General features: G+C 63.4%; 107 protein-coding genes (1 of these 107 running past the window's edge). 61 read left to right on the forward strand and 46 right to left on the reverse strand.

The genetic code is table 11. The features are described from left to right. Window positions 1-104 precede the first annotated feature (104 nt). The 5 genes from erpA to rplM form a co-directional block, all read right to left on the reverse strand. Window positions 105-455, reverse strand: a complete 351-nt coding sequence (erpA, locus tag LZ012_RS15605) for an iron-sulfur cluster insertion protein ErpA (RefSeq protein WP_275711793.1) — start codon at window positions 453-455, stop codon at window positions 105-107. A 65-nt stretch (window positions 456-520) separates the two neighbouring features. Then, window positions 521-922 carry a bactofilin family protein gene (locus tag LZ012_RS15610; protein WP_275711795.1) on the reverse strand — a complete coding sequence of 134 codons (402 nt, stop codon included), beginning with the start codon at window positions 920-922 and terminating at the stop codon, window positions 521-523. A gap of 9 nt (window positions 923-931) precedes the next feature. Next, the gene (locus LZ012_RS15615; RefSeq protein ID WP_275711796.1) at window positions 932-1,693 is read right to left on the reverse strand and encodes a DUF6776 family protein; all 762 of its coding nucleotides are present in this window, start codon (window positions 1,691-1,693) and stop codon (window positions 932-934) included. A gap of 344 nt (window positions 1,694-2,037) precedes the next feature. Then, the gene (rpsI, locus tag LZ012_RS15620; RefSeq protein WP_275711797.1) at window positions 2,038-2,430 is read right to left on the reverse strand and encodes a 30S ribosomal protein S9; all 393 of its coding nucleotides are present in this window, start codon (window positions 2,428-2,430) and stop codon (window positions 2,038-2,040) included. A 9-nt stretch (window positions 2,431-2,439) separates the two neighbouring features. Further along, the gene (rplM, locus tag LZ012_RS15625; RefSeq protein ID WP_150427257.1) at window positions 2,440-2,868 is read right to left on the reverse strand and encodes a 50S ribosomal protein L13; all 429 of its coding nucleotides are present in this window, start codon (window positions 2,866-2,868) and stop codon (window positions 2,440-2,442) included. A gap of 497 nt (window positions 2,869-3,365) precedes the next feature. Here rplM and LZ012_RS15630 point away from each other — a divergent pair, with 497 nt between their 5' ends. Further along, entirely contained in the window at window positions 3,366-3,794 is a 429-nt protein-coding gene (locus LZ012_RS15630) for an OsmC family protein (protein ID WP_275711798.1), read from the forward strand. Between the two features lie 13 nt (window positions 3,795-3,807). Here the strand turns inward: LZ012_RS15630 and coq7 are convergent, their stop codons facing one another. Genes coq7 through LZ012_RS15645 form a run of 3 tightly spaced genes read right to left on the reverse strand, consistent with a single transcriptional unit; the run spans window position 3,808 to window position 5,515 of the window. Next, a complete protein-coding gene (coq7, locus tag LZ012_RS15635) occupies window positions 3,808-4,431 on the reverse strand; it encodes a 2-polyprenyl-3-methyl-6-methoxy-1,4-benzoquinone monooxygenase (RefSeq protein ID WP_275711799.1) in 624 nt (207 codons plus the stop codon). A gap of 8 nt (window positions 4,432-4,439) precedes the next feature. After that, window positions 4,440-4,970 (reverse strand): CNP1-like family protein, encoded by a 531-nt coding sequence (locus LZ012_RS15640; RefSeq protein ID WP_275711800.1) that lies wholly within the window; start codon window positions 4,968-4,970, stop codon window positions 4,440-4,442. Further along, window positions 4,967-5,515: an RNA pyrophosphohydrolase gene (locus LZ012_RS15645; RefSeq protein ID WP_275711801.1), complete on the reverse strand. Its 549-nt coding sequence runs from the start codon at window positions 5,513-5,515 to the stop codon at window positions 4,967-4,969. The genes LZ012_RS15640 and LZ012_RS15645 overlap by 4 nt, the downstream gene beginning before the upstream one ends. A gap of 111 nt (window positions 5,516-5,626) precedes the next feature. Here LZ012_RS15645 and LZ012_RS15650 point away from each other — a divergent pair, with 111 nt between their 5' ends. After that, entirely contained in the window at window positions 5,627-7,357 is a 1,731-nt protein-coding gene (locus LZ012_RS15650) for a proline--tRNA ligase (protein ID WP_275711802.1), read from the forward strand. After that, window positions 7,345-7,956 carry a lytic transglycosylase domain-containing protein gene (locus tag LZ012_RS15655; RefSeq protein WP_275711803.1) on the forward strand — a complete coding sequence of 204 codons (612 nt, stop codon included), beginning with the start codon at window positions 7,345-7,347 and terminating at the stop codon, window positions 7,954-7,956. Before LZ012_RS15650 ends, LZ012_RS15655 begins: the two co-directional genes overlap by 13 nt. On the opposite strand, the gene ffh is transcribed toward LZ012_RS15655, so the two are convergent. Further along, a complete protein-coding gene (gene ffh / locus LZ012_RS15660) occupies window positions 7,957-9,324 on the reverse strand; it encodes a signal recognition particle protein (protein WP_275711804.1) in 1,368 nt (455 codons plus the stop codon). 29 nt (window positions 9,325-9,353) lie between these two features. Between ffh and LZ012_RS15665 the strand changes: the two genes are divergently transcribed. The 15 genes from LZ012_RS15665 (at window position 9,354) to slmA (ending at window position 22,161) form a co-directional block, all read left to right on the forward strand. Continuing rightward, entirely contained in the window at window positions 9,354-10,193 is an 840-nt protein-coding gene (locus LZ012_RS15665) for a cytochrome C assembly family protein (protein ID WP_275711805.1), read from the forward strand. A 7-nt stretch (window positions 10,194-10,200) separates the two neighbouring features. Further along, a complete protein-coding gene (locus tag LZ012_RS15670; protein WP_275711806.1) occupies window positions 10,201-11,472 on the forward strand; it encodes an HlyC/CorC family transporter in 1,272 nt (423 codons plus the stop codon). Window positions 11,473-11,550: 78 nt separating this feature from the next. Next, window positions 11,551-13,263, forward strand: a complete 1,713-nt coding sequence (gene pilB, locus LZ012_RS15675) for a type IV-A pilus assembly ATPase PilB (RefSeq protein WP_275711807.1) — start codon at window positions 11,551-11,553, stop codon at window positions 13,261-13,263. A gap of 15 nt (window positions 13,264-13,278) precedes the next feature. Continuing rightward, on the forward strand, window positions 13,279-14,502 hold the full coding sequence (locus LZ012_RS15680; RefSeq protein ID WP_275711808.1) for a type II secretion system F family protein: 1,224 nt from the start codon (window positions 13,279-13,281) through the stop codon (window positions 14,500-14,502). Beyond that, entirely contained in the window at window positions 14,502-15,353 is an 852-nt protein-coding gene (locus LZ012_RS15685; protein ID WP_275711809.1) for a prepilin peptidase, read from the forward strand. The genes LZ012_RS15680 and LZ012_RS15685 overlap by 1 nt, the downstream gene beginning before the upstream one ends. 70 nt (window positions 15,354-15,423) lie before the next feature. After that, window positions 15,424-15,678, forward strand: coding sequence for an FmdB family zinc ribbon protein (locus LZ012_RS15690; protein ID WP_275711811.1), 255 nt, complete (start codon window positions 15,424-15,426; stop codon window positions 15,676-15,678). After that, on the forward strand, window positions 15,678-16,292 hold the full coding sequence (locus LZ012_RS15695) for a DUF502 domain-containing protein (protein ID WP_275711979.1): 615 nt from the start codon (window positions 15,678-15,680) through the stop codon (window positions 16,290-16,292). Before LZ012_RS15690 ends, LZ012_RS15695 begins: the two co-directional genes overlap by 1 nt. A gap of 19 nt (window positions 16,293-16,311) precedes the next feature. Next, on the forward strand, window positions 16,312-18,111 hold the full coding sequence (gene aspS / locus LZ012_RS15700; protein ID WP_275711812.1) for an aspartate--tRNA ligase: 1,800 nt from the start codon (window positions 16,312-16,314) through the stop codon (window positions 18,109-18,111). Window positions 18,112-18,120: 9 nt separating this feature from the next. Beyond that, window positions 18,121-18,477 carry a guanyl-specific ribonuclease gene (locus tag LZ012_RS15705; protein ID WP_275711814.1) on the forward strand — a complete coding sequence of 119 codons (357 nt, stop codon included), beginning with the start codon at window positions 18,121-18,123 and terminating at the stop codon, window positions 18,475-18,477. Window positions 18,478-18,487: 10 nt separating this feature from the next. Continuing rightward, window positions 18,488-18,916 carry a barstar family protein gene (locus tag LZ012_RS15710; RefSeq protein ID WP_275711816.1) on the forward strand — a complete coding sequence of 143 codons (429 nt, stop codon included), beginning with the start codon at window positions 18,488-18,490 and terminating at the stop codon, window positions 18,914-18,916. Then, window positions 18,913-19,362 carry a dihydroneopterin triphosphate diphosphatase gene (gene nudB / locus LZ012_RS15715; protein WP_275711817.1) on the forward strand — a complete coding sequence of 150 codons (450 nt, stop codon included), beginning with the start codon at window positions 18,913-18,915 and terminating at the stop codon, window positions 19,360-19,362. Before LZ012_RS15710 ends, nudB begins: the two co-directional genes overlap by 4 nt. Before the next feature lie 60 nt (window positions 19,363-19,422). Continuing rightward, window positions 19,423-19,839, forward strand: a complete 417-nt coding sequence (locus LZ012_RS15720) for an Hsp20/alpha crystallin family protein (RefSeq protein ID WP_275711818.1) — start codon at window positions 19,423-19,425, stop codon at window positions 19,837-19,839. 84 nt (window positions 19,840-19,923) lie between these two features. After that, the gene (gene argB, locus LZ012_RS15725) at window positions 19,924-20,811 is read left to right on the forward strand and encodes an acetylglutamate kinase (protein ID WP_275711819.1); all 888 of its coding nucleotides are present in this window, start codon (window positions 19,924-19,926) and stop codon (window positions 20,809-20,811) included. Window positions 20,812-20,876: 65 nt separating this feature from the next. Further along, entirely contained in the window at window positions 20,877-21,515 is a 639-nt protein-coding gene (locus LZ012_RS15730) for a pyrimidine 5'-nucleotidase (protein ID WP_275711820.1), read from the forward strand. 37 nt (window positions 21,516-21,552) lie between these two features. Then, window positions 21,553-22,161, forward strand: a complete 609-nt coding sequence (gene slmA, locus LZ012_RS15735; RefSeq protein WP_275711821.1) for a nucleoid occlusion factor SlmA — start codon at window positions 21,553-21,555, stop codon at window positions 22,159-22,161. A gap of 78 nt (window positions 22,162-22,239) precedes the next feature. On the opposite strand, the gene hemB is transcribed toward slmA, so the two are convergent. Together hemB and yihA are read right to left on the reverse strand one after the other, a co-directional pair. After that, complete coding sequence (gene hemB / locus LZ012_RS15740) at window positions 22,240-23,205, reverse strand: porphobilinogen synthase (protein ID WP_420839541.1); 966 nt, start codon at window positions 23,203-23,205, stop codon at window positions 22,240-22,242. A 177-nt stretch (window positions 23,206-23,382) separates the two neighbouring features. Beyond that, on the reverse strand, window positions 23,383-24,045 hold the full coding sequence (yihA, locus tag LZ012_RS15745) for a ribosome biogenesis GTP-binding protein YihA/YsxC (RefSeq protein ID WP_275711824.1): 663 nt from the start codon (window positions 24,043-24,045) through the stop codon (window positions 23,383-23,385). Window positions 24,046-24,154: 109 nt separating this feature from the next. Between yihA and LZ012_RS15750 the strand changes: the two genes are divergently transcribed. The 4 genes from LZ012_RS15750 to LZ012_RS15765 all read left to right on the forward strand — a co-directional run bounded on the left by LZ012_RS15750 (window position 24,155) and on the right by LZ012_RS15765 (window position 26,952). Continuing rightward, window positions 24,155-24,790 (forward strand): c-type cytochrome, encoded by a 636-nt coding sequence (locus tag LZ012_RS15750; protein ID WP_275711825.1) that lies wholly within the window; start codon window positions 24,155-24,157, stop codon window positions 24,788-24,790. 134 nt (window positions 24,791-24,924) lie between these two features. Then, on the forward strand, window positions 24,925-25,356 hold the full coding sequence (locus LZ012_RS15755) for a CBS domain-containing protein (protein ID WP_275711826.1): 432 nt from the start codon (window positions 24,925-24,927) through the stop codon (window positions 25,354-25,356). Window position 25,357: 1 nt separating this feature from the next. Then, complete coding sequence (locus LZ012_RS15760) at window positions 25,358-26,200, forward strand: HDOD domain-containing protein (RefSeq protein WP_275711827.1); 843 nt, start codon at window positions 25,358-25,360, stop codon at window positions 26,198-26,200. An 86-nt stretch (window positions 26,201-26,286) separates the two neighbouring features. Then, a complete protein-coding gene (locus tag LZ012_RS15765; protein WP_275711828.1) occupies window positions 26,287-26,952 on the forward strand; it encodes a protein-methionine-sulfoxide reductase heme-binding subunit MsrQ in 666 nt (221 codons plus the stop codon). Between the two features lie 12 nt (window positions 26,953-26,964). On the opposite strand, the gene LZ012_RS15770 is transcribed toward LZ012_RS15765, so the two are convergent. Next, a complete protein-coding gene (locus LZ012_RS15770) occupies window positions 26,965-27,843 on the reverse strand; it encodes a methyltransferase domain-containing protein (protein ID WP_275711829.1) in 879 nt (292 codons plus the stop codon). Beyond that, on the reverse strand, window positions 27,840-28,823 hold the full coding sequence (bioB, locus tag LZ012_RS15775; RefSeq protein ID WP_275711830.1) for a biotin synthase BioB: 984 nt from the start codon (window positions 28,821-28,823) through the stop codon (window positions 27,840-27,842). The genes LZ012_RS15770 and bioB overlap by 4 nt, the downstream gene beginning before the upstream one ends. A gap of 84 nt (window positions 28,824-28,907) precedes the next feature. Here bioB and LZ012_RS15780 point away from each other — a divergent pair, with 84 nt between their 5' ends. Together LZ012_RS15780 and LZ012_RS15785 are read left to right on the forward strand one after the other, a co-directional pair. Then, window positions 28,908-29,624, forward strand: a complete 717-nt coding sequence (locus LZ012_RS15780) for a ComF family protein (RefSeq protein WP_275711831.1) — start codon at window positions 28,908-28,910, stop codon at window positions 29,622-29,624. Between the two features lie 44 nt (window positions 29,625-29,668). Further along, on the forward strand, window positions 29,669-30,133 hold the full coding sequence (locus LZ012_RS15785) for a tRNA (cytidine(34)-2'-O)-methyltransferase (RefSeq protein ID WP_275711832.1): 465 nt from the start codon (window positions 29,669-29,671) through the stop codon (window positions 30,131-30,133). Here the strand turns inward: LZ012_RS15785 and LZ012_RS15790 are convergent. The 6 genes from LZ012_RS15790 to LZ012_RS15815 are packed head-to-tail and all read right to left on the reverse strand — an operon-like array spanning window position 30,130 to window position 33,067. Next, a complete protein-coding gene (locus LZ012_RS15790; RefSeq protein ID WP_275711833.1) occupies window positions 30,130-31,119 on the reverse strand; it encodes an NAD(P)H-dependent glycerol-3-phosphate dehydrogenase in 990 nt (329 codons plus the stop codon). The two genes, LZ012_RS15785 and LZ012_RS15790, sit on opposite strands and share 4 nt — an antisense overlap. Beyond that, complete coding sequence (locus tag LZ012_RS15795; protein ID WP_275711834.1) at window positions 31,116-31,556, reverse strand: SH3 domain-containing protein; 441 nt, start codon at window positions 31,554-31,556, stop codon at window positions 31,116-31,118. The genes LZ012_RS15790 and LZ012_RS15795 overlap by 4 nt, the downstream gene beginning before the upstream one ends. Window positions 31,557-31,567: 11 nt before the next feature. Next, window positions 31,568-32,032: a protein-export chaperone SecB gene (gene secB / locus LZ012_RS15800; protein ID WP_275711835.1), complete on the reverse strand. Its 465-nt coding sequence runs from the start codon at window positions 32,030-32,032 to the stop codon at window positions 31,568-31,570. A gap of 31 nt (window positions 32,033-32,063) precedes the next feature. Further along, on the reverse strand, window positions 32,064-32,324 hold the full coding sequence (grxC, locus tag LZ012_RS15805; RefSeq protein ID WP_275711836.1) for a glutaredoxin 3: 261 nt from the start codon (window positions 32,322-32,324) through the stop codon (window positions 32,064-32,066). Beyond that, window positions 32,321-32,746 (reverse strand): rhodanese-like domain-containing protein, encoded by a 426-nt coding sequence (locus LZ012_RS15810; protein WP_275711837.1) that lies wholly within the window; start codon window positions 32,744-32,746, stop codon window positions 32,321-32,323. The genes grxC and LZ012_RS15810 overlap by 4 nt, the downstream gene beginning before the upstream one ends. Window positions 32,747-32,749: 3 nt before the next feature. After that, window positions 32,750-33,067, reverse strand: a complete 318-nt coding sequence (locus LZ012_RS15815) for an ArsR/SmtB family transcription factor (protein ID WP_275711838.1) — start codon at window positions 33,065-33,067, stop codon at window positions 32,750-32,752. 114 nt (window positions 33,068-33,181) lie between these two features. On the opposite strand from LZ012_RS15815, the gene LZ012_RS15820 reads away from it, so the two are divergent. The 4 genes from LZ012_RS15820 to LZ012_RS15835 all read left to right on the forward strand — a co-directional run bounded on the left by LZ012_RS15820 (window position 33,182) and on the right by LZ012_RS15835 (window position 37,309). Then, window positions 33,182-34,576: a murein hydrolase activator EnvC family protein gene (locus LZ012_RS15820; protein ID WP_275711839.1), complete on the forward strand. Its 1,395-nt coding sequence runs from the start codon at window positions 33,182-33,184 to the stop codon at window positions 34,574-34,576. Further along, window positions 34,573-35,991, forward strand: coding sequence for a S41 family peptidase (locus tag LZ012_RS15825; RefSeq protein WP_275711840.1), 1,419 nt, complete (start codon window positions 34,573-34,575; stop codon window positions 35,989-35,991). Before LZ012_RS15820 ends, LZ012_RS15825 begins: the two co-directional genes overlap by 4 nt. Before the next feature lie 20 nt (window positions 35,992-36,011). Next, window positions 36,012-36,413: a hypothetical protein gene (locus LZ012_RS15830; protein WP_275711841.1), complete on the forward strand. Its 402-nt coding sequence runs from the start codon at window positions 36,012-36,014 to the stop codon at window positions 36,411-36,413. A gap of 68 nt (window positions 36,414-36,481) precedes the next feature. After that, window positions 36,482-37,309 carry a HesA/MoeB/ThiF family protein gene (locus LZ012_RS15835; RefSeq protein ID WP_275711842.1) on the forward strand — a complete coding sequence of 276 codons (828 nt, stop codon included), beginning with the start codon at window positions 36,482-36,484 and terminating at the stop codon, window positions 37,307-37,309. On the opposite strand, the gene ribD is transcribed toward LZ012_RS15835, so the two are convergent. The 4 genes from ribD to LZ012_RS15855 form a co-directional block, all read right to left on the reverse strand. Continuing rightward, the gene (gene ribD / locus LZ012_RS15840; RefSeq protein WP_275711843.1) at window positions 37,224-38,312 is read right to left on the reverse strand and encodes a bifunctional diaminohydroxyphosphoribosylaminopyrimidine deaminase/5-amino-6-(5-phosphoribosylamino)uracil reductase RibD; all 1,089 of its coding nucleotides are present in this window, start codon (window positions 38,310-38,312) and stop codon (window positions 37,224-37,226) included. The two genes, LZ012_RS15835 and ribD, sit on opposite strands and share 86 nt — an antisense overlap. Continuing rightward, complete coding sequence (nrdR, locus tag LZ012_RS15845) at window positions 38,309-38,773, reverse strand: transcriptional regulator NrdR (RefSeq protein WP_150427214.1); 465 nt, start codon at window positions 38,771-38,773, stop codon at window positions 38,309-38,311. The genes ribD and nrdR overlap by 4 nt, the downstream gene beginning before the upstream one ends. An 82-nt stretch (window positions 38,774-38,855) precedes the next feature. Then, window positions 38,856-40,106, reverse strand: coding sequence for a serine hydroxymethyltransferase (glyA, locus tag LZ012_RS15850; protein WP_275711844.1), 1,251 nt, complete (start codon window positions 40,104-40,106; stop codon window positions 38,856-38,858). A 42-nt stretch (window positions 40,107-40,148) separates the two neighbouring features. Beyond that, window positions 40,149-40,802 carry a histidine phosphatase family protein gene (locus LZ012_RS15855; RefSeq protein ID WP_338033169.1) on the reverse strand — a complete coding sequence of 218 codons (654 nt, stop codon included), beginning with the start codon at window positions 40,800-40,802 and terminating at the stop codon, window positions 40,149-40,151. Between the two features lie 103 nt (window positions 40,803-40,905). Here LZ012_RS15855 and LZ012_RS15860 point away from each other — a divergent pair, with 103 nt between their 5' ends. From LZ012_RS15860 to LZ012_RS15870, 3 genes are all read left to right on the forward strand, one after another. Then, window positions 40,906-41,499: a TRAP transporter small permease subunit gene (locus LZ012_RS15860; RefSeq protein ID WP_275711846.1), complete on the forward strand. Its 594-nt coding sequence runs from the start codon at window positions 40,906-40,908 to the stop codon at window positions 41,497-41,499. Next, window positions 41,496-42,974: a TRAP transporter large permease gene (locus tag LZ012_RS15865; RefSeq protein WP_275711980.1), complete on the forward strand. Its 1,479-nt coding sequence runs from the start codon at window positions 41,496-41,498 to the stop codon at window positions 42,972-42,974. Before LZ012_RS15860 ends, LZ012_RS15865 begins: the two co-directional genes overlap by 4 nt. Before the next feature lie 155 nt (window positions 42,975-43,129). Then, complete coding sequence (locus tag LZ012_RS15870) at window positions 43,130-43,594, forward strand: Dps family protein (RefSeq protein ID WP_275711847.1); 465 nt, start codon at window positions 43,130-43,132, stop codon at window positions 43,592-43,594. 64 nt (window positions 43,595-43,658) lie between these two features. Here LZ012_RS15870 and LZ012_RS15875 read toward each other — a convergent pair whose 3' ends face one another. After that, window positions 43,659-44,747 (reverse strand): TRAP transporter substrate-binding protein, encoded by a 1,089-nt coding sequence (locus LZ012_RS15875; RefSeq protein ID WP_275711848.1) that lies wholly within the window; start codon window positions 44,745-44,747, stop codon window positions 43,659-43,661. 97 nt (window positions 44,748-44,844) lie between these two features. After that, entirely contained in the window at window positions 44,845-46,188 is a 1,344-nt protein-coding gene (pmbA, locus tag LZ012_RS15880; protein WP_275711849.1) for a metalloprotease PmbA, read from the reverse strand. A gap of 69 nt (window positions 46,189-46,257) precedes the next feature. Here pmbA and yjgA point away from each other — a divergent pair, with 69 nt between their 5' ends. After that, window positions 46,258-46,794 carry a ribosome biogenesis factor YjgA gene (gene yjgA / locus LZ012_RS15885; protein WP_275711850.1) on the forward strand — a complete coding sequence of 179 codons (537 nt, stop codon included), beginning with the start codon at window positions 46,258-46,260 and terminating at the stop codon, window positions 46,792-46,794. After that, window positions 46,787-47,371 (forward strand): molybdopterin adenylyltransferase, encoded by a 585-nt coding sequence (mog, locus tag LZ012_RS15890; RefSeq protein WP_275711851.1) that lies wholly within the window; start codon window positions 46,787-46,789, stop codon window positions 47,369-47,371. The genes yjgA and mog overlap by 8 nt, the downstream gene beginning before the upstream one ends. Window positions 47,372-47,398: 27 nt before the next feature. Here the strand turns inward: mog and LZ012_RS15895 are convergent, their stop codons facing one another. After that, entirely contained in the window at window positions 47,399-48,949 is a 1,551-nt protein-coding gene (locus LZ012_RS15895; protein WP_275711852.1) for a hypothetical protein, read from the reverse strand. A 178-nt stretch (window positions 48,950-49,127) separates the two neighbouring features. On the opposite strand from LZ012_RS15895, the gene LZ012_RS15900 reads away from it, so the two are divergent. Continuing rightward, the gene (locus tag LZ012_RS15900; protein ID WP_275711853.1) at window positions 49,128-49,922 is read left to right on the forward strand and encodes a thymidylate synthase; all 795 of its coding nucleotides are present in this window, start codon (window positions 49,128-49,130) and stop codon (window positions 49,920-49,922) included. Window positions 49,923-49,966: 44 nt separating this feature from the next. On the opposite strand, the gene LZ012_RS15905 is transcribed toward LZ012_RS15900, so the two are convergent. After that, entirely contained in the window at window positions 49,967-50,206 is a 240-nt protein-coding gene (locus LZ012_RS15905) for a hypothetical protein (RefSeq protein WP_275711854.1), read from the reverse strand. Between the two features lie 99 nt (window positions 50,207-50,305). On the opposite strand from LZ012_RS15905, the gene LZ012_RS15910 reads away from it, so the two are divergent. The 3 genes from LZ012_RS15910 (at window position 50,306) to LZ012_RS15920 (ending at window position 54,822) form a co-directional block, all read left to right on the forward strand. Further along, the gene (locus LZ012_RS15910; RefSeq protein WP_275711855.1) at window positions 50,306-52,507 is read left to right on the forward strand and encodes a hybrid sensor histidine kinase/response regulator; all 2,202 of its coding nucleotides are present in this window, start codon (window positions 50,306-50,308) and stop codon (window positions 52,505-52,507) included. A gap of 245 nt (window positions 52,508-52,752) precedes the next feature. After that, complete coding sequence (gene pgi / locus LZ012_RS15915) at window positions 52,753-54,342, forward strand: glucose-6-phosphate isomerase (protein WP_275711856.1); 1,590 nt, start codon at window positions 52,753-52,755, stop codon at window positions 54,340-54,342. 3 nt (window positions 54,343-54,345) lie between these two features. After that, window positions 54,346-54,822 carry a dihydrofolate reductase gene (locus tag LZ012_RS15920; protein ID WP_275711857.1) on the forward strand — a complete coding sequence of 159 codons (477 nt, stop codon included), beginning with the start codon at window positions 54,346-54,348 and terminating at the stop codon, window positions 54,820-54,822. A 60-nt stretch (window positions 54,823-54,882) separates the two neighbouring features. Here LZ012_RS15920 and LZ012_RS15925 read toward each other — a convergent pair whose 3' ends face one another. The 3 genes from LZ012_RS15925 to apbC all read right to left on the reverse strand — a co-directional run bounded on the left by LZ012_RS15925 (window position 54,883) and on the right by apbC (window position 58,929). Beyond that, window positions 54,883-57,111, reverse strand: a complete 2,229-nt coding sequence (locus tag LZ012_RS15925; protein ID WP_275711858.1) for an arginine/lysine/ornithine decarboxylase — start codon at window positions 57,109-57,111, stop codon at window positions 54,883-54,885. A gap of 88 nt (window positions 57,112-57,199) precedes the next feature. After that, on the reverse strand, window positions 57,200-57,766 hold the full coding sequence (dcd, locus tag LZ012_RS15930) for a dCTP deaminase (protein ID WP_275711859.1): 567 nt from the start codon (window positions 57,764-57,766) through the stop codon (window positions 57,200-57,202). A 71-nt stretch (window positions 57,767-57,837) separates the two neighbouring features. Next, window positions 57,838-58,929, reverse strand: a complete 1,092-nt coding sequence (apbC, locus tag LZ012_RS15935) for an iron-sulfur cluster carrier protein ApbC (protein WP_275711860.1) — start codon at window positions 58,927-58,929, stop codon at window positions 57,838-57,840. 227 nt (window positions 58,930-59,156) lie between these two features. On the opposite strand from apbC, the gene metG reads away from it, so the two are divergent. Continuing rightward, window positions 59,157-61,265, forward strand: coding sequence for a methionine--tRNA ligase (gene metG / locus LZ012_RS15940; protein WP_275711862.1), 2,109 nt, complete (start codon window positions 59,157-59,159; stop codon window positions 61,263-61,265). A 428-nt stretch (window positions 61,266-61,693) separates the two neighbouring features. Beyond that, the gene (locus LZ012_RS15945; RefSeq protein WP_275711863.1) at window positions 61,694-62,011 is read left to right on the forward strand and encodes a hypothetical protein; all 318 of its coding nucleotides are present in this window, start codon (window positions 61,694-61,696) and stop codon (window positions 62,009-62,011) included. A 25-nt stretch (window positions 62,012-62,036) separates the two neighbouring features. On the opposite strand, the gene LZ012_RS15950 is transcribed toward LZ012_RS15945, so the two are convergent. Continuing rightward, window positions 62,037-62,231 carry a CopG family transcriptional regulator gene (locus LZ012_RS15950; RefSeq protein ID WP_275711864.1) on the reverse strand — a complete coding sequence of 65 codons (195 nt, stop codon included), beginning with the start codon at window positions 62,229-62,231 and terminating at the stop codon, window positions 62,037-62,039. Window positions 62,232-62,338: 107 nt separating this feature from the next. Here LZ012_RS15950 and LZ012_RS15955 point away from each other — a divergent pair, with 107 nt between their 5' ends. Together LZ012_RS15955 and LZ012_RS15960 are read left to right on the forward strand one after the other, a co-directional pair. Continuing rightward, on the forward strand, window positions 62,339-64,030 hold the full coding sequence (locus LZ012_RS15955; RefSeq protein WP_275711865.1) for a SulP family inorganic anion transporter: 1,692 nt from the start codon (window positions 62,339-62,341) through the stop codon (window positions 64,028-64,030). Window positions 64,031-64,037: 7 nt separating this feature from the next. Continuing rightward, entirely contained in the window at window positions 64,038-64,376 is a 339-nt protein-coding gene (locus LZ012_RS15960) for a zinc ribbon domain-containing protein YjdM (protein ID WP_275711981.1), read from the forward strand. Between the two features lie 16 nt (window positions 64,377-64,392). On the opposite strand, the gene LZ012_RS15965 is transcribed toward LZ012_RS15960, so the two are convergent. From LZ012_RS15965 to LZ012_RS15985, 5 genes are read right to left on the reverse strand one after another with little or no spacing between them, the layout of a single operon-like run. Beyond that, on the reverse strand, window positions 64,393-65,850 hold the full coding sequence (locus LZ012_RS15965; RefSeq protein WP_275711866.1) for a complex I subunit 4 family protein: 1,458 nt from the start codon (window positions 65,848-65,850) through the stop codon (window positions 64,393-64,395). After that, window positions 65,847-67,358, reverse strand: coding sequence for a complex I subunit 4 family protein (locus tag LZ012_RS15970; RefSeq protein ID WP_275711867.1), 1,512 nt, complete (start codon window positions 67,356-67,358; stop codon window positions 65,847-65,849). Before LZ012_RS15970 ends, LZ012_RS15965 begins: the two co-directional genes overlap by 4 nt. After that, complete coding sequence (locus tag LZ012_RS15975) at window positions 67,358-68,935, reverse strand: proton-conducting transporter transmembrane domain-containing protein (protein ID WP_275711868.1); 1,578 nt, start codon at window positions 68,933-68,935, stop codon at window positions 67,358-67,360. Before LZ012_RS15975 ends, LZ012_RS15970 begins: the two co-directional genes overlap by 1 nt. Next, window positions 68,935-71,970, reverse strand: coding sequence for a DUF2309 domain-containing protein (locus LZ012_RS15980; RefSeq protein WP_275711869.1), 3,036 nt, complete (start codon window positions 71,968-71,970; stop codon window positions 68,935-68,937). The genes LZ012_RS15975 and LZ012_RS15980 overlap by 1 nt, the downstream gene beginning before the upstream one ends. A gap of 1 nt (window position 71,971) precedes the next feature. Beyond that, window positions 71,972-73,417 carry a complex I subunit 4 family protein gene (locus tag LZ012_RS15985; RefSeq protein WP_275711870.1) on the reverse strand — a complete coding sequence of 482 codons (1,446 nt, stop codon included), beginning with the start codon at window positions 73,415-73,417 and terminating at the stop codon, window positions 71,972-71,974. 199 nt (window positions 73,418-73,616) lie between these two features. Between LZ012_RS15985 and LZ012_RS15990 the strand changes: the two genes are divergently transcribed. The 3 genes from LZ012_RS15990 to LZ012_RS16000 all read left to right on the forward strand — a co-directional run bounded on the left by LZ012_RS15990 (window position 73,617) and on the right by LZ012_RS16000 (window position 76,757). Continuing rightward, window positions 73,617-74,216: a peroxiredoxin gene (locus LZ012_RS15990; protein ID WP_275711871.1), complete on the forward strand. Its 600-nt coding sequence runs from the start codon at window positions 73,617-73,619 to the stop codon at window positions 74,214-74,216. A 140-nt stretch (window positions 74,217-74,356) separates the two neighbouring features. Further along, window positions 74,357-74,944 (forward strand): response regulator, encoded by a 588-nt coding sequence (locus LZ012_RS15995; RefSeq protein WP_275711872.1) that lies wholly within the window; start codon window positions 74,357-74,359, stop codon window positions 74,942-74,944. Between the two features lie 295 nt (window positions 74,945-75,239). Then, complete coding sequence (locus LZ012_RS16000; RefSeq protein WP_275711873.1) at window positions 75,240-76,757, forward strand: methyl-accepting chemotaxis protein; 1,518 nt, start codon at window positions 75,240-75,242, stop codon at window positions 76,755-76,757. 80 nt (window positions 76,758-76,837) lie between these two features. On the opposite strand, the gene LZ012_RS16005 is transcribed toward LZ012_RS16000, so the two are convergent. Together LZ012_RS16005 and dnaE are read right to left on the reverse strand one after the other, a co-directional pair. Continuing rightward, window positions 76,838-77,320 (reverse strand): WbuC family cupin fold metalloprotein, encoded by a 483-nt coding sequence (locus tag LZ012_RS16005; RefSeq protein WP_275711874.1) that lies wholly within the window; start codon window positions 77,318-77,320, stop codon window positions 76,838-76,840. After that, complete coding sequence (dnaE, locus tag LZ012_RS16010; protein WP_275711875.1) at window positions 77,320-80,790, reverse strand: DNA polymerase III subunit alpha; 3,471 nt, start codon at window positions 80,788-80,790, stop codon at window positions 77,320-77,322. Before dnaE ends, LZ012_RS16005 begins: the two co-directional genes overlap by 1 nt. Window positions 80,791-80,879: 89 nt before the next feature. Between dnaE and LZ012_RS16015 the strand changes: the two genes are divergently transcribed. Next, entirely contained in the window at window positions 80,880-81,668 is a 789-nt protein-coding gene (locus LZ012_RS16015) for an enoyl-CoA hydratase (protein ID WP_275711876.1), read from the forward strand. Window positions 81,669-81,688: 20 nt separating this feature from the next. Here the strand turns inward: LZ012_RS16015 and LZ012_RS16020 are convergent, their stop codons facing one another. Continuing rightward, a complete protein-coding gene (locus LZ012_RS16020) occupies window positions 81,689-82,375 on the reverse strand; it encodes a 2-phosphosulfolactate phosphatase (RefSeq protein WP_275711877.1) in 687 nt (228 codons plus the stop codon). Between the two features lie 329 nt (window positions 82,376-82,704). Between LZ012_RS16020 and LZ012_RS16025 the strand changes: the two genes are divergently transcribed. Genes LZ012_RS16025 through LZ012_RS16040 form a run of 4 tightly spaced genes read left to right on the forward strand, consistent with a single transcriptional unit; the run spans window position 82,705 to window position 91,210 of the window. Beyond that, complete coding sequence (locus tag LZ012_RS16025) at window positions 82,705-83,541, forward strand: caspase family protein (protein ID WP_275711878.1); 837 nt, start codon at window positions 82,705-82,707, stop codon at window positions 83,539-83,541. A gap of 34 nt (window positions 83,542-83,575) precedes the next feature. After that, window positions 83,576-88,990 carry a CHAT domain-containing protein gene (locus LZ012_RS16030; RefSeq protein WP_275711879.1) on the forward strand — a complete coding sequence of 1,805 codons (5,415 nt, stop codon included), beginning with the start codon at window positions 83,576-83,578 and terminating at the stop codon, window positions 88,988-88,990. Further along, a complete protein-coding gene (locus tag LZ012_RS16035; RefSeq protein ID WP_275711881.1) occupies window positions 88,987-89,646 on the forward strand; it encodes a D-Ala-D-Ala carboxypeptidase family metallohydrolase in 660 nt (219 codons plus the stop codon). The genes LZ012_RS16030 and LZ012_RS16035 overlap by 4 nt, the downstream gene beginning before the upstream one ends. 16 nt (window positions 89,647-89,662) lie before the next feature. After that, complete coding sequence (locus LZ012_RS16040) at window positions 89,663-91,210, forward strand: hypothetical protein (protein ID WP_275711882.1); 1,548 nt, start codon at window positions 89,663-89,665, stop codon at window positions 91,208-91,210. 23 nt (window positions 91,211-91,233) lie between these two features. Here the strand turns inward: LZ012_RS16040 and LZ012_RS16045 are convergent, their stop codons facing one another. The 7 genes from LZ012_RS16045 to LZ012_RS16075 all read right to left on the reverse strand — a co-directional run bounded on the left by LZ012_RS16045 (window position 91,234) and on the right by LZ012_RS16075 (window position 101,112). Next, entirely contained in the window at window positions 91,234-93,789 is a 2,556-nt protein-coding gene (locus tag LZ012_RS16045; protein WP_275711883.1) for a putative bifunctional diguanylate cyclase/phosphodiesterase, read from the reverse strand. A 271-nt stretch (window positions 93,790-94,060) separates the two neighbouring features. After that, window positions 94,061-94,768: a ribulose-phosphate 3-epimerase gene (rpe, locus tag LZ012_RS16050; RefSeq protein ID WP_275711884.1), complete on the reverse strand. Its 708-nt coding sequence runs from the start codon at window positions 94,766-94,768 to the stop codon at window positions 94,061-94,063. A gap of 85 nt (window positions 94,769-94,853) precedes the next feature. Continuing rightward, a complete protein-coding gene (gene fba / locus LZ012_RS16055; RefSeq protein ID WP_275711885.1) occupies window positions 94,854-95,891 on the reverse strand; it encodes a class II fructose-bisphosphate aldolase in 1,038 nt (345 codons plus the stop codon). Window positions 95,892-95,900: 9 nt separating this feature from the next. Further along, window positions 95,901-96,920 carry a type I glyceraldehyde-3-phosphate dehydrogenase gene (gap, locus tag LZ012_RS16060; RefSeq protein ID WP_275711886.1) on the reverse strand — a complete coding sequence of 340 codons (1,020 nt, stop codon included), beginning with the start codon at window positions 96,918-96,920 and terminating at the stop codon, window positions 95,901-95,903. A 114-nt stretch (window positions 96,921-97,034) separates the two neighbouring features. Continuing rightward, the gene (tkt, locus tag LZ012_RS16065) at window positions 97,035-99,080 is read right to left on the reverse strand and encodes a transketolase (protein WP_275711887.1); all 2,046 of its coding nucleotides are present in this window, start codon (window positions 99,078-99,080) and stop codon (window positions 97,035-97,037) included. Window positions 99,081-99,090: 10 nt separating this feature from the next. Continuing rightward, window positions 99,091-99,963, reverse strand: a complete 873-nt coding sequence (locus LZ012_RS16070) for a phosphoribulokinase (protein ID WP_275711888.1) — start codon at window positions 99,961-99,963, stop codon at window positions 99,091-99,093. Window positions 99,964-100,044: 81 nt separating this feature from the next. Then, a complete protein-coding gene (locus LZ012_RS16075; RefSeq protein ID WP_275711889.1) occupies window positions 100,045-101,112 on the reverse strand; it encodes a class 1 fructose-bisphosphatase in 1,068 nt (355 codons plus the stop codon). A gap of 220 nt (window positions 101,113-101,332) precedes the next feature. Here LZ012_RS16075 and LZ012_RS16080 point away from each other — a divergent pair, with 220 nt between their 5' ends. The 12 genes from LZ012_RS16080 to LZ012_RS16135 form a co-directional block, all read left to right on the forward strand. Then, complete coding sequence (locus tag LZ012_RS16080; RefSeq protein ID WP_275711890.1) at window positions 101,333-102,034, forward strand: HAD-IA family hydrolase; 702 nt, start codon at window positions 101,333-101,335, stop codon at window positions 102,032-102,034. A 75-nt stretch (window positions 102,035-102,109) separates the two neighbouring features. Next, the gene (locus LZ012_RS16085) at window positions 102,110-102,352 is read left to right on the forward strand and encodes a hypothetical protein (RefSeq protein WP_275711891.1); all 243 of its coding nucleotides are present in this window, start codon (window positions 102,110-102,112) and stop codon (window positions 102,350-102,352) included. Window positions 102,353-102,526: 174 nt separating this feature from the next. Beyond that, window positions 102,527-103,102: a DUF4337 domain-containing protein gene (locus LZ012_RS16090; RefSeq protein WP_275711892.1), complete on the forward strand. Its 576-nt coding sequence runs from the start codon at window positions 102,527-102,529 to the stop codon at window positions 103,100-103,102. 4 nt (window positions 103,103-103,106) lie between these two features. Further along, complete coding sequence (locus LZ012_RS16095; RefSeq protein ID WP_275711893.1) at window positions 103,107-104,204, forward strand: Ppx/GppA phosphatase family protein; 1,098 nt, start codon at window positions 103,107-103,109, stop codon at window positions 104,202-104,204. A 4-nt stretch (window positions 104,205-104,208) separates the two neighbouring features. Beyond that, the gene (locus tag LZ012_RS16100; protein WP_275711894.1) at window positions 104,209-104,823 is read left to right on the forward strand and encodes a trimeric intracellular cation channel family protein; all 615 of its coding nucleotides are present in this window, start codon (window positions 104,209-104,211) and stop codon (window positions 104,821-104,823) included. Between the two features lie 7 nt (window positions 104,824-104,830). Next, window positions 104,831-105,406, forward strand: coding sequence for an acyl carrier protein phosphodiesterase (locus tag LZ012_RS16105; RefSeq protein ID WP_275711895.1), 576 nt, complete (start codon window positions 104,831-104,833; stop codon window positions 105,404-105,406). Between the two features lie 313 nt (window positions 105,407-105,719). Next, window positions 105,720-106,151 (forward strand): hypothetical protein, encoded by a 432-nt coding sequence (locus LZ012_RS16110; protein ID WP_275711896.1) that lies wholly within the window; start codon window positions 105,720-105,722, stop codon window positions 106,149-106,151. 210 nt (window positions 106,152-106,361) lie between these two features. Then, window positions 106,362-107,741, forward strand: a complete 1,380-nt coding sequence (locus LZ012_RS16115) for a ribulose-bisphosphate carboxylase (RefSeq protein ID WP_275711897.1) — start codon at window positions 106,362-106,364, stop codon at window positions 107,739-107,741. 635 nt (window positions 107,742-108,376) lie between these two features. Continuing rightward, on the forward strand, window positions 108,377-109,327 hold the full coding sequence (locus LZ012_RS16120) for a LysR family transcriptional regulator (protein WP_275711982.1): 951 nt from the start codon (window positions 108,377-108,379) through the stop codon (window positions 109,325-109,327). 54 nt (window positions 109,328-109,381) lie between these two features. Beyond that, window positions 109,382-110,695: a DUF3422 family protein gene (locus LZ012_RS16125; RefSeq protein ID WP_275711898.1), complete on the forward strand. Its 1,314-nt coding sequence runs from the start codon at window positions 109,382-109,384 to the stop codon at window positions 110,693-110,695. 666 nt (window positions 110,696-111,361) lie between these two features. Further along, entirely contained in the window at window positions 111,362-112,294 is a 933-nt protein-coding gene (locus tag LZ012_RS16130) for a phosphoribosylaminoimidazolesuccinocarboxamide synthase (protein WP_275711899.1), read from the forward strand. 85 nt (window positions 112,295-112,379) lie between these two features. After that, window positions 112,380-113,078, forward strand: the 5' portion of a protein-coding gene (locus tag LZ012_RS16135) for a DUF2189 domain-containing protein (protein ID WP_275711901.1). 75 nt of this gene lie beyond the right edge of the window; 699 of the gene's 774 nt are visible here — the first part of the coding sequence; it begins with the start codon at window positions 112,380-112,382; its stop codon lies off the right edge, out of view.

Genomic DNA, 113,078 nt, shown 5'->3' on the forward strand with positions numbered 1-113,078 from the left:
ACCCAGCAAACCCTCGGCAAACACAGTCTATACAGAGAACCCAACCACAACAAAAAAGGCAGCCAAAGCTGCCTTTCATTAAAATTAAACAAAAACCCGTTACATCAAGCAGAGAACGAAGAGCCGCATCCGCAAGTGGAACTTGCGTTGGGATTCCGAATAACAAACTGCGAACCCTCTAGCCCTTCGGAGTAATCAATCTCGGCGCCAACCAGATACTGATAGCTCATCGGATCGATCAGAAGCGTGACACCATTTTTTTCCATCGTGGTGTCGTCTTCATTAACTTCTTCGTCGAAGGTGAATCCATACTGAAAACCCGAACAACCACCGCCCGTCACAAACACACGCAATTTCAGAGCGGGATTTCCCTCTTCCTCGATCAACTCCCGCACTTTCCCTGCAGCGCTGTCGGTAAAGTTAATAGGAACTGCCATTTCGGTAACTGCGTTCATGAACAAGACTCCAGAAAAAATTCGTGCACGATTATGCGAGCCCACACAACCGGTGGTCAACGGCATTAGGCCAACTCGGGTGGTTTTAGTTCCTCAGCCTTTCGCACAGCATTAACCAGACGACCTTCAATAACAGCCCCTTGGTGCATTTCGATTGTCGCGTACTCGACATCACCTACGATGCGCGCCCTGGACTGCATCTCCAATGCCTCCGTGACGACAACCGGACCGACGACCGTTCCGTTTGTCACCATATGGGCAACCGAGACTGCCCCTTCTATACGCGCATGCTCGCTCAAGACCAAGGTTGAAGAGGACGCCCCTTCAGCCGCCTGGACGCTGCCTTTTAATTCCCCATCAACCCGCAACCCTCCCGTGAAATAGAGCGCCCCCTCAATGCGCGTCCCCGCGCCGATCAAACTATCGATACGCCCATGCAGCTTGCTTTCAGGCTTTTTACCAAACATTGAACACCTCTATAACTGAGCCACCCGTTTAGACTTTAATACATCCCCCTGATACAAGCGGGCCTCAACCCCTTGCAGCACAGCCCCGGTCGGCAACACAAAACCACCCTCCCGACGCAAAAAATGCCTGATCTCGACCACCCCGTCACGCTTCAGGTCCTTCGGCTCCGGGACAAGCATCCGAGCACTTCGCCCCGAATGAGCGTATTGAATTTCTAGCTGAAGGAAGCCACGAAATTCCGGCAACTGCTTGTCAGGCTGATAAACCATCAACAAGCGATATTGATATCGACCACCACCAGCCACCGCAACCTTGAAGTTTTCAACCCGAACTGCGGCCGTTTCGCCTGCCGCAGGAATCAAGCGCTCAAAGAGCAACATATCTTCTTTCAGCATTGCGTTGTCAGACTCCAGCGCCTTGATTCTGGACAGCAATTGCTGCCGCGCCGCTCGTTCTATATTGACCGCGCTTTGCTCCGTTCCGGTAGAAGAACGCAAAACACTTAACTCATCACTTTGCGCCAGGAGTTGCTGACGTGACTCCGCCAACTCTCGCCCGAGTTGCCCCGCTTCATTGCGCTGAGCCATGAGCCAGCCGAGCGAAACCATCAACAGCGCAAACAAGGTAAGTGACAACACATACCATCGTAGCGGCAGATGGCTACGCACGACGACCTTTGGCGCAAGAATGCCGAAACGGCGCCTGAACTTCCGAATTCGAAGAGTAACTGCGGGTGTTGGCATCGATGAAAACGCAAGCAGACCGGCCATGGCATGAACCGCAACGAAAAACCTTGACGCCACACCTAAGCCGAAAGGCGCAACGATATCACTATCGAAAAACTGGCATCAACCAATTGACGTTGAAAACACCGCTTGCACGGACGGAAAGCACTATCTCGCCTTGAATACAGCAGAAAATTGGTTTGGAATTAATGAAAGCGGCCCGCAAGGTCAGTCACGAGCACGGCACGGCACATCGCACATCCTGGACGCACAAACGTCCCCATGAAATCCATAAAACAAAAATGCCCGCCATCTTGCGATAACGGGCATTTCTTGAATCAGCGAACTTTACACAACCGACTCGATTCGCTCTTCCTAGCAGCGCTGAATTAGCGCTTGGAGAACTGCTTACGGCGACGGGCCTTGTGGAAGCCGACCTTCTTACGCTCGACTTCACGAGCATCCCGGGTAACGAAGCCTGCCTTCGACAGCGCCGGCTTCAACGCTGCATCGTACTCGATCAGCGCACGGGTTATGCCGTGACGGACAGCACCAGCCTGACCCGACTCACCACCACCAGTAACGTTAACCTTGATATCGAAACCGTTCAGTTGCTCAACCAGCTCCAGCGGCTGACGAACAATCATGCGACCAGTTTCGCGAGAGAAGAACTGGTCAACCGGCTTGCCATTGACAACGATGGCGCCAGAACCGCGCTTCATGAAAACACGAGCAACGGCGCTCTTGCGACGACCGGTACCGTAGAAATAACCTTCAGCCATGATACCCCCTTAGATTTCCAGAGCCTTCGGCTGCTGGGCAGTGTGCGGATGCTGGTCGCCGGCGTAGCACTTCAGCTTCTTGAGCATGGCATAGCCCAGCGGACCCTTCGGCAGCATGCCCTTGACGGCGGTTTCCAGGGCACGGCCCGGGAAGCGTTGCTGCATTTTCTTGAAGTTGGTTTCGTAGATACCGCCCGGGTAACCGGAGTGGCGGAAGTACTTCTTGTCTTCAGCCTTGTTGCCGGTAACGGTGAGCTTTTCAACGTTGGTAACAACGATGAAATCACCGGTATCAACGTGCGGGGTATAGATAGCCTTGTGCTTGCCGCGAAGGCGACGAGCGATTTCGGTGGCGAGGCGGCCGAGCACCTTGTCTGTGGCGTCTACCACAAACCACTCGCGCTTCACCTCATGTGGCTTGGCGGAAAACGTTTTCATGTGTGTGCCGTCCTGAAAAAAATGGGCGCAGATTGGAGAAAGGCGCGGATTTTAGTCGACTTTTTGAGCCGATGTCAATCCTTTTCAATCACTCTGACAAATAGGCAAAAAAAACGCGGCTCGCTGAGCCGCGTTAAATCCACACCAAAGGAGGAGGGTGGAGGAGACAAATCTGAACCGAAGAACTTCTCGCTACTAAGTCACTACAGTTCGTACGCTTCACATTCTGCCCGAACGCCGAAAGTCAGGCAAGAAATATTTGTGCGCCGCACAACTTATATTCAAATACGTCGATCAATTTCATTTATCAAATATAACAATCTGTAATTACGGTAGTTTTATATTTCCTACGGCGAATATTTAGCATTGATAAATCAAAACGCCCCGCTTAAAGCCTGCGATATGATATTGATCAAATGCTGCACCGCAACAATCGCCACCTCGATTCAATCATTTAGCAATTCCGTTAGAATTCGGCACCCCTACAGGAGATCGAAATGGATTGCACAGTGAGATGGATGGGCAACGACGCTGGGATGTCGTTCGTTGCCGAAACAGGTAGTGGACACGCCGTCGTGATGGACGGCGCGCCGGAAGCCGGCGGCAGAAACATCGGCTTGCGCCCGATGGAAATGGTGCTCGCCGGAACCGGCGGCTGCTCAGCCTTCGATGTTGTGCTGATCCTGAAAAAAGGGCGCCATCAGGTCAGCGGCTGCGACGTCAGCCTTCATGCCGAACGCGCCGAAACCGATCCGAAGGTTTTCACGCGCATCCACTTCCACTATCGCGTCAAAGGCCGGAATCTAAAAGCCGACGCCATTGCCCGGGCGATCGAACTGTCGAAAGAGAAGTATTGCTCGGCATCCATCATGATCGGCAAAACAGCTGAGATGACCACCGACTTCGAAATTATCGAAGAAGCCTAGTCGCCAGACAGGCTTAGATGCGATAGGCGGTGAAAGTCATCACCTTCGCCGCCAATTTCATCGCAAGCTTGACTGGCGCAGGCAAGGCCGCCGCACCGTGCCGTACTGCCGCTTCGGCATGCTGGATTTCGTCGAGCCGCATCTGATCGACGATGGCGCGGGATTTAGCATCCTGCTCGGGAAGACAGCGCAAGTGGCCATCGAGATGCGCCTCGACCTGGCGCTCGGTCTCGGCCAGAAAGCCGAGATTCCACTTGTCGCCCAAGGCCCCGGCCACCAGCCCAAGCGATAGTGAGCCGGCGTACCACAGCGGATTCAGTAGGCTCTTTCGCCCACCCAGCTCAGCGATCCGCTTTTCCGTCCACGCTAAGTGCTCGGTTTCTTCCGTGGCCGCACCGCGTAGCGCGTCTTTCAACACTGGATCACGCGACGTCAGCGCCTGCCCCTGATACAGAGCTTGGGCACATATTTCACCGCAATGATTGACCCGCATCAGCCCGACAACCTGACGCCGCTCGGCGGTGTTCAACTCCGGCTCGGGAAGTTCCCGAGCCGGATGCGGACGGACGGTATACGCCGGCGCAAATACTGAGCGCAGGGCACGATCGAACTCCAGGATCAAGGCATCAGGAGACATGGCAACACTCACCGCCGGACGACATCTGGGTGCCCGCCGCGAACCAAGGCATCGCGCGCCTCAGCTGCACTGCGCACCGCTATGCCGTTGGGGCAGAAATATTCGAGAAACAAGGCCGCGTGCTGCCGGTTGGCATAGGCGTCCTGAACTCGCGCCCATTCGCTCTTGCGGGCCTTGGACCACGTTCCGTCCAAGCGACCGGAGGCATAGATGCGGCGCGCCCGTGCGTCACAACGCATCCCCTCGAAAGTGACATTTCGCCCACCTTCCGGCGTCTCGACCACCATTACGTAGCGGATTACGCCATCTGCCCCAACGCTCAGGCTTGCGCCATCAATATAGAACTTGTTGGCGGTCGCCGCGCTGACATACAAAGGCAGCAGATTGCCGCGCACGTTGGCCGGCGGAAATGGCGCTTCGATTTCCTGCCACTGCTTCGGCTCATATTCGTCATCATCCTCAGCCATGGCCGAAGAAGAGCAAACCGCCCCTTGCAGCAGCACGAGAAAAAGGGCTAACAAACGAACGCGCATGATCATTTATCCTCGTCGGCTTCGACAGTTTCCGTCCCACCGGCAGGAAGCTCGCGGCGATGGCGCTGCCCCTTGCGGTCGAAATCCAGGAAGCGGACGAGCTCGTTCAACGCCTGCTCATAGACAGTACGCTTGAACTCGATGACCGCATCAAGCGGCACCCAGTAGTCGTTCCAGCGCCACGCATCGAATTCAGGTTTACTGGTTGCCCGCAAACTAACGTCGCTATCACGCCCGACCAACCTCAACAGGAACCAGATCTGCTTCTGGCCTTTGTAGGAACCGCGCCATTCGCGCCGGATCCAGTGTGTCGGCACTTCGTAACGCAACCAACCTTTGGTTCGCCCGAGGATACGCACATGCTCGGGCAAGAGCCCGACCTCTTCATACAGTTCACGATACATGGCTTCTTCCGGCGCTTCGCCTCGCTTGATGCCACCTTGCGGAAACTGCCAGGAATGCTCCCGTATGCGCTTACCCCAGAAAACCTCGTTCTTGGCGTTACAAAGAATGATGCCGACGTTCGGGCGATAGCCTTCACGGTCGAGCATAGAAATCCTGCAAAATTAATAGTTACCCCAATTCTTTCACAAAGGGCGGTCACATGCAAAGAAGCCGGAGCGTGTAAAATCGAGGTTTAGCAACGAATTCAAGAGCATCCCATGCGCACTTCGCAGTTCTTTTTCACCACCCTCAAGGAAGCTCCGGCCGACGCCGAAGTGATCAGCCAGAAAATGATGTTGCGGGCCGGCTATATCAAGCGTGCCGCCGCCGGCATCTACACCTGGATGCCGCTCGGCCTGCGCGTCTTGCGCAAAGTCGAAAATGTGGTGCGCGAGGAAATGAATCAGGCCGGCGCCCTGGAATTGTTGATGCCGGCTGTCCAGCCGGCAGAACTGTGGCAGGAATCCGGCCGCTGGGAGCAGTACGGCCCGGAATTGCTGCGTTTCAAGGACCGTCACCAACGCGAATTCGTCATCGGCCCGACACACGAGGAAGTCATTACCGACGTCGTCCGCCGCGACGTCAAGAGCTATCGCCAACTGCCGATCCACCTGTATCAGGTGCAAACCAAGTTCCGCGACGAAATCCGCCCCCGTTTCGGCGTCATGCGCGGCCGCGAATTCCTGATGAAGGACGGCTACTCGTTCCACAGCTCGTTTGACGACCTGAAGCGCGAATACGGCAACATGTACGACACGTACAGCCGGATCTTCACCCGCCTCGGACTGAAGTTCCGTGCCGTCGCCGCCGACACCGGTTCGATCGGCGGTACCGGCTCGCATGAATTCCACGTGCTGGCCGATTCCGGTGAGGATGACATCGCTTTCTGCCCCGATTCCGATTACGCCGCCAACGTAGAACTGGCCGAGGCGCTCGCCCCGGCAAGGTCCCGCATGGCTGCCGCCAAGGCGCTCGAGAAAACCCACACGCCCGGGAAAATGGCGTGCGCCGACGTAGCCAAATTCCTCGAACTACCGCTCGGCCAGATTGTGAAATCGATCGCCGTCATCAGCGAGAAGGAAGACAGCAAGCAGACTTTCGCCCTGCTCCTGTTACGCGGCGACCATGAGTTGAACGAAATCAAGGCCAGCAAGATTGCCGCGATCAATCCCTTCCGTTTCGCCACCGAAGAAGAAGTCATCGCGCATCTCGGCTGCAAGCCAGGCTTCATCGGCCCGGTCGGCATCGACCGGGAAAAAGTGGCTGTCTTTGCCGACCGCAGCGTCGCGGTGATGAGCGATTTCGTCTGTGGCGCCAACGAAGCCGGTTATCACATGACCGGCGTCAATTTCGGTCGCGACCTGCCGGAACCCGAGATTTTCGACCTGCGCAACGTCGTCGCCGGAGACCCCTCGCCCGATGGCAAAGGCATGCTGGACATCTGCCGCGGTATCGAGGTGGGCCATATCTTCCAGCTGCGCCAGAAATACGCCCAGGCGCTCGGCTGCAGCTATCTCGACGAGAGCGGCAAGAGCCAGGTGATGGAGATGGGCTGCTATGGCATCGGCGTGTCGCGCATCGTGGGCGCTGCCATCGAGCAGGGTAACGACGAGAAGGGCATCGTGTTGCCCGCCGCCATCGCACCGTTCGAAGTCTGTATCGTGCCCATGGGCTATCACAAGAGCGAAGCGGTCAAGGCTGCCGCCGACCAGCTCTATGCCGACCTAAAAAAGGGCGGCTTCGATGTCGTGCTGGATGACCGCAACGAACGTCCTGGCGTCATGTTCGCCGACATGGAACTGATCGGTATCCCGCACCGTGTGGTCATCGGCGAACGCGGCCTGAAGGACGGCCAGTTCGAATACAAGGGACGTCGCGACGCCGAGGCAACGATGATCGCCCAGTCCGACATCGTGGCTACCCTGCAAGGGAAGCTGTGCGCCGTCTGATTGTCGCGCTGTTGTTGTGTGGCGCGTCGGCGGCCTACGCCGGCGCGCAGAAGTACGAAGCACTGTCAGCCAGCGCGCAGGCCGCCCTGCACAAGGCAGTTTCCGATTCCCGACCGAGCGTCAGCTCCTTCAAGACACCGATGGACGCGGTCGACTGGCTGGCCGCCATGTCGCCGCGCCTGGAAAAGCGCATCCCTAACCGCGAGTACCGGATCGACCTGCTGCGCAGCGTGCATTATGAAGCGACGCGAGCCGGGCTCGATCCGCAACTGGTGCTCGGACTGATGCAAGTCGAATCGGGGTTCCGCAAATATGCAGTTTCGTCGGCCGGAGCCCGCGGCTACATGCAGGTCATGCCCTTCTGGGTCAAGCTGATCGGCCGCCCGGAAGACTCACTGTTCGATCTGCGCACCAACCTGCGCTACGGCTGCACCATCCTGCGCCACTACCTGGATATCGAAAAGGGCGACCTGTTCCGCGCCCTCGGCCGCTACAACGGCAGCCTGGGCAAGCCGGAGTATCCCAATATGGTTCGCGCCGCCTGGCAGAACCAGTGGGGTTACGAGAAGGCTGCCCGCTTGGCGCAGGCGGCCAACTGATCAGCGCCCCATGCCGCCCATGCCGGGCAGCATACCTTTCATGCCGCGCATCAGTTTGCCGATGCCGCCCTTGGAAAGCTGCTTCATCATTTTCTGCGTCTGCTCGAACTGACTGAGCAGGCGATTGACTTCCTGAACCTGAACGCCGGCCCCTGTCGCGATACGGCGCTTGCGGCTGGCCTTGATCAGTTCCGGCTTGGCCCGCTCCTGGGGCGTCATGGAATTGATGATGCCCTCGACGCGGCCGATGATCTTGCCCTCCGCCCCGGCCGGCAAAGACCCCGCTGCTTGGGCGATCTGCGCCGGCATCTTGTCCATCAGGGCCGTAAGGCCGCCCATGTTGCGCATCTGGGCCATCTGCTCCTTGAAGTCGTTCAGGTCGAAGCCCTTGCCGGACTTTAGCTTCTTGGCAAAGGCAACGGCCTTTTCCTCGTCCAGCCCCTTGCGTGCCTCCTCGATCAGCGACAGCACGTCGCCCATGCCAAGAATGCGTGAAGCCATTCGCTCCGGATGGAAGGCCTCCAGACCGGTCAGTTTTTCGCCGACACCGGCAAACTTGATCGGCTTGCCGGTGATGTGACGCACCGACAACGCAGCACCGCCGCGCGCATCACCGTCCAGCTTGGTCAACACCACGCCGGTGAGCGGCAAGGCTTCGTTGAAGGCTTTGGCGGTATTAACGGCATCCTGACCTAACATGGCGTCGACCACAAACAGCGTTTCGATCGGATTGATCGCAGCATGTAGACGCTTGATTTCCGCCATCATTTCTTCGTCGATGGCCAGACGACCGGCGGTGTCGACCAGCAGCACATCATGGTAATGGCGCTTGGCCCAGTCGATCGCTCCGGCTGCGATGGCCTCCGGCTTTTCACCGACGGTCGACGGGAAGAAATCGATTCCGGCCTGACCGGCCACCGATTTCAGCTGCTCGATAGCAGCCGGACGATAGACGTCGCAGGAAACGACCAGCACCTTTTTCTTGTGGTTTTCCTTGAGGAACTTGCCCAGTTTGCCGACCGTCGTCGTCTTGCCCGCGCCTTGCAAACCAGCCATCAGGACGATGGCGGGCGGCTGGGTGTTGAAATTGATACCCTCATGCGCATCACCCATGATCTTGGTCAGTTCGGCATGAACAACGCCAATCAACGCCTGCCCCGGACTGAGCGAACCGATCACCTCTTCGCCGACTGCCTTTTCTTTGACCGCTGCCACGAAATCCTTGACCACCGGCAGGGCGACGTCAGCCTCCAGCAGTGCCATGCGGACTTCGCGCAGGGCTTCGGAAATATTGGACTCGGTCAGGCGTGCTTCGCCCTTCAGCGTCTTCATGACGCGAGCAAGGCGATTGGTCAGGTTATCAAGCATGTCAGTTGGGCTTCTAGTAGAATTCAAGGATGTCCGACATTGTAATTCAGCTTCTGCCGCACATCCTCGCTGCCCTGATTTATGGCGCCCTCGGTTTCCACTTCTGGAACACCCGCTGGCGCGAAAGCGAGGGACAGTGCGTCGCCTGCCCCATGCAAACCTGGGAGCGCACTGCCATTGCCGTGGCGCTCGCCATTCACGCCGGCGGGCTCTACGATGCCCTGTTCACAGAGGCCGGGATGCGTTTCTCATTCAGCTTCGCGCTATCGCTGATGATGTGGCTGGCCGTCCTAATCTACTGGCTGGAAAGCTTCATGGCCCGCATGGAAGGCATGCAGCCGATGGTCCTGCCCCTGGCTGCCGGCTGCGCGATATTGCCGGTGCTTTTCCCGAACGTGCATCTGGTCGCCCACGCCAACGCGACCGGCTTCAAATTGCATTTCCTGACGGCCATGCTGGCCTACAGCCTGCTCACCCTGTCCGCCCTGCACGCCATCTTCATGGGCTTTACCGAGCGCTCGCTGCACAACCGTTCCCTGAAACGCAGCCTGGCCAGCCTGCCGCCCTTGCTGGCCATGGAATCCCTGCTTTTCAAGATGCTGCTGATCGGCTTCATCCTGCTTACCCTGACCGTCGGCAGCGGCGTGTTCTTCTCCGAAGCGCTGTTCGGCAAGCCTTTGTCGGTCGATCACAAGACCCTGTTTGCCTTCGCCTCCTGGGGCATTTTCGCCACCCTGCTGATCGGGCGGCACGCCTGGGGCTGGCGCGGCAAACGGGCCTTGCGCTGGACGCTGGCTGGCTTTGCACTGCTGATCCTTGCCTACGTGGGTAGCCGTTTCGTTGCCGAAGTGATTCTTGGCCGGGTCTGAGTCGGCCATGACCGATATTCCATTAGCCGCCCTGCTCGGGGCTCTGGTTGTATTGCTGATTTTTTCCGGAATTTTTTCCGGCGCCGAAACGGCGATGATGGCCGCCAACCCCTATCGTCTGCGCCACGCCGCACAGAATGGGCACCGCGGGGCCAAACTGGCGCTGGCACTATTGGGGAAGACGGACAAGCTGCTCGGCCTGATCCTTCTCGGCAACACCCTGCTCAACGCCGCCGCCGCCACCCTGACCGGCTATATCGCCCTCGCCCTTTTCGGCGAGTCGAAGTGGGCGCTGGAAATCGGGACTTTGTGCATCACCTTTGCACTGCTTGTCGTCGCCGAAATTTCGCCCAAAGTTATCTGCGCGACCTACGCCGACCGTTTGGCGCCACTACTCAGCTACATCCTGACGCCGCTGCTACGCCTAGCCTACCCGATCATCTGGTTCGTCAACCTGTTCGTGACCGCGCTGCTCAAGAGCATCCGGCTGGCGCCGAGCGGCCTGCATGAAGAGACCAAGCTGTCGCCCGAGGAATTACGCAGTCTGGTGCTGGAATCGGCCCACCTGATGCCCAAGAAGCACCACACGATCCTCTCTAGCCTGTTCGAACTGAACAACATCACGGTCGAGGATCTCATGACCCCGCGCGGCAGCATCGAGATCCTCGATCTCGACCTACCCTGGGAAGAAGTGAGGAACCAGTTGGCCACTAGCCACCACAGCCGACTACCGGCTTGCCGAGAGTCGCTGGATCAGTTGATCGGCATCCTGCCTGTTCGCCGCCTGCTGGCCAGCATAGGCGACAGCGCCTTCGACGAGGCCTCGCTGCTGCAACAAGTGCAACCGCCCTACTACATTCCGGCAGGAACGCCTGTTTTTTCGCAGCTGGCTTTCTTTCAGGAGAACCGCCAGCGCATCGGTTTTGTGGTCGATGAATACGGCGAGATTCTTGGCCTGCTGACTCTGGAAGACATCATCGAGGAATTTGTCGGCGACTTCACCACCTCGATACCCGGCCTCGGCCAGGAGCTTCGCTGGTCCGATGAGGGCGATACCATCGTCGAAGGCTCACGTCCGTTGCGCGACATCAACCGCATGCTGGGACTCGACTTCCCGTTGGACGGCCCGAAAACCCTGAACGGCCTGATTCTGGAGCACTTTCAGGATATCCCCGAGTCCGGTATCAGCATCAAACTAGCCGGGATTGCGGTTGAAATTCTGCAAACCCAGGACCGTAGCGTGGTTACCGTACGCATATTCCGTCCCGAAGCAGCCTGAATGGCCGTCAGACAACCTTTACAAACAGGCGCCTGCGTAGCATTATCGACCGATCTAAACGGCATTTAAGCTCAATCGATGGCAGCAACTCCTCAAAATCCTCCACTCAGCGGCCTGGCGCGTGCGCTTGTCCAGGCCGGGCAACTCAAGGAGGTCGAGGCGGAGCAATTGCTGTCACAAGCCCAGAGCAGCAAGACCTCACTGATCGAGCAAATCATTGCCAGCCAAAAATCCAGCGCGCTGGATATTGCCCGTTTTGTCGCCGACACCTTCGGCTATCCTTTGCTGGACCTGAGTGCGTTCGACGAAGCCCACATTCCGGCCGATGCTATTGATCGCAAGCTGATCGCCACCCACAAGGTCATCCCGCTCAACAAGCGGGGGAATCGGCTATCGGTAGCCATTGCCGACCCAACCAATCTGCGGGCGCTGGACGAAATTCGTTTCCAAACCGGACTGGCCGTTGACCCCATTGTCGTCGAACAGCCCAAGTTGGCTCCACTGGTGGGCAAATACGCCGAGAGCGCAGCCGAAGCACTGAAAAACTTCACCAGCGAAGACATCAATCTCGACTTCCTCGATGAAGAAGCCGCCAAGAATGATGATGCTGGCGGCCAGGAGATCGACGACGCCCCGGTCGTCAAATTTATTCAAAAGATACTGCTCGATGCCATCAACGACGGCGCCTCGGACATCCATTTCGAACCTTACGAAAAGTTCTACCGGATTCGTTTCCGTGTCGACGGTCTCCTCCGCGAGGTTGCCACCCCTCCGCTGGCCATCAAGGAAAAGATCGCCTCACGCATCAAGGTCATCTCCCGCCTGAACATTGCCGAAAAACGCGTGCCGCAAGACGGGCGGATGAAACTAGTTCTGTCCAAAACCCGCGCGATCGACTTCCGGGTCAGCACCTTGCCAACCCTGCAGGGCGAAAAAATCGTCATGCGTATCCTTGACCCGACGTCCGCAACGCTCGGCATCGAGGCGTTAGGCTACGAGCCGGAACAGAAAGCGGCGCTGATGGATGCCATCGGTCGTCCCTACGGCATGGTACTGGTCACCGGCCCCACCGGCTCTGGCAAGACCGTTTCGCTTTATACCTGCCTGAATATCCTGAACAAGGACGGCATCAATATTTCGACTGCCGAAGACCCGGCCGAAATCAATCTAGCCGGCATCAACCAGGTGAACGTGGACGATCGTGCCGGACTAACCTTCCCGGTAGCACTGAAGGCCTTCCTGCGCCAGGATCCGGACATCATCATGGTCGGTGAAATTCGCGACCTGGAAACCGCTGAAATTTCGATCAAGGCGGCCCAAACCGGCCACCTAGTGCTGTCTACGCTGCACACCAACGACGCCCCGCAGACCCTGACCCGTCTGATGAACATGGGCGTCCCCACCTTCAACATCGCCTCCAGCATCTTGTTGATTACCGCTCAACGCCTCGCGCGCCGGCTGTGCAACTGCAAAAAACCCATGGAAGTCCCCAAGCAGGCCTTGCTAGATGCCGGCTACTCCGAGGGCGATCTCGATGGCTCGTGGACACTGTATGGCCCAGGCGGCTGCGAACGCTGCAAGGGAACAGGCTACAAGGGGCGGGTCGGCCTCTACCAGGTTATGCCCATCTCGGAAGCGATGCAGCGCATGATCATGAGTGGCGCCTCCTCCCTCGATCTAGCCGTTCAGGCCAAAGAGGAAGGAGTCAAGGACCTTCGGGAATCCGGACTATTGAAAGTCAAACAAGGGGTCACCTCGCTTGACGAGGTTCTCAGCACCACCAACGCTTAACAAAAAGGAATCTGCATGGCTACCGCACGACCCAAGGCCTCGGCAGTCAAGGAAAACACCTTCCAATGGGAAGGCAAGAACAAGGATGGCAAAGCCGTACGCGGTGAAATGCGTGCCGCCAGTGAATCAGTCGTTCAGACGACGCTGCGCCGCCAAGGCGTCACCAATACCAAGGTCAAAAAGCTCCGTTTCAAGACCGGCGGCAAGGTTACCGACAAGGACATCACGCTGTTCACCCGCCAACTGGCCACCATGATGAAGTCAGGTGTTCCGCTTCTGCAGTCTTTCGACATCGTCGGGCGCGGACATGCCAATCCGGCGGTGGGCAAGCTGCTGTTGGATATCAAGGCCGACGTCGAGACCGGCAGTTCACTATCCCAAGCATTTCGCAAATTCCCGCTCTATTTCGACACATTGTTCTGCAACTTGGTCGCCGCCGGCGAGCAAGCTGGCATTCTCGACACGCTTCTTGACCGGCTGGCAACGTACAAGGAAAAGATTCTTGCCATCAAGAGCAAGATCAAGGCAGCCCTGTTTTATCCGGTTGCTATTATCGTTGTCGCTTTCATCATCACGGCGGTAATCATGATTTTCGTGATCCCTGCCTTCAAGGACGTATTCAAGAACTTCGGCGCCGACCTTCCGGCACCAACACTATTTGTCATCGGCATTTCCGATTTCTTCGTCGCCTATTGGTGGGCCATCTTCGGCACCATCGGCGGCGGACTTTACGCCTTTCTTGAAAGCTGGAGGCGCTCCGAGAAGGTGCAAATGGCCATGGACCGCCTGCTGCTTCGCATGCCCGTATTCGGCGACATCGTCCGCAAATCGGTCATCGCCCGGTGGACCAGAACGCTGGCCACCATGTTCGCAGCCGGCGTTCCCTTAGTCGAGTCGTTGGAATCTGTTGGCGGTGCTGCCGGGAACCACGTGTACAAAGTGGCCACCAAGCAGATCCAGGGCGAGGTGGCCACCGGCACCAACCTGACCACCTCAATGATGAACACTAACCTGTTCCCCAACATGGTCACCCAGATGGTTTCGATTGGCGAAGAATCCGGCTCGCTGGATTCCATGCTGTCAAAGGTCGCCGACTTCTTCGAACAGGAAGTCGACGATGCCGTGGAAGCCATGTCCAGCCTGATGGAACCAATGATAATGGTGATCCTCGGCACGCTGATCGGCGGCATGGTGGTCGCGATGTACCTGCCCATCTTCAAGCTCGGGTCTGTCGTTTGATGATGCCGGAAACCTTGGGCGGCCTGGCTGCCGTAGCCGGGCTGCTCGGCTTGTGCGTCGGCAGCTTCCTGAATGTCGTGGTTCATCGCCTTCCCAAGATGATGGAGCGGGAATGGGCGGCTCAATGCGCCGAATTGTGTGGCGAGAATCCTCCTGATGCTGCAGCGCTCTCCCTGTCCAAACCGCGCTCCCGTTGTCCATCCTGCGGACACCAGATTACCGCGCTAGAGAACATCCCTTTGCTCAGCTATCTGCTGATCCTGAAAGGCAAATGCTCCTGCTGTGGCGTACGGATATCGCCCCGCTACCCCATTGTCGAAGCGCTGACCGGGCTCATCTCAGCCTATGCCGCGTGGCACTTCGGCCCGACCTGGCAGACCGTCGGCGCCCTGCTACTCATCTGGGCATTGATCGCCCTTTCCGGCATCGATCTGGATACCCAGTTGCTCCCCGATTCGATCACCTTGCCGCTCCTGTGGTTCGGCTTGGCATTCAACCTGTGGGCCGCCTACTGCGATCTGCCGTCTGCCGTCATCGGCGCCATGGCCGGCTATCTGGCGCTGTGGAGCGTCTTCTGGCTGTTCAAGCTGGCCACCGGTAAGGAAGGGATGGGCTACGGTGATTTCAAGCTACTGGCCGCACTCGGCGCTTGGCTGGGCTGGCAAATGCTGCCGGCCATCATCCTGCTATCTTCCATCGTCGGTGCTGCGGTGGGCATTACCCTGATTGTCGTGGCACGCCATGGCCGCAACATCCCCATTCCGTTCGGCCCCTATCTGGCAGCAGCCGGAGTCATCGCACTATTCTGGGGTCAGCAGATCACCCGCACCTATCTCGGCATGATCGGTTGAAATCCGCGCATCAGCCCTGATATAACCAAGGTCAACTCTCGGTTATAATTCAAGGTTTTGGAGGACTCCCATGCCGATTTACGAATATCGCTGCGACTCCTGCGGTTTCCAGAAAGAACATCTGCAAAAGATGAGTGACCCGCAGCTCACGATCTGCCCGGAATGCGGCAAGGACAGCTACAGCAAGCAGCTGTCTGCGGCCGGCTTCCAGCTTAAAGGCAATGGTTGGTACGCCACCGATTTCAAGGGTGGCAGCCAGAAGGCCGCCACCCCGCCCCCATGCCAGACCGGGGAAGGAAGCTGCTCATCGTGCGTGGCCAACTGATCAAACGCTACTTCATTACCGGATTGCTGATCTGGGTCCCGCTGGTCATTACCGGCTGGGTGTTGTCGCTCATCATCAGCACGCTGGACCAGTCGCTCCGCCTGCTGCCGGAAGCGGTCCACCCGCAGCACATCTTCGGATTCGCGATTCCTGGGGCCGGCGCCGTCCTGACCTTGGCGATGATCCTGCTGACAGGCTTGCTCGCCGCCAATTTCATTGGCCAGAAGCTGGTTGTTTGGTCGGAAAAAATCCTGGCCCGCATCCCGGTCGTCAATTCGGTCTACAACAGCGTCAAGCAGGTTTCCGACACCCTGTTCTCGCCCAACGGAAATGCCTTCCGCAAGGCGCTCCTCGTGCAATATCCGCGCGAAGGCAGCTGGACGGTCGCCTTCCTGACCGGCGCCCCGGGCGGCGACATCGTCAATCATCTCAAGGGTGAGCATGTCAGCGTCTATGTGCCGACCACGCCCAACCCGACCTCCGGCTTCTTCCTGATGATGCCGGTCAAGGATGTCGTCGAACTCGACATGACCGTCGACGAAGCACTCAAATACATCATCTCGATGGGTGTCGTGGCGCCGCCGCCACACCCGCGCGTTGTTACCAACATTTAAGCAACCCCACGGAATCTTCATGCGTACCCATTACTGCGGACAACTCAACGCCTCCCTCGACGGCCAGATCGTCACCCTGTGCGGCTGGGCCCACCGTCGTCGCGACCACGGCGGCGTCATCTTCATTGACCTGCGCGACCGCGAAGGCCTGGCCCAGGTCGTTTGCGACCCGGATCGCGCCGAGTCCTTCAAGATCGCCGAATCCGTCCGCAACGAGTTCTGCCTGAAGATCACCGGCAAGGTCCGTCCGCGCCCGGCCGGCACGACCAATGCCAACCTGGCTTCCGGCGAGATCGAGATCCTGTGCCACGAGATCGAAGTCCTGAACGCCTCCGTCACGCCGCCGTTCCAGCTCGACGAGGAAAACCTCTCCGAGAACGTCCGCCTGACCCATCGCGTCATCGACCTGCGTCGCCCGCAGATGCAGAACAACCTGATGTTGCGCTACAAGACGGCGCGCGCCTTCCGCCGCTTCCTCGACGACAACGGCTTCATCGACGTCGAAACACCGATGCTGACCAAATCGACGCCGGAAGGCGCCCGCGACTACCTGGTGCCGTCGCGCGTCCATCCGGGCCAATTCTTTGCCCTGCCGCAATCGCCGCAGCTCTTCAAGCAGCTGTTGATGGTCGCCGGCTACGACCGCTACTACCAGATCGTCAAGTGCTTCCGCGACGAAGACCTGCGCGCCGACCGTCAGCCAGAATTCACCCAGGTCGATATCGAGACCTCGTTCATGAGCGAGGCCGAAATCACCGCGCTGATGGAAAAACTGATCCGTACCGTCTTCAAGGAAGCGATCGACGTCGATCTGCCAGAATTCCCGCGCATGACCTACGCCGAAGCCATGCACCGCTTCGGTTCGGACAAGCCGGACCTGCGCGTCACGCTCGAGTTGACCGAAGTCACCGACGCCTTCAAGGATGTCGCCTTCAAGGTCTTCGCCGGTGTCGCCAACAGCGAGGGCGGCCGCATCGCCGCCATGCGCATTCCGGGCGGCGCCACTCTGACCCGCGGCGAAATCGATGCCTACACCCAGTTCGTCGGCATCTACGGCGCCAAGGGTCTGGCCTACATCAAGGTCAACGACGTCACCCAGATCAATGAAACCGGCCTCCAGTCGCCGATCGTCAAGAACCTGTCCGAAGCCTCGCTGAAGGCCGTCATCGAACGCACCGGCGCCCAGTCCGGCGACCTGATCTTCTTCGGTGCCGACAAGGCAAAGATCGTCAATGACGCCCTCGGCGCGCTGCGCATCAAGATCGGCCATGAAAAGGGCTTCGTCACCAGCGCCAAGTGGGCACCGCTGTGGGTCGTCGATTTCCCGATGTTCGAGTACGACGATGAATCGAAGCGCTGGACCGCCTGCCACCACCCGTTCACCAGCCCGAAGGACGAGCATCTCGACCTGCTGGCCTCTGATCCGGGCAAGTGCCTGGCCAAGGCCTACGACCTGGCACTGAACGGCTGGGAACTGGGCGGCGGCTCGGTGCGTATCCACCGCGCCGAAGTGCAGGAGAAGGTTTTCTCCGCCCTCAACATCGGCCCCGACGAACAGCAGGCCAAGTTCGGCTTCCTGCTCGACGCGCTGAAGTACGGTGCTCCGCCGCACGGCGGCCTTGCCTTCGGCCTCGACCGCATCGTCACCATGATGACCGGCGCCGAGTCGATCCGCGACGTGATCGCCTTCCCGAAGACCCAGCGCGCCCAGTGCCTGCTCACCGACGCGCCGTCGGCGGTTGACGAGAAGCAACTGCGCGAACTGCACGTCCGCCTGCGCCAGAAGGTCGAAACCCAGGTCGAAGTCGCCCAGGGCTAAGTCGTAGCCATGCCAATCTGGCTGCGCTTCCTTCTCGTCCTCTGGCTGGCGGTTGGAAGCGCATTTGGTTTCAGTCGCGACAATTCGACCTCCGATAGCGTATCGGTAGCCGAATTGCCGCGCGAAGCCCGGCAGACCCTGGCGCTGATCCGGGACGGCGGGCCCTTCCCCTACCAGCGCGACGGCATCGTTTTCGGCAATTTCGAAAAACGCCTGCCGCTTGAAGCGCGCGGCTATTACCGCGAATACACCGTCGAATCCCCTTGGCGCCGCGACCGCGGTCCACGGCGGATCATCGCCGGGCAACGCGGCGAGTTTTATTACACCGACGATCACTACCGGACATTCCGGCGTATCAGGGAATAGCAGGTCAGCCATGGGCGATCACGTGTTCAGCAAAATCGACACCTCCGGCGTTTACTCGGTTGCGCCAGAGCGGCGTGCAGTGGCCGAAACGGCCGCCGCCAAAGAACATCTACACCTACTGAAGGCAAGCATCCCATCGCAAGCAAACAAGGAGCAGGCACTCGTCCAACTCGGCGCCGACCTCGATTTTCCTAGCTGGTACGGCGCCAATTTCGACGCCCTGTTCGATTGCCTGACCGACCCGGACTGGTGCCCGGCGAAAGGCCACGTCATCCTGATCACCGGCATGGGCGAACTGCGCACCAGCGACCAGGAAGCCTTCACCACGCTGATCGATGTTTTCCAGGCCGCGGCTGAATCGCGCCAGGAAGCCGGCTCCCCGTTCTGGATATTGCTCGACAGCCCGGCCCGCGGCATTGCCGTATTGCCCAAGGCATGACGACACCGAAACAACCTGTCTCGGTTCTCGTCGTCATCCATACGCCCGAGCTTGACGTCCTGCTGCTGGAACGGGCCGCCCACCCCGGCTTCTGGCAGTCGGTCACCGGCAGTCGCGAAGGTGACGAAAGCCTGATCGACACTGCGCGGCGTGAAGTCGGCGAGGAAACCGGAATTTTGCGTCCGACCATGGAATTCAAGGACTGGTCGCTGACCAACACCTACGAAATTTTTAGCGAGTGGCGACACCGCTACGCTCCCGGCGTCACGTCGAACGTCGAGCACGTGTTCAGCCTGTGCCTGCCGCAGCGCATCACCATCACTCCCAACCCCGACGAGCACCGTGACTGGCAATGGCTCCCCTGGCCGGAAGCCGCCGAACGCTGTTTTTCGTGGAGCAACCGGGATGCCATTCGGATGCTCGAGGAACGCTATCCGGACTCTTGAAAGCCGCCAAAGGACTCCTATATTAGGTTTACCCAAACTTGATCCACTCAGGAGATAACCATGGCCAACATTACCCGTACCGATCCTCTCGACGAGCTGTTCCGCGGTTTTTTCGTGCGTCCGGTCGACTTCAACCGCGCCCCAGCCCAGGCCCCGTCCATCAAGATGGATGTCCACGAGGAAGGTGACAATTACCTCGTCCACGCCGAATTGCCCGGCACCAAAAAGGAAGACATTCACGTCGTCGTGGAAGGCAATCTCGTCTCGATCAGCGCCGAAGTGAAACAGGAGAAGGAGACCAAGGAAGGCGATCGCCTTTTGCGTTCCGAGCGCTATTTCGGCAAGGTGTCTCGCTCCTTCCAGTTGGAACAGGATCTTGACGACAGCAAGGCGAGCGCCACATTCAATGACGGGGTGCTCGAGCTGACCCTGCCCAAGCGCACAGCCAGCCCGAGCAAGCGCCTGACCATTACCTGATCCGGCCGACCTCGCCGCAAAGGCCGGACCCCGTTCCGGCCTTTTTCTTTGTACAATCCGCGGCGATTCCATCTGGAGCCCGCCATGAGCATCAAAGACCTCCCCCCCGGCATCAAGGCCGCCGTTCTGGCCGAAGCCCTGCCCTACATCAAGCGTTTCCACGGCAAGACCATCGTCGTCAAATACGGCGGCAACGCGATGACCGACGAGCATCTGAAGAGCTGCTTCGCCCGTGACGTCGTCCTGCTTGAGCTCATCGGCTTCAACATCGTCGTCGTCCACGGCGGCGGACCGCAGATCGAAAACCTGCTCAGCCGTGTCGGCAAGAAAGGCGAATTCGTCCAGGGCATGCGCGTCACCGATGCCGAAACGATGGAAGTGGTCGAAATGGTGCTCGGCGGCCAGGTGAACAAGGACATCGTCAACCTGATCAACCAGCACGGCGGCAAGGCCGTCGGCCTGACCGGCAAGGACGGCAACTGCATCCGCGCCAAGAAGCTGATGCTGGAAAACAAGGACAACCCGGGCGACCTGATCGACGTCGGCCAGGTCGGTGAAATCACCAAAATCGATCCGTCCCTGATCGATCACCTCGACAAGGGCGCCTTCATCCCGGTCATCGCCCCGATTGGCGTCGGCGAGGAAGGCGAAACCTACAACATCAACGCCGACGTGGTCGCCGGCAAGATCGCCGAAGTGCTGAAAGCCGAAAAGCTGGTCCTGCTCACCAACACCCCGGGGGTACTGGACAAGGCCGGGAACCTGATCACCGGCATCACCCCCAAGCAGATCGACGAAATGGTCGAAGACGGCACCCTGTCCGGCGGCATGCTGCCAAAAATCGGCTCGGCACTGGATGCCGCCCGCAACGGCGTCAAAGGTGTGCACATTATTGATGGCCGCGTCGAACACGCGCTGCTCCTCGAAATCCTGACCGACCACGGCGTCGGGACCATGATCAAGTCGCACTGATCGATACCGCCCCACCGCGAAAGCCCGCAGCAGCGCGCTTTTTCAATGGCACTACCGCTCTCTCGATGAACAAACCCGTCTGGCTCTTCGACCTCGACAACACGCTGCACAACGCATCGCCGCACATCTTTCCGCACATCAATCGGGCCATGCGGGAATACATCGAGCGCCATCTCGGCGTCGATGAGCACGAAGCCAGCCGTATCCGCCAGGACTACTGGGCGCGCTATGGCGCCACCCTGCTCGGGCTGATGCGCCATCACCGCACCGATCCGGATCATTTTCTGCAGGCCACCCACCAATTCCCCGATCTGCAGCGCATGGTCGTCTTCGACAAGCCCCTGATCCATGCCCTGCACCGCCTGCCGGGCCGCAAGATCCTTTTTTCCAACGCGCCCCGCCACTACGCCGACGCGGTTCTCGCCATCACCGGCTTGCGCCCCTGTTTCGACGCTGTCTATGCGGTCGAAAACCTCCGCTACCGGCCCAAACCGATGCGCGCCGGATTTCTCACCCTGCTCCGCGCCGAGCGTCTCGACCCGCGCCACTGCATCATGGTTGAGGACAGCCTGGCCAACCTGGTCACCGCCAAGAAACTGCGCATGAAGACGGTGTGGGTGAGCGCTGGCTTACGCCAGTCGCCCTTTGTCGACGTCAAGATCAACAGCGTCCTGGAGTTGCCGCAACGCTGCGCTCGTCTATAATTCCCTCGCAAAATGAATAATTCAGGAGAGGGACATCATGGCGACCAAACCGGGCGAACGCCGCCTGCACATCCTGCAGACGCTGGCCGAAATGCTGGAAACCCCGAAGGGGGAAAAAATCACCACGGCCGCCCTGGCCGCCCGGCTGCAGTGCTCCGAAGCGGCCCTCTATCGCCACTTCGCCAGCAAGGCCCAGATGTTCGAAGGCCTGATCGAATTCATCGAGGCCAGCCTGTTCGGCGTCATCAACCAGATCACCTCGGAGGAAGGCGAAGGCCTCAAGCAGGTCGAGCTGATCATCGGCCTGCTGCTGCGTTTCGCGCAAAAGAACCGCGGCATGACCCGCGTCCTGATCGGCGACGCCCTGGTCAATGAAAACGACCGCCTGCAGGCCCGCATCAACGGCCTGCTCGACAAGATCGAGGCCGCCTTCAAACAGGCGCTGCGCATCGCCGCAACGCAGGAAAACCTGAAACCGGACGCCGATTTCGGCGCCCTGGCCAACCTGTTGCGCTGCTATGCCGTCGGCCGCTGGGAACAATACGCGCGCAGCGGTTTCAGCCGCGAACCGCTGGCCCAATGGCCGCAGCAGTGGCCCATGCTCTACTTTGCCTGCCTGTCCCAATCCGGCGCGCCGGGAGCATGAGAACTGTTGTTGGCCCTTAGCAAAAGCAAAGGGCGCCTATGGCGCCCTCTAACTTCGCTAACAACCAAGGACTACTGACTAGCAACCAGCTTTCAGGTATTCCGCCGCATCGAGTGCGAAATAGGTCAGGATGCCATCGGCACCGGCCCGCTTGAAGGCGAGCAGGCTTTCCAGCACGCAGGCCTTTTCGTCCAGCCAGCCGTTCTGCGCCGCCCCCTTGAGCATCGCGTATTCGCCGCTCACCTGGTAGGCATAGGTCGGCACCTTGAACTCGTCCTTCACGCGGCGAACAATGTCCAGATAGGGCATGCCCGGCTTGACCATGACCATGTCGGCGCCTTCCTCGAGGTCGAGCGCCACTTCGCGCAGCGCCTCGTCGGTATTGGCCGGGTCCATCTGGTAGGTGTATTTGTTGCCCTTGCCGAGATTGCCGGCCGACCCGACGGCATCGCGGAACGGGCCGTAGAAACTGGAGGCGTACTTGGCCGAATAGGCCAGGATGCGGGTATAGATCTGGCCGGCCGCTTCCAGGTCGGCGCGAATCCGGCCGATACGGCCGTCCATCATGTCGGACGGCGCGACCACGTCGGCCCCCGCATGGGCATGGCACAAGGCCTGTTTGGCCAGCACCTCGAGGGTCTCGTCGTTCAGCACATAGCCGCTGGCGTCGATCAGGCCATCCTGGCCATGGCTGGTGTACGGGTCCAGCGCGACATCGGTGATCACGCCGAGATCGGGAAATTCGCGCTTCAGCGCCTGGACCACGCGCGGCACCAGACCATCCGGGTTGTAGGCTTCCTCGGCGCCGAGCGACTTCAGCGACGCATCCACCACCGGGAACAGCGCGAGTGCCGGAATCCCCAGCTTGACGGCGCGCTCGGCCGTCTTCAGCAGCACGTCCGGCGACTGGCGCTCGACGCCGGGCATCGATGCCACCTTCTCGACCCGTCCTGCGCCTTCGAGCACGAAAACCGGGTAGATGAAGTCATTTGCCGTCAGCACCGATTCGCGCATCAGCCGCCGCGAAAAGTCATCGCGCCGCATCCGGCGCATCCGGGTTCCGGGGAAACCACCTGTCACTACTGCCATATTGCAACCTCTACAAATTCGGATAACAAATTTTCAGACACCATGGAACTTATCGCTTTGACCCGCGTCAGAGTACGCAGATGGCACGCGCTGTCTCCCGCTTCACCTCCCTGAGCGGGTGCCTTGACTACGTTAGGGCATTTTGGCCCCCGGACCCCCCTTATCCGGGGGCCCTTTGTTTTCCTTGGTCTTGATTTCGATCTCCAGCCAACCGGCCAATGCCCGCTCGGCTTCCTCGACGCCGGTCTTCTTGAGGCTGGAAAACAGCTGCACCGAATACAGATCGGCATCGCCCCAGGTCGCGATTTCCGCTTTCACCGATCGCAGAACCTTGGTCTGCTCCTGGCGGCTCAGCTTGTCGGCCTTCGAGAGCAGAATGTGGATCGGCCGGCCAGTCGGCCGGAACCAGTCGATCAGGCGCACATCGAGGTCGGTGAACGGCCGGCGCGAATCCATGATGACCACCAGTCCGACCAATTGGTCGCGCTTGCTGAGATAGGGGCCGATCAAGCCTTCCCACTGCGAGCGGATCGCTTCCGGCGCCTTGGCAAAACCGTAGCCGGGCAGGTCGACGAAATACTTGCCTTCGGCCAGGGTGAAATAGTTCAGGTGTTGCGTGCGGCCCGGCGTCTTACTGACGTAGGCAAGCCGGACACGTCCGGCCAGGGTATTGATGGCGGAGGATTTTCCGGCATTGGAACGGCCGGCGAAAGCGACTTCGCGGACTGCATCCTGGGGCAAATCACGGAGATTGGCGACGGTCGTCAAGAAGACCGCGTTCTGGAACAAGGGCATAAAAAACTCGGAAGACCCGCCTAGGAGAGGGGGAAGTGATATAGAATAACAGGTTTGTAACTTCCGTTCCGGCCAAAGCGCCCGTAAAACGCGCATTAGGAGTTCGAAAATGATTCGTACCGCGGCAATGGCAATTCTTCTTGCCACCAGCTTCATCACCCACGCTTCCGAAGAAGCACACGCCAAGGCCGACCCGGCCAAGGGCAAGGTCATCGCCGAAACCATCTGTGTTGCCTGCCATGGCGCCGATGGCAACAGCGCCGCCTCTGCCAACCCGAACCTGGCCGGGCAAGTTGAAGAATACATCTACAAGCAGCTCAAGAACTTCAAGGCAGTCGACGGCAAGCCGGCTGCACGCAACAACCCGATCATGGGCGGCATGGCTGCTCCGCTGTCCGACGAAGACATGAAGAACGTCGCCGCCTGGTTCTCCAGCCAGAAGATGAAGCCGGCTGCCGCCAAGGACGAAAAGCAGATCGCGCTGGGCCAGAAGATCTGGCGTCAGGGCGATTTCAAGAAGGGCATCCCGGCCTGCGCCGGCTGCCACGGCCCGGCCGGTGCCGGCCTGCCCGCCCAGTACCCGCGCCTGGCTGGTCAGTTCCAGGAATACACCGAAGCCCAGCTGAAGTCCTTCCGCGTCGAAGAGCGTGCCAACGATCCGGAAAAGATGATGCGCATGATCGCCGCCAAGCTGTCCGACGCCGAAATCAAGGCTGTTGCCGAATACGCCGCCGGCCTCCGCTAAGAGACTGGTCGTACCCCGGAAAAGGCAGCTTCGGCTGCCTTTTTGCTTTTATGCCCTTTTATGCCGCTTGGCAGCAGAAGCCGAGCAGCATAGACTGACCACTCCTTCCCACCTCGGACCAGGAGACAAGACCAATGAAAACGCTCAAGCAACTCCTCGCATCCCGTACTCGCCCACTGGCGGTCGTCGCCCCTCAGGACACGGTCTATCACGCACTGACGGTGATGGCCCAGCACGATGTCGGCGCCCTCCTCGTGCTCGACGGCGAGCAACTGGTCGGCATTTTTTCCGAACGCGACTACGCACGCAAAATCATCCTGCACGGCAAGAGTTCGAAGGAGACGCAAGTTCGCGAAATCATGAGCGATCGCGTCGCCTACGTCACCCCGGCCACGACCATGGACGAATGTATGGCCCTGATGACCGAAAAGCGTTTCCGTCACCTGCCGGTCCTGGTGGAGGATGGCAGCGTCGTCGGCATGATCTCGATTGGTGACCTGGTCAAGGAAACGATCAGCGACCAGCGTTTCCTGATCGACCAACTGGAACGCTACATCGCGGGCTGATATGGCTGCCGAAAGCATACATTTCCGCATCCTCGAAGACATCGCCCGCGACCTGTCGGGCGACGTCAATTTTCCGACCTGCCTGGATGCGGCCATGCTGGTCCGCAATACGCTGCGCGACCCGTTGGCCGATCTGCAGCTGGTCGTCCGGGCAATCAGCGCCGAACCGCTGATCTCGAGCAAACTGCTGCGGCTGGCCAACTCGGTGGTCTACAACCCGTCCGGTGCGACGATCACCGATCTGCAGATGGCGGTGGCCCGGCTCGGCTTCGAAGTCGTGCGCACCACCTCGCTGGCCGTCGCCATGGAGCAGATGCTGAAGTCGCGCAACCTGTCGGCCTACGACCGCATTTCCCATGCCGCCTGGGAACACTCCATCCACGTCGCCGCCATCGCCCGCGTGTTGGCCCGGCGCCTGGGCCGGATCAATCCGGACGAAGCCATGCTGGCCGGACTGGTCCACAACATCGGCATCTTCTACTTGCTCTATCGGGCGGCCGAATACGCGGAATATCGCGACGACCCGACCGCCATGGTCGAATTGCTCGCCGGCTGGCACGAAAGCATAGGCGAGAGCCTGTTGCATATCCTAGGCATGCCGGAGCAGATTACCGACGCCATTCGCGACCACGACCACCTGCGTCACGTCGAAACCCCGTGCACGGTGCGCGACGCGCTCTATTTCGCCAATCTGCTGGCCGACGACGACATGAGCTGGCTGCCCAGCCCGCCGCTCTCAGCCGCCGACGAGGAATCCCGGCAGGCCGACCGCGAACGCTATGCCGACCTAATCACAGAAGCGAAGGAAGATATCGAGCAGCTGTACGCCTCGCTGGCCAGCTGAACCGATCAGCGCAAGGACGGTCCTATCCGGGCAATCAAAAGTCGCCGGGTTCTATACCGGCATGGACCAGCGCAAATACTTCTGACATGACACACCCTCCCGACGCCCGGCATCTAGGGCAAATCAAGGCCGCCCTTTTCCTGGTCTGCCTGCTGCCTTTTGCTCGCCTGCTATGGGCCGTTCACACTGACGACTTCGGCTCCAATCCGGTCGAGTTCGTGCAGCGCTGGACCGGCACCTGGACCTTCAACCTGCTGCTCGTCACGTTATGCGTCACGCCGCTGCGCGCCATGACAGCATGGCATTGGCTGATTCGCCTGCGCCGCATGCTCGGACTATTCTGTTTCTTCTACGCCACCCTGCACTTCCTGTCCTTCATCGGATTCGATCACGCCTTCGATATCACCGGCATCGGGCTGGACATCGTCAAGCGCCCCTTCGTCACGGTCGGCTTCGCCGCTTTCCTGCTTCTGGTGCCGCTGGCGGCAACTTCGAACCAATGGGCCGTCCGCCAGTTGGGCGGACGCAAATGGCAGGAATTACATCGCAACATCTACCTGACCAGCATCCTGGCCTGCATCCACTATTTCTGGCTGGTCAAGGCCACTGCCTTGCTGTGGCCGCTAGCGTATTCGGCGGTGGTCGCCCTACTGCTCGGCTGGCGCATTCGCGAACGGCGGCGGAAGGCGATCCCCGCACCGCGCGTTCAGCCGGCCAGTCCGCTCAGGTTCTTCAAGCAGAAGCCGGACTGATCCGGCCGGAGTTCAGCCTTTGCGCGGCAGGTCGAAACGGACGATGGCCCGGCCATCAGGCGTCTGCTTGGGGGCCGCCTTCCAGGCGTGACCGTAGACGATTTCGAAGGTCGCCGGCAGCTTACCGTCGCGGCGCAGTTTTTCGTAGGCCTCCCGGGCCGACGCCCACGATTGGCGCCCGGTCAGGCCGTGGCGCCGGGCTTTCATGGCGCACATCGAGCCGGCCGCCCGCAATTCGGCAAACAGGGCATCGAGATCGTCGTAGGTCAGGATGATGACTTCCATGTCCATGACCGGGTCGGCAAAGCCGCAGCCGATCAGCATGTCGCCCAAGTCGTGCATGTCGGCAAAGCGCTGGGTATGCGCATAGCCATCGCTGAATGCCGAGCGCAGCTCCTTCAGCGTATCGGGACCCAGCGTCGAGAACATCAGCAGACCGCCGACTTCCAGCACGCGATGCGCTTCGGCCAGGGCCGGTATCGGATCGTCCAGCCAGTGCAGCAGCAGGTTTGACCAGACCAGGGCGGTCGACCGTGACGCCAGCGGCAGATGGGCGGCGTCGGCTGCCAGACGAAGCGGATCGGCGCTTTTGCCTATCCCCAGCCAGCGTTGCCAGCCCGCCCGCTGCGGACGGCCGGTGGCCAGCATGGCTGGCGAAACGTCGAGCCCGATCAGTTCGGCATCGGGATAGCGGGCGCTCAGCGCCGGAAAGCTGGCGCCCCGGCTGCAACCCAGGTCGAGAATGCGCTTGGGCTCGAGCGTGACGTAATCGAGTCGCTCCTGCATGCGGCGGTCGACTTCGCGGGCGAAGAAATCTCCTTCGTTGTACGACGCCGCGACGCGGGAAAAACGTCGACCGACCTGCTGCCGGTCGACGAAGGCAGCGCTCAAACCGCCTTGATGCCCAGACGGGCAAACAGGGCGTCGTCGCGCTCGATATCGGGGTTGCCCGTGGTGAGCAGGAAGTCGCCGTAGAACATCGAGTTGGCGCCGGCCAGGAAGCACATGGCCTGCAGTTCGTCGCTCATTTCCTGACGACCGGCCGACAGACGCACCCACGAGGTCGGCATGGCGATGCGGGCAGCGGCGATGGTGCGCACGAATTCGAACGGATCGAGGCGCGGATTGTCGGCCAGCGGCGTACCGGGAATCGGCACCAGGTTGTTGATCGGCACGGATTCCGGCGGCTTCGGCAGGTTGGCCAGCTGGACGATCAGCGCCGCGCGGTTCTTGCGCGACTCGCCCATGCCAATAATGCCGCCCGAGCAGACATTGATGCCGGCGTCGCGTACCTGATCCAGCGTGTCGAGACGGTCGTCGTGGGTGTGGGTCTTGATCACCTGGCCGTAGAATTCCTTGTCGGTATCCAGGTTGTGGTTGTAATAGTCGAGGCCGGCTTCCTTCAGCTTCTCGGCCTGGCCATCCTTCAGCATGCCCAGCGTGACGCAGGTCTGCATGCCCAGCGCCTTCACCTCGCGCACCATGTCCAGCACGCGGTCGAGGTCGTTGTCCTTCGGGCCGCGCCAGGCGGCGCCCATACAGAAACGGGAAGCCCCCTTGTCCTTGGCGGCCTTGGCCGCGGCGACCACCTCATCGACCGGCATCAGGCGCTCGCGACCGGTTTCGGTGTCGTAACGGGCCGACTGCGAGCAATAACTGCAATCCTCGGAACAACCGCCGGTCTTGACCGACAACAGGGTCGAGCGCTGCACTGCATTCGGGTCGAAATACGTACGATGCACTTCCTGGGCGCGCCACAGCAAATCCATCAAGGGCATTTCGTAGAGGGCGAGCACTTCCTCGACGGTCCAGCGGGGAGCGACTGCGGGCTTGGAATCACAGGAAACGGCGGCGAGGGAGCTAGCTTGCATGAGAGGCCTTGCGTGAGAAAATGCTATAAAAATCAGATACGAAACGTACCGGTAATTATGAATTATCGCGGACACACCGACTGAATGTCAATTTTACCCTACCCCATCGCCGTCAAGGCGTTTGCCGACCGGCTGGCCAACAGCCTGCTGCCGGCGAGCTGCCTGCTGTGCGGCGCCGACAGCGGCAAGGAGTTGATTTGCCCGGCCTGCCATGCCGATCTGCCGCCCTTGCCGGCGCAGCGCTGCCCGCTGTGCGCCGACCAGACCACGCACGGCGAACGCTGCGGCGCCTGCCTGAAAGACCCGCCGTACTTCGACGTGACCATTGCCGCCTTCCGTTACGACTTCCCGGTCGACCGCATCGTGCATGCGCTGAAATATGGGCATCAATTGGCCATCGCCGGCTGGTGCGCCCGGCAATTGATTGCACCGCTCAAAGACCGTGCGTTCGACCGATTGGTTCCCTTACCCCTCCATCATGAGCGATTGCGCCAGCGCGGCTTCAACCAGTCCGCGGAAATTGCCCGGACACTCGCTGCCCGCCTCGCCCTCCCCGTCGATCTTGATACCGTTTTGCGCACCCGCGCCACGCCGCCACAGGCCGATTTACCGCACCCGGAGCGGCAGCGCAATGTGCGCGGCGCCTTCGAATGCCGCGGCGACCTGAGCGGCCAGCGCCTGCTGCTGATCGACGACGTGATGACGACGGCAGCGACCGCCAACGAATGTGCCCGTACCCTGAAGCTGCATGGCGCAGCATCGGTCACCGTCGCCGTCGTCGCCCGCGCCTTGAAGAACTGAATTCATGCTTTAATCGGCGCCTTTCACTCTCGGAACCCCACCGCGTGCTTGCCGTTGTTCTCTTCCAGCCGGAAATCCCGCCCAATACCGGCAACATCATTCGCATGTGCGCCAATACCGGTGCCGAACTTCACCTGGTCGAGCCACTCGGCTTCGATATCAGCGACAAATCCTGTCGCCGGGCGGGACTGGATTATCACGAATATGCCCGAGTCGCCCGCCATGCCGACTGGGCTGCCTGCAAAGCCGCACTGGCGGGGCGGCGCTTGTTCGCGATGACCACCAAAGGGAATGTCAGCCCCTATACGACGGCCTTCCAGCAAGACGATGTATTCGTATTCGGCCGCGAGACCAGCGGCTTGCCGGCGGAAATCATGGCCGAGTTTGGCCCGGAAAACCGCCTGCGCCTGCCCATGCTGGCCGGACAGCGCTCCTTGAACCTATCCAATGCTGCTGCCGTCACGGTTTTCGAGGCGTGGCGGCAGCTCGGCTTTGTTGGGGTCGGCTAGACCAACTCTTCGCGCGGATCGCGCGCCATCAATTGCTCGACAGCCTGGGCGGCAGTCAAACGGCCGTCCAGCACGGCGGCGACCGCAACACTGATCGGCATATCCACCGCCAGCTTCGTCGCCAGGCGGTCGACCTCGCGGGCGGTATAGACGCCTTCGGCGACGTGGCCGAGTTCCTCGAGAATCTGCGGCAGCGACTTGCCCTGCGCCAGCGCTAGGCCGACCCGGCGATTGCGCGACAGGTCCCCGGTACAGGTCAGGATCAGGTCGCCCATGCCGGCCAGCCCCATGAAGGTCTGCCGTACTGCCCCGAGAGCCAGGCCGAGACGGGCGATTTCAGCCAGCCCGCGGGTCATCAGCGCGGCGCGGGAATTCAGGCCGAGGCCGAGCCCGTCACACACGCCGGTGGCGATGGCCAGCACGTTCTTGACGGCACCACCGACCTCGACGCCGACCAGATCGTCATTGGCATAGATGCGCAGGCGCGTCGTATGCAGCTGGCGCGCCGTTTCCCGGGCGAAGGTGGCATCATTCGCCGCCAACGCAACCGCCGTCGGCTGCCCGGCCGCCACTTCCTCGGCAAAGCTCGGGCCGGACAAGGCGCCACAGCGCACGGCCTGACCGAGGACCTCGGCAACGACCTGGTGCGGCAGCTTGCCGCTCCCCGCCTCGAAACCCTTGCACACCCAGAGGACCGGCGTCGTACAGGTGAGCGCCTTGAGGCGTTCGGCGGTCGGCCGCAAGCCGGCGATCGGCGTGGCGATGACCAGCAGTTCCGCGCTGCCGACCGCCGCCGCGAAATCGGTCGTTACGGCAACCGAGTCCGGCAGGCGATAGCCGGGAAAGAAACGATGGTTTTCGCGTGTCGCCAGCAGGTCGGCAGCGACATCCTCTTCGCGCGACCACAGCGTGACTGCATGTTTTCCGGCAAAGGCGATGGCCAGCGCGGTGCCCCAGGCACCGGCCCCAAGCAACGTAATGTTCATAGACCCCAGACCTGCGTGGCGCGGATATAGCCGGTTGCCCCGTCGCGATGACGGACCTTGGCCCAGCCGGGAGATGCCGGCTCGATGAATTCGACGGCAACCCACTTGTCGAGCTCGACCAGCACTGCCGCCTCGTCCTTGTCGGACTGGCGGATCTCGGCGCGGGGCGCGGTAACCACCAGGGTGCGCTTGTCGCCCAGGCTTTTCGCCTCGATCCAGGCCAGCGTCCCTTCGGCATCACGTACCTTGAGCCAGCCGTCGAGGCGAACCACGATCTCAACCGGCGTCTGCGCCTTGATCAGGTACAGCTTCTTGCCGGCCTGCGACGGCGCATCGTACAGAATGGCGGCCGGCACGCTGACCGAACGATAGTCGATAGCCAGTGCGGCGCCGGCTACACCGATCAGCGAAAGAGCGACAAGCGCGCGGCGCCACATGGCCTTCATCCTTACTGGATGGGCGTTTCGGCCGGGGCGCCGGCTTCGGCCTGCTGCTGCAGACGCTGCATGTACATGCCTTCGAAATTGACCGGCTGCAGGACGATGGGCTGGAAGCCGGCGCGGGAAACCGCATCGGACACCGCTTCGCGGGCATAGGGGAACAGGATGTTCGGGCAGGCGACGGCGATCAGCGGCTCCATCTGCTCTTCCGGCACATTCTGGATGCGGAAGATGCCGGCTTGGCCAACTTCAACCAGGAACACGGTCTTTTCACCCATCTTGGCGGTCACGGTGACCGTCAGCACAACTTCGAAGACGCCTTCGCCGACGCCGCGGCCGCCGGTGTTGAGCTGGATCTCGATCTGCGGTTGCTCGCGCTCGAGGAAGATTTCCGGCGCATTCGGCACTTCGAGCGACAGATCCTTGACGTACAGCTTTTCGATACCGAAGACCGGTTGAGCGTTTTGTTCCATGGTTTTCTTTCTGAGATTGAATCGTTTCGGGTCAGCTTTCGAGCAGCGGCTTCAATTGGCCGGCCGCATCGAGCGCATGAAGATCGTCACAACCACCGACGTGGGTATCGCCGATGAAGATTTGCGGCACGGTGCGCCGCTGGGTTTTCTGCATCATTTCATCGCGTCGTTCGGGATCGAGATCGACACGCACCTCCTCGATCTCGGTCACGCCCCGCGCCTTCAGCAACTGCTTGGCACGCACGCAATACGGGCAAACGGCCGTCGTATACATCAGGACACGGGCGTTCATTTCTTCTTGCCCGCCTTCTTGATCGGGTAACCGGCACCGACCCAGGCGTCCACGCCGCCGGCCAGGTTGTACAGCTGGTCGAAGCCCTGCTTCTTCAATTCGCTGCAGGCCTTGTTCGAGCGCATACCGGAGGCGCAGCACAGGATCAGCGGCTTACTCTTGAACTTTTCCAGTTCGCCGACCCGCTCGCCCAGCTTGCCGGCCGGAATGTTGATCGCATCCGGCAGATGGCCGCCGGCAAACTCTTCAGCTTCGCGCACATCGACAATATGAGCGTCTTCGCGATTGATCAGCTGCGTCGCCTCGCCGGGCGACACGCTATTGCCGGACGGGCGGGCAAAGAGCGGCCAGAGCAGCGACGCGCCGCTGACCACGACCAGCGAGATGAGCAGGATATTCTGGTTGATGAATTCCATCGGCATCGCTCAGTCCTCCGTTCCGCAAAAGACTTCGCGCATCATGCCGACGAGCTGCAGCGTGCGCTGATCGCCGACCCGGTAAAAGACGCGATTGGCATCCTTGCGGGTGACCAGCACGCCTTTTTCGCGCAGGATCGCCAGGTGCTGCGAAATATTGCTTTGCGAGGTTCCCACCGCATCGACAATTTCCTGTACGCAGGCTTCCTGGTCGCCAAGAACGCACAGAATCTTCAGGCGCAGCGGATGCGCGATGGACTTCAATGCACGAGCGGCGAGCTCTATGTGTTCCTGCTTGTCGATCAGACTGAAGGAGGGCTTTTCCAAGATAAAACCTCGTTATCGGTGAATGGCACATTATAAAATAGCGATTCCCGTTTGGCTTAATCGATATCAATCTCAATGCTCCCCGGAAATCCGCTGTTCGACAGACGCCGTCTCGTGCGGTTCGACAAAGGGCTGGCGGTCGGGCTGATTGCCGCATGGCTCGCCAGCGCCCCCCCGGTCTGGGCCAAGCCGCCGGCCGAACGCAACGAACGCAAAGCAGCGCCGGCTGTTGCGGCACCAGAAATTGCCGAAAAGCAGGCCGACCTCGGCGAATTGCGCAGCAGGATCGAAGGTTTGCGCAAGGAGCTGTCGAGCAGCGAGGAAAGCCGGGCCGATGCCGGCGACCGCCTGCGCGAATCGGAACGCCTGATTTCCCGCCTGCAGCGCGAACTGCACGAACTGAACGAACAGCGCAGCCTACTCCAGCGCAAGCAGAAGAACCTCGAGCAGCAGTCGCAGGAACTGAGCGCCACCCTCGGCCAGCAACAATCCCAGCTCGAAAAGCTGCTCTACAAGCAATACCTGCGCGGCACACCCGATTCGCTGCAGCTCATCCTCAATGGCGACGACCCGAACCAGATGGCGCGCGACCTGCACTACCTGTCCGCCATCGCCCTGACCCGCGCCGAGTTGATGGGCGAAATCAACGCCACGCTGGACAAGAAAAAATCCCTGGCCGCCGACGCCAAGGAGCAGGCCGCCGAGCTGGCCCAGATCGAAGCCGAGCAGCAGAAGCGCCACGCCGAACTGCAGAAGCAGCGCGAGGAACGCAAGAACCTGTATGCGCAGATTTCCAGCAAGGTCAATGCGCAGCGCAAGGAAATCGGCAACCTGCAGCAGAACGAGAAACGGCTGACCAACCTGATCGACCGCCTGTCGAAGATTCTTGCGGCACAAGCCGCGCAGGCCGCCAAGGCGGCACAGGCGGCCAGGGCAGCCGAAGCGGCGCGCGCCGCCGAAGCCGCCCGGCTTGCCGCCCTGCAGCAGAAGGACAAACATCGGCCTACCGGCACGGAAGACAAAGAAATCGCCCGCCCGCCGGTGGTCGCCGAAACACCTCGCCCCCGCCCGGCCGAAGCGGAGAATCGCTACGAACCGGCGGCCAGCGACGGCAGCTTCGCCCGCCAGCGCGGCAACCTGCGCCTGCCGGTGCGCGGCGCGGTGTCCGGCCGCTTTGGATCGCCGCGCGACGGCGGCGGCACCTGGCGCGGACTGTTCATCAAGGCCGGCTCGGGCAGCGAGGTGAAGGCCATCGCCGGCGGACGGGTGGTTTTCTCCGAATGGATGCGCGGCTTCGGCAACCTGCTGATCATCGACCACGGCGATGCCTACCTGTCGATCTACGGCAACAACGATTCCCTGCTCAAACAGGTGGGGCAAAGCGTGAAAGGCGGGGAAACGGTGGCCACCGTGGGGAATAGCGGGGGCAATCCGGAATCCGGTTTATACTTTGAGCTCCGCCACCAGGGGCAACCGATCGACCCGATGAAATGGGCAAGTTTGAAATGAGCAAAGCGAAAACCATCAGTCTGACCGTCGGCGCTTTCGTCGCCGGGGCCCTCATCAGCCTGCACATTCCAGCGCTGGCGGAAAAGGAAGCCAAGCCCGGCCTGCCTATCGACGAATTGCGGACCTTCGCCGAAGTCTATAGCGCCATCAAGCAGGGCTATGTCGAGCCGGTTGAAGACAAGAAGATGATCACCAATGCCATTTCCGGCATGCTGTCCAACCTCGATCCGCACTCGGCCTATCTCGACGCCGACGCCTTCAAGGACCTGCAGGTTGGCACGCAGGGCGAATTCGGCGGCCTGGGCATCGAGGTCGGCATGGAAGACGGCCTGGTCAAGGTCGTTTCGCCGATCGAGGACACCCCGGCCTACCGCGCCGGCGTCAAGGCCGGCGACCTGATCTTCAAGCTCGACGAGACGCCAGTGAAGGGCCTGACCCTGTCCGAAGCGGTCAAGAAGATGCGCGGCAAACCGAAGACCCCGATCAAGCTGTCGATCATCCGCAAGGGTGAAACCAAGCCCATCGAACTGACCCTGATCCGCGAAGTGATCAAGGTACAGAGCGTCAAATCCAAGCTGGTCGAACCAGGCTACGGCTGGGTGCGCGTCACGCAATTCCAGGAAAACACCATCGCCGAGCTGGCCAAGCACGTCGCCGGCCTGTACAAGGACGGCAACAAGCTGAACGGTCTCGTTCTCGACCTGCGCAACGACCCGGGCGGCCTGCTCCATGGCGCCATCGGCGTTTCCGCCGCCTTCCTGCCGCCGGACGTCAAGGTGGTGTCTACCGACGGCCGCACCGAGGACGCCAAGCAGGAATTCAAGGCCCGCACCCAGGATTACCAGCGCGGCACCAAGGAAGATCCGCTCAAGCTCCTGCCGGTCGAGGCCAAGAATGTGCCGATGGTCGTGCTGGTCAATGGCGGCTCGGCCTCCGCCTCCGAAATCGTCGCCGGCGCCCTGCAGGACCACAAGCGCGCCGTCATCGTCGGCACCCAGACCTTCGGCAAGGGCTCGGTACAGTCCGTGCTGCCGCTCCCGGGCAATACCGCGATCAAACTGACCACGGCCCGCTATTACACGCCGTCGGGTCGTTCGATCCAGGCCAAGGGCATCACGCCGGACATCATCGTCGAAGAGAGCGCCAACGGGACCGCTGCCGGGGCCGCCATGCGTATCCGCGAAGCCGACCTCGACCGCCACCTGACCAACGACCGCGACAAGGAAACGCCCAAGGCCGAACCCAAGCCGCAAGCCAAGACACCGGCCAAGTCCGGCAAGGACAAGGGCGGCAAGGAGGAGAGTGAAGACGAACTGCCGCCGCGCCTCGAATACGCGACCAAGAGCGACTACCAATTCCAGCAGGCGCTGAACCTTCTCAAGGGCCTGCAGATCATGCAAAATAAGGCACAGTAACTCACCAAACGGGAGGGAACATGCTAGGTACTGACCTCAAGAAGAAACGGGAAATCCTGTTCTCCAAGTTCCCGCCCGGCCAGGTGCCGGAGGCCGCCGACGACTTGCAACGCCTCGAGCATCTGGAGGTCCAGGCCAAGCATGAAGATCGCGCCGTGGGCGTTGCCTACGACCTGCAAGTACACACCCTGCGCGAACTCGACGAACACCTGGTCGACAAGGGTTATCACCTCGACAACACCTTGTTCACCAAGCTGACCCGAGCCCTGATCTATTACGTCGAAGATACCCAGTTGCACAACATCGGCGCCCCCGAGAAGCGCCTGAAGCGCTCTTCCCAGGAAGCTTATGTTCATGCCTGGGAACACCATCCGCACGGCGACCATGACGACACCCCGCCGGAGTGGCGCGAATACAAGTAGTTATTAGGACCGAGGACCGAGTTGTTGGCACAACCACTCGGCCCTGATAACCCGATCCTCGATCCTGAATGACCGACGAACAGCTACTCCGCTACAGCCGCCATATTTTGCTCGATGCCCTGGGGATCGAAGGCCAGGAGCGCATTCTGGCCACGCACGCATTGATCGTCGGCGCCGGCGGACTGGGCTCGCCGGCCGCGCTCTACCTGGCCTCGGCCGGCATCGGCAAGATCACCCTGGTCGATGACGATACGGTCGACTTCACCAATCTGCAACGGCAGATCCTACATACCCAGGCCCGCGTCGGCACGGCCAAGGCCGAATCGGGCAAGCAGGCCCTGCAGGCGATCAATCCGGAAATCGACATCGTTCCGTTGCAGCAGCGTCTGTCCGGCGAAGCGCTCGACGCCCTGGTCGCTACCGCCGATATCGTTCTCGACTGCACCGACAATTTCGCGACGCGGCACGCCATCAACCGGGCCTGTGTGCATCACAAGAAGCCGCTGGTGTCCGGCGCTGCCATCCGTTTCGACGGCCAGATCAGCGTCTACGACCTGCGCCAGGACGACTCGCCGTGCTACCACTGTCTGTTTCCGGAAGGTGAGGACGTCGAGGAAGTGCGCTGTGCGGTGATGGGGGTATTTGCGCCGCTAACCGGTATCGTCGGCACCATGCAGGCCGCCGAGGCCCTCAAGCTGGCCGCCGGCATTGGCGAATCGCTAAGCGGCCGACTGTTGCTGCTCGATGCGCTAGAAATGGAATGGCGCAGTATCCGCTTCAAGAAGGATGCCGGCTGCGCGGTTTGCGGACCTACTGAGGACGGGCAATTACCCGGATATCTGCCCCGATCTGACGCAGATCGCGGATCTGCAGACGGCGCTTGCCGTCTAGCGTAGCCAGTTCCGGCAGGTTGAACAGGCCGCTGGCCTCGTGGCCGATCAGGCACGGCGCCAGGTAAAGCAGCAACTCATCGACCAGGCCTTCGCGCAGCAGCGAACCGTTCAGCTTGAAGCCGGCTTCGGCATGCACCTCATTGATGCCACGCTCGGCGAGCGCGGCGAGCAAGGCCGCCAGATCGACCTTGCCGGATGGATTGGGCAGGATCAGCACCTCCGCCCCGGCGGCACGCAGTTGCTCAATTTTCCTGGCGTCGTCGACCGCACCGGCTATCAAGGTCGGGCCGCCTTGCAGGATGCGCGCCGCAAGCGGCGTTTCCAGCTTGCTATCGACCACGACGCGCAAGGGCTGGCGGGTCGTTTCAACGTCGCGCACGTTCAGTTGCGGATCGTCGTCGCGCACCGTGCCGATACCGGTCAGGATGGCGCACGCCCGCGCCCGCCAGGCATGACCGTCACGCCGCGCCTCAGGCCCGGTGATCCACTGGCTGATGCCATTATTCAGAGCAGTCTTGCCATCCAGGCTGGCCGCCGCCTTGACGCGCAGCCAGGGACGACCGCGGGTCATGCGCGAGACGAAACCGATATTCAGTTCGCGCGCTTCGTTTTCCAGGAGGCCGCTCGCCGTGGCGATGCCGACGGCCTGCAGCAAGGCCAGGCCCTTGCCGGCGACTAGCGGATTGGGATCGGTCATCGCCGCAACGACACGTGATACACCTGCCGCGATCAGGGCTTCGGCGCAGGGCGGCGTGCGGCCGTAGTGGCTGCACGGCTCCAGCGTCACGTAGGCGGTCGTCCCCTTGGCCTTGTCACCGGCGGCACGCAGGGCATGCACTTCGGCATGCGGTTCGCCAGCCTTCTCATGCCAGCCTTCGCCGACGATTTCACCATCACGAACCAACACGCAGCCGACCCGCGGATTGGGCGACGTCGTCCACAAGCCGCGCTCGGCGAGTTGCAAGGCGCGGGCCATCATGCCGTGATCGACGGCAGTAAAGCTCATTTTTTCTTGGCGGCGGGGGAAACTTCGCGGATGGCGCGGGAGAAGGCATCCACGTCTTCGAAATTGCGGTACACCGAGGCAAATCGGATGTAGGCCACCTTGTCGAGCTTCTTCAGCTCGCGCATGACCAGCTCGCCTAGTTGCTGAGTGCTGACTTCACGCTCGCCGGCCGACAGCAGCATTTCCTCGATATCGGCGACGGCGGCATCGACCGACTCGATGGACACCGGACGCTTGCGCAGCGCCAGTTCCAGGCTGGCGCGCAGCTTGGCCCGCTGAAACTCGGTGCGCAGACCGTTTTTCTTGACCACCTGTGGCAACTGGATTTCAGCGCGCTCGTAGGTCGTGAAGCGCTTGTCGCAGGCATTGCACTTCCGGCGGCGGCGGACGACATCGCCTTCGTCATTCAGACGGGTATCGGCAACCGCCGTGTCTTCCGCGCCACAGAAAGGACATTTCATAGTGCTTAGCTGTTAGATATCAGGAACCGGAGGGAGGATCGGCCGGGTTTGCTAACGCTCGACCCTCAATCCTCGTTCCTAATTACTCGCCGTAGACCGGGAAGCGCTTGCACAGGGCGGAGACCTTCTCGCGCACCGTGGCGGCAACCGCGTCGTCGTTCGGGGCGTCGAGCACGTCGGCGACCAGGTGGGCAATCTGCTCGGCCTCGATTTCGGTGAAGCCGCGGGTGGTCATGGCCGGCGAACCGATACGGATGCCGGAGGTGACGAACGGCTTCTGCGGGTCGTTCGGGATGCCGTTCTTGTTGACCGTGATGTGGGCACGGCCCAGAGCGGCCTCGGCGTCCTTGCCGGTGATGTTCTTGGCGCGCAGGTCGACCAGGAAAACGTGGCTCTCGGTACGGCCGGAGACGATGCGCAGACCGCGCTCTTCGCCGAGCACGCGAGCCATCACGCGGGCGTTGTTGATGACCTGTTCCTGGTAGTTCTTGAAGGACGGCGAAGCGGCTTCCTTGAAGGCGACAGCCTTGGCAGCGATGACGTGCTCCAGCGGGCCGCCTTGCAGCCCCGGGAAGATGGCGGAATTGAGGGCCTTTTCGTGCTCGGCCTTCATCAGGATCACGCCGCCGCGCGGACCGCGCAGGGTCTTGTGCGTGGTCGAGGTGACGACATCGGCGAACGGCACCGGGTTCGGATAGAAACCGGCGGCGATCAGGCCGGCATAGTGAGCCATGTCGACCCAGAAAATGGCGCCGACTTCCTTGGCGATCTTGGCGAAACGCTCCCAGTCGATACGCAGGGCGTAGGCAGAGGCACCGGCGACGATGATCTTCGGCTTGTGCTCGCGGGCCAGCGCTTCCATCTTGTCGTAGTCAATCTCTTCCTTCTCGTTCAGGCCGTAGGAAACGACGTTGAACCACTTGCCGGACATGTTGAGTGCCATGCCGTGAGTCAGGTGACCGCCTTCGGCCAGGCTCATGCCCATGATGGTATCGCCCGGCTTGGCGAAGGCCATCAGCACGGCCTGGTTGGCCTGCGAACCCGAATTCGGCTGGACGTTGGCGGCTTCGGCGCCGAACAGCTTCTTCAGGCGATCGATGGCGATCTGCTCGGCGACGTCGACGTGCTCACAGCCACCGTAGTAGCGCTTGCCCGGGTAGCCTTCGGCGTACTTGTTCGTCAGCTGGGAGCCTTGGGCTTCCATGACAGCCTTGCTGACGTAGTTTTCGGACGCGATCAGTTCGATGTGGTCTTCCTGACGCTGGTTCTCGGCTTCGATAGCCTTCCAGAGTTCGGGGTCAACTTTTGCCAGGGTGTCTTTCGCGGAAAACATGGGGATAGCCTCAAGCCATTGAAGAAAAGGGGGAAGATTTTATCACGAAGGCAGTTCGTCAAGGGCGCCCGGCTCCAGATGGTCGGTTTCGCCCCAGGTCTCGAGCTGCCAGACGCCATTCAAGACGGATATCCAGTTGATGCCGGCATTGGGAATCAGGAAATCGCGCGGCATTTCGAGCGGATTGCCGCGCACGAAGCGGTTGATGACATCGAGCACGCCGCCGTGCAGGACCACTGCCACATTCCGCCCGGGATGGGCGGAGGCAATTTCCTGCAGCTTGCCGGTGACGCGGGCGAACATCGCTTTCAGGCTCTCGCCGTTCTCGAAGTCGTAATCGGCATTGCGCCCCTCGAAGGCGGCATAACCGGCCGGGTGATGGGCCTTGGCCTCATCGTAGGTCAGCCCCTCGAAAACGCCATAGCGCCGCTCGCGCATTTCCGGCACGGCAGTCGGAGCCAGGCCGATTTCGGCGCCGATGGCCTGCGCCGTCGTCCACGCCCGCTTCAGGTCGCTGCTGTAGAGCGCCACCAGGGCGGCCCCTTTCAGCCAGCGCCCGGCAGCGACGGCCTGCCGGCAGCCGGTTTCGTTGAGGCCGATATCGATCTGCCCCTGAATGCGCCGCTCGGCATTCCATTCGGTCTCGCCGTGCCGCACCAGACAGATGCGAGTTGGCGCGCTTGTAGGGATTTCCATCATTTCGCCCTTGTAACCATCACTATAGATTTGCAACTTAGGGGCAACCCGAGCCGCTCTGAGAAGCCGGCCATATTTTATCAATCAATCGAGGAGGACTTTCGTGACCCTTCTGCTCAAGCTCTCGCAGCTGATCGATCGGCTCAACGGGTATGTTGCCAAAGGCGCATTCTGGCTGGTCCTGCTGATGACCATCGTCAGCTCAGCCAACGCCGTCGTCCGCTTTCTTTTTGACTACAGTTCGAACGGCCTGCTGGAAATCCAGTGGTACCTGTTCGCCGCCGTTTTCCTGCTTTGCTCGCCTTATACGTTGCAGAAGAACGAGCACGTGCGGATCGACGTGCTATCCGGCAAGTTGTCGCCGCGTGGCCACGCCGTGATCGACATTATCGGCAGCCTGTTCTTCCTGCTGCCCATGGTGGTGCTGATTCTCTGGCTATCGCTGCCGCTGATTGCCGAATCGATCAAAATTAACGAAATGTCGGCCAACGCCGGCGGCCTGATCCGCTGGCCGGTGAAGATCCTGCTGCCGATCGGCTTTACGCTGCTCGCCTTGCAGGGCGTATCGGAACTGATCAAACGCATCGCCTTCCTGGCCGGTCGTATCGATGACCCGAACCACAAGGATAAGGGCCCGTCGGCCGAAGAAGAACTGGCTGCCGCCATTGCCGCCGCCAAAGCCAAGGAGGCCAAATAATGGAATGGGTCATCGCCAATATGGCGCCGTTGATGTTCGGCGCCCTCGTGCTGTTCCTCCTCTTCGGCTATCCGGTCGCCTTCGCACTGGCTGCCAACGGCATCGTCTTCGGCCTGCTCGGCATCGAGCTCGGCCTGCTCACCCCGGCCCTGTTCCAGGCCCTGCCCGAGCGCATCTTCGGCATCATGGCCAACGACACGCTGCTCGCCATTCCGTTCTTCACCTTCATGGGGCTGATACTTGAACGATCCGGCATGGCCGAGGACCTGCTCGACACCATCGGCCAGTTGTTCGGCCCGATGCGCGGCGGCCTGGCCTATGCGGTGATCTTCGTCGGCGCCCTGCTCGCCGCGACGACCGGCGTGGTCGCCGCCTCGGTGATCTCGATGGGCCTGATCTCGCTGCCCATCATGCTGCGCTACGGCTACGACAAGCGCCTCGCTTCCGGCGTCATCGCCGCCTCCGGCACGCTGGCCCAGATCATCCCGCCGTCGCTGGTCCTGATCATCATGGCCGACCAGCTCGGCCGCTCGGTCGGCGACATGTACGAAGGCGCAATGGTCCCCGGCCTGGTGCTGACCAGCCTGTATGTCGGCTACGTCGCCATCCTGTCCATCCTCAAGCCCAACACCTGCCCGGCCCTGCCGCCGGAAGCCCGCACCTTGCGCGGCTTCAAGCTGATGCTGCGTGTGCTGACCACGCTGGTGCCGCCGCTGGTGCTGATCTTCCTGGTCCTCGGCACCATCTTCCTCGGCATCGCCACACCGACCGAAGGCGGCGCCATGGGTGCGGCCGGCGCACTGATCCTGGCCATCGCCCGCAAACGGCTGTCGTTCAAGCTGCTCAAGCAGGCCATGGAAACCACCGGCAAGCTGTCGTCCTTCGTGGTTTTCATCCTGGTCGGCTCGACGGTGTTCGGCCTGGTCTTCCGCGGCGTAAACGGCGACCTGTGGGTCGAACACCTGCTGCTCGGGCTGCCGGGCGGTCAGGTCGGCTTCCTGATCGTGGTCAACATCCTGGTTTTCGTGCTGGCCTTCTTCCTCGACTTCTTCGAACTGTCCTTCATCATCGTGCCGCTGCTCGCGCCGGTCGCCGACAAGCTGGGCATCGACCTGGTCTGGTTCGGCGTCCTGCTGGCGGTCAACATGCAGACCTCCTTCATGCACCCGCCGTTCGGCTTCGCGCTGTTCTACCTGCGCTCGGTGGCCCCCAGCTCGATCAAGACGACGGACATCTACTGGGGGGCCATCCCCTTCGTCTGCATCCAGATCATCATGGTGGCGATCATCATCGTCTTCCCGAACATCGTCAGCTACGGCGATCCGGCCGAGCGGGCGCGCATCGAGCAGCAGGGCGAGAGCGGCGGCGCCGATCTCGAGTCGCTGATGCGCGGCGAAGCCGGCAGCAGCAGCGACAACAAGGACAGCGACAACAGCGCCGACCTGTTGAAGAATCTGCAAAGCAACGACAAGTAAGCTTTCGACAAGACGTAATCCCATTTGGCGGGGCTTCGGCCCCGCTTTTTTTCGTTATGAATCCTGACTATCATGCTGATCGGCATTGATCATTGGCCGGCGCCACAGCGGCGGAGGACAATTCACCCATCAATTCACGACATCAGGAGATCACCATGGATATCGGAATCACCAAAAAAGATCGCGAAAAAATTGCTGACGGGCTGTCGCACCTGCTGGCCGACTCCTTCACGCTCTACCTGAAGACCCACAATTTCCACTGGAACGTTACCGGGCCGATGTTCAACACCCTGCACGTGATGTTCATGGACCAGTACACCGAATTGTGGAACGCCCTCGACCTGATCGCCGAACGCATCCGCGCCCTGGGCGTCGCCGCCCCGGGAACCTACCGCGAGTTCGCCAAGCTAACCGTCATCAAGGAAAGCGAAGGCAAGGTCAGCGCCGAAGAGATGATCAAGCAACTGGTCGCCGGCCAGGAGGCCGTCACCAAGACGGCGCGCAGCATTTTCCCGCTGGTCGACAAGGCCGGTGACGAGCCGACCGCCGACCTGCTGACCCAGCGCATGCAGATCCACGAAAAGAATGCCTGGATGCTGCGCAGCCTGCTGGAAAACTGAGCGGAACGAACGGCCATGAAAAAACCCGCGGAATCCGCGGGTTTTTTGTTGGGGCGACGGGCGCTTACTTGTGCGATTGCAGGAAGCGGTCCATGCGCATTTCGGCGACGCTGAACCAGGCGTTCTGCGTCTTCCGGTATTTCTCCCATTCCGTATAGATCTTCTTGAACGCCGGGTTCTTGGCGGATTCGTCGGCGTAGATCTGCTGGGCCGCCTTGTACGCGGCATCGAGAATCTCGTCGGAGAAGGAATGCAGCTTGACGCCGCTCTGCAGCAGCTTGGACAGGGCGATCGGGTTCTTGTGGTCGTATTCGGCCATCATCGTCACGTTGGCTTCGAACGCCGCGGCCTGGAAGGCTTCCTGGTACTCCTTCGGCAGCTTGTCCCATTCCTTCTTGTTCACGAAGAAGTGGATGGTCGGGCCGGATTCCCAGAAGCCCGGGTAGTAGTAGTTCTTGGCGACCTTGTAGAAGCCGAGCTTCTCGTCGTCGTACGGACCGACCCATTCGGCGGCGTCGATGGTGCCTTTTTCCAGAGCCGGATAGATGTCGCCGCCGGCGATCTGTTGCGGCACGACGCCCAGTTCGTTGAAGACGGTGCCGCCAAGGCCGGCAATCCGCATCTTGACACCCTTGAGGTCAGCCAGCGTCTTCACTTCCTTGCGCCACCAGCCGCCCATCTGGGTACCGGTATTGCCACCGGCGAAGGAAACGACGTTGTAGTTGCCGTAGAACTCGTCGAGCAGCTTCTGGCCGCCGCCATAGTAGATCCAGGCGTTCATCTGGCGGGCGTTCATGCCGAACGGCACGGCCGTGCCGAAACCGAAGGTCTTGTCCTTGCCGACGTAGTAGTAGGAGCAGGTGTGGCAGCACTCGACGGTGCCCTGCTGCACGGCGTCCAGCGCCTGCAGGCCGGGAACGATTTCACCGCCGGGGAAGACGCGGATGTCGAACTTGCCATTGGTCATGGCACGCAGTCGGTTGGCCAGGACGTCGGCACCGCCGTAGATGGTATCCAGGCTCTTCGGGAAGGACGAGGTCAGGCGCCACTTGATGGTCGGCGCCGATTGGGCGATTGCGGGAGCAGCCAGGGTGGTTGCCGCGCCGGCAGCGGCGCCGACGGAAGCTTTTTTCAGGAAGTCACGGCGTTGCATATTGTCTCCTCTAAACGGGTAAGTCACGTCAAGCCTATTGGCTGAGCGTATTCTTCATCATTCCAGAAGATTTTACGAATAGTGGAAAACCCTTAGCCTACTCGCCTGCCACCGTCATGCGGTCGAGCAGGATGGAGCCGGTCTGCTTGGTACCCCGCACCTGCACGTCATTGCCGACCGCAACGATGCCGGCCAGCATAGCCTTCAGATTGCCGGCGATGGTGATTTCCTCGACCGGATGGACGATCTTGCCGTTCTCGACCCAGTAGCCGGCGGCGCCGCGCGAATAGTCGCCGGTTACGTAGTTGATGCCGTGGCCGAGCAGTTCGGTGACCAGCAGGCCGCGCCCCATCTGGGCAAGCAGGCCGTCCAGGTCGTACTGTCCGGGCTGGATGATCAGGTTGTGGCTGCCGCCGGCATTGGCCGTGGTGTGCATGCCCAGCTTGCGGGCCGTGTAGGCGCTCAGGAAGTAGCCTTGCAGGATGCCGCCGGTGACGATGTCGCGATCGCGGGTCGCCACGCCGTCGCTGTCGAAGGCGGCGCTGCCCAGGCCGCAGGGAATATGCGGTCGTTCGGCGATATGTACAAAATCGGGCATGACCTTCTTGCCCAGGTGATCGAGCAGGAAAGAGGCCTTGCGGTAGAGCGCGCCGCCGCTGGCGGCATGGACCAGGCTGCCGAGCAGGCCGCCGGCCAGCGGCGCCTCGAAGACGACCGGATATTCGCCGGTCTTGATCTTGCGGCCGCCGAGGCGGGCCACCGCGCGCTCGGCGGCGATGCGGCCGACCTGCTGCGGGTCGTCGAGACGCGTCGCGTCGCGGTGCGTGGTATACCAGTCGTCCCGCTGCATGGCGTCCTGCTCGCCGGCGATCACCGAGCAGGAAATGTAATGGCGCGAGGTCGGATAGCCACCCATGAAGCCCAGGCTGTTGGCCGACACGAAATGTGCCTGCTGGGTCGAGATCGACGCCCCTTCCGAGTTGCTGACCAGCGGGCTGGCGTCGAAAGCCGCCTGTTCGCAACGGCGCGCCGTTTCGATCGATTCCTCGACGCTGAGCGCCCACGGGTGGTAAAGATCGAGGTCGGGACAATCCTTGGCCATCAGCGCCGCGTCGGCCAGGCCGGCACAATCGTCCTCGGCGGTGAAGCGGGCGATATTGAGCGCCGCCTCGACCGTTTCGCGCAGCGCCTGCGCCGAAAAATCGGAGGTGCTGGCGTAGCCCTTGCGCTGGCCGGAATAGACGGTGATGCCGATGCCCTTGTCGCGATTGAATTCGATGGTCTCGACCTCGTCGCAACGCACCGAGACCGATTGCCCGAAGCCCTCCGAGACATCGACTTCGCAGGCCGTCGCGCCCTTGGCGCTGGCGTGTTTGAGCACATCCTCGGCAAGTTGCTGCAGGGTGGCGAAGGCGTAGGAAAATGCGGCGGTTTCGGACATGAGAGGGGCGTCTGAACGGGAAAATCGCTATCATAACAGCCCGCCCTTGACCGCCCCTGATTGGTTTCCATGCAAGACGAAGATTTCACCGAAGACACCGGCCGCCCCTCGAAAACCAAGCAGAAGGAGGCGATGCATGAATTGCGCGATCTGGGAGCCGAATTGGTCGAGCTTTCGGTCGGACAGCTAAAACGCATCAACGTGCCGGAAAATATTTTCGACGCCGTGCGCGAATGCCAAAAGATCACCGCCCACGGCGCCCGCCGGCGGCAGATCCAGTACCTCGGCAAGCTGATGCGCGGCGTCGACGACGAGCCGATTCGCGCCGGGCTGGCCTTACTGCGCGGCGAATCGTCCGCCGAAACGGCCCGCCTGCACCGCCTGGAGCGCTTCCGCACCCGCCTGCTGGAAGACGAGGCCGTCCTCACCGAAATTGCCGCCCTATGGCCGGGCGTCGACCTGCAGCACCTGCGCACCCTGCGCCGCAATGCCTTGAAGGAAAAGGAAAACAACAAGCCGCCGAAGAACTTCCGCGCCATTTTCCAGATCCTGCAGGAACTCGATCAGAAGGGCACCCCGGCTGCTGAGGAGAGCGACGATGAATGAGGAACTGATGGTCGGCCTGGTCTCGATCAGCGACCGCGCATCGACCGGCGTTTATGAAGACAAGGGCATTCCGGCCCTGCAGGAATGGCTGTCGTCGGCCCTGACCTCGCCGTGGCGGGCTGAAACCCGGCTCATCGCCGACGACCAGCCGACCATCGAGCAGGCGCTGATCGAACTGGTCGATCAGGCCGGCTGCCATCTGGTGTTGACCACCGGTGGCACCGGCCCGGCCTTGCGCGACGTCACCCCGGAAGCGACGCTGGCCGTCGCCGACAAGGAAATGCCGGGCTTCGGCGAGGAAATGCGCCGCATCAGCCTCAACTTCGTGCCGACTGCCATCCTGTCGCGGCAGGTCGCGGTCATCCGCAAGCAGGCGCTAATCATCAACCTGCCCGGCCAACCGAAGTCGATCAAGGAAACCCTGGAAGGCGTCCGCGCCGCCGACGGCACGGTCAGCCACGTCGGCATCTTCGCCGCCGTGCCTTACTGCATCGACCTGATAGGCGGCCCTTATGCCGAAACCAACGAAGCCGTGATCAAGGCCTTCCGGCCCAAGTCGGCGATCCGCCCGAAGTAGGCCGCCCGAAGTAGGCCGCCGGAAGCGTCAGGCGGCGCCGAGCACGCTCTGGCGGTAGCGCGCCAGTTCGTAATCCGGCGTCTGCTCGACCATGGCCACCGGCTCCAGCACGAAGCGCTGGCCGCCGCGGGCATATTCCAGCGACTCGCGCGGCGAGAAGGAACCGAAAGGCAGAATAGCGCGCAGCTCGCCGGGTTCGCAGCCATCGCGCAGCAGCAACGCCGGCGTCGTGGCCGCCGCGCCATAGCTGGAAGCCGACCTGACCCGCACCTCCTCGGCATCGACCTGGCGGGCCAGCGCCTCAATCCCCACCCGTGCCTCGTTTTCGGCAAGCCGCTGATAGCGGCGGACGACGCCGACCAGCCAGTTGTCGCCCCCCTCCGGTTGCAAGGCGACCAGAGCGCCGACCTTCAGCCATTCGCCTGGCACGTCGCCGAGAACGGCGCCAAAACCGCCGCGGCTAACGTTCTCAACTACCCAGCTCTCGACCGGCAAACCGGCCGGACGGCCGCCGAATTCGCCGGAAAAGACGACGAAGGCATTGACCAGTCCGTGCAAGACCGACATCCGGTGCATGACTCGATGCCGAACGTGCTTGCGCTGCGGCGGTATGGGCGCCAGGTAGCTGGATAGATGCGTGAGCACCCGGATCAGCAGCTTGGGGTGATACTGCCCGCCGAGGTCGATGGCCGGCGGCACGTCGCCACCCCGTTCCAAGTCATCAAGCAGCGCTCGCATCGCCTGGTGGGCGTCACCGGGCTTGATGAAGCGCTGCGTCGGCGTGGCATACTCCGGCATCCGGGCCAGGCGTTGCGGCGCCTGGGCCTGGCGCAGATCGCACCAATACACGCTGTCGATCAAGGCGGTACGCGTGAACACGAAGCCGCTCAGGTAATGGCCGATTAGCTTTTCGGCGATTTCGATTTCGAGCGGCAGCAAACTGCCCAACGAGGCGGCCTGGAAAACCATGACCCGCTCGTACTCGAGCACGGGTGAAGACATCCCGGCCCGGCCGGGCATGGCAACCGAACGCTCGGCCACGCCGCCCTCCTCGGCGGCGAGCAATGCCTTGCCGAGAGGCCGCCACGATTCCGTGCGCAACGGACCGTAGTGGAACTGCTCCCACTTCAGCACACAGCCGAGAGCCGCGATCAGACTGGCCGACAGCGCCGGCAACACCGATTTCGGCAATTCTCCGGGACGCGGCTTGTCGGTAACCTTGACCAGGCACCGCTCGTAGGCGACCGACAGCAAGGTCCAAAAACCGTAATTGATCGACCACAGGCGCTTTTCCTCGGAACGGGACAGCCGTGCCGCCTGGAAATATTCGCGCGACAGCCGCTTCAGATGCGGCCAGGCGGTTTCCTCGAGGGCCTGCGCCACTTCGTACAGGCGATCCACCGGAAAGTCGTCGACGCCGGTGACCGATTCTAGCCAACCGGTAATCTCGTCCAGCGCCTTGAAGGCATTGTCCTTCGGCAAGTCGTTCAGGATCTTGCGCATCTCGCGCGGATTGGCCAGCGGATGATCGTTCTTTTGGCCAAAAATACCACCCAGCGTGGCTACCTTATCGAACACGACGTTCCCCGTTTTCAATGTGTTTGCAGTGCAAATTGCAATTTTTACACCAAAAGGCGGGTATTTTTTCCATCTGCGACGAATTTTGTATCTTTACATTGCGTGCACGCCACTGCCCCGACCGGCGGATCAGCAAGTAAAATGCTCTTTTCGTCTCTTCATCCGGATACTCACCCCGATGCAGCAATATCTCGACCTGATGCGCCACGTGCTGGAACACGGCAACGACAAGTCCGACCGTACCGGCACCGGTACCCGCTCGGTCTTCGGCTGGCAGATGCGTTTCGACCTGAGTCAGGGCTTCCCGGTCATGACTACCAAGAAGCTGCATCTCAAGTCGATCATCCACGAACTGCTGTGGTTCATCCAGGGCGATACCAACATCAAATACCTGCAGGACAACGGCGTCCGCATCTGGGACGAGTGGGCCGACGAAAACGGCGACCTCGGCCCGGTCTACGGCAAGCAATGGCGGCGCTGGGAAACGCCGGACGGCCGCCTGATCGACCAGATCACGCAACTGGTGCACAGCCTGAAGAACAATCCGGATTCGCGCCGCCACATCGTCTCCGCCTGGAACCCGGGCGACGTCGACAGCATGGCCCTGCCGCCCTGCCACTGCCTGTTCCAGTTCTATGTCGCCCACGGCAAGCTGAGCTGCCAGCTTTACCAGCGCTCGGCCGACATCTTCCTCGGCGTTCCCTTCAATATCGCCTCGTACGCGCTGTTCACGATGATGCTGGCGCAGGTCTGCGGCTACCAGCCGGGCGATTTCGTGCATACCTTCGGCGACGCCCACCTCTATTCGAACCACGTCGAGCAGGCCAGGCTGCAACTGAGCCGTGAGCCGCGCCCCTTGCCGACCATGTGGATCAACCCGGAAGTGAAGGACCTCTTCGCCTTCCGCTTCGAGGATTTCCGCCTCGACGGCTACGACCCGCACCCGCACATTCCGGCACCGGTCGCCGTCTGAAAATATTCCCCGGCGGCGCCAGGCGGCCGCCCGGTTGGCAAATCTCAGTTGGCAACCTTCACCCAGCCCTTGGCCTCCATGCAGGCGTGCATGCGGCGAACGCTGGCGTTAGTCACCATGCCGTCGGTTCCGGAATAGGTTTGCGCCTTGCATTGTGTTTCATCCGCCTTATAGTCGGCGTCGCTCGCCCCCGGTCTCGCCCAGTGCCAGGACGGAAACAGGGCGCAGGCGGCGAGCGGCAGGAACAGGGCAAAGGCCAGGGCGTGTCGGGGGAAAATGGTCATGTGTCGCGTCGACAGGAATGAGGCGCCCATCTTACACAGTCGGCCGTACCGCAATGCACAAGGCGGCGAGCGGCCGATACCGGTAGAATCGCGGCCATCATGCGCGAACGCCTTCGCTCCCTCCTCCACCGCCCGAGCACGCTGGCTGGCTTGTTCGGCGTTGCGGTCGGCATCATCCTGTGTGCCAGCGCTGCGCTGCTGGCCTGGAGCCTGCGCCAGGAAGCCATCGAGGAATGGCAGACCCAGCTCGGCAACATTTCGCTGACCATCGGCGAAAACGTCGCGCAGTCGCTGTCGTCGGCAGACCGGGTGCTGCTCGGCATGGTCGAGCGCATCGAAGCGACCGGCATACGTTCCGCGGAGGACGTGCACAAACAGATGTCCAGCCAGGCCGTCCATCGCATGCTGCGCGACAAGATCGAGGGTCTGCCGCAGATCGACGTGGCAACCATCACCGACCGGGACGGCAAGGTCGTCAATTTCACCCGCTCCTGGCCGCCCCCGCCGATCGACCTGTCCGATCGCGACTATTACCAGGCGCACATCGGCAACCCGGCGATCAAAACCTACGTCAGCATGCCGGTCAAAAACAAGGGCAACGGCAAATGGACCTTCTACCTGTCCCGGCGCCTGAACGATGCCGACGGCCAGTTCATGGGCATGGCACTGGTCGGCCTGTCGGTCGACTTCTTCGAGGATTTCTTCCAGCACATCCACCTCGGGGAAGGGGCATCGCTTTCCATGCTGCGCCGGGATTTCCGTTATCTCGCCCGCTGGCCGCACAACGATGATGTGCTCGGCAAGCCCAACCTGAGCGGTTCCTCGCATCTGGTCATCGAGGTCATGCAGCAGCAGAGCGGCGTCGTCATCACCGAAGGCGAGCGCCTCGCCACGGGCAGCGTCGTCGAGGCCCGCATGGGTTCGCCGCGGCTGCTCGACCAGTTCCCGATCATCGTCAATGCAACGATTACGGAAGACCTTTATCTCGCCAGCTGGCGACGGTCGGTATCGGCCATCGTGTTCGTCGTCGGCGGCAGCCTGGCCATCCTGATCCTGATTTTCGTCCTGCTGGCCCGACTGCTCAGGCAACGCGAAAACGATGCGAAAAACCTGCTCGCCCTGAAGCAGCAGGCGGAAACCGCCAATACCGAGAAGAGCCGCTTCCTGGCCACCATGAGCCACGAAATACGCACGCCGCTGAACGGCGTGCTCGGTATGGCCCAATTGCTGCTGATGGAAGAGGTTTCCGAAGCCGAGCGCCACGAATATGCCCGGACCATCATCAGTTCCGGGCAGATCCTGCTCGCCTTGCTGAACGACATCCTCGACCTGTCCAAGATCGAGGCCGGGAAATTCGAACTGCAGAACGAGGTCTTCAGCCCGCAGCAAATCCTCGAGGAAACCGCCAGCCTGTTTGCGCAACTGGCCCTGGCCAAGGGTCTGGCCCTCGACTCGGCGTGGCTAGGCCCGGCCGACCGGCGCTACCGGGGCGATCCGATCCGCCTGCGCCAGATCCTGTCCAATCTGGTCGGCAATGCCATCAAATTCTCCCATCAAGGATTCGTGCGCATCGAAGCCGACCAGATCGAGTCGGCGGACCACAAGGCCATGCTGGAATTTTCGGTCATCGACAGCGGCATCGGCATTCCGGCCGACAAACAGGCACTGCTCTTCCGCCCCTTCACCCAGGCCGACACGTCGACGACGCGCCAATTCGGCGGCACCGGGCTGGGCCTGTCCATTACCCGCAACCTGGCCCGCTTGATGGGCGGCGAAGCCGGCGTCAACAGCGAAGTCGGAAAAGGCTCGCGCTTCTGGTTCCGCATTCCGGCCACTTTCCAGCCCGAGCACCAGGACAGCCGCAAAACGCCGCGCCCCGCACCGGTCGGCCGTACGGAGACCAACCTGAGGGCGAGCGGACATGTGCTGGTGGCTGAAGACAATGCGACCAATCGCAAAGTGGTCGAAGCCTTGCTCAACAAGCTGGGCATACGCTCGGTCAGCGTCCGGAACGGACAGGAGGCGGTCGAACTCGTCACCAGCAGCGAGCGGCCCGACGCGGTACTTATGGATATCCAGATGCCTGTCATGGACGGCCTGAGCGCCACGGAGCATATCCGGCGCTGGGAGCTGGAAAGCGGGCAGGCCCGCCTGCCGATCATCGCGCTGACGGGAGGCGCCTTCGAGGAAGACCGGCAACGCTGCCTGGAAGCCGGGATGGATGATTTCCTGACCAAACCGCTCAAGTTCGACCAACTGTCATCAGTCCTCGTCCAGTATCTCGGACAAGTCGACGAGTGAAGCGCCGCACGGCTTAAACCACGCCAAAGCGTCTGGCAATGCTGCATTCGGATCGTTCAGGGCAGTATCATAAGCCCCCAAAAAAGTGACAGGATTCCAGCCAAGCCGAGCCGAGAGCTTCCAGCCCCCGCCCGGATTTGAGAAAATCATGCCGGCTACCGAAATCCACGACCGGACGAACGCAGCCGCGCCTTCCCGAACCACCTTTACCGGCCCGCCCGCGCAACCGGACTGACGACCTGGCTATGACACTGACCCACACCCCGGCCTGGCAAGCGCTCGCCGCCCACGCCGAAGCCCTGCGCCTGCAGCATCTGCGCGACCTGTTCGCCACCAACGGGCAGCGCTTCGAGCGTTTTTCGCTCAAGCACAACGGCTTGCTGCTCGATTATTCAAAACAGCGCGTCACCGGCGAAACGATGGCCTTACTGCGCGACCTCGCCGCAACGGCCGATTTCAGCGGCTGGCGACGCCGGATGGTGGAGGGCGAAGCGATCAACCACACCGAAGGCCGGGCCGTCCGTCACATGGACTTGCGTGCCGGCGACGCGGCGCCGCCTGAAGTCAAGGGCGTGCTGCAGCGCATGGCCGAATTCTGCGAACAGATCCACAGTGGCAGCTGGCGCGGTTTTTCCGGCGAGCGCATCACCGACGTGGTCAATCTCGGCATCGGCGGCTCCGACCTCGGTCCACGCATGGCCGTCCATGCGCTGGCCGCTTGGCAGCAGCCCGACCTGCGCGTTCATTTCGTTTCCAACCTGGACAGCGCCGACCTGGCCAGCCGGCTGACCCGCCTCAACCCGCGCAGCACGCTGTTCATCGTCGCCAGTAAGACTTTCACGACGCTGGAAACGATGGCCAATGCACGTACCGCAAGAAACTGGATACTGGCTGCCGCCAACGACGACAAGGCCATCGCCCGGCATTTCGTCGCTGCATCGAGCAATCTTGCCGCCACCGCCGAATTCGGCATCGCAGCGAAAAACGTCTTCGAGTTCTGGGATTGGGTGGGTGGCCGCTTCTCGCTGTGGTCGGCCATCGGCCTGCCGATTGCGCTGGCTGTCGGCTACCGCCATTTCGAACGCCTGCTGGCCGGGGCACACGACATGGACGAGCATTTCATCAATGCACCGGCCGACGGCAACCTGCCGTTGACCCTGTCCCTGATCGCGCTGTGGAATACCAATTTCCTCGAGGCGCATAGCCAGGGGGTGTTCCCGTACAGCCATTCGCTGGCCCTGCTCCCCGCACACCTGCAGCAGCTCGAAATGGAGAGCAACGGCAAGCGCGCCAACCGCGATGGCCTGGCCATCGACTATCCGACCAACCCGATTCTGTGGGGCGCCGCCGGCACCAACGGCCAGCACTCCTTTTTCCAGTTGCTGCATCAGGGCGGTGCGCTGGTCGCCAGTGACTTCATTGCGCTCGGTCAATCGGATTTCCCGCTGCCCGGTCACCACAGCGGCCTGCTCGCCAGCTGCCTGGCCCAATCATCGGCCCTGGCTTTCGGCCAGACGGTCGATGAGGCACGGGCGGCCGGCATCCCCGAGCACCTGCTGCCTTTCCGCCGCTTCCCCGGCAACCAGCCGTCGAATACCCTCGTACTACCCGAACTGAGCCCCTACACCCTCGGCCAGCTGATTGCGCTGTACGAGCACAAGGTATTCTGCCTCGGCGTGCTGTGGAACCTCAATTCCTTCGACCAGTGGGGCGTCGAACTCGGCAAGCAACTGACCGGCCGCCTCGCCCCCTGCCTACGCGGCGAAACCGGTACCGACGCCCTGGACGCCTCGACACGTGGCCTGATCACTCACCTACGCCAGTTCCGGACCTGACCCATGGCCGAAATCGTCATCATCGCCGCCGTTGCCCGCAACCGCGTGATCGGCAAGGACAACACGCTGATCTGGAACATCCCGGCCGACATGGCGCATTTCAAGGCGCTCACCACCGGGCAGACGGTGATCATGGGGCGCAAGACCTGGGAATCGCTCCCGCCGCGTTTCCGCCCGCTGCCCGGCCGGCGCAATATCGTGATCAGCCGCCAGGCCGATTACACCGCCCCCGGCGCCGAGCTGGCCGGTTCGCTTAGCGCCGCGCTGGACTTGGTTGCCGGTTCGCAAACCGCCTTCGTCATCGGCGGCGAGCAGATCTACCGGCAGGCGATGGCGGTCGCGGATCGTCTGGAAATCACCGAAGTCGATCTCGAACCGGAAGGCGATGCCTGGTTCCCCGAAATTCAGGCGGCCGACTGGAACAAGGTGGCGACCGCCCCCGGCGACGGCTACGCCTTCGTCACTTACCGGCGACGCTGACCCGCCACCATCAATAAAAATGCCCGCCGAAGCGGGCATTTTCACATCGGGCCGATCCGCTCAGCGCACGCAATCGACGTAGTAGCGACCGTCCTTGCCCTTGACTAGGCCGTGCACATCGGTCTCGAAGCCGGGGAAGGCGGCGTTGAACTCACGGGCGAATTTCAGGTAGCTGCAAATCGTCTTGTTGAAGCGCTCGCCCGGAATGAGCAGCGGAATGCCCGGCGGGTAGGGCGTCAACAGCACGGCAGTAACGCGGCCTTCCAGTTCGTCGACCGGCACGCGCTCGATCTCGCGGTGCGCCATCTTGGCGAAGGCATCGGCCGGACGCATGGCCGGCACCATGTCGGACAGGTACATCTCGGTGGTCAGGCGGGCGACGTCGTTCTGCTTGTAGACGTTGTGGATCTGGGTGCACAGGTCGCGCAGACCGACGCGCTCGTAGCGCGGATTCTTCTGCACGAACTCGGGCAACACCTTCCACAGCGGCTGGTTCTTGTCGTAGTCGTCCTTGAACTGCTGCAGCGCGGTAACCAGCGAATTCCAGCGGCCCTTGGTGATGCCGATGGTGAACATGATGAAGAAGCTGTACAGGCCACACTTTTCGACGATAACGCCATGCTCGGCCAGGTACTTGGTGACGATGGCGGCCGGGATGCCGAACTCGTCGGCAAAGTCGCCGTCCACGTCGAGGCCCGGGGTGATGATGGTCGCCTTGATCGGGTCGAGCATGTTGAAGCCGTCGGCCAGGTTGTTGAAGCCGTGCCAACGCTCGCCCGGCTTCAGCATCCAGGAATCGCGCTCCTCGATGCCTTCTTCGGACAGATCGTCCGGGCCCCACACCTTAAACCACCAGTCAGCGCCCCACTCCTCGTCGACCTTGCGCATGGCGCGGCGAAAATCGAGGGCTTCGGCGATCGACTCCTCGACCAGCGCGGTGCCGCCCGGCTCTTCCATCATCGCCGCCGCCACGTCGCACGAGGCGATGATCGAGTATTGCGGCGAGGTCGAGGTATGCATCAGGTAGGCCTCGTTGAAGATGTCGCGGTCGAGCTTATTGTTCTCGGCGTCCTGGACGAGGATCTGCGAGGCCTGCGAGAGGCCGGCCAGCAGCTTGTGCGTCGATTGCGTCGAGAAGACCATCGATTCCTTGCAGCGCGGCCTGTCGGCACCGATGGCGTGGTAATCGCCGTAGAAGTCATGGAAGGCGGCGTGCGGCAGCCAGGCTTCGTCGAAGTGCAAGGTGTCGATCTTGCCATCCAGTTCGGCCTTGATTTCCTCGACGTTGTACAGGATGCCGTCGTAGGTCGACTGGGTAATGGTCAGCACGCGCGGCTTGGCGCTCTTGTCGGCGATGAACGGGTTGGCGGCGATCTTTTTCTGGATGCTGTCCCAGGCGAATTCGCTCTTCGGAATCGGCCCGATGATGCCGAAGTTGTTGCGGGTCGGCATCAGGAAGACGGGAATCGCGCCGGTCATCATGATGGCGTGCAGGATGGACTTGTGGCAGTTGCGGTCGACGACGACGATGTCGCCCGGCGCCACGGTCGAGTGCCAGACGATCTTGTTCGACGTCGAGGTGCCGTTGGTGACGAAGTACAGGTGGTCCGAGTTGAAGATACGGGCGGCGTTGCGCTCGGAAGCGGCGACCGGTCCGGTATGGTCGAGCAGCTGGCCGAGTTCTTCCACCGCATTGCACACGTCGGCGCGCAACATGTTCTCCCCGAAGAACTGGTGGAACATCTGGCCGACCGGGCTCTTCAAAAACGCGACGCCGCCCGAGTGGCCCGGGCAGTGCCAGGAATAGGAGCCGTCAGCGGCGTAGTGTGTCAGGGCGCGGAAGAAGGGCGGCGGCAGGCTGTCGAGATAAGCATTGGCCTCGCGCTTGATGTTGCGGGCGATGAACTCCGGCGTGTCTTCGTGCATGTGGATGAAGCCATGCAGCTCGCGCAGGATGTCATTTGGAATGTGGCGGCTGGTCCGCGTTTCGCCGTGCAGGAAAATGGGGATTTCCGAATTCTTGTGGCGAATTTCACTGACGAAGGCGCGCAGCTCGGCCAGCGTCTCTTCCGGCTCGAGGGCCAGTTCCTCGTCGTCGATGGACAGGATGAAGGTCGAGGCCCGGCTCTGCTGCTGGGCGAAGGAAGTCAGGTCGCCGTAGCTGGTGACGCCCAGCACTTCCAGGCCTTCCTTCTCGATAGCGTCGGCCAACGCCCGGATACCGAGGCCCGAGGCGTTCTCGGAGCGAAAGTCTTCGTCGATGATGATGACGGGGAAGTGGAAGCGCATGGTGAATCCTTGAAAAGCGGCGACCCGCCGCAGCGGGTCACAGAATAAGACGGGTTCGTTACGGAAGTACGAAAGCGCGGTCGTCGGATCAGATCTTGGGCAGGGTCACGCCTTCTTGTCCCTGGTACTTGCCGCCGCGATCCTTGTACGAGGTTTCGCAAACTTCGTCTGACTCGAAGAACAGCACCTGGGCGCAGCCTTCGCCGGCGTAGATCTTGGCCGGCAGCGGGGTGGTGTTGGAGAATTCCAGGGTGACGTGGCCTTCCCATTCCGGCTCGAACGGGGTGACGTTGACGATGATGCCGCAGCGGGCATAGGTCGATTTGCCGAGGCAGACGGTCAGCACCGAGCGCGGAATGCGGAAATACTCCATGGTGCGTGCCAGCGCGAAGGAGTTCGGCGGGATGATGCAGACGTCGGACTCGATCTCGACGAAGGATTTCGGATCGAAATTCTTCGGATCGACCACCGTCGAATTGATGTTGGTGAACACCTTGAATTCGCGGGCGCAGCGGATATCGTAGCCGTAGCTCGAGGTGCCGTAGGAAACGATCTTCTGGCCATTGGCCTCACGCACCAGCTCGGGTGCGAAGGGCTCGATCATGCCGTGCTCTGCCGCCATGCGGCGTATCCACTTGTCTGATTTGATGGCCATTTTTTCGGTTCCGGTCGACAAAAAACAAAGGCGGGATTTTACCCGCCTTTGCTGGCCAAATTGTCTACAAATTACGTGTTTTGAACGACGATATTCGGGAACTTGGAGGTCATGTCCTTGGCCTTCTCGCCGATCTTGACCGCCACGCGGCGGGCAATGTCACGGTAGATTTCGGCGGTACGCGAATCCGGCGCCCCGACCACGGTCGGCTTACCGCCGTCGGCCATCTCGCGAATGGCCAGTTCCAGCGGCAGGCTGCCGAGGAATTCGACGTCGTAGTCGGCGCACATCTTCTCACCGCCGCCAGTACCGAAAATATGTTCCTCGTGGCCGCAGTTCGAGCAGATATGGATGCTCATGTTCTCGACAATGCCGAGGATCGGCACATTGACCTTCTCGAACATCTTCAGGCCCTTGCGCGCATCGATCAGCGCGATGTCCTGCGGCGTGGTAACGATCAGCGCGCCGGTCACCGGCACCTTCTGGGTCAGCGACAGTTGAACGTCACCAGTGCCCGGCGGCATGTCGACGACCAGGTAATCAAGGTCGCGCCAGTTGGTCTGGCCAAGCAGCTGGTCGAGCGCCTGGGCGACCATCGGGCCGCGCCAGACCATGGGCGTTTCGACATCGACCATGAAGCCGATCGACATCGCCTGGATGCCATAGGCTTCCAGCGGTTCCATGCTCTGGCCGTCCTTCGATTCCGGCTGCTGGCCGGCCAGGCCGAGCATTTGCGGCTGCGACGGGCCGTAGATGTCGGCGTCGAGGATGCCTACGCTGGCGCCTTCCTGGGCCAGGGCCAGTGCGAGGTTAACAGCGGTCGTGCTCTTGCCGACGCCGCCCTTGCCGGAAGCGACGGCGATGATGTTCTTGACGCCCGGCAGCAGCTTGACGCCCATCTGTACCGAGTGGGCGACGATCTTGGTGAACACGTTGGCCGACACGTTGCCGATGCCCGGCACGGTGCGCACTGCGGCGATGACCTGCTTACGGATGGCGTCGATCTGGGTCTTGGCCGGATAGCCAAGTTCGATGTCGAAGGAGACGTCGTCACCATCGATCTTTATGTTCTTCGCCGCCCGGCCGGTAACAAAATCCTTGCCGGTATTGGGATCGACCGCAGCAGACAGCGCAGCCTTGATTTGCTGTTCAGTAAAACTCATGGAAACTCCGGGTTGAATGGACGGCCGGGAAATACCCGAGCAATTTTGTCCAGTATAACCGAAACCTGAAACGCGAATCGGCTTCCCTGGACGATATCGAGATGGTAACCCGCTGCTTCGTCGCCCGGGCGCAACAGATCGCCCGGCAACAGCGCCTATGTCGTTAGCCGCTACGCGACAGCCCCGTCGCGGTAAAATCGCGCTTTATCTTCGAAAATTCCGCTCCCATGTCGCGCAAGATCCTCGTCACTTCCGCCCTGCCCTACGCCAACGGCGCCATCCACCTTGGCCACCTGGTCGAATACATCCAGACCGACATCTGGGTGCGTTTCCAGAAAATGGCCGGCAACGAGTGCTGGTACGTCTGCGCCGACGACACGCACGGCACCCCGATCATGTTGCGCGCCGAGAAGGAAGGCATCACCCCGGAAGCCCTGATCGAACGAGTACATGGCGAGCATTACCGCGATTTCTCTGGCTTCGGGGTCGGCTTCGACAATTACTACAGCACCCATACGCCGGAAACCCGCGACTGCGCAAACGACATCTACCTGAAGCTGCGCGACGCCGGGCTGATCGAGGTGCGTACCATCGAGCAGTACTTCGACCCGGTCAAGCAGCTGTTTCTGCCCGACCGCTTCATCAAGGGCGAGTGCCCGAAGTGCCACGCCAAGGACCAGTACGGCGACAACTGCGAGGTATGCGGCGCGGCCTATGCGCCGACCGACCTGATCGAGCCCTTCTCCGCCATTTCCGGCGCCAAGCCGGAGCTGCGCAACTCCGAGCATTACTTCTTCAAGCTGTCCGACCCGCGCTGCGAGGCTTTCCTGCGCCAGTACACCGGCAAGGACAACGGCGTGCTGCAGGCCGAGGCTGCCAACAAGATGCAGGAATGGCTGGGCGCCCCGGGCGACAACAAGCTGACCGACTGGGACATTTCGCGTGATGCACCGTATTTCGGCTTCGAGATTCCCGACGCGCCGGGCAAGTACTTCTACGTCTGGCTCGACGCCCCGATCGGCTACATGGGCTCCTTCAAGAACCTGTGCGCCAAGAAAGGCCTAGATTTCAACGAATACTTCAAGCCGGATTCGAGCACCGAGCTGTACCACTTCATCGGCAAGGACATCCTCTACTTCCACGCCCTGTTCTGGCCGGCCGAGCTGCAGCACGCCGGTTTCCGCACGCCGACGAAAATCTTTGCGCACGGTTTCCTGACCGTCGATGGCGCCAAGATGTCCAAGTCGCGCGGCACTTTCATCACCGCCGAAAGCTTCCTGAAAACCGGGCTGAACCCGGAATGGCTGCGTTATTACTACGCCGCCAAGCTCTCCGCCACGATGGAAGACATCGACCTCAACCTCGGGGATTTCTGCGCCCGCGTCAATTCCGACCTGGTCGGCAAGTACGTCAATATCGCCAGCCGCTCGGCCGGCTTCATCGCCAAACGCTTCAACGGCCAGCTGGCGCCGGCGGCAGCCGACCTGCCGGCGATCAAGGCGATCCAGGCAGCCGCCGGAAAAGTCGCCGAACTGTACGAAGCCCGCGAGTTCGGCAAGGCCATGCGCGAAATCATGGCGCTGACCGATGCCGCCAACCAGTACGTCGATAGCGTCAAGCCGTGGGAACTGGCCAAGCAGGAAGGCAAGGAAGTCGAACTGCACGCCGCGTGCACCAATGCGCTGAACCTGTTCCGCCTGCTCACCATTCTGCTCAAGCCCATCCTGCCGGTGGTTGCCGGCAAGGTCGAGCAGTTCATGAACATCGCCCCGCTGGCGTGGACCGACACCCAGAGCCTGCTTGCCGGCGGCCACGCCATCAATGCCTACGAACACCTGATGACGCGCATCGACCCCAAGCTGATCGACAAGCTGGTCGAAGCCAACAAGGAATCGCTGGCCCCGACGCCGGAACAGCAATCCCAACAGCGCCACGGGGAACACCAGCAGAAGGAAGCAGCCAAGGATGCCAAGGTCGTTCCCGCCCCAGCCAGCGAGGGACTGTGCTCCATCGACGATTTCATGAAAATCGATCTGCGCATCGCCCGCATCGCCAACGCCGAACACGTCGAAGGTGCCGACAAGCTGGTGCGCCTGACCCTGGACGTCGGCGAGGAAAAAACGCGCAACGTCTTCGCCGGCATCAAGGCCGCCTACGATCCGGCCCAGTTGATCGGCCGACTGACCGTCATGGTCGCCAACCTGGCGCCGCGTAAGATGAAATTCGGCCTGTCGGAAGGCATGGTGCTGGCCGCCTCGGACGGCGAGGGCAAAACCCCGGGACTCTTCCTGCTGTCGCCGGATTCGGGCGCTCAGCCGGGTATGCGAGTCAAGTAAGCCGGAGAACAGGAATGCGGCAAGGTATGAACACCGCATTCCTGCTGCAGTGCAGCAATCCAGCGTTTTACTTCAAGTATTACTTTAAGTTAAACGCCCAATTCGGCCCCAGGATTTGTTCTTTTCAAACTATCCACAAAATCTGTGGATAAGTCTGTGAATGAATATGGGCGGCACGCACTAAGTCACCGTTTCACAAGGACTTTCCTTACCCTGCCCGAAACTTGAGCTCAGCCGTAACGCATTGATTTATAAGCCATAAGCCGACAGAGGCAATAAATTAACAAATTCGACATCCGTCGATTGTCAACAGTGAAATACTCGCACCGACACTGTGCATAACTCCGAACTTGACTTCCGGCTTGTCAAGTCCCTTGGAAGACTTTTTTTCATAGCGAGAACAGTTCGGTAAACGCCAGCTCGACTCCATGACGCGCCCCTCTCTTCCCCGCCTGACCGCCCGTATCGCGGCCTATGCCTTGGCCGACATCTTCGGCCTGTTCTGCGTCGTGACCGGCGCCAGCTGGTTCGCGGCCGGCAAAGGCGCCGTCGTGGCCAACTTCCCGAATTCGCTGGCCGAGGCGGTGGCGTGCACGGCCGGCGGCGCCGCGGTGATGGTTTGGGCAGTCGCCCGCATCCGGCGCGAAATCGCCCGCCAGGCACCCCGGCTCACAGCGCGCGGCGATGCAGATAACGCCGCACGGCATCCGGACAAGCTTGGCCGGCCCGACGAAGACGGCAAGTAGCCGGCCACGCCGGCAGCGCTGAACCCTAGTCGCCGGACTTGCTGCCCGGCTTGAGCCAATCGGGCAATTCGCGATTGCCGGCGTTGTCGATGATGTATTGGCGGATCAATTTGCGCACGACCTGCGACGACGTCAGGTCGTGCTCGGCGCAGATTTCCTCAAACAGCTTTTTCTTGCGCGGATCGATCAGCAAGGTCAGGCGGGCAGTACGGTTCTCCATGAACATCGCTCTTGTTAAATTTGTATCGCATCATGTTAACATATGATTAACATTGACGATTAATAGGACGCTCATATAATGCACCGCTTACTCCCAGAGCGCGTGCCATGAAAATCGCCTTTCGCCCCAAGCTCCTCGATTGCCTGCCCGGCTACAGTCGGGCCCAGCTGGGCAAGGATCTGGCCTCGGGGATCACCGTCGGCGTCCTCGCTCTGCCGCTGGCCATGGCCTTCGCCATCGCTTCCGGCTGCTCGCCGACCGCCGGCATCTGGACGGCCATCGTCGCCGGCTTCCTGATCTCTGCCCTGGGCGGTTCGCGCGTCCAGATCGGCGGCCCGACCGGCGCCTTCATCCCTATCATTTATGGCATCGTCGCCCTGAACGGTTTCGTCAACCTGCTCGGCGCCACCATGCTGGCCGGCGCCTTCCTGCTCGCCATGGGGCTGGCGCGCATGGGGCAGCTGATCCGCTTCATCCCGGTCACCGTCGTCATCGGCTTCACCAACGGCATCGCCGTGGTCATCTTCCTCGCCCAGATCAAGGATTTCTTCGGCCTCAAAATCGACAGCCTGCCGGCCGAATTCTTCCAGCGTATCAAGACCCTGGCCGCCTACGCGCATACGGTCGATCTGCCGACACTCGGCCTGGCCTCAGCCTGTTTCGCCTTCCTGCTCTCCTACAACTGGCTGGCGCAACGGCTTGCACTGCTGCGCCGGGCGCCGGGGCCGCTCGTCGTGCTCGTCGTCGGCACCCTGGTTTCCTTCCTCTTCGACCTGCCGGTGGAAACCATCGGCAGCCGCTTCCACGGCATTCCACAGGAATTGCCCAGCTTCGGCCTGCCGGCCCTGTCCATCCACGACTTCGGCAAGCTGATCTCGCCGGCCATCACCATCGCCCTACTCGGCGCCATCGAATCGCTGCTCTCGGCCCGTGTCGCCGACAGCCAGATCGACGATCGCCACGATCCCAACCAGGAGCTGGTCGCCCAGGGCCTGGCCAATCTCGCTGCACCGCTGTTCGGCGGCTTTGCCGCCACCGGCGCCATCGCCCGGACGACGACCAACGTCAAGACCGGCGGACGGACGCCGATCGCCGGCATCATCCACGCCGCCGTGCTGCTCGGCATCGTCCTGCTCGCCGCGCCACTCGCCGCCTACGTGCCGCTCGCCACGCTGTCGGCCATCGTCATGGTCGTCGCCATCAACATGGGCGAATGGCACGAATTCGTCGAACTGAAGCGCTATACATACAACTACCGGATCATCCTGCTCGCCACCTTCCTGGTCACCGTGCTGTTCGACCTGACCATCGCCGTCGAACTGGGCATGGTGCTGTCCAGCCTGTTCTTCATCTACCGGATGTCGGAACTGACCCGCATCGAACGCCTGCCGATGGGCGAGGAGGCGCACGATCCGCGCTTTCTGTACCCGGATGGCAGCATGCGCGTCGCCACCTGGCAGCTGTTCGGCTCGTTGTTCTTCGGCGCGGTCAACAAGCTGGAGGAACTGCTCGACCCGCGCGAAGGGCACCCGGAAGTGGTGGTCCTCGACATGACGCGCCTGATCCAGCTCGACACCACCGGCCTCGAAGGGCTGGAGAATCTGCGCGACAAATTGCAGAAACGCGGCTGCACCCTGCTCGTTTGCGGGCTAAACTCGCAGCCCGGCTCGCTGCTCTACCGCTCCGGATTCATCGACCACCTCGGCGACGACAACGTCTGTCCCGACCTCACCGCCGCGCTCCAGCGCGCCTACATCCTGCTGCCCAACCTGCTGGGCGGCTTCGAAGAAGATTACTGAAGGGAACATCATGAGCCTGCCCCACTGCCCGCAGTGCAATTCCGAATACACCTACGAGGACGGCGCCAACTACGTCTGCCCAGAATGCGCCCACGAGTGGCCGCAACAGGCCGCCGAAGCGGTCGAGGAACAGCGCGTCTGGAAGGACGCCAACGGCAACGTGCTGCAGGACGGCGACTCGGTCACCGTCATCAAGGACCTGAAGATCAAGGGCTCGTCGTCGGTGGTCAAGGTCGGTACCAAGGTCAAGAATATCCGTCTGATCGAGGGCGATCACGACATCGACTGCAAGATCGACGGCATCGGCGCCATGCAACTCAAGTCGGAATTCGTCAAGAAGGCCTAAGCCTCGACAGTTCGGTTCAGCGGTTCAGTCCCGCCGCCCAGGCCTCGGCCGCCGGGCGGACGATCTCTATCCACGGCCCGGGATAGATTCCGATGCTGACGATCATGACGATCAGCGCCACCAGCACGGCCCATTCGCGCGGCCGCAGATCGCTGGCCTGGGCCACCCCCGCCTTGTCGACCGGCCCGAAGAAGGCCTTGCGGTAGAGCGACAGAAAACCGCCGGCGGCGATGGAAAGCCCGAACAGCGCCGCCATGCCGGCTCCGGTGTGGCTCTGCAGTGCGGCGATGATGAGCATGAACTCGCCCGGGAAGCTGCTCGTGCCCGGCATGCCGACCCCGGCCAGGCCGCAGATCAGGAAGCCGGTGGCGAGCAGCGGCATGCTTTTCGCGGCGCCGCCCAGGGCATGGATATCGGTCGAACCGGTCCGCTGGCGCAGGAACTCAAGCAGCAGGAACGCCCCGCCAGTCGCCACAGAAAAGCTGAGCAGCAGCGACACCGCGCCCTGCGCACCCTGCGCCGTATAGGACGCCAGCCCGAGCATGGCCAGGCCGACGTGGCAGATGCTGGCGTAGGCCAGGCTGACGCGCATATTGGTCTGCGCCAGCATGCCGACCGCGCCGTAAAGGATGGCCACCGTGCCAAGGCCGGCGAGCAGCCAGTGCAGCTCGAGCGCCACGTCGGGGGCGAGCGGCACGGCAAAGCGGATCAGGCCGAAGGCGCCGAGCTTGAGACCGACCAGCAGCGCCGTCAGCGACCCCGGTGCGGCCAAAGCGAACTGCGGCAGCCAGGTGTGCAGCGGCACCAGCGGCACCTTGACCCCGAAACCGAGCAGGCAGAGCAGGAAAACCGCCAACTGCGTAGTGCGCGCCAGGGGCGCAGCGAGCAGGGCCTCCAGGTCGAAGGTCGGCACCGGCTGGCCGGCGGCCAGGATGACGAAGGCGAGCAGCAGCGGGATGCCGCCGGCCAGCATGATCAGGAAATAGCGCGTCGCCGCGGCGGCCGCCCCCGCCGTGACGCCCCAGCGCCCGAGCAGGAAATAGAGCGGGACCAGGGTCGCTTCCCAGAAGACGAAGAACAGCACCGTGTCGAGGGCGCAGAAAATGCCGAAGGTCGCCGCCTGGAGCAGGAGCAACAGGCTGTAATGCAAGCGCGGCGCGTCCTGCACGGCGTTCCAGCAGGCGACCAGCGAGCCTAGAAATAGCAGGGCGGTGGCCGGCAGGAAGAGGATGGACAGGCCATCGACGCCGACCCGGTAGTGCACGTTCAGGCTGGCGATCCACGCGACGCGCTCAACCAGCTGGAAACGCCCCCCGGCCGGATCGTAGGCGACCAGCGCGGCGACACTGAGGGCCAGCGACACGAGCATGCTCAAGGCCACCAGCCGGCACGCCAGGCGGGACGGCAGCAGCCACAGCAGTCCGGCCGCCGCCAGGGGCAGGAAGATCAACAGCGACAGCAGCGGCAGGCTCATCGGGCGAACCTCGCGGCGGCCGCCTGGCTGGCCGTTTCGGTCAGATACAGCCAGGGTTCGGTGAAGAAGCCGATGGCCAGCAGGGCGATGAGCGCAATGCCGCACACCACGTACTCCATGGGCAGCGTGCGGTCCACGTCGTGGCCGCCGGCCTTGGCCTGCGACAGGAAGGCGCGCTGGAAGGCCCAGAGCAGGAAGCCGGCCGCCGCCACGTTGCCGAGCGCAGTGGCGACCGTGGATAGCGCGCCGAATTGGTCGATGGAAGCATCGAGGATCAGGTGGGCGGCGTCGAAGCCCGGGGTCCCCGGCATGCCGACGATGGCCAGGCCGAAAGCCAGGAAGGCGACGGCGAGGAAGGGAATGCGCTCGAACAGGCCGGACAGCTCGTGCAATTCGGTCGTTCCGGTGCGCCGGAAGACGAAACCGACGATGAACCACATGCCGGTCACCGCCAGCCCGAAGTTGGCGGCGAGCAGTACCGTGCCCTGGATGCCGGCCTCGTGCAGGCTGAACAGGCCGATGACCAGCAGGCTGGTGTGGCTGACCACGGCGAAGGCGAGCAGGCGGCGCAGGTTGCCCTGCTGGAAGGCGAGGGCCGCGGTGAAGAAAACGCCGGCCATGGCGAAGCCGACGACGTAGGGCTGCCAGGTCTGCACCGCCGCCGGGGTGAGCGGGAGCACGAAGCGCAACATGCCGTAGATGCCGACCTTGACGCCGACCATCAGGGCCGGGGCGACGGCGATCAGGCCGTGCTGCGCCATGTTGGGCAGCCAGCCGTGCAGCGGAAAGAGCGGGGTGCGCACGGCCAGCCCGTAGAACAGCAGGTAGAAGGCCGCCGTCTGGAACTTGCCGACCGGGATGGCGCCGAGCAGGTCGAACAGGTCGAAGCTCCACCGTCCGCCGGTGGCCTCGGCATGCCCCCAGCCGAGCACCACGCAGCCCGCGGCAAAGAGCGCCCAACCGAAGCCCTGGTACTGGACGAAGCGGGCCAGGGCCTGGATTTCGGCCCGCGACGACGCCCAGCGGCGCAGCAGATAGACCACCGCCCACAGTTCCAGCCCGGAGAAAGCGGCGAACCAGGCGACATTGACGGTGACCAGCATGCCAACCAGCCCGGCTTCGGCAATGAGCAGCACAGCGAACAGGCGGCCCGGCGAAATCATGCCGCGGCTCATGCCGTACAGGGTCATCAGGAAAGTCAGCAAGGCGCCGGACAGGATGAAGACCATGCTCAGGCCGTCGACCGCGACATGATAGGCCAGCGGCGCGAAGCGCTCGGCCAGTTGCAGGGCCGGCGACGTCGGGTTGAGGTGGCTGACGGCGACGACGGCGAGCAGCAGTTCACCGAGCGCGAAGGCCTTGCCGAGCACGACGGCCGTCAATCTTTCCTTGAAGGCGAAGACCACCGCGGCGCCGAACAGGGGCAGCGCCTGCAGCATCAAGACCAAGGGCAGCGCCGCCTGCTGCGGCCAGAAGATTTCGCTGAAACCGCCCAGAGTCGCGCCCATCACAGGATCACCACGAAAGTCGCCATCACCGCCATCATCAGGTAGCGCGGCTGCTCGAGCAGGCCTTCGACCGTCCGCAGATAGGCCCCGGCCCGGTGCAGCAGCCTTTCGGCAGCGCCGCCCTTGCCGCGCAGCAGCAGGCGATACTCGATGTGCTGCAGGCTGTCCGAGACCTTGGCCAGCAGGCGGCCGGGCAGCCCGTCGACCAGGACCAGCGGCCGGTCGTGGTGCAGGACCTTGCCCCGCCCCGGCTGGCCGATGGCGTGATCGATGAAATGCTCCTCCAGGCCGCGCACGTCGCGCGAGAAGGCCTGGGTCGGTTCGACGAGCAGCGTGTGGGCCAGCTTGTCCAGCCAGAAACGCTGCACGGCGATGGTGTACAGCAGCTGGTTGTTGCGCAGCCAGGCCGGCGGCGGTGGCGGCCGTTCGCGGGTGATCGCCAGCCACGACGGCGCGAGCAGGAATTGCCAGATGCGCCAGCCGGCATGCAGGCACAGATGCACCAGGGCCAGCGTTGTCCAGCCCAGGCCGATGGCGACGAACATCAGCGCCACCTGGAAAACCACGGCGAAAATCAGGGCCGACTTGACGTCGGTCTGCACCAGGCCGCACAGCCAGGCGTAGATCGCCGTCAGCGTGCCGGCGATGACCAGGCCGAGCATCACGTCCGGCACCTGGACGAGTAATGGCTCCAGGCGCAGCAGCAGATAGACGCCGGCATGCACCATCACCGCACCATAGAAAATGGCCGAAGACGGCGTCGGCCCTTCCAGCGCCCGGGTGATCCACGCCGAGAACGGCAGCTGCGCCGACTTGGCCAGTGCGGCGATAACGAAGCCGATGACCAGCAGGCGGTCGTTAACCACGCTGATTTCCCTGGCCCGGGACAGCGCTGTCCACTCGAAACCGCCGAGCCAGGCCGCGGCCAGGCCGAGGGCGAGCAGGAAGCCGGCGTCGCCGGCGCGGTTGGTGACGAAGGCGAACAGCGCATTGCCGGTCGCCACCGGCCGCTGCCAGGCGTAACCGATGAGCAGAAAGGACGAAATGCCGCACATCTCCCAGCCGACGAAGGCGAGCAGGCCGTTGCCGGCGAGCAGCACGAACTGGATGCCGGCCAGGAAGAAACCCAGCGCGATGAAGAAGCGATGGAAACCAGCCTCGCGGTGCAGGTAATTGGCCGAGAAGCGGGTGACCAGCCAGCCGATCAGCGCGGTCAGCGTGCCCAGCGACAAGGACAGCGTGTCGAGCATGAAGGAGAAGGTCGCCTCCCAGTTGCCGTTGCCGAACCAGTTGCCGTTGCCGAACCAGTGGCCGTTGCCGAACCAGTGGCCGTTGCCGAACCAGTGGCCGAGCCGCAGATGCCCCGGCGCGCCATGTACCAGCGACAGCGCATCGATGGCGAGCAGCAGGGCCAGCCCGCCGAAGGCGGCGAGCGACGCCAGGCGCGCGGTCAGCGGCTCGGCGGCGTCACCCATCGCCCGGCCGAGCAGGACGCGGGCAGCGGTGACGACGACCGCCAGCAAGGGCAAGGCCGGCACCAGCCAGACGGCGCGGGCGAGATGGTCGAGCAGCGGCATCAGGGCGCCCCGCCAAGAATGAGGGCCGGGGCGAGCGGCGCCGATTCGCCGGCGAACCAGTCCACCGAGCGCCCGACCTGCGGCAGTACGGTGCTGCCGGACCACGGCAGCCAGCCGCGGCGCGGGCAATAGTGCTGGATTGCGCCGCTGATCGGATCCTTGGCGGCAACGACGATCCACGCGTTGACTATCAATTCGTGCAGGGCCGCCTGGCGCTGCACGATGGCGCTCAGCACCTCAGTCGTCTGCTCGACGACGACGAGCAGGCGCATCGGCTCGTGGATTTCGACCATCTGCCAGGGCAGCCCGGTGCGCAGGTCGGAATCGGCCCCTTCCATGACGCCGAACAGGCCGGTCACGTTGTGGGTGATTTTCGAGCCGCATCCGAAACGCTCGTTATCGACCGACGAAAAATAGTATTCGAGAGCTATCCCGGCGCCGACCGGGCCGGCGGCGAGCAGGATGCTTTCGACGATGCGGCCGTCGGCGTCGTCCGCCGTCGGATCATAGGAAATCAGGAACACCCGGCGATCGAGGAACAGGCCGCGACTCATCTGCCGGCGGCCGATGAAGGCGGCGGCATTGGTGGCATGGCCGAGTTCCGGCCGGGCCTGGGCGATGTCGTGGGCGCGGCCGACGACATGCCGGCGCGCCTGCCACGGCGACGGCCGGGTCGGCGCCGAAGCCAGCCGCCGGCAACGCTCGGCGGCATGCGCCCGACAGGCTTCGCCGATCTGGCCGACCAGGGCATCGAGGGCCGGCTGGAAACGCGGCGGCACCCGGTCGAGGTCGTACCACTCGACGCCGTCGTCGCAGGTGTTGTGCTCTGCCGCCACGAACCAGGTGTCGTCGCAGATGACCAGGCCGCGATCGATGAGGCCGGCACGCACCTCCGGCCGGTTGGCCAGCGCCGCGAAGACACGGGCGTTCGGCCCGCCGTGCTTGCCCGCGCAGGCGCCGCAATCGTAGGCCGACAGGTGCGGATTGTTGCGGCTGTCCGAGCCGTGTCCGAAAAGCAGGACCAGCGGTGCGAAATCGGCGACCAGGCCAATCATGCGCAGGAAGGCGGCAAGCTGCCCGACCTGCGCGTCGACGCTCCACCCCATTTGCGGCTGCTCCGGCGTCGCCACGCCCACCTCGTCGGCGGTCAGCCCGAGGCGGGTCGACACCCGTCCCTCGTATTGCTCCCGCCAGCGACGCAGGCTTGCGCCAAACCAGCCCGGCGCCACTGTCGCGGCAGTCAATGCAGCGAGTGCCGGCAGGCTGCCCAGCGCGGTCAACAACGGCCCGGCCAGCGCCCGGCGCCGGGTTGTCTGGAAGAAGCGCTCGCGCCAGCGCAGGCGCCTTTCGCGGCGAGCCGCATGGCGCGCGGCCAGCGCCCCGGCGCCATCGGCCGGCCATTCGCGGATCAGGTGCCGCGGCTGGACGACGACCGGGCACAGCGCGCTCTTCTCCGCGTCGTCCAGCCCCTGCCAGTACATCGGCACGCCGAAGAAGCCGGCGGCGCCATAGGTCGCGACCTGCGGGGCGATTTCCTCCAGGTGGCGGCGCGTGCCTTCCTCGCGGTCGTCCATGCACATCACGACCTGGGCCGCCGGCTGCACCGGGCTGCAGTGACGTCCATGGTTGGCGGCCAGGGCGCCGAAGATCTGTTCGCGGTAATGCCGCTCGTAGGCGAGCAGCCAAATCTGGCCGCGCTGCAAGGCGGTCAGGCTGGCCATGCAGGCCTGCATGGCGGCGAGGCCCACAGCGCCCAGCACTTCGACATCGGCCGGCATCAGCCCCAACTGGCGGCAGCAGGCGGTCAATTGCCAGGCCCGGTCGTCCTGCTCCCTGGCCTGCATGACCGGCTCCAGGCGCTCGGCCAGATGCTGCCAGGCCAACTCATCGACATGACCGCTCCGCGCCCGCTCGACCAGGTTCGCCGCCTCGCCTTGCAGGTCCTCCGGCAAGCGGGCGTCGGCCACGGCCAAACGCACCGCCAGCTCCTGCGGCCGGGCCAGGAAGTGCTCGCGCAGTTCGGTAAGCCCCATTGGCCAGCCGACCAGGCGGCGGACGAGGTCGTCGAGCAGCAGGCGTTCGAGCAGCACGCGCACGGCCAGGTAATCGAGCATGGCGACCGGCGTGCCGTCGCCGCGCGCCGGATTGCGCTCGCGCCACAGGAACATGCCCGACCAGCCGGGCAATTCGAGACTCAGCCGCTCGAGATAGCCGGACCACAGGCTTTGGTCGGACAGCAGGCGCGGCAATTCGTCGACCAGCACGTCGAGCGGCTGATCCGGCAGATGCAGGATTTCGTCACGGACATTGGGCAGTTCGTCCATTTCCCAGGCCAGATCTAGGCCGGCGCTGGCCCGCCAGGCGGCGAAGAAGCCCTGTGCGCGGGCCGGATTGCGCCAGGCGGCGACACCGAGGTCGAGATGGGCGGCGAGATGGCGCTGCAGGATGGCGCGCACCCGTTCCAGCACATCCTCGCCGGTCAGCGTGGCGAGCACGCTGCGCCAGCTGCGCTGCCGGCCGACCTGGTCGACCAGCGCCGCCCAGGCCGTCGCCGGGCCGGCACCATGTTCCGCCGGCGACTGTGCCGGACCGGACGTCAGCTTGCTGCAGCAGGCGAACAGCGCGTCGTCGTCAAGACCGGTTTCGCGGCGCAGCCAGTCGAGGCGGTTCGCCTCGACACCGTCGTCGCCGGCCATCAGGCTGGCCAGCAGCACGTCGCGTCGGGTCAGACCACGGACCAGCGGCGTATCGAGGCCGTCCACGCCGGCCTCGTCGAGGACCGTCGACAGATCATCCTTGTCGATCCGCCCTTCGGCCAGGCACTGCCGGAAGCGCGACTCCGGCCAGTAGGTCCGCGCCCCGGTCAGGGCCTGCGCGGCGGCCAGCGCCTCGGCAAAGGGCAGATGCTGGAAGCCGTGCAGGGTGTTGTGATGGACGAAATCGCGGATCGGCGCCTGGGCCGGCAGGACATGGGCCAGATGCTCGACCCAGTGGGCCAGGCGTTCGCGGATGGGCAGGTCGTGCTCGGCGCCCATGTCACACCCCGAAGCGCCCGGCGACCAGGCCGATGCTGCCGGCGACCAGATCGAGCAGGGGCGCCGGCCACAGGCCGAGGACGACGATGCAGGCGGCGAGCAGCCCGGCGGCCACCGTCTCGGTCCGCGTCATGTCGTGCAGTTCCATGGCCGGCCCTTTCAGACAGAGGCGGCCGACGACGCGCAGGCTGTAGGCGGCGCCGACCAGCATGGCCAGACCGAGCAGGATGACCCAGCCGCCCCAACGCGCATAGCCGGCGACCAGGGCGTGCAGTTCGGCGATGAAGCCGGCGCTGCCTGGCAGGCCGATGGCGGCGAGCAGGCCGAAGGCGACGAAGAAGGCGAAGCGCGGCGCCCGGCCGAGCAGCGAGCCGTAATCGGCCAGGTCGCGGCTGTGCGTGCGCTGGTAGAGCAGGCCGACGATCAGGAACAAGGTGCCGGCGGTCAGCCCGTGCGCCACCATCTGCACCACCGCACCGGTCAGGCCGGTGACGTTGAGCGTGGCGATGCCGAGCAGCACGACGCCCATGTGCGAAATGGACGAATAGGCGACCATCGCCTTCAGGTCCTGCTGGCGCCAGGCCAGGATGCCGCCGTAGAGCAGGCTGACGAAGGCGAGGATGGCCAGCCAGTCCTGCGTCGCCAGCAGCGCGGCGGGCAGCGTGTCGGCGGCGCGGATCAGCCCGTAGGCGCCCATCTTGAGCAGCACGCCGGAGAGCAGGATGGACACCGGGCTGGGCGCCTCGACGTGGGCCAGGGGCAGCCAGCCGTGCAGCGGGAAGACCGGCATCTTGACGCCGAAGCCGATGAACAGGCCGGCGAAGATCAGCAACTGGGTGTTCAGCGGCAGCTCGCGGCCACCGGCGGCCATGTCGGCCATCGCGAAGCTGTGTCCCGGGGCGGCGTCGTAAAGAAAGAGCAGGGCGACCAGCATGAATACCGAGCCGCCAAGCGTATATAAGAAGAAGTTGAGCGCCGCGCGCTGCCGGTTCGGCCCGCCCAGCCGGTCGATCAGGAAGAACAGCGGGATCAGCGTCGCCTCCCAGAAAACATAGAACAGCGACCAGTCGCGCGCTGTGAACACCCCGAACATGGCCGACTCGAGCAGCAGCACCAGCACGAAATAGAGCCGCGCCCCCTCTTCCATGCGCCTTGAGACGAGCACGGCGATCAGCGACAGCAGCGCGGCGAGCAGCACCATGGCCAACGAGATGCCGTCGACGCCCAGCGAGAAGTAGGAACCGAGCCGGACATTCCAGGCCCGGCTTTCGAACATCTGTACCGCCGCCCCGGCCGGATCGAACTGCGCGGCAAGCCACAGCGCATAAGCAAGCGCGGCCAGCGCGAAGGACATGGCCACCTGCCACAAGGGCAAGGCGCGGCGTGCCGGCAACACGGCCAGCACGGCAGCCCCCGCCACCGGCAGAAAGACCAGCGCCTTCAGCATGACTTGGCCCCTCCGCCAGTCTGCTCGGCATTCATTATTTTCATGGCGGGATTATGCCAGCGACCCGGCCATGACAGGCAAGTCGGAACCGGCTGTTTACCCTTGCTGCAGCGCGCCATTGGTTTGACATGGCATGCCCGCTTCGCTAAATTGAATGTTTCCCCCCAACCTCGAAACCAATCACGATAAGGAGTTCCCCATGGCCGTTCTCGTTGGCAAGCAAGCCCCGGATTTCACCGCAACCGCTGTCTATGGCAACAACGAAATCAAGGAACTGAAGCTCTCCCAGTTCAAGGGCAAGCCGGTCGTCCTGTTCTTCTACCCGCTCGACTTCACCTTCGTCTGCCCGTCCGAACTGATCGCCTTCGATCATCGCCTGGAAGAATTCAAGCAACGCGGCGTCGAAGTCGTCGGCGTCTCCATCGACTCTCAGTTCACCCACCTGGCGTGGAAGAACACCGCCGTCAAGGAAGGCGGCATCGGCCAAGTCGGCTATCCGCTGGTCGCTGACGTCAAGCACGAAATCTGCCGCGCCTACGACGTCGAACTCGAAGCTGCCGGTGTCGCCCTGCGCGGCTCCTTCCTGATCGACAAGAACGGCGTGGTCATGCACCAGGTCGTCAACATGCTGCCGCTCGGCCGCAACATCGACGAGATGCTGCGCATGGTCGACGCCCTCCAATTCTTCGAAGAGCACGGCGAAGTCTGCCCGGCCGGCTGGAACAAGGGCAAGCCCGGCATGGTCGCCTCGACCGAAGGCGTTGCCGCCTACCTGGCCAAGAACGCCAAGAAGCTGTAATACCTGCCGATCGCCCGCGAAACGGGGGCGAACGTCAAAAAAACCCCGGGCTTATTCCCCGGGGTTTTTTTCATTGTGGTTTCGCCAAGTATCAGGATAAAATTTGACGAATTTGTAATTTCAGCAAAGACGAATTAATCATGGCGGATTCCGAATATCTCAGTACCCGGCAAGCGGCCCTGCGCCTGGGCGTTTCGCTCGGTACCGTGCAAAACATGGTGGAAAGCGGCGCCTTGGAAGCCTGGAAGACTGCCGGCGGCCATCGCCGGATTCCCGTCGCCTCGGTCGATGCCCTGCTCGCCCGTCGCCGCAGCCTGACGCCGAGCGCCCAGGAAAGCAGCGGCCAACTCGACATCCTGATCGCCGAAGACGACCAGACCCTGCAGATGCTCTACCAGATGACCATCGACGGCTGGGGCCTGCCGATCAAGCTGCGTATCGTCGCCAACGGCTTCGACGGCCTGCTGCAGGTCGGCCAGCGCGTGCCGGACATCCTGATCGCCGACCTGATGATGCCGGGCATGGACGGCTTCGAAATGATCCGCCGCCTGCGCGCCAACCCGGACCTCGCCCGCATGGACATCATCGTGGTCAGCGCCATCGATCGCGAGGAAGTGCTCAAGCGCGGGCTGCCTTCCGACATCACTCTGTTCGGCAAGCCGATTCCCTTCCACGAGATCAAGGGTTTCCTGCTCGGCCGTCTGGCTTCCCGGCAACGCAGCGCTTGAGCGCCGCGCATGTGCCGGAAGGGCCGACGCCAGCACGATTCGCCAGCCGGATCGGCTGGCGTTTTCACAAGGCGGCGCGCCATCCGCGCCGCCAGCGGGACACATGCCTTGCTTACCCGCAACGGCCATCTCCATCCCGGACAATGCAAATACCATTTGCTGCATTTTTATTGTTTCTCGGACCATGCGCAGCCATGGCTTGCCGAGAGTAGCGAGGCCGACCATGCGGGGGTATGATCAGCGCCAGCTTTTGCCCCCTCTGGCGGGCCATAAGAAAAGAAATCGGAGACATTGAATGGGATTCTTTGGAAATAACGCGGCCCTCAACAAAATCGACCGCGACATCTCGGCTGTTGCCGAAGGCCAGGCCAATCTGTCGCTGGTCGTCGGCACCACCGGCAACGACGCCAGCGGACGTATTTCGGCCAACATCAACCGCCTGTTCGGCCGCGTCCGCACCCTGATTTCGCAAGCCCGGGAGCGTAGCGTCAGCATCGCCGCAGACGCCGCCCGCATGAACCAACTGGTCCAGCAGACCGACGACGCGGTGCGCCGCCAGGAAACGCTGGCCGCCAATGTCTTCGAGTCGAGCAACCGGGTCAATCTGGCGGTCAGCGAAGTGGCCATGAATTCCGATGCCATCCAGGCTTCGACCCAGAACAACCTCGACCTGGCCCAGCGCTCGCTGGAGCAGATGGAAACCGTGGCCTCGACCATGCGCTCGACCAATGCCCACATCGAGCATTTCTCGTCCACGGTCAACGAACTGCACACCAGTTCGATGAAGATCAACGAAATCGTCTCGCTGATCAACGACATTTCCGACCAGACCAACCTGCTCGCCCTCAACGCCGCCATCGAGGCGGCACGGGCCGGCGAAGCCGGGCGCGGCTTCGCGGTGGTCGCCGACGAGGTGCGCAAGCTGGCCGAGAAGGTCAAGACCGCCACCCAGGTTATCGGCCAGAACACCCAGTCGATGATCAACCTGGTGTCCGACACCTCGGAAAAGACCAAGACCATCGTCGGCGAAGTGACCAAGGCCAACGGCTACATCGAAACCTCGGCAGCCGACCTGACCACCATGGTCGGTGATTTCAAGCTGACGACCGGGCAACTGACCACCATTTCGACGGCCATCTACAACCTGCGCGAAAGCAACCAGGCCATCCACAGCGAGGTCGAGGAAATCCGCGACCATTCGCGCGACATTTCCGGCCGTATGAAACAGTGCCTCGGTTCGGCCAAGACCCTGCGCGAATCGACCGAAGACCTGCAATGCACGCTGGCCGATTTCCGCACCGGCAATAGCATGTTCGATACGCTGCACGACAAGTGCGCCGATTTCCGCGACAACGTCGCTGCCATCCTGCAAAAGCTGGCCGACCGCGGGGTCAATATCTTCGACCAGTCCTACAAGGAAATCCCCGGTTCCAACCCAAAACGCTACACGACCGCCTACGACAGCCAGTGCGATGGCGAACTGACCCGCCTGTACGACGACCTGCTGCGCGAAGTGCCGGGGCTGGTGTATTCGCTGTCCATGGACAGTAACGGCTACGCGCCGGCCCACAATTCGTCCTGTTCGCAGCCGCCCAGCGGCGACCCCGTCATCGACCTTGCCAAGTGCCGCCACAAGCGCATCTTCAACGACCCGGTCGGCATGAAGGGGGCCAAGAACCAGATGACTTCGCTGTTCCAGACCTACGTGCGCGACACCGGCGAAATCCTCGCCGACCTGACCATGCCGATCATGCTTAACGGCCGGCACTGGGGCGCCGTACGGATCGGCTTCAAGACTGATCTCGTCAAGTAGATAGTCAGGTCCACGCTCCGGAAACGAACAAGGCGCCCGCGGGCGCCTTGTTTTTTGGCCATCCGGTCGTCAGCGGAGGCTCAGGCAGCTGCTCCGAGGCAGACGGCACGTATGCTGGCCAGATAGTCGGGCACCGCCGCATCGCCTTCCGCCGGCGCCCAGGCGGCCCGCTCCTCGGGTGCTATCGGCACATACGGCCCGGCCTTGGCCTCGAAGATGACGGTTCCCGGCTCCAGCGCCAGGACGCTGTGGAACACACCGTGCGGCACGTCGACACCCACTGCGTCACCGCCCGCCGCCAGCACGGCGCTGCGCTGGACGCCGCCCTGGTCGTCGAAAAAGACGACGCCTAGGCGCCCGCGCAGGACGAGCAGGGTTTCATCCTTGGCCGGATTGAGATGGCGGTGCGGCGGCACGTAGGAGCCGGGTTCGATGGCGACCAGCAGGCGGTGCGCCGGGTAGACGTCGTCCGGATGGAAATTGCGATGCACGCGCCGGCGCGGCGCCTGGCCGGCCGCGGCGCTGAGCTCGGCGAACAGGGCCTGGTCGATGAGCCTGAGCATCAGTACACGATCTCGACGTTTTCCGGCTGCAACCAGCCGCCCAGCGCTTCGATCAACGGATCGTCGAGGCGAACGCGGGCCTCTTCACCGAGCACCATTTCGCATTCGGCCACCTCGTTGCGGTAGCGGATGCGCACGGCCGCGGGACCTGGGGCGAAGGGCGTCAGCAGCGACTTCAGCTTGCCGGCGTCCGAGTTGCCATTCATTTTCAGCAGCAGGTGCTTGGCGAAGCGGGCACGCGCCTCGCCCATGGTCATCAGACGTTCGGCAACGACGGCATTGCCGCCGGAGAATTCGTCGTAACGGACCTTGCCCTCGATGACCAGCACCTCGTCGGTGACGATCTTGTCGCGCTCGGCCTCGAACAATTCGTTGAATACCGAGACTTCGACCATGGCCGTGCCGTCGTCGAGCTGCACGAACAGCATCTTGCCGCGCCGGGTCATCTGGGTGCGGATGCCGACCACGATGCCGGCGATGTTGGTAAATTCCTTGGCCGGTTCGAGGCGGTTGAGCGGGCGGCGGATGAAGCGCGACAATTCCTTCTTGCAGGTGTTGTACGGATGCCCCGAGAAGAAGAAGCCAAGCGCCGTCTTCTCTTCCATCAGCTGGGTCTTTTCGTCCCATGGGCGAACGTTGACGTATTCCGGCGCGTGCTCCTCGGCCACCTCGGCAATGTCGAACAGGCTGGTCTGCATGGCGTTGCGCTCGGCATGCTCGGCGAAATCCATGGCCACGCCGACCGTCGCCAGCAGCTTGTGGCGATCGGGGACCGGGGTGTCGCCGGCGGTCAGCGGCGCGATACAGTCGAAGGCGCCGGCGCGGATCAGCGCCTCGATGGTGCGGCGATTGACCATGCGCTTGTCGCAACGCTTGCAGAAGTCGAACAGGTCCTTGAACGGCCCGCCTTCCTCGCGCGCCTTGAGAATGACGTTGACCGCCTGCTCGCCGGTGCCCTTGACCGCCCCCAGACCGTAGCGGATGGTCTGCCGGTCGACCGGCTCGAAGCGATACGGCGAGGCATTGACGTCCGGTCCGAGCACCTTCACCTTGTTGGCGATCGTATCCTCGTAGAAGATCTTCACGGTGTCGGTGTTGTCCATGTCGGAGGACATGGTCGCCGCCATGAAGGCCGCGCAGTGGTAACGCTTGAGCCAAGCCGTGTGGTAGGTGACGACGGCGTAGGCAGCGGTGTGCGACTTGTTGAAGCCGTATTCCGCGAACTTGGTCATCAGGTCGAACAACTGCTCGGCGAGCGCCGGATCGTAGCCGCGCTCCTTGGCGCCGGCGGCGATGGTCTCGCGGTGTTTGGCCATTTCCTCGGGTTTCTTCTTGCCCATCGCCCGGCGCAGCATGTCGGCGCCACCCAGCGTGTAGCCGCCGATGATCTGCGAGATCTGCATCACCTGTTCCTGGTACACGATGACGCCGTAGGTCGGCGACAGGCAGGCGGTGAGGTCGGGGTGGAAATAGTCGATCTTCTGCTGGCCTTTTTTCCGCAGAATGAAGTCATCCACCATACCGGAGCCGAGCGGGCCGGGACGGTAGAGCGCGAGCACAGCGATGATGTCTTCGAAACGGTCGGGCGCCAGCTTCTTGAGCAGCTTCTTCATGCCTTCCGATTCGACCTGGAAGATCGCCGTCGTATTGGCGTCCTTCAGGATCTGATAGGCCCCGGGGTCTTCGAAGCCGAGCGACATCAAGTCCAACTTCTCGCCGGTCATGCGGCGGATGTACTCAACGGCCAGTTCGATAATGGTCAGGTTGCGCAGGCCGAGGAAGTCGAACTTGACCAGGCCAGCCTTCTCGACGTCGTCCTTGTCGAACTGCGACACCGGCGAGGCGTCGGCGCCGGTCGCCTGGTACATCGGGCAGAAATCGGTGATCTTGCCCGGGGCGATCAGCACGCCGCCGGCGTGCATGCCGACATTGCGGGTCAAGTCTTCGAGGCGGCCTGCCAGGTCGAACAGTTCGCGGATGGTTTCACCGTCGCCGTCGCCTTCCATCATCTGCTGGAGCTGCGGTTCCTGCTCCAGCGCCTCGGCCAGCGACACCGGCTTGTTCTGGACGATGGGAATCAGCTTGGAAATACGGTCGCACATCGAGTACGGCAGGCCGAACACGCGGCCGACGTCGCGGATCACCGCCTTCGACGACATGGTACCGAAGGTAGCGATCTGGCTCACCGCATCGGCGCCGTAGTGCTCGCGCACGTACTCGATGACGCGCCAGCGATTGTCCTGACAGAAGTCGATATCGAAGTCGGGCATCGACACCCGTTCCGGGTTCAGGAAGCGCTCGAACAGCAGGGCGTAGGCCAGCGGATCGAGGTCGGTGATGCGCAGCGAATAGGCGACCAGCGAACCGGCGCCGGAACCCCGGCCAGGACCGACCGGCACGCCATTCTGCTTGCCCCAGTTGATGAAGTCGGCCACGATCAGGAAGTAGCCGGGGAAGCCCATCTGCAGGATGGTCTTGCACTCGAAGTCGAGGCGTTCGTCATACTCCGGCCGGCGCTGGGCACGCACTTCGGGATCGGGGTACAACTCGGCCAGACGCACTTCCAGCCCCTTCTTCGCTTCCTGCACCAGGAAGTCGTCGAGCGACATCCCTTCCGGCGTCGGGAACAACGGCAAGTAGTTCTTGCCCAGCGTCATTTCGATATTGCAGCGCTTGGCGATTTCCAGCGTGTTTTCCAGCGCCTCCGGCAGGTCGGCGAACAGCTCCGCCATCTCGCCCTGCGTCTTGAAATACTGCTCCGCGGTGTAGATCTTGGGCCGGCGGGTATCGCCCAGCACGTAGCCCTCGGCGATGCAGACGCGCGCTTCGTGCGCCTGGAAGTCGTCGGGCTTCATGAACTGGATCGGATGCGTGGCGACCAGCGGCAGGCCCGTCTCGCCGGCCAGATCGGCAGTCTGCTGGACGACGGCCTCCTGTTGCGGCTGGCCGTAGCGCTGCACTTCGAGATAGAAGGCGCCGGGGAAAATCGCCTCCCAGGCCTTCGCCCGTTCGCCGGCGAGGTCGAAATTGCCGTTGAGCAGGGCCTCGCCGACATCGCCGAGATGCGCACCGGACAGGGCGATCAGGCCATCGCAGCCGACTTCGGCGAACCATTCGCGGCGGATTTCCGCCCGGTCGCGGCGGCCTTCGACCAGATAGGCCTTGGTCAGCAACTCGCACAGCTGCCGGTAGCCCTCGCGATTGCGCACCAGCAGCAGTAGGCGATAGGCGTCCTCGGGCGCCTCCGGGTTGGCAATCCACACGTCCGCCCCAGCCACCGGCTTGACCCCCTTGCCACGCGCCCCGGTGTAGAACTTGACCAGCCCGAACAGGTTGGCCAGATCGGTCAACGCCATGGCCGGCATGCCGTCGCCGGCGGCGCGCTTGACGGCATCGCCGATGCGGACGATGCCGTCGGTTACGGAGTATTCGGAATGCAGGCGGAGGTGGACGTAGCGCGGGGAATTCATGGCCGCAATTTTACCGCGCCGACGGGTGGCCGTCCGAACCAGCTTGGGCTAGATTAGCGGTTTCGAATAAAACCACCGGGAGACAAACCATGAGCCAAGAAGAAGCCCTCGTCCTGCGTAGCGACCGTACCGACGGCCTGACCACGCTGACCCTGAACCGTCCCAACGCCTTCAATTCGCTGTCAAAGGACCTGCTCAGCGCCCTGCAGACCGAACTCGATGCCATCGCCGCCAGCGAGACCGTGCGCGTCGTGGTCATCTCCGGCGCCGGCAAGGCTTTCTGCTCCGGCCACGACCTGAAGGAAATGCGCGCCAATCACAGCAAGGCCTACATGCAGGCCCTGTTCAAGCAGTGCGGTGAGTTGATGCTGACCATCACCCGCCTGCCGCAGCCGGTCATCGCCCGGGTGCACGGCATCGCCACCGCCGCCGGCTGCCAGCTGGTGTCGATGTGCGACCTGGCGGTGGCCGCCGATGTGGCCAAGTTCGCCGTTTCCGGCATCAACGTCGGCCTGTTCTGCTCCACCCCAGCCGTCGGCCTGGCTCGCAATCTGGGCCGCAAGGCGGCGCTCGAAATGCTGCTCACCGGCGATTTCATCGACGCCATGGAAGCCAAGGCCAAGGGGCTGGTCAATCGCGTCGTGCCGCTTGACGCGCTGGATGCTGAAATCGAGCGCCTGGCCGGCAGCATCCTGGCCAAGAGTGCCGTCGCCATCAAGACGGGCAAGGGCATGTTCTACCAGCAGCTGGAAATGGGCCTGCGCGAAGCCTACGCCTATGCCGCCGAGGTGATGGCCTGCAACATGATGAGCGAGGACGCCGGCGAAGGCATCGATGCCTTCATGCAGAAGCGGAAGCCGGTTTATAGCGGACGGTAAGCAACGCGCCGGGTGCCGCCTCAGCGCATGACCAGCCACTCGCCCTCGCGCCATACCGGCATGGCGAAATTGAACAGGTCGGCATGGGCGGCCAGTTCGAGATCGCCGCGCCGCAGATGGGGCCAGGTGCCGGCCGTAAAGCGGCGCCCGAAATCGGAATCGCGGACCCGCTGGGCGAAGCTATCCGGGTTAACCGCCTCGCCGCGCAACAGGGCCTCGATGTAGTCGGCGCAGGCGATATCCTCGTCGCCATCGCGATCCACCCACTCGCCGGTAATGACAAAGCACACCTCGGCGGCACCGGAGGCGCGAATGGCCTTGGCCGTCGCCCGGGCGCATACCAGGCTGGCGGCATAGAGCCGGCGCGCCTGGCGGAAGCGCTGCAGGCCACGCACGCCGGCCGCCGTGGTCATCACCACGTTTTTTCCGGTCAGGTCGGCCTGCATCAGTTGCCAGGGCGAATTGCCGAAATCGAAGCCTGGTACCGGATCGCCGCCGCCGACCGCACCGACCGACACGGCATCGGGCATCTGCGCCAGCCGGGCCACCGTCGTCGCCACGCCTTCGACCGGATAGACCGCCCGCGCGCCATTGGCCAGCACCACCGCCGCCGTCGTGAATGAACGCAGCACGTCGATCACGACAACCGTGTCGCCGCTACAGGCTTGATCCTGCAAGCGGTTGAGGAAGAAACGCGAAAATCTCATGGCTGGAGAGTTCCTACGCATTTATCCAGAATAGCCGCTTCCGGCGCGCGCCGCAAAACGGCGGCACCGCGTCCATCACCTGGACGGAATACCAATTCAGGCATCCGTCATTGCACAGCAGGGGTTTGTCGGGCGATAGCGACACAATCAGCACCAGATAAGCGCCGTTGCTGACCGCATCGAAGAAAGATATTTCCTACGTCATGCGAGTGGACTACACTCCGATGACGTATCGATAGCACCTCAAGCTGCACGCTCCGCTTCACGCCGGTTGCTGCGCTTTGCCGGCAACCCTCCGCTCCTCCACCGAACACGGAAGGATACGCATCATGGCAAAAAGAGCACTTTGTATCGGTATCAACAACTACCCGGGGACCGGCATGGACCTGCAGGGTTGCGTCAATGACGCGAACGACTGGGCGGCCGAACTGGCCGCTCGCGGTTTCAAGGTTTCCACCCTGCTCGACGACCAGGCGACCAAGGCCGCCATGGTCAAGGCCATGAGCGAGCTGATCGGCAAGGGCGCCAAGGGCGACACGCTGGTCATCACCTACTCCGGCCACGGCACCTACCAGCCGGACACCGACGGCGACGAAATCGACGGCCTCGACGAGGCGCTCTGCCCCTACGACCTGCAGACCAGGGGCGAAGCGCTGATCGACGACGAGATCCACGCCATCTTCGCCAGCCGCAAGTCCGGCGTACGGCTGATCCTGATCTCCGACTCTTGCCATTCCGGCACCGTTACCCGCGCCGCCAAGGCCGAGAAGGACGCCGACAGCCGGCCGCGCTTCATGCCCATGGGCAACTGGCTGCCCAATAAGGAACTGCCGAAGAACCGCGCCGGCAAGGTCGCCGCCACGATGACCGGGCCGTCCGGCACCTCGCCCCTGCTCGCCGCGGCGAGCACCAACCGGCTCGGCGACCTGCTGCTCTCCGGCTGCAAGGAAGGCCCCAACAACTTCAGCTACGACGCCCGGATCAAGGGCCGCTTCAACGGCGCCTTCACCTACTACGCGCTGAAGGCGCTCAAGGCGATGAAACCCGGCGCCACCTACGCCGAGTGGCACAAGGCCATCGCCAAATACCTGCCGTCGGCCAGCTACCCGCAGTCGCCGCAGATCGTCGGCAGCGCCGGCGCACGCAAGGGCAAGATTTTCGAATAAGCCCGCCCCACCTGGCCCGACAGAGGAGAGTGCCATGGCCCAGCGCATGTTCAAGCTTCGCGGCGTCCGCGAGGAAATCCGCCGGCGGGGAGCCGGCGGTCCGCAACCGCAGTTCAGCCTGACCCCGGGCACCGCCCGCGACGGCGGCGGCGATGTCGTCGAGGTCAGTGGCGACACCGTCGTTCGCGTCGAATTGGACAACGGTTTCGTGCTGTGGAGCCGGATGGATGACCTGTCGCGCGACTTCGGCGTGCCCCCGGCCCGCGACGGCGACGGCACCTGGGAAATCGCCCGTCTGGCGCCGCGCCGGGCAACGAGCAGCGAGCGCGGCCTGACCGGGCTGGCCGTGCGCATCCTCGATTTCTTCGGCATCGACCTCGCCGAAAAATCGGCCGGCGCGCTCGGCAAGCACTTCGAGGAAAAGCTGATCGGCAAGCACCCACCCGGCTTCTACCGCCTCGACCTGGGCGGCGATTTCGCGCTGAAGGCCGTTGCCGATAACGACGCCATCGCGGCCGATGCCGGCCCCATCCTGGTCTTCCTGCACGGCACCGCCTCGTCGACCGAAGGCAGTTTTGGCAAGCTGTGGGACAGCGGCAACCTCGAAGGCGCCCGCCTGCGCCAGTCCTTGCTGCCGCTCTACGGCGATCGCGTCTTCGCACTGGAGCACCGCACGCTGACCGAAAGCCCGATCGCCAACGCGCTGGCCGTGGCCCAACGCCTGCCGGCCGGCGCCGACGTGCACCTGGTCAGCCATTCGCGCGGCGGCCTGGTCGGCGAAGTGCTCTGCCTGGCCGGCTGCGCCGACCTGGCGGCGACACTGACGGCGGAACAGGTGCACACCCTGTTCGCCGCCGACCGCACGCTGGCCCCCCAACTCGGCCTGCTGCCGCTCAGCAACGAGCAGATGAAGGCGCGCGACACCGCCTACGATGCCGAACGCCAGCGCCTGCTCGACCTCGTCGCGGTGCTCGAGCAGAAGAAGCTGCGTATCGGCCGCTTCGTCCGCGTCGCCTGCCCGGCGCGCGGCACGACGCTGGCCTCCGGCCGTCTCGACCGCTGGCTGTCGGTACTCGACTACGTGGCGACGGCGGCCACCGGCGACGGCCTGTTCACCGGCGGCCTCGATTTCCTGCTCGCCGTGGTCAAGGAACGCACCGACCCGCGCACCCTGCCCGGCGTCGAGGCGATGATGCCCGGCTCGGCGCTGACCCGCCTGCTTAACAACACGCCGGAACTGGTCACCACCGCCGACCTGTCTGTCATCGCCGGCGATATCGAGGCCGGCGACGGCCTGTGGAATTCGCTCAAGGTGTTGGCCACCGACTGGTTCTACCGCAACGAACACGACCTGGTCGTCGATACTGCGTCGATGGGCGGCGGCCTGCTCCGCCTCGGCGGCGCCGCCCGCATCCGCCAGGACCAGGGCGCCAAGGTCAATCACTTCCGTTACTTCACCAACGACCAGAGCGTGCGCTGGCTGAGCGCCGGCCTGACCCGCGCCGACGGCGACAGCGGCGGCTTCCAGCCGCTGGCCCCCAAGCCGTCCGCCGCGCCGCGCTGCGCTGCCGCCATCGTCCGCAGCCGCAGCGGCAACAAGCCGCGGCCGATCGCCGTCGTGCTGCCCGGCACCATGGGCAGCGAACTGACGGCCAGCGACGATCCGGTCTGGCTCAACTACTGGGCGCTGCTTCGCGGCGGCCTGAAGAAGATCGCCATGGGGCGCGACAACATCGCGCCGGTCGGGCTGGTCGATCAGTTCTACGGTCCGCTGGTCGAATTCCTGGCCCGCAGCCACCAGGTCGAAATCTTCCCCTACGACTGGCGCTACTCGGTGCGCAAGGCCGCTGCCCGGCTGGCCGTCATGCTCGAGCCGCTGGTCAGCCAGGCCGAACGCTCTGGCCAGCCGCTGCGCCTGGTCGCCCACTCGATGGGCGGCCTCGTCGTGCGCTCGATGATCGCCGACGGCGGCGCCGGCAGCGCGCTGTGGAAGCGCATCACCCGCCTGCCCGGCGCCCGCTTCCTGATGCTCGGCACGCCCAACCTTGGCTCCTACGAAGCCGTGCGCTGGCTGACCGGCTTCAACCCCACGCAAAGCAAACTGTCCCTGCTCGACATCACGCAGAGCACCGACCAGATCATCAACCTGGTCTCGCGCTACCCCGGCCTGCTCGAATTGCTTCCCTTCGCACCGGACGACCCGGACTTCACCGATGTCAGCCGCTGGCAGAAGCTGCGCCAGGATATGGGGGCGCAATGGGACACCGCCCAGGCGGCCGACCTGCAGGAAGCCGGGGCGACCTGGGCCTTCCTCAAGACCGCCGCGCCCGATCCGCGCTACATGGCCTATGTCGCCGGCTGCCAGCCGGCGACGGTGATCGACTACCAGCTGACGCCGGGCGAAGTGCTGTTCCGCCCCGACCTCAAGCGCATCGAATTCATCGCCACCCGCGAGGGGGACGGCACCGTGGCCTGGTCCTCCGGCCGCCTGCCCGGCGTTCCGCTGTGGTACGTCGACAACACCGCGCACGACATGCTGTGCGCCCAGCCGAAGGCCTTCCCGGGCTATCTCGACATCCTGGTCAATGGCCAGACGACGCTGCTGCCCACCACGCCGCCGGCGCGCAGCCGCGCCGCGGCTGGTGAGGAACGCTTCGTGCTGCCGGCCAGCCCGCCGGCCGACGGCATTCCGGCACCGGAAGACATCGCCAGCCTCGGCTTCTCCGGCCAGCTGCCGGAAAGCGTCGAAGGCGAACCGGTCACCGCGCCCGTCACCATCAGCATCCGCCACGGCAACCTGAGCTACGCCCGCCATCCGGTACTGGTCGGCCACTATACGGGCGACACCATGATCAGCGCGGAAGCCGCCCTCGACCGTCAACTTGCCGGCCGCCTGACCCGGCGGCTCGATCTCGGCATCTACCCAGGCCCGCTCGGCAGCCACAGCACCTTCTTCAACGACTCGCCGGCCGCCAAGCCGATGGGCGCCATCGTCGTCGGCCTCGGCGAGATCGGCGCCCTCAGCCCCTGCCTGCTCGAAACCTCAATCCGCGCCGCCCTGCTCGATTACGCGCTGAAAGTGGCCTACTGGCCCGATGCCCGCTTCGGCGAGGAAGGCCGGCCGCGCTCGGCCGCCGTCACCTGCCTGCTGGTCGGCACCGGCGGTGGTGGCATGCCGGTCGGCGATTCGCTGGAGGCCATCCTGCGCGCCGCCCTCGCCGCCAACCGGGCGCTGGCCGAGCAGAAACTCGATGGCCGCGTGCTGATCGACCGCCTCGAACTGCTCGAACTGTACGAGGACGTCGCCATCTCGGCCGCCGAGGCGCTCGGCCGCATCCTGCAGAACGAACAACTGGCCGCCGCCATCACTTGGCCGGCCGGCGCCGTCGAAACCGCCCAGGCCGGTCGCCGGCGGGTGCGCTTCGACGGAGCCAACGAGTGGTATCAGCGCCTCGAAATCGTCCGCCAGGACGACAAGCTGCGCTTCCTGTTCCCGACCGACAAGGCGCGCGCCGAGGAAACCCTGGCCACCGGCCAGCTCGCCTTGGCCGAGGCTTTCGTCCAGGCGGCCAGCCGCGACACCGGCCGCAATACGGAAGCGACCAAGACCCTGTACGAAATGCTGCTCCCGCTGCGCCTGCGCGAACTGGCGCCGCAACAGGGCAACCTGGTCATCATCGTCGACCGGCAATCGGCACGCTATCCGTGGGAACTGCTCGAAAACCGCTGGAGCGACGGCGAACGTCCGCCTTCCGTGGGGGCCGGCTTCGTCCGCCAGTTCCGCACCGAGAGCTTCCGGCAGCGCCCGGTGCGCAGCCCCGGCAACACCGCCCTGGTCATCGGCAACCCGGACCTACAGGGGTGTGCGGACTTCTGCGACCTGCCCGGCGCCCGCGACGAGGCGCAGGCCGTTGCCGACCAGTTGTCGAGCGACGGCTACGACGTCACCGACTGCATCGACCAGGCGACCACGCCGATCATGGAGATGCTGCACAAGAACTGCTGGCGCATCCTGCACCTCGCCGGCCACGGGGTGCACGAATATGCGCTGACCACCGGCAAAATTTCCGGCATGGTGATCGGCCCGAACAGCTTCCTGACCCCGGGCGACATCGCCCAGATGCGCTTCGTGCCGGAACTGGTCTTCATCAACTGTTGCCATCTCGGCCGCCTCGACGGCGCCCGGCCGCTCGACCGTCTCGGGCTGGCCGCCAACCTCGGCGAGGAATTCATCAACATGGGCGTGCGCGCCGTGGTCGCCGCTGGCTGGGCGGTCGACGACCGGGCCGGCCAGGCCTTCGCCGCCACCTTCTATCGCGGCATGCTGGCCGGCGAAACCTTCGGCGAGGCCGTGCGCGCCGCCCGGGAAGACGCCTGGCTGCGCTTCCCCGACGTCAATACCTGGGGCGCCTACCAGTGCTACGGCGATCCCGATTTCCGCTTCTACCGCGACGGCGCCGCGCCGCGCCACAACCTGACGCCCTTCGCCACCGCCCACGAACTGGTTGCCGAACTGGAAAACCTGACCGCCGACCTGCGTGCCGGCGCCACCGACGATGCGGCCGGCAAGCTGGAACGCCGGCTGGCGCGCATTCCGGCCAACCAGAAGGACGGCTGGCTGGCCCGCGCCGAGGTGCAGGCCGCCCTCGGCCTGGCCTGGGGCGAAGCGCGTTGCTGGTCGGAAGCCATCGCCTGCCTGGAAGCGGCACTGACCGCCGACAAGGGGGAGTGCTCGATGAAGGCGCTCGAGCAATACGCCAACTTCCGCGTCCGCTACGCCGCGGAACTGTGGCAGAAGGCCGCCCGGCAAACGGCCAAAAACCGTGAAAAGACGCGCCAGGAGCAGGCCGGCCGCATCGAATCGGCCATTCTCGACCTCGATACCCTGTGCCGCCGCGCCCCGACCGTCGAGCGCCTCAACCTGCTCGGCAGCGCCTACAAGCGCCTGGCCCTGATAGAGGACGAAGGCCCGCGCCGCACCGAGGCCCTGGTCAACATGGCCCAGCACTACCGCCTGGCCTACGAGCGCAAACGCGATGCCTACGCCTTCACCAACTGGCTGGCCGGCAGCCTGCTCACCCGCCAGCATGGGGAAGCGCTGGGCACGGCCGATCCGGCCACCCTGCAGCGCGATCTGGAAGCGCTGCTGCGTGAGCTGGCCCAGCGCAACGATGCCGACCCCAATTTCTGGGACAGTGCCAGCCTGGCCGACCTGCAACTGATGCGCCTCCTGATGCAACCCGCCGCGCCGCGTAGAAAACGCGGCGACACCACCCTGCCGCCGGCGATGGGCGTGCTCGCCACCTACCGCAACGCCATCGCCCGCGGCGCCAGCCCGCGCGAAGTGTCGTCGGTCGCCGAGAACATCGCCTTCCTGATCGAGCTCTGGTCGCCTGGCGACAAGCCGAAACAGCGCATCCTGCAACAAATCCAGGAGAACCTGTCATGAGCCCGCGCCAGAAGAAAGCCACCCCGGCCCCGGCCAAGACCGCCCCCCGCCCACGAGCCGTTCCGCCGCTGGTGGCCCGCGACCCTGCCGCGCCGGACTACTCACGCACCCCGCTCGACCAGATCCCGCTGACAGGGCTGCCGCCGCGTGCCCTGATCGCGCCCAATTTCCGGATGTACGAGCTCACCAAATCGGACCTTGCCGCCCGCCTCGGCATCGACAATGCTTTCGCCAGCGAGGCCGAACTGCGCGCTGCGATCCATCTCGCCCGCAACGTGTTGCAACCGATCCGCGACGCCTTCGGCTCCTTCTCTCCGAACAGCGTCTATCGCGGCCAGCGCCTGGAGCGCGCCCTGAAGAACAAGCCGGCGTCGTGGCTGAGCACCAGCCAGCACGCCAAGGGCGAGGCCTGCGACATCGAGATCGTCGGCAAGCCGACGCTGGAACTGGCGGCCTGGGCCAAGGCCAACCTCGCCGATTTCGACCAGATCATCTGCGAATGCTACGACCCGGCCAAAGGGCCGAACTCGGGCTGGGTGCACATTTCGCTCAAGCCGCCGGGCGCCGGCAGCAATCGCCAGCAGTGCCTGAGCTATGTGCGCGATGCGGCGAGCGGCCGCCTGGTCTATGTGAACGGCCTGAGCGCGATGGCCTGACAGAAATGAAATAGCCATGCTGCCCGGCAAGATCGCCTTCCTGCTGATCGTTGCCACGGCGCTATCCTTCTTTGGCGCCCTGATCGTCGCCGCGCGCTACCGGGCAGCGATGCAGGCGCTGATGAAGGCGCCGCTCGATGCGCCATCCACCACCACGAGCGGCACAGCCAAGCCGCTGCCGTACTCCGCCGACACGCCGGCCATTCCGGTCAGCCTGGCCGACAATCGGCAGGCGCAAACCCGACTGATCCTCGGTTTCCTCGGCCTCACCTTGCTCATGGCCCTGACCCGGACGCTGCTCATGCAGATCGTCTCCGATGGGCCGATCACGATCAAGACCGTGTCCACCCTGTGCGCCGCCTATGCCTGGCCGGTGGTGCCGGTGATCGCCGTGCTCCGCCGCTGGCCGCGCTGGCGCTTCGTCGGCGTACTGCTGCTGTGGTTCGTCGCCGCCGTCATGCTGCTCAGCTGGCGGACCAACGAAAACGTCAGCTTCGCGCAGGTGCTGTTCTGGCTGTCGCTCGACATCGGCCTGCCGCTGATCGTCGTTTCCGCGCTCTGCCTGGGCAGCGCGACGCGTGCCGTGGCGCCGTGGCTGGCGCCGCTGTTCATACTGTTCTGCTGGGCCTCGCAGGCCGGCGTCGACCTGCTCGCCGCCCTGGTCGACGCACAAAGCCCGCTCGCCTACTGGCTGGCCGGCCACATCGGAGCCATCACCGCCATCGCGCTGTTCGCCCTGACGCCCTGGCTGTTCGCCTGGTGGCCGGCGCGGGCCCTCGGCCGCTGGCTGGCCGACGCCTATGCCGCCCGCCGCATCTCGGAGCTGTTCTACCTATTCACTGCCGTCTGGGTCATCGCCCTGGTCGGCCCGGCACTCGGCGCCATCGCCAGCGAGGGCTGGGGCGCCCTGCTCTATTTCCTGCCGCTGGCCTGGGTCCCGCTCGCCGGCTGGCTGTTGCGCCAGGGTGCCGCCCAGCGCCCCGCCGGCCGGCCGCCCACCCTGCTCGTGCTGCGCGTCTTCCAGCAGGACGCCAATGTGCAGAACCTGTTCGACGGCGTCATCGAACGCTGGCGGCTGAGCGGCAATACCGTACTCATCGCCGGCACCGACCTGATCGACCGCACCATCGACGCCGAGGACATCTTCACCTTTCTCGACGGCCGCCTGGCCGAACGCTTCATCCGCCGCCCTGAAGAGGTCGGCCACCGTCTTGGCGCCTTCGAATGGCAGCCCGATGTCGAGGGACGCTACCGGGTCAACGAATGCTATTGCCACGACACCACCTGGCAACAGGCACTGGCCGAACTGCTGCGGGTCAGCGACGTGGTGTTGATGGACCTGCGCAATTTCGTCGCCGCCAACCGCGGCTGCCTGTACGAACTGCAGACCCTGGCCGCGCTGCCCGCCTTGCAGCGCGTCGTCGTCCTGGTCAATGAGCGGACCGAAGTGGAGGCTGCCCGGGCGGCCACGGCGGCGGCACCGGCAGGGCGCTTCGTCTGGCTCCGGCAGGCGAACGCGACGCCGCCGGCCGCCGAAGAAGTACTCGCTGCGCTTCTCGACTGAAGGTCGGGCCTAAGAGGCGCCGCTCAGGCCGGCGGCTGCCAAACCACCGGCAGCAGTTCGCGCGCCGGCCGGCCGATGTAGTAGCCCTGGGCGAGATGCACTTCCATCCGCTCCAGTTCGCCCAGCACTTCGGCCGATTCGACATATTCGGCGACGACGGTGATGCCCATTTCGCGGGCCAGCGAACGGATGCTGGTGACGAAGGTGTGATCCTTCTCGTTGTGCAGCATGTTGGAAATGAAATCGCCCTCGATCTTCAGGTAGTCGATCGGGAAGCGGCGCAGGTAGTGGAAAGACGAGAAGCCGGAGCCAAAGTCGTCGATGGCCAGCTTGAAGCCGTCGGCCTTCAGCTCGGACAGGAAGCGTTCGAGCAGCGACAGGTTCTTGACCGTATCGCGCTCGGTGATTTCGAAGACGATGTGGTCGGGGGAAATGCCGCTGGCCGCGACGATGCGCCGCAGATCGCGGGAAAACTCGCTGAACACCAGCGCCCGCGGCGACAAGTTGACGAAAATCTCCCCCTCGTGGCCGCGCTCGGCCAAGGTCGCCAGGGCCTGTTCGAGGACCAGCATGTCGAGGCGGTGGATGACGCCGATGCGCTCGGCAATCTCGACGAACTCGTCGGCACGGATGATCTGGCCGTCGAGTTCGATGCGCGACAGAACCTCGTAGGCGACGATACGACGATTGGCGACATCGAGGATGGGCTGAAAATAGGGGACGACGCGGCGGTGCTCGATGGCGTCGAGGACCATCACGCTCTTCTGCGTGATGTCGCGGAAGACATCGACGATATCGTCCTTGGTCGGCACGGCAACCTGGTCCTTACCGGCGGCCTTGGCCCGATACATCATGTTGTCGGCAAAGAGCAGCAGGTCCTTCGGATTCTCGGCATGATCGGGGTAGATAGCGATGCCGATCGATGCCGTGACGCGCAGCCGCACCCCATCCGGCGTGAGCACTTCGAGTTCCTCGATCGCCTTGCGGACCCGTTCGGCGACCGTAACCACCGCTTCCTGCGAGGCTTCCGGCAGCACGGCGACGAACTCGTCGCCGCCGTAGCGGGCGAAGATGTCGCCATCGCGCAAGGCGCCCTGCACCTGCCGGGCGAAGCGTTGCAGGTAGGTATCGCCGACGGCGTGGCCGTAGTTGTCATTGACCAGTTTGAAATTGTCGACGTCGATGAGCAGCAGGCCGAAGCGGTAGCCGTGGCGCTGGGCGCGGCCGACCTCGTAGGCCGACAGCTCCCAGAAGACGCGCTGGTTGAACAAATCGGTCAGCGGATCGCGGGTGGCGTAATACTCGAGGTCGCGGGTGTATTTGTAGATCGCCTTGACCGAACCGACAACGTTGAGCAGGGTGGACAGCACGCTCTCGACGACCAGGTAGCGCGTTTCGTCGTCCAGCACCCCGGCATGGACGCCGATGCCGACGATGCCGCCGATTTTCGGCTTGTCGACGAAGAAGGATTTGACGCGCAAGGCGACCTCGGCATCCGACAGGGTGATCGGATGGCCGTCCTGGTTGGCGACGTGATGATGGATGTTGCACGAGCCGACATCGGGAAAACTCGGCAGGCTGGCCAGTTCGTCGCGGATGTAGTGCTCCATCTTGGCCTTGGTTTCGCCGGAAACCGGGCCGTACCAGAAGACCTCCAGATCGAACATCTCGTCGTCAATCTTGAACAGGGAGAACAGGGTATGCGCCGGCAGCACGCTGTTGATGTCGATGAGCAAGCGGCCGACGTATTCGCGCCAGTCGCGGACCACTTCCGAGGTGATGACGAAACGTTCGAGCAGGCCGATCTCGAAACTGAGGATGTCCTTGTCCACCGCCACTGTGCGCAGGCGAGCCAGCACGCCGCCGAGGGCGCCGAGGATGCGGTTGAATTCGACGAAGCCGAGATCGTGGTCGGCGACCGCGATGCGGCGCAGGTCATCGACCGCCTGGACCTGCTCGAAATCCGCCTGCAGACGCTCGACGGCGCCCTCGATGCGGCGCCCGACCCACCACACTGCGAGCGCGGCGACGATCAGCGCCGCCGGCAGCAGCGGGGCAAAAGCAGTCAGCAACTGGCGCCGCGCATCGGCCAGCAGACCGGTGAAATCCTGGCGCACTTCGACGGCGCCGAGCACATCGCCGGCCCGGACGTTGATATGGCAGCGCAGGCAGCGCTCTTCGGCGATCAGCGGATAGATGTGGCGGGCAACGTGATCGTTGTCCAGCTTCCGGACATCACCGCTGCGCATCGCCTGCTGCAGTTCGTCGTCGAGCGGCGGTTGATTGATATTGCCGAACAGTTCGCTGACCCGCTGGCTGCGATAGATCTGCACGGATAGGCCGTTGGTTCCCGCCTCGGCCGTGCTGTGCACAAAGGCATCGGCTTGGCTGCGGCTCCAGCCCTGGCTCATCAGCTGGTACATCGCGGCGAAAGTGACCTTGGCGGCCGCCTCCGAGGTTTGCTCCGCATTGGCGCGCAGGACTTCGCCGAAAATCCTGTCGAGCAACAGGTACGATCCGCCGAAAAACAGGACCGACACGACGATAGACGCACCGAAAATGAAATTCCTGATCCGCATCCGTTTGGACTCCCTAGCCAAGCCAGCCGATACCAGCCGGGACAATCCCCCCGATTGCCCCTTCCAGACTGCAAACAGCTCAACACTCTACACTGTTCCGAAATATCCCTGTAGGGTTTTCAGCGCCAGACGAAATGCCGGAATTCCGCAGCCAGTCGCAGTCCACGAAAATCATGCGTCATTTCACCCCCGAAAATCCTTGCTGGAAGTCAAAATGACGGGCAGGTCGCTACTGCTTGCCGGCAACCACGGAGGTTGAGAGGCCCAACAACTAACGACCAACCGCCCGCAACTCGGCGCGCAGCGCCGCAATGATCGAATCGTAGCGGTGCGGATCGCTGTCCTTGCCGGCGCCATAGACAGCCGAACCGGCAACGAAGGCATCGACGCCGGCGCGGGCGATTTCGGCGATGTTGGCGGTGTTCACGCCGCCGTCGATCTCCAGCCGGATGCGCCGGCCGGTTTCGCGTTCGTAGGCGTCGAGCCTAGCGCGTGCCTGCCTGGCCTTGGCCAGGGTGCCGGGGATGAACTTCTGGCCGCCGAAGCCGGGGTTGACGCTCATCAGCAGCACGACGTCGATTTTGTCGAGCACGTAGTCGAGGTAGTCGAGCGGCGTCGCCGGATTGAAGACCAGGCCGGACTGGCAACCGCCGTCGCGGATCAGGGCTAGGCTGCGGTCGATGTGTTCGGAGGCTTCCGGGTGGAAGGTGAGGATGTTGGCGCCGGCCTTGATGAAGTCGGGAATGATGCGATCCACCGGCTTGACCATCAAATGCACGTCGATCGGCGCGGTCGTGCACGGGCGGATCGCTTCACAAACCAGCGGCCCGATGGTCAGGTTGGGGACGTAGTGGTTGTCCATCACGTCGAAATGGATCCAGTCAGCGCCGGCTGCGATGACGTTGGCCACCTCCTCACCCAGCTTGGCGAAGTTGGCGGACAGGATGCTCGGGGCGATGACGTAGTCGGCTTGGCGCATGAATGCCTCCAAAAAAAGGCGGCTCCAGACTGCGGGGCCGCAAGACGCAAAGTACAGCAGAGTGAAACTGGTTTGCCGAACGACCTCAGCGGTAGCGGGCGAGCATTTTTTCCAGCGGCAGCGGCTTGATGCGCCCGGCCTGCCCGGCGCTGCCGAAGGCCTCGAAGCGCTGGCGACAGAGGTCGCGCGCCGCCACCACCGCTGCCTTGAGGAAGGCGCGCGGGTCGAACTCTTCCGGTTTCTCGGCCATCGCCTTGCGCATGGCGCCGGTCATGGCGAGGCGGATATCGGTGTCGATATTGACCTTGCGCACGCCGTGGCGGATGCCCTCGACGATTTCCTCGACCGGCACGCCGTAGGTTTCCCGTATCGTCCCGCCGTACTGGCGGATGGTCGCCAGCCATTCCTGCGGCACGCTGCTCGAACCGTGCATGACCAGGTGGGTGTTCGGAATGCGCGCATGGATGGCCTTGATGCGGTCGATGGCGAGGATTTCGCCGGTCGGCGGCCGGGTGAACTTGTAGGCACCGTGGCTGGTGCCGATGGCGATGGCCAGCGCATCGACGCCGGTCTTAGCGACGAAGTCGGCGGCCTCGGCGGGATCGGTGAGCAGTTGCGCATGATCGAGCTTGCCGGCGGCGCCGATGCCATCCTCCTCGCCGGCCTCGCCGGTTTCCAGCGAGCCGAGGCAGCCCAGTTCGCCCTCGACCGAGACGCCGATGGCGTGCGCCATGTCGACGACGCGGGCGGTGACCATGACGTTGTAGGCATAGGTGCTCGGCGTCTTGCCGTCCGGACACAGCGAGCCATCCATCATCACGCTCGAGAAGCCGCTGCGCATCGACTGCTGGCAGACAGCGGGCGACGTACCGTGGTCCTGGTGCAGGCAGACCGGGATGTCCGGGTACTGCTCGATGGCCGCCTCGACCAGCTTCCTGAGGAAAGGCTCGCCGGCGTACTTGCGGGCGCCGGCCGACGCCTGCAGGATGACCGGGCTGTCGCAGGCTTCGGCCGCCTGCATGATGGCCTGTATCTGCTCCAGGTTATTGACGTTGAAGGCCGGCAAGCCGTAGCGGTGCTCGGCGGCGTGGTCGAGCAGTTGGCGCAATGAAATGAGAGCCATGTTGTCTCCTCAGTGCAGACGCGTTTGGGTGACGTGGCGCACCAAACGTAAGAGGTTGCAGGTATAGCCGTATTCGTTGTCGTACCAGGCAACCACCTTGACGAAATGGGGGTCGAGGGCAATGCCGGCGTCGGCGTCGAACACCGAGGGCAGGCCGCAGCCGCGGAAGTCGGTGGACACCACCTTGTCGCGGGTATAGCCGAGCACCCCCTTGAGCGGGCCGGATTCGGAAGCGGCCTGCATGGCGGCACAGATGACTTCGTAGCTCGCCGCGCGCTCCAGCTCGACGGTCAGGTCGACCACCGAGACGTCGGAAGTCGGCACCCGGAAGGCCATGCCGGTCAGCTTGGTGTTCAGCGCCGGGATCACCTTGCCGACCGCCTTGGCGGCCCCGGTCGAGGACGGGATGATGTTCTCCAGAATGCCGCGCCCGCCGCGCCAGTCCTTGCCGGACGGGCCATCCACCGTCTTCTGCGTGGCGGTGGCGGCATGCACCGTGCTCATCAGGCCGCGCTTGATGCCAAATTTTTCATGTAGCACCTTGGCGACCGGCGCCAGGCCGTTGGTCGTGCACGACGCCGCCGAGACGATGGCCTCGCCGGCATAGCAGTCGTGATTGACGCCATAGACGAACATCGGCGTTTCGTCCTTGGCCGGCGCCGACTGCACCACCTTCTGCGCCCCCGCTTCGAGGTGCTGGCGGCAGCTGTGCTCGGTCAGGAACAGGCCGGTCGCCTCGATCACCACGTCGGCGCGCACGCCGGCCCAGTTCAGCTCGGCCGGATTCTTGACGGCGCTCAGCCGGATACGGCGGCCATCGACGATCAGCTTGTCGCCGTCGACCACGATGTCGCCGGCGAACTTTCCGTGCACCGAGTCGTGCTTGAGCATGTAGGCGAGGTACTCCGGCTCGAGCAGGTCGTTGATGGCGACCACTTCGAGATCGGCGAATTCCGCCTGTTCGGCGATGGCCCGGAAGGCCATGCGCCCGATGCGGCCGAAGCCGTTGATGGCAACCCGAATGGGCATGGTGTGTCTCCTTGATGATGTGAATTCTGGGCAAAACCGCCCCCGCGCACCCGGAACAGGGCGCGTTGGCATAGGTATAGGGAAGGCCCGGCGGAAGCCGGCGTGGATCAGGCGCTAGAAGTCGCCATCGGCGCCTCCGGCCCGCACGACGGCGCGCAGCACGGTCTGCACCAGGTTGTCGGCGGTCAGGCCGAAGTGCTGGTAAAGCGCCGGGGCGGGGCCGGATTCGCCGAACTCGTCGATGCCGAGCACTTCGCCATCGAGCCCGACGTACTTGCGCCAGATGTCGGTCTGCCCGGCCTCGACCGCGACGCGGGCGATTTCCGGCGGCAGCACGGCGTTTTTCCAGCTCGCCGGCTGGCGGTCGAAGCGCCGCGTGCAGGGCATCGACACCACGCGCACGGCGACGCCCTGCGCCTTGAGTGCAGTCTGCGCCTGCATGGCCAGCATCACTTCCGAACCGGTGGCGATAATCACCGCCTGCGCCGGGCCGTCGGCCTCGGCCAGCACGTAGCTGCCCCGGCTGGCACCTTCCGCCCGGCTGGCTTCGCCACCATACTGAGGGAGGTTCTGGCGCGACAAGAGCAGGGCGGAAGGTCCGTCGCGGCGTTCCAGCGCTTCGCTCCACGCGATGGCCGTTTCCAGCTCATCGCAGGGGCGCCAGACATCGAGTCCGGGAATGACGCGCAGGCTCGCAGCATGTTCGATCGGCTGGTGGGTCGGCCCGTCTTCGCCGAGGCCGATGGAATCGTGGGTCAGGACATGGACGACGCGCTGTTTCATCAGCGCGCTCATCCGGATGGCGTTGCGGGCATAGTCGGAGAACACCGCGAAGGTGCCGCCGTAGGGAATCAGGCCGCCGTGCAACGCGACGCCGTTCATGATCGCCGTCATGCCGAATTCGCGCACGCCGTAGGAAATGTAGTTGGGAACCTCGCCTTCGGCCGCTGCGTGCAGAGCGCGGCTGCCCTTGCCAGCGGTCAGGTTGGAGCCGGTCAGGTCGGCCGAACCACCAAGCAGTTCCGGCACGCGGTCGACCAGGAAATCGAGGCTGTTCTGCGACGACTTGCGGGTGGCGACCGCGCCATCCTTGGCGCCGGCCACGGCGAGCAGCGACTTGCGGATTTCCGGCCAGTTTTCCGGCAGGCCGCCGGCCTGGGTGCGCTCGAATTCGGCCGCCAGGTCCGGGTACTGGCGGCGGTAGGCGACGAACTTAACCTGCCATTCGGCTTCGGCGGCAGCGCCCGACAGCCGGGCATCCCAGGCTTCACGCAGGGCGTCCGGCACTTCGAACGGAGCATGCGGCCAGTTCAGCGCGGCGCGGGTGGCGGCCACTTCATCGGCACCGAGCGGCGCGCCGTGCACGTCGTGGCTGCCGACCTTGTTCGGCGCCCCCCAGCCGATCTGCGTGCGGCAGACGATCAGCGTCGGCTTGCCGGCGGCCTTGGCCTCGACGATGGCGGCGCCCAGCGCGGCAGCATCGTGGCCGTCCACCGGACCGACGACATGCCAGCCGTAGGCGCGGAAGCGGGCAGGGGTGTCGTCACGGAACCAGCCCTCGACATGGCCGTCGATGGAGATGCCGTTGTCGTCATAGAAGGCGACCAGCTTGTCCAGCCCCCAGACGCCGGCCAGCGAGCAGGCTTCGTGGCTGATGCCTTCCATTAGGCAGCCATCACCGAGGAAGGCCCAGGTGCGGTGATCGACGATGTCGCACTCCGGCCGGTTGTAGCGCTGGGCCAGCAGCTTCTCGGCCAACGCCATGCCGACGGCGTTGGTCAGCCCCTGGCCGAGCGGCCCGGTGGTCGTCTCGACGCCCGGCGTGTGGCCGACTTCCGGATGCCCGGCGGTCTTGCTGCCGAGTTGGCGGAAGTTCTGCAACTGCTCCAGCGGCAGGTCGTAGCCGGTCAGGTGGAGCAGCGCGTAGAGCAGCATCGAGCCGTGGCCGTTGGACAGCACGAAGCGGTCGCGGTCCGGCCACTTCGGGTTGGTCGGGTTGTGCTTGAGGTGGTCGCGCCACAGCACTTCGGCGATGTCGGCCATCCCCATCGGCGCGCCGGGATGGCCGGACCTGGCCTTCTCGACGGCGTCAATGGCGAGGAAGCGGACGGCATTGGCCAGTTCGCGGCGGAAGGTGATTTCGGTCTTGTCGCGTTCCATGGCGTTCTCCTCAGGCGCGGCGCTTCTGGTCCATCAGGCGGAGGACCATGGGGGTGAAAATCATCTGCATGGCCAGGCCCATCTTGCCGCCGGGCACGACCAGGGTGTTCGGGCGGGTCATCATGGAACCGTGCAGGATGGAGAGCAGGTACTGGAAGTCGATGCCCTTGGGGTTGGCGAAGCGGATGACGACCATGCTTTCGTCGGCCGTCGGAATGTCGCGGGCGATGAAGGGGTTGGAGGTATCGACGATGGGCACGCGCTGGAAATTGACGTGGGTACGGCCGAACTGCGGACAGAGGTGGCTGACGTAGTCCGGCATGCGGCGCAGGATGGTGTCCGTCACCGCCTCCTGCGAGTAGCCGCGCATCTTCTGGTCGCGGTGCAGCTTCTGTATCCACTCGAGGTTGATGGTCGGCACGACGCCGACGCAGAGGTCGACCTGCTTGGCGATATTGATGCCTTCGCCGGCCCATGCCCCATGCAGGCCCTCGTAGAACATCAGGTCGGTGCCGTCGGGAATGTCCTGCCACGGCGTAAAGGTGCCCGGCTCCTGTTTCCACGGCTCAGCCTCACCGGCATCGTGCAGGTACTTGCGCACCTTGCCGCTACCGCTGCTGCCGTAATCGACGAACAGTTGCTCCAGTTCGCCCAGCAGGTTGGCTTCCGGGCCGAAGTGGCTGAAGTTCAGGTTGCCGAGCGCTTCCTGCGCCTTCATCTCGGCCCGCATGCTCAGCCGGTCGTAGCGGTGGAAGGAATCGCCCTCGACGATCTGCGCTTTCAGCCCTTCGCGCCGGAAGATGTGCTGGAAGCTCTGCATCACCGTGCTGGTGCCGGCCCCGGACGAGCCGGTGATGGCGATGATGGGGTGTTTGACGGACATGGATGTCTCCTGCGGATGTGAATTCTGTGCCCGGCAAAGCCGCCACCAAGGGGCGCTACGCCGGCATTCCCAAAGGCTGCCTCAAGCGTTGTCGCGAAACAGGGATCGTTCTGAAAACAGCGGAGAGACGAAGGGCCGGTCGGCACCGGTGTCGTATTCCTGGTGGTAACGCTCGACGCGCTCGACCTCGTTCTTCGAGCCGAGGATGACCGGCACGCGCTGGTGCAGGCTGTCCGGCGCCACCTCGAGGATGCGCTGGCGGCCGGTGCTCGCCGCGCCGCCGGCCTGCTCGATCAGCATGGCCATCGGATTGGCTTCGTAGAGCAGGCGTAGGCGACCGGGCTTCTTCGGGTCCTTGTTGTCCTTGGGGTACATGAAGATGCCGCCGCGGATCAGGATGCGATGCACCTCGGCGACCATCGAGGCGATCCAGCGGGTATTGAAATCCTCGCCGCGCACGCCCGACTTGCCGGCCTTGCATTCGGCCACGTAGCGCTGCACCGGCGGCTCCCAGAAGCGCTCGTTGGAGGTGTTGATGGCGAATTCGCGGGTGTCTTCCGGCACGCGGATATTGGCGTGGGTGAGGATGAAATTGCCGCTCTCGCGATCGAGCGTGAAGCCGTGCGTGCCGTTGCCCAGGGTCAGCACCATCATGGTCGACGGGCCGTAGATGGCGTAGCCGGCAGCGACCTGTTCGCAGCCCGGGCGCAGGTAGTCGCCAAGCGCCGCGTCGCCGGCCGTCGACCGCGCGAAGATGGAGAAGATGGTGCCGACCGAGACATTGACGTCGCTGTTCGACGAACCGTCGAGCGGATCGAAGACCAGCAGGTAACGGCCGCGCGGATATTCGGCCGGAATCGGATACGGATCGTCCATTTCCTCGGACGCCATGCCGGCCAGTTGCCCCCCCCACTCGCAGTGGTGCAGGATGGCCTCGTTGGTCAGGACATCCAGCTTCTTCTGCACCTCGCCCTGGACGTTGGTGCTGTCCAGTGCGCCGAGGCTGCCGCCGAGCGCCCCCTTGGCGACCATGGCCGAGATGGTCTTGACGGCGGCGGCGACGTCGATGAGCAAGGCGCCCAGTTCGCCATGGCTGGCGCGGGTGTGTTCGATGACGAACTTCGAGAGGGTAGTGCGACCGAATTGCATGGTTGTCTCCAATCATTCTTGTGTTACCGCATTGGTAGCCACGATAAGTGACCCGTTAATTAAGTAACAGTCAGATTTTTTTAATGGCACAGTAAGGCAACACTTACCTTCAAATCGTCGTCCCAGGCGCCCCAAAACTCCGACTCGATAACGGACGCTGAAGTCGGTCTTCACTATTCCTGACTGGCCGGCGCGGCAGCGGCGGATTACCTTTCCCGCCATGAACACACCCCTGCAAGCCCTGATCTTCGACGTCGATGGCACCCTCTCCGAAACCGAGCGCGACGGCCATCGCCCTGCCTTCAATGCCGCCTTCGCCGAGCACGGACTGAACTGGTATTGGGATGAAAGGCTGTATGGCGAACTGCTCGCCATCACTGGCGGCAAGGAGCGCATGCGCCATTACGCCGAGCGCTACGCCCCGGAAATCGCCGCCCGTCCAGATATCGACACGCTGATCAGGCAACTGCACGCCGCCAAGACCGCCCATTACGTCCGCCTCGTTGGCGAGGGTCGCCTCAGCCTGCGCCCCGGCGTCGCCGAGCTGATCGCCGCAGCCCGCGCCGCCGGCATCCGCCTGGCCATCGCCACCACCACCTCGCCGGAAAATGTCACCGCCCTGCTCGACGCCAGCCTGGCCCCCGGCTCCAGCGCATGGTTCGAAGTCATCGGCGCCGGCGACGTGGTCGCCGCCAAGAAACCCGCTCCCGACATTTACCACTGGGTACTTGAACGCCTCACCCTACCCGCCAGCGCATGCCTGGCCATCGAGGATTCGGAAAATGGCCTGCGTGCGGCGCAAGGCGCCGGACTTCCGTGCCTAGTCACGGTCGGCGAATACACGCGAGGGCAGGATTTTTTGGGGGCGGCGGCAGTCGCGGCCAGCCTGAGCAATATCTCCCTCTCCCACTTGCTGCAATAGCGGATTGCGAGCACAACCTTCGGCTAAAACACCTAAAATGCAATCGACATTTGCAACCATGAGGCTAGGTGTTTTATGGAGCAGGACGAATATGCTCAACTTCAAGAGCTGTCGGATCGAGAGCTTTACGATTTCGTAACCGAGAAAGACTCATCCCAACGCAAGTGGGTCGCACTCCACCTGCTAGAACAGAGACGGAATGCCGTCCTTACGTCGGCAGCAAAATCTTCGGCCCGAGCCGCTTGGCTGGCCGCAGCCGTTGCCGGCATCTCAGCGATCATTGCGGTTTTGGCCTATTTTGGTGGCAAATCAAGCTAGCAATTCGCTCAAGTTGCACTCAATTCTGGGCGGCCATTTTTAATAGCATTACAGTTCAGCCTCTATGGAATTGTAGGCTGCCGCAGATAACTGCGGACGCAAGTCGTCCGGCAGCGTCCAAATCCCAATATAAAATCCTCTCTCCACAAAAATTGCCTTAAAGAAGGAACCCCAATGTCCGGTCACGGTTTTCACGTTCATGGCCCGCACGACCATGAGGTCGAGCATGTCGCCCAGCATGGCGGCGACAATTTCACGTCGCGCATCGCGGTACTGACCGCCGTACTGTCCACCATCGGCGCCATCTTCGGTTACATGGGAGGCCATTCGCAGAACGCCGCGCTGCTCTACAAGAACGATGCCGCGATCCAGAAGACGGCCGCTTCCAACCAGTGGAACTACTACCAGGCGAAGAGCAACAAACAGAACCTGGCCGAACTGTCGGTGACGCTGACCACCGGCGAAGCTCAGCAGAAATTCCAGGCCGCCATCGAGCGCTACAAGAAGGAAAAGGAAGAAATCAAGGTCGAAGCCGACAAGCTGGAAGCCGAAGCCAAGGCCTCCGACGAGCACAGCAATAAGGAAATGCACGTTCATGAACGCTGGGCGTTGGCCACCACGCTGATCCAGATCGCCATCGCGCTGTCCGCCATCACGCTGCTCACCCGCAAGCGCTGGATGCTGGTCGGCGTCTACGGCGCCTCGGCCCTCGGCCTGGTCGCCGGCGTCATGGGCTACCTGCACCTCTGACCGGGTGAGGCATTTCGCCCACCTGCTGGCCGGACTGGCCGGCTGCCTGCTGGCCGCCGTCGCCCTCGCCGGCGAGCCTTGCCGCATCGCCTTCGACATGGGTTCATCCGGCATCCGTGCTGGGGAATCCGGTCGTACCGAGGTGATGCGGGCGGATATCGACTACCTCGCCCCGCTGTCGGCCGGCCGCGGGCTGGCCGAAACCCTGCCGCCGACCATCGCCGCGCTACGCAACCTGCCGGCCCAGGGCAGCTTCGACCAGGACTGCCCCCGACTTGGCGGCGGCTTTTCTGCCTGGCGCATCGCGGCAAAGGAAGACCGACAGAAACTGGCCGACGACCTGGCTGCCATCCGTGCTGACAGTGGCGTCGCCGTGCTGGTCATTCCGCAGCGCCAGGAAGGCGCCTACGGCTACCAGGGCGCCCGCCAACTGCTCGGCGACAAGCTGACGACCAGCCACATTCTCGATATCGGCGGCGGCAGCCTGCAGGTGGCCGGCGAACGCGACTCCTTCGGCGCCCTGTTCGGCCAGAAGCTGTGGCATCGCGAGCTGTGCAAGGCGCTGCGCAACAGTTCCGAACTGCCGTGTGCACTGCAGCCGATGACGCCGCAGGAACTGGATTCCGCCCGTTCCCTACTACGCGACCGCCTGCACGGCATCGTCCGCGACCTCCCGCAAGGCGCCACACTGACCGCCATCAGCCGCCCGGTGACGCGCGGCGTCGCGCCGGCCGTGGCCCGCCTGTTCAACCGGCCGGCCGGCCTGACCGAGATTTCCCCGGCCATGCTGCGCGCCACGCTGGAACTACATGCCGGCCTAAGCCTCGACGCCATGGCCGAACGCCTGGGCAGCGAGCGCAAGCATGCCGCCTACCTGATCTCCGACCTGCTGCTGGTCGAGGGCCTGATGGAAGCCACCGGCGGCCACGATCTGCGCATCGCCGAAATCGACCTCACCAACCTGCCCGGCCTGCTCGCCGACGACCGCGGCTACCGCTGGGCAGCCCGCCACGATTGCTACCTGCAGCGCCTGCGCAGCCTGGGCGTCGCCGCCTATTTCAGCGATCCGGCGACCTGCGCCGCCCGGCCGGCAGCACACTGAAGGCATGGACAACCTGCTCTACTGGATCGGCCTCGTTGCTGTTGCCGTCAATGCGCTGACTGGCGTACTCGATGCCGGACGCAAGCGCATGGATCTGGTCGGTGCGGTGATGGTCGGCACCGCCACGGCGCTCGGCGGCGGCACGGTACGCGACGTACTGCTCGACCGCACGGTGTTCTGGATCAGCGACCAGACCTACCTGCTGGTCGCGATCGCCACCACCCTGGTCGTCTTCTTCGCGGTACGCGGCCTGAAACTGCCGCAACGCCTGTTCCTGATCCCCGACGCTATCGGCCTGGCGCTGTTCACCGTTGCCGGCACGCAGATCGCACTACACTGGCATGCCCCGTGGCTGGTCGCCAGCCTGCTCGGCGTCACCACCGGCGTGGTCGGCGGGGTGCTGCGCGATGTGCTGTGCAACGAGGTACCGCTCGTCTTCGTGCGCGGCGAACTGTACGCCTCGGCGGCCTGGGCCGGCGCGCTGGTCCTCATCGGCCTACAGGAACTTGCCGTCTCACCGGTGGTCGCCGCCTGGGCCGGCATGGCCGTCATCCTTCTGGCCCGGCTGCTGGCCATGGCCTTCCGCATTACCCTGCCGACCTACACGGAACGCCAGTAGGCCACCCATGAATTTCCTCGCCCACGCCGTGCTGGCCGGCGACGACCCGGCGCTGATCGTCGGCGGCGTGGTCGGCGACTGGATCAAGGGCCCGCTGCCCGGCCTGCTGCCGCCCGATCTCGCCCGCGGCGTCGCGCTGCACCGGGCCATCGACAGCCATGCAGAGACGCACCCGGCCTTCCAGCACAGCCGCAACCGGGTCGCTCCCGACCGCCGCCGCTACGCCGGCGTTCTCGTCGATATTTTCTACGACCACCTGCTGGCCCGCGACTGGGCAGAGCTGCGGCCCATGCCGCTCGACCGTTACTGCGCCGGCGTCTATCGCCACATCGAAGCCCGCCTGACCGACCTCCCGGAGTTGGCCCGCCCTGCCATGGCGCTGATGGCCGGCGAGGACTGGCTGAGCAGCTACGCCGACCTGGCCGGCATCGCCGACGTGCTGCAGCGCATGGCGCGCCGCGCCCGCCAGCCGAATCCGCTGGCCGGCGGCGAACACGCCTTCACCGCCGACGCCGCCGGGTTCGCCGAGGATTTCGCTTGGTGGTACGCCGATGCACAGCGCTTCGCGGCACAGTGGGCATAGGCGCACCGGCTTTCTGAGACCCCACGGACCTTGCCGCCGTCTCATGGCGCGCAAATTGCTCCTAACCAGCACAGGCAACGCTGCCTATTCCTCGTCGTAGCACCGCAGCTACGCGCCGATTGCAGGCCCTCCGCGTCTTCCCAGGGCAATCGCCCGAGACCGGAGGCTCACCCGATCGCCCAGGCCCCGCCCCGATCTGGTGTGCCAATCGGCAAACGCGCACTGCGTTAGTGCATCCATTCACTGTCCACCTTCTGCCCGGCATGCCCCGGCAGCGGGAGGGCGCGAATTCGAACCAACGACAAGAAGACCCATGAGCAAGCCCCGCCGAACCCGCATCAAACACGCCATCAATCCGATGGCGATCCGCCTGTCCGAACCGGAACTCGTCCAGATCATGCTCCGGCCGCACATCCACCTGAGCCTGCTGCTGAGCGAAGGACAGCCGAACCCGTACTACCTGTCGTCCATCATCGGCGTGTTCAACGTCGCCATGGCCCTCGCCTACATGCACAAGGACATTCGCTCGATTCACCTCTACGAGTCGATCCAACAGCCCCTGCTCGACGTCGCCGCCACCGGCATTTCGACGGCGGAGCTCGGCCTCCGACTGAGCCGGGTGTTCGCCATCGCCGACCAGTACATCGCCGCCCAGGCCAAGACCGACATCCTGCGCGCCATCCGCCTGGTCGAGCACCAGTTGGCTCACGGCGACGAAAACACCCTGCTCCAGGCGAAGTCCTGAGCATTTCCCGCGTTCCACAACCGTGTCGGCGGATTCTCTCCCCGGCGACATGGTTCGGGCCGGTGCTGTTTGTGCCAGCACCGGCCCACCCTTCCCCCGGCAACACATCAGCCATGGCTGAACATTTCGATAAAAATACGTGACTATTATTTATCAATAGCCCCGCCTAGCATTCAGTCCATCGCCCCGACCACACCAAGGAGAGACAAGATGGACCAATCGAACCGTTACGCCGACCTCAGCCTTAAAGAAGCCGACCTGATCGCCGGCGGCCAGCACATCCTGTGCGCCTACCGGATGAAGCCCAAGGCCGGCCACGGCTACCTGGAAGCCGCCGCCCACTTCGCCGCCGAATCATCGACCGGCACCAACGTCGAGGTATGCACTACCGACGACTTCACCAAGGGCGTCGATGCCCTGGTCTATTACATCGACCCGGCGAGCGAGGACATGCGCATCGCCTATCCGCTCGACCTGTTCGACCGCAACATGATCGACGGTCGCATGATGATGGTCTCCTTCCTGACCCTGACCATCGGCAACAACCAGGGCATGGGCGACATCGAGCACGCCAAGATGGTCGATTTCTACATGCCGCGCCGCGCCATCGAGCTGTTCGACGGCCCGTCCAAGGACATTTCCGACCTCTGGCGCATCCTCGGCCGCCCGGTGAAGGACGGCGGCTACATCGCCGGCACCATCATCAAGCCCAAGCTCGGCCTGCGCCCCGAGCCCTTCGCCCGCGCCGCCTACGAATTCTGGCTGGGCGGCGATTTCATCAAGAACGACGAGCCGCAGGGCAATCAGACCTTCGCGCCGATGCAGCAGACCATCCCGCTGGTGTACGACGCCATGAAGCGCGCCATGGACGAAACCGGCGAGGCCAAGCTGTTCTCGGCCAACATCACCGCCGACGACCACTACGAGATGGTCGCCCGCGGCGAATACATCCTGCGCACCTTCGGCCCGGATGCCGACAAGGTCGCCTTTCTGGTCGACGGCTACGTCGGCGGTCCGGGCATGATCACCACGGCGCGGCGCCAGTTCGCCAACCAGTACCTGCACTACCACCGCGCCGGCCACGGCGCCGTCACCTCGCCCTCCGCCAAGCGCGGCTACACCGCCTACGTGCTGGCCAAGATGAGCCGCCTGCAGGGGGCGTCCGGCATCCACGTCGGCACCATGGGCTACGGCAAGATGGAAGGCGACAAGGACGACCGCGCCTGCGCCTATATCATCGAACGCGACAGCTACACCGGCCCGGTGTATCACCAGGAGTGGTACGGCATGAAGCCGACCACGCCGATCATCTCCGGCGGCATGAACGCCCTGCGCCTGCCCGGCTTCTTCGACAATCTCGGTCACGGCAACGTGGTCAATACGGCGGGCGGCGGCGCTTACGGGCACATCGATTCGCCGGCCGCCGGGGCACGGTCGCTGCGACAGGCTTACGATTGCTGGAAGGCGGGAGCCGATCCGGTGGAGTGGGCGCGCGACCACTATGAATTCGCCCGGGCGTTCGAATCGTTTCCGCAGGATGCGGACAAGCTTTATCCGGGGTGGCGGCATAAGTTGCGGCCGGCGGCATAAGGTTCGGGAAGCCTTACGGGGCGGCGGCGCCGCCCTAAGATGCCGTTGGCCTGAGGATCAGGGGATTTCCTTTTTTGTTGGCGTGGGGTTCCGCCCTTGTGGGGCGTCTCACTTTTTCTTGCTTCGCCAAGAAAAAGTAAGCAAAAAGAAGGCGACCCTGGGTCGGTGCCCCCTTCGGGGGTTCCCTGCGCTACTCGAAACGCCGGGCGGCTTGCCTGAACTCGCCTGCGGCTCAAACAAGGCAAGCCGACTGCTCCCGGCATTTCTGCGTTGCTCGGCACCTCTCAAGGGGCCCGGCAAACCATCCGTAATTCCATGTTGCCGCTTGAGCAGCGACGCCTTTCGGGTCCCCATGTGGAGCGCCGAGCAACGGAGAAGGGCCGGGGGCAGTCGGCGAGGACTGTCTGAGGGGCGCAGCCCCGAGTTCCGCAGCCGCCCGGCGTTTCGAGTAGCGCAGGGAAGTCGGCAACGCCGACCGCGTAACCTGGGGTCGCCTTTTCTTTGCTTACTTTCTTTTGGCGAAGCAAAAGAAAGTGAGACGCCCTCAAGGCGGAAAACAACGCTAACAAAAAAACCAACCACCAGCATTAAACTAACGCTTATCAAACAGCCATAAAAAGCAAATCTCCTTGAACATGAACTTCGTCCGCACCCTGACCCTGCGCCAGCTGCAAATCTTCGTCGTCGCCGCCCGCCACCTGAGCTACGCCCGTGCTGCCGAGGAACTGCACCTGACGCCACCGGCCGTGTCGATGCAACTCAAACAGCTCGAGGACAATGTCGGCCTGCCGCTGTTCGAGCGCATGGGACGCGGCGTGGCGCTGACCGATGCCGGCGACCTGCTGATGCACCATGCGCTGCGCATCCTCGGCGAAATCAAGGATGCCGAGGCCAACCTGCAGGGGCTGCTCGGCGCCGAGGTCGGCCAGTTGTCGGTCGGCCTGGTCAGCACCGCCAAGTACTTCATGCCACGCCTGCTCGCCAAGTTCTCGCAGGCGCATCCCGGCATCGAGGTGCAGTTCTCGGTCGGTAATCGCGAAAGCCTGCTCCAGAAACTGCAGGACAACGCCATCGACCTCGCCGTCATGGGCCGCATCCCGACCGAAATCGACGCCCATGCCGAGCCGATGGCCAACCATCCCTACCTGTTGATCGGCCCGGCCGATCACCCGCTGCGCGAGGCCCGCCGCTTCGACATGCACGAGCTGCGCCACGAAACCTTCCTGCTCCGCGAAGAAGGCTCCGGTTCCCGCCGGGTGGCCGAGGAAATGTTCAAGAACCACCTGTTCACGCCGGCCCGCACCATCAGCATGGGCAGCAACGAGACGATCAAGCAGGCCGTGATGGCCGGCATGGGTGTCGCGCTGATGTCGCTGCACACCCTGCCGCTAGAACTAAAGACCGGCGAGGTGAGCATCCTCGACGTGCTCGGCACGCCCATCGAGCGTACCTGGTACGTGGTGAACATGAACGCCAAACGCCTGCTGCCGGCCGGCCAGCGCTTCCGCCAGTTCCTGCTCGAAGAATCCGCCCCCGCCCTCGAACAGGAATTCAGCCGCCACCTGATTGCTCGTGCAGCAAGCTGATTTTGTTACGCTACAATCTGGTGCACTGCAACAATGACTTCGACGACGCCGATCATGCATCCTCGCCTTGCGCTTTCCGAGCTGCAGGAGCATCCGCTCCGCCAGCGCCTGAACAACGAATTCCACGCCCGGCCGCCGGTGCCGCTGGTCGGCGCCATGCTGGTGTCGCATCTGGTCTTCAAGCACAGTGCCGAGAAAGCACCGGCCGCCCGCGACAACCTGGCCAAGCTGTGCCAGGGTCATGTCTGCAACTCGATCGAGAGTTCCGACTCGCACCTGATGATCGACACCGGCGCCTTCCGCATGCGCTGGGAGCTGCATACCGAGTTCTCCAGCTACACCTTCTTCCGCCCGCTGGCCAGCGGCGAGGAACTGCACCCCGACGTCACCGCCTTCGATGCAGTGCTGCCCGAGTGGTTCACCGGCATCCCCGGCAAGCTGATCGTCGCCACCCATGTCGAACTGCGTTCGACCGAGGAAATCAGCCCCGACTCCATCCTCGCCAGCCTGACCCCGAACGGCCGCACCATGGTCGCCGCCAAGGTGGCCGACGATACAGCCTGGATTTTCACCGATTTCAAGATCGACAACGGCTTCTCGCGCTTCCTCGTTCTCAACGAAGGCATGACCCAGCGCCAGACCGGGCGCACCGTGCAGCGCTTGGTCGAGATTGAAACCTACCGCCTGATGGCCCTGCTCGGCCTGCCGGTGGCCAAGGAAGTCAGCCGCTGGCTCTACACCGGTGAGCGGGAGCTGGCTGAGATGATGGACCGCATCGGCCAGGCGCGCAGCGCCCAGGACGAGCGCGACATCCTGGCCGCACTATCGGCACTGGCTGCCGGCGTCGAACACTCCGTCGCCCGCACCACCTTCCGCTTCGGTGCCTCGCGCGCCTATCACGGGCTGGTCATGCAGCGCATCGAGGAACTGCGCGAAACGCGCATCTCCGGCCTGCCGACCTTCTACGAATTCATGCAGCGCCGCCTGCTGCCGGCGATGAACACCTGCGAAGCGATCAGCCGCCGGCAGGAAGAACTCTCCGCCCGCGTTGCGCGGAATTCGCAGCTGCTGCGCACCCGCGTCGATATCGAGCTGGAGCGCCAGAACCAGGAACTGCTTGCCCAGATGAACCGCCGCGCCAAGCTGCAACTGCACCTGCAAGAGGCGGTCGAGGGACTGTCGGTGGTGGTGCTGACCTACTACGGCTCGCAACTGGTGCAGTACATCGCCAAGGGGACTAAGGAACTCCATCACCTGAATACCGACGTGATTACGGCGATTTCGATTCCGGTGATTGCTGGGTTGGTGGCTTGGGGGACAAGGCGGATGCGGAGGAAGTTGGCGCGCGAAGTTGGCGAGGCGGCCTGAGTCGCTGGGTTGGCGCGGTTTTCTGCGCCTAAGGTGGCTAGATTAGCTACCGTTGCTTTCCGCCTTGAGGGCGGGCGTACTTTTTCTTGCTTCGCCAAGAAAAAGTAGCCAAAAAGAAGGCGACCCCCGGGTCGGCGCCGGGCTACGCCCGGTCCCTTGCGCTACTCGGCAGGCCGGGCGGCTGCGGAACTCGGGGCTGCGCCCCTCAAACAGTCCTCGCCGACTGCCCCCGGCCAGCCTGCGTTGCTCAGCGCCTCTCAGGGGGACCCGAAAGGCGTCTCGGGACCAGGCACCATCCGAAAAGACAAACGCTACGATTAGCCGAGAAGCTGAATCACTGGTCGAACCCGGATGGTTCACCGGGCCCCTTGAGAGGTGCCGAGCAACGCAGGGTCTGGCGGAAAAAGGGCGAGGACTGTCTGAGGCCCGCAGGGCCGAGTTCCGCAGCCCCCGCCTGTCCCGAGTAGCGCAGGGAACCCGCGCAGCGGGCACCGACCCAGGGTCGCCTTTTCTTTGCTTACTTTCTTTTGGCGAAGCAAAAGAAAGTAAGACGCCCCGCAAGGGCGGAACCCATCGCCGGCAAAAACCGGTGCGCTACATCAGCCCCCAAACACCAAACCCAGCTTAATTTATAATGCGCGTTTTGCTCATTTCGGGACCCCGATCGTGACCGCTCCGCTCTTCGAATCCACCATCACCAGCCTCCCCCTCCTCAACAAGGGCAAGGTCCGCGACATCTACGCCGTCGATGCCGACAAGCTGCTGATCATCACCACCGACCGCCTGTCCGCCTTCGACGTCATCCTGCCCAACCCGATCCCGCGCAAGGGCGAGGTGCTGCAGGCCGTGGCCAATTTCTGGTTCGACAAGCTCGGCCACATCGTTCCGAATCAGCTGACCGGCATCGATCCGGAATCGGTCGTCGCCGAGAACGAGCGCGACCAGGTGCGCGGCCGTGCCGTCGTCGTCAAGCGCCTGCGCCCGCTGCCCATCGAGGCCGTCGTCCGCGGCTACGTCATCGGTTCCGGCTGGAAGGACTACCAGCAGACCGGTGCTATCTGCGGCATCGCGCTGCCGGCCGGCCTGAAGATGGCCGCCAAGCTGCCGGCGCCGATTTTCACACCGGCCACCAAGGCTGCAGTCGGCGACCATGACGAGAACGTTTCCTTCGCCACCGCCCAGGCCAACTGCGCCGCCGATCTGGCCGACGCGCTGGCCGGCACCGGCAAGAACGGCGCCGGCCTGGCCGACGAGGCCCGCATCGCCGCCATCCGCCTGTACGAGGAAGCTTCGGCCTACGCCCGTGGCCGCGGCATCATCATCGCCGACACCAAGTTCGAGTTCGGCATCGACGCCGCCGGCACGCTGCACCTGATCGACGAGGCGCTGACCCCGGACTCGTCGCGTTTCTGGCCGGCCGACCAGTACCAAGAAGGTATCAACCCGCCGTCCTACGACAAGCAGTACGTCCGCGACTATCTGGAAACCCTGGACTGGGGCAAGGTCGCCCCCGGCCCGAAGCTGCCGGCCGACGTCGTCGCCCGCACCAGCGCCAAGTACATCGAAGCCTACGAGCGCCTGACCGGCAAGACGCTGTAATCGAAATCGCCCTCCGGGGCGATTTTTGCTGAACCCGGCCGCAACGGCCGGGTCAAAATGGCTGTCACCATAAGGGGAGGCAGACATGAGACACGTATCCGATTTTCACGGCAGCGGATTGCCGATCCCTGGTGTCCGGCGCATCGCGATGGATCGCCCGTTCTACTGGCTGCGCGCAGGTTGGCGGGACCTCAAGGCCAACCCCCTGCCCTCGTTGGCCTACGGCCTGCTGTTCGCCCTGTGCGGCGACCTAATCATTCTAGCCACGCTCGACCGGCCGCATCTGCTGACCGTATCGATTTCCGGCTTCTTCCTGGTCGGCCCGCTGCTGGCCGCCGGCCTGAACGAACTGAGCCGGTGCAACGCCGACGGCGAAAAACCTTTCTTCATCGACACACTGCACTGCTTCCGCCGCAACGGCGAGTCGCTGGCCATCTTCGGGCTGCTGCTGGCGCTGGTCGGCTTGATGTGGGAGCGCTTCTCGGCCATCGCCTTCGCCCTGCTCGGCAGCGAAACGGGCATCGATGCCCACGCGTTCATCGTCAGCCTGCTCCTCAGCGGCGAACATACCGCTTTCATCGCCACGTGGTTCGCGCTGGGCGGCGTTCTCGCCCTATGCGTCTTCGCCATCTCGGTCGTCTCCGTACCGATGATGCTCGACCACAACGCCGACATGCCGACCGCCACCGTGACCAGCGTGCGCGCCTTCCTGCTCAATACCGGCCCGCTGCTGTTGTGGGCGGTGATGTTGGTCGGCTTGACCCTGCTCGGTTTCGCCACCCTG

Source organism: Dechloromonas hankyongensis, assembly GCF_022012295.1.
Lineage (GTDB): Bacteria > Pseudomonadota > Gammaproteobacteria > Burkholderiales > Rhodocyclaceae > Azonexus > Azonexus hankyongensis.

What these genes read in the sequence shown, in the direction of transcription:
- erpA (WP_275711793.1), bottom strand. Translation starts at nt 455, where the DNA reads ATGAACGCAGTTACCGAAATGGCAGTTCCTATTAACTTTACCGACAGC.
- LZ012_RS15610 (WP_275711795.1), bottom strand. Translation starts at nt 922, where the DNA reads ATGTTTGGTAAAAAGCCTGAAAGCAAGCTGCATGGGCGTATCGATAGT.
- LZ012_RS15615 (WP_275711796.1), bottom strand. Translation starts at nt 1,693, where the DNA reads ATGGCCGGTCTGCTTGCGTTTTCATCGATGCCAACACCCGCAGTTACT.
- rpsI (WP_275711797.1), bottom strand. Translation starts at nt 2,430, where the DNA reads ATGGCTGAAGGTTATTTCTACGGTACCGGTCGTCGCAAGAGCGCCGTT.
- rplM (WP_150427257.1), bottom strand. Translation starts at nt 2,868, where the DNA reads ATGAAAACGTTTTCCGCCAAGCCACATGAGGTGAAGCGCGAGTGGTTT.
- LZ012_RS15630 (WP_275711798.1), top strand. Translation starts at nt 3,366, where the DNA reads ATGGATTGCACAGTGAGATGGATGGGCAACGACGCTGGGATGTCGTTC.
- coq7 (WP_275711799.1), bottom strand. Translation starts at nt 4,431, where the DNA reads ATGTCTCCTGATGCCTTGATCCTGGAGTTCGATCGTGCCCTGCGCTCA.
- LZ012_RS15640 (WP_275711800.1), bottom strand. Translation starts at nt 4,970, where the DNA reads ATGATCATGCGCGTTCGTTTGTTAGCCCTTTTTCTCGTGCTGCTGCAA.
- LZ012_RS15645 (WP_275711801.1), bottom strand. Translation starts at nt 5,515, where the DNA reads ATGCTCGACCGTGAAGGCTATCGCCCGAACGTCGGCATCATTCTTTGT.
- LZ012_RS15650 (WP_275711802.1), top strand. Translation starts at nt 5,627, where the DNA reads ATGCGCACTTCGCAGTTCTTTTTCACCACCCTCAAGGAAGCTCCGGCC.
- ffh (WP_275711804.1), bottom strand. Translation starts at nt 9,324, where the DNA reads ATGCTTGATAACCTGACCAATCGCCTTGCTCGCGTCATGAAGACGCTG.
- LZ012_RS15665 (WP_275711805.1), top strand. Translation starts at nt 9,354, where the DNA reads ATGTCCGACATTGTAATTCAGCTTCTGCCGCACATCCTCGCTGCCCTG.
- LZ012_RS15670 (WP_275711806.1), top strand. Translation starts at nt 10,201, where the DNA reads ATGACCGATATTCCATTAGCCGCCCTGCTCGGGGCTCTGGTTGTATTG.
- pilB (WP_275711807.1), top strand. Translation starts at nt 11,551, where the DNA reads ATGGCAGCAACTCCTCAAAATCCTCCACTCAGCGGCCTGGCGCGTGCG.
- LZ012_RS15680 (WP_275711808.1), top strand. Translation starts at nt 13,279, where the DNA reads ATGGCTACCGCACGACCCAAGGCCTCGGCAGTCAAGGAAAACACCTTC.
- LZ012_RS15685 (WP_275711809.1), top strand. Translation starts at nt 14,502, where the DNA reads ATGATGCCGGAAACCTTGGGCGGCCTGGCTGCCGTAGCCGGGCTGCTC.
- LZ012_RS15690 (WP_275711811.1), top strand. Translation starts at nt 15,424, where the DNA reads ATGCCGATTTACGAATATCGCTGCGACTCCTGCGGTTTCCAGAAAGAA.
- aspS (WP_275711812.1), top strand. Translation starts at nt 16,312, where the DNA reads ATGCGTACCCATTACTGCGGACAACTCAACGCCTCCCTCGACGGCCAG.
- LZ012_RS15705 (WP_275711814.1), top strand. Translation starts at nt 18,121, where the DNA reads ATGCCAATCTGGCTGCGCTTCCTTCTCGTCCTCTGGCTGGCGGTTGGA.
- LZ012_RS15710 (WP_275711816.1), top strand. Translation starts at nt 18,488, where the DNA reads ATGGGCGATCACGTGTTCAGCAAAATCGACACCTCCGGCGTTTACTCG.
- nudB (WP_275711817.1), top strand. Translation starts at nt 18,913, where the DNA reads ATGACGACACCGAAACAACCTGTCTCGGTTCTCGTCGTCATCCATACG.
- LZ012_RS15720 (WP_275711818.1), top strand. Translation starts at nt 19,423, where the DNA reads ATGGCCAACATTACCCGTACCGATCCTCTCGACGAGCTGTTCCGCGGT.
- argB (WP_275711819.1), top strand. Translation starts at nt 19,924, where the DNA reads ATGAGCATCAAAGACCTCCCCCCCGGCATCAAGGCCGCCGTTCTGGCC.
- LZ012_RS15730 (WP_275711820.1), top strand. Translation starts at nt 20,877, where the DNA reads ATGAACAAACCCGTCTGGCTCTTCGACCTCGACAACACGCTGCACAAC.
- slmA (WP_275711821.1), top strand. Translation starts at nt 21,553, where the DNA reads ATGGCGACCAAACCGGGCGAACGCCGCCTGCACATCCTGCAGACGCTG.
- hemB (WP_420839541.1), bottom strand. Translation starts at nt 23,205, where the DNA reads ATGCGGCGCGATGACTTTTCGCGGCGGCTGATGCGCGAATCGGTGCTG.
- yihA (WP_275711824.1), bottom strand. Translation starts at nt 24,045, where the DNA reads ATGCCCTTGTTCCAGAACGCGGTCTTCTTGACGACCGTCGCCAATCTC.
- LZ012_RS15750 (WP_275711825.1), top strand. Translation starts at nt 24,155, where the DNA reads ATGATTCGTACCGCGGCAATGGCAATTCTTCTTGCCACCAGCTTCATC.
- LZ012_RS15755 (WP_275711826.1), top strand. Translation starts at nt 24,925, where the DNA reads ATGAAAACGCTCAAGCAACTCCTCGCATCCCGTACTCGCCCACTGGCG.
- LZ012_RS15760 (WP_275711827.1), top strand. Translation starts at nt 25,358, where the DNA reads ATGGCTGCCGAAAGCATACATTTCCGCATCCTCGAAGACATCGCCCGC.
- LZ012_RS15765 (WP_275711828.1), top strand. Translation starts at nt 26,287, where the DNA reads ATGACACACCCTCCCGACGCCCGGCATCTAGGGCAAATCAAGGCCGCC.
- bioB (WP_275711830.1), bottom strand. Translation starts at nt 28,823, where the DNA reads ATGCAAGCTAGCTCCCTCGCCGCCGTTTCCTGTGATTCCAAGCCCGCA.
- LZ012_RS15780 (WP_275711831.1), top strand. Translation starts at nt 28,908, where the DNA reads ATGTCAATTTTACCCTACCCCATCGCCGTCAAGGCGTTTGCCGACCGG.
- LZ012_RS15790 (WP_275711833.1), bottom strand. Translation starts at nt 31,119, where the DNA reads ATGAACATTACGTTGCTTGGGGCCGGTGCCTGGGGCACCGCGCTGGCC.
- LZ012_RS15795 (WP_275711834.1), bottom strand. Translation starts at nt 31,556, where the DNA reads ATGTGGCGCCGCGCGCTTGTCGCTCTTTCGCTGATCGGTGTAGCCGGC.
- secB (WP_275711835.1), bottom strand. Translation starts at nt 32,032, where the DNA reads ATGGAACAAAACGCTCAACCGGTCTTCGGTATCGAAAAGCTGTACGTC.
- grxC (WP_275711836.1), bottom strand. Translation starts at nt 32,324, where the DNA reads ATGAACGCCCGTGTCCTGATGTATACGACGGCCGTTTGCCCGTATTGC.
- LZ012_RS15810 (WP_275711837.1), bottom strand. Translation starts at nt 32,746, where the DNA reads ATGCCGATGGAATTCATCAACCAGAATATCCTGCTCATCTCGCTGGTC.
- LZ012_RS15825 (WP_275711840.1), top strand. Translation starts at nt 34,573, where the DNA reads ATGAGCAAAGCGAAAACCATCAGTCTGACCGTCGGCGCTTTCGTCGCC.
- LZ012_RS15830 (WP_275711841.1), top strand. Translation starts at nt 36,012, where the DNA reads ATGCTAGGTACTGACCTCAAGAAGAAACGGGAAATCCTGTTCTCCAAG.
- LZ012_RS15835 (WP_275711842.1), top strand. Translation starts at nt 36,482, where the DNA reads ATGACCGACGAACAGCTACTCCGCTACAGCCGCCATATTTTGCTCGAT.
- ribD (WP_275711843.1), bottom strand. Translation starts at nt 38,312, where the DNA reads ATGAGCTTTACTGCCGTCGATCACGGCATGATGGCCCGCGCCTTGCAA.
- nrdR (WP_150427214.1), bottom strand. Translation starts at nt 38,773, where the DNA reads ATGAAATGTCCTTTCTGTGGCGCGGAAGACACGGCGGTTGCCGATACC.
- glyA (WP_275711844.1), bottom strand. Translation starts at nt 40,106, where the DNA reads ATGTTTTCCGCGAAAGACACCCTGGCAAAAGTTGACCCCGAACTCTGG.
- LZ012_RS15855 (WP_338033169.1), bottom strand. Translation starts at nt 40,802, where the DNA reads ATGGAAATCCCTACAAGCGCGCCAACTCGCATCTGTCTGGTGCGGCAC.
- LZ012_RS15870 (WP_275711847.1), top strand. Translation starts at nt 43,130, where the DNA reads ATGGATATCGGAATCACCAAAAAAGATCGCGAAAAAATTGCTGACGGG.
- LZ012_RS15875 (WP_275711848.1), bottom strand. Translation starts at nt 44,747, where the DNA reads ATGCAACGCCGTGACTTCCTGAAAAAAGCTTCCGTCGGCGCCGCTGCC.
- pmbA (WP_275711849.1), bottom strand. Translation starts at nt 46,188, where the DNA reads ATGTCCGAAACCGCCGCATTTTCCTACGCCTTCGCCACCCTGCAGCAA.
- yjgA (WP_275711850.1), top strand. Translation starts at nt 46,258, where the DNA reads ATGCAAGACGAAGATTTCACCGAAGACACCGGCCGCCCCTCGAAAACC.
- mog (WP_275711851.1), top strand. Translation starts at nt 46,787, where the DNA reads ATGAATGAGGAACTGATGGTCGGCCTGGTCTCGATCAGCGACCGCGCA.
- LZ012_RS15900 (WP_275711853.1), top strand. Translation starts at nt 49,128, where the DNA reads ATGCAGCAATATCTCGACCTGATGCGCCACGTGCTGGAACACGGCAAC.
- LZ012_RS15905 (WP_275711854.1), bottom strand. Translation starts at nt 50,206, where the DNA reads ATGACCATTTTCCCCCGACACGCCCTGGCCTTTGCCCTGTTCCTGCCG.
- LZ012_RS15910 (WP_275711855.1), top strand. Translation starts at nt 50,306, where the DNA reads ATGCGCGAACGCCTTCGCTCCCTCCTCCACCGCCCGAGCACGCTGGCT.
- pgi (WP_275711856.1), top strand. Translation starts at nt 52,753, where the DNA reads ATGACACTGACCCACACCCCGGCCTGGCAAGCGCTCGCCGCCCACGCC.
- LZ012_RS15920 (WP_275711857.1), top strand. Translation starts at nt 54,346, where the DNA reads ATGGCCGAAATCGTCATCATCGCCGCCGTTGCCCGCAACCGCGTGATC.
- LZ012_RS15925 (WP_275711858.1), bottom strand. Translation starts at nt 57,111, where the DNA reads ATGCGCTTCCACTTCCCCGTCATCATCATCGACGAAGACTTTCGCTCC.
- dcd (WP_275711859.1), bottom strand. Translation starts at nt 57,766, where the DNA reads ATGGCCATCAAATCAGACAAGTGGATACGCCGCATGGCGGCAGAGCAC.
- apbC (WP_275711860.1), bottom strand. Translation starts at nt 58,929, where the DNA reads ATGAGTTTTACTGAACAGCAAATCAAGGCTGCGCTGTCTGCTGCGGTC.
- metG (WP_275711862.1), top strand. Translation starts at nt 59,157, where the DNA reads ATGTCGCGCAAGATCCTCGTCACTTCCGCCCTGCCCTACGCCAACGGC.
- LZ012_RS15945 (WP_275711863.1), top strand. Translation starts at nt 61,694, where the DNA reads ATGACGCGCCCCTCTCTTCCCCGCCTGACCGCCCGTATCGCGGCCTAT.
- LZ012_RS15950 (WP_275711864.1), bottom strand. Translation starts at nt 62,231, where the DNA reads ATGGAGAACCGTACTGCCCGCCTGACCTTGCTGATCGATCCGCGCAAG.
- LZ012_RS15955 (WP_275711865.1), top strand. Translation starts at nt 62,339, where the DNA reads ATGAAAATCGCCTTTCGCCCCAAGCTCCTCGATTGCCTGCCCGGCTAC.
- LZ012_RS15965 (WP_275711866.1), bottom strand. Translation starts at nt 65,850, where the DNA reads ATGAGCCTGCCGCTGCTGTCGCTGTTGATCTTCCTGCCCCTGGCGGCG.
- LZ012_RS15970 (WP_275711867.1), bottom strand. Translation starts at nt 67,358, where the DNA reads ATGGGCGCGACTCTGGGCGGTTTCAGCGAAATCTTCTGGCCGCAGCAG.
- LZ012_RS15975 (WP_275711868.1), bottom strand. Translation starts at nt 68,935, where the DNA reads ATGCCGCTGCTCGACCATCTCGCCCGCGCCGTCTGGCTGGTGCCGGCC.
- LZ012_RS15980 (WP_275711869.1), bottom strand. Translation starts at nt 71,970, where the DNA reads ATGGGCGCCGAGCACGACCTGCCCATCCGCGAACGCCTGGCCCACTGG.
- LZ012_RS15985 (WP_275711870.1), bottom strand. Translation starts at nt 73,417, where the DNA reads ATGCTGAAGGCGCTGGTCTTTCTGCCGGTGGCGGGGGCTGCCGTGCTG.
- LZ012_RS15990 (WP_275711871.1), top strand. Translation starts at nt 73,617, where the DNA reads ATGGCCGTTCTCGTTGGCAAGCAAGCCCCGGATTTCACCGCAACCGCT.
- LZ012_RS15995 (WP_275711872.1), top strand. Translation starts at nt 74,357, where the DNA reads ATGGCGGATTCCGAATATCTCAGTACCCGGCAAGCGGCCCTGCGCCTG.
- LZ012_RS16000 (WP_275711873.1), top strand. Translation starts at nt 75,240, where the DNA reads ATGGGATTCTTTGGAAATAACGCGGCCCTCAACAAAATCGACCGCGAC.
- LZ012_RS16005 (WP_275711874.1), bottom strand. Translation starts at nt 77,320, where the DNA reads ATGCTCAGGCTCATCGACCAGGCCCTGTTCGCCGAGCTCAGCGCCGCG.
- dnaE (WP_275711875.1), bottom strand. Translation starts at nt 80,790, where the DNA reads ATGAATTCCCCGCGCTACGTCCACCTCCGCCTGCATTCCGAATACTCC.
- LZ012_RS16015 (WP_275711876.1), top strand. Translation starts at nt 80,880, where the DNA reads ATGAGCCAAGAAGAAGCCCTCGTCCTGCGTAGCGACCGTACCGACGGC.
- LZ012_RS16020 (WP_275711877.1), bottom strand. Translation starts at nt 82,375, where the DNA reads ATGAGATTTTCGCGTTTCTTCCTCAACCGCTTGCAGGATCAAGCCTGT.
- LZ012_RS16025 (WP_275711878.1), top strand. Translation starts at nt 82,705, where the DNA reads ATGGCAAAAAGAGCACTTTGTATCGGTATCAACAACTACCCGGGGACC.
- LZ012_RS16030 (WP_275711879.1), top strand. Translation starts at nt 83,576, where the DNA reads ATGGCCCAGCGCATGTTCAAGCTTCGCGGCGTCCGCGAGGAAATCCGC.
- LZ012_RS16035 (WP_275711881.1), top strand. Translation starts at nt 88,987, where the DNA reads ATGAGCCCGCGCCAGAAGAAAGCCACCCCGGCCCCGGCCAAGACCGCC.
- LZ012_RS16040 (WP_275711882.1), top strand. Translation starts at nt 89,663, where the DNA reads ATGCTGCCCGGCAAGATCGCCTTCCTGCTGATCGTTGCCACGGCGCTA.
- LZ012_RS16045 (WP_275711883.1), bottom strand. Translation starts at nt 93,789, where the DNA reads ATGCGGATCAGGAATTTCATTTTCGGTGCGTCTATCGTCGTGTCGGTC.
- rpe (WP_275711884.1), bottom strand. Translation starts at nt 94,768, where the DNA reads ATGCGCCAAGCCGACTACGTCATCGCCCCGAGCATCCTGTCCGCCAAC.
- fba (WP_275711885.1), bottom strand. Translation starts at nt 95,891, where the DNA reads ATGGCTCTCATTTCATTGCGCCAACTGCTCGACCACGCCGCCGAGCAC.
- gap (WP_275711886.1), bottom strand. Translation starts at nt 96,920, where the DNA reads ATGCCCATTCGGGTTGCCATCAACGGCTTCGGCCGCATCGGGCGCATG.
- tkt (WP_275711887.1), bottom strand. Translation starts at nt 99,080, where the DNA reads ATGGAACGCGACAAGACCGAAATCACCTTCCGCCGCGAACTGGCCAAT.
- LZ012_RS16070 (WP_275711888.1), bottom strand. Translation starts at nt 99,963, where the DNA reads ATGTCCGTCAAACACCCCATCATCGCCATCACCGGCTCGTCCGGGGCC.
- LZ012_RS16075 (WP_275711889.1), bottom strand. Translation starts at nt 101,112, where the DNA reads ATGCAATTCGGTCGCACTACCCTCTCGAAGTTCGTCATCGAACACACC.
- LZ012_RS16080 (WP_275711890.1), top strand. Translation starts at nt 101,333, where the DNA reads ATGAACACACCCCTGCAAGCCCTGATCTTCGACGTCGATGGCACCCTC.
- LZ012_RS16085 (WP_275711891.1), top strand. Translation starts at nt 102,110, where the DNA reads ATGGAGCAGGACGAATATGCTCAACTTCAAGAGCTGTCGGATCGAGAG.
- LZ012_RS16090 (WP_275711892.1), top strand. Translation starts at nt 102,527, where the DNA reads ATGTCCGGTCACGGTTTTCACGTTCATGGCCCGCACGACCATGAGGTC.
- LZ012_RS16100 (WP_275711894.1), top strand. Translation starts at nt 104,209, where the DNA reads ATGGACAACCTGCTCTACTGGATCGGCCTCGTTGCTGTTGCCGTCAAT.
- LZ012_RS16105 (WP_275711895.1), top strand. Translation starts at nt 104,831, where the DNA reads ATGAATTTCCTCGCCCACGCCGTGCTGGCCGGCGACGACCCGGCGCTG.
- LZ012_RS16110 (WP_275711896.1), top strand. Translation starts at nt 105,720, where the DNA reads ATGAGCAAGCCCCGCCGAACCCGCATCAAACACGCCATCAATCCGATG.
- LZ012_RS16115 (WP_275711897.1), top strand. Translation starts at nt 106,362, where the DNA reads ATGGACCAATCGAACCGTTACGCCGACCTCAGCCTTAAAGAAGCCGAC.
- LZ012_RS16120 (WP_275711982.1), top strand. Translation starts at nt 108,377, where the DNA reads ATGAACTTCGTCCGCACCCTGACCCTGCGCCAGCTGCAAATCTTCGTC.
- LZ012_RS16125 (WP_275711898.1), top strand. Translation starts at nt 109,382, where the DNA reads ATGCATCCTCGCCTTGCGCTTTCCGAGCTGCAGGAGCATCCGCTCCGC.